The sequence below is a fragment of the Pseudomonas sp. NBRC 111123 genome, from assembly GCF_001320205.1.
In the GTDB taxonomy this organism is placed as follows: Bacteria; Pseudomonadota; Gammaproteobacteria; order Pseudomonadales; family Pseudomonadaceae; genus Aquipseudomonas; species Aquipseudomonas putida_J.
Genome location: NZ_BCAZ01000018.1, coordinates 1 through 88,796 on the forward strand (window position 1 = coordinate 1; position 88,796 = coordinate 88,796).

General features: G+C 62.5%; 83 protein-coding genes and 1 other RNA gene. 30 read left to right on the forward strand and 54 right to left on the reverse strand.

Going from position 1 to position 88,796, the window contains the following annotated elements; genetic code table 11:
* Positions 1–245: 245 nt before the first annotated feature.
* The 8 genes from APH27_RS11485 (at position 246) to APH27_RS11520 (ending at position 12,947) form a co-directional block, all read left to right on the forward strand.
* Positions 246–842, forward strand: a complete 597-nt coding sequence (locus APH27_RS11485; protein ID WP_027917960.1) for a superoxide dismutase — start codon at positions 246–248, stop codon at positions 840–842.
* Between the two features lie 237 nt (positions 843–1,079).
* Positions 1,080–3,131, forward strand: a complete 2,052-nt coding sequence (locus tag APH27_RS11490; RefSeq protein ID WP_027917961.1) for a bifunctional diguanylate cyclase/phosphodiesterase — start codon at positions 1,080–1,082, stop codon at positions 3,129–3,131.
* A gap of 159 nt (positions 3,132–3,290) precedes the next feature.
* Positions 3,291–4,628: an imelysin family protein gene (locus APH27_RS11495; RefSeq protein WP_060484861.1), complete on the forward strand. Its 1,338-nt coding sequence runs from the start codon at positions 3,291–3,293 to the stop codon at positions 4,626–4,628.
* A 275-nt stretch (positions 4,629–4,903) separates the two neighbouring features.
* Positions 4,904–6,331: a di-heme oxidoredictase family protein gene (locus tag APH27_RS11500; protein ID WP_027917963.1), complete on the forward strand. Its 1,428-nt coding sequence runs from the start codon at positions 4,904–4,906 to the stop codon at positions 6,329–6,331.
* A gap of 19 nt (positions 6,332–6,350) precedes the next feature.
* Positions 6,351–7,415 (forward strand): imelysin family protein, encoded by a 1,065-nt coding sequence (locus APH27_RS11505; RefSeq protein ID WP_060484862.1) that lies wholly within the window; start codon positions 6,351–6,353, stop codon positions 7,413–7,415.
* Between the two features lie 2 nt (positions 7,416–7,417).
* Positions 7,418–8,515 carry a DUF1513 domain-containing protein gene (locus APH27_RS11510; protein ID WP_027917965.1) on the forward strand — a complete coding sequence of 366 codons (1,098 nt, stop codon included), beginning with the start codon at positions 7,418–7,420 and terminating at the stop codon, positions 8,513–8,515.
* A 225-nt stretch (positions 8,516–8,740) separates the two neighbouring features.
* Entirely contained in the window at positions 8,741–9,889 is a 1,149-nt protein-coding gene (locus APH27_RS11515; RefSeq protein ID WP_060484863.1) for an efflux RND transporter periplasmic adaptor subunit, read from the forward strand.
* A 13-nt stretch (positions 9,890–9,902) separates the two neighbouring features.
* Entirely contained in the window at positions 9,903–12,947 is a 3,045-nt protein-coding gene (locus tag APH27_RS11520; RefSeq protein ID WP_060484864.1) for a multidrug efflux RND transporter permease subunit, read from the forward strand.
* A gap of 84 nt (positions 12,948–13,031) precedes the next feature.
* On the opposite strand, the gene APH27_RS11525 is transcribed toward APH27_RS11520, so the two are convergent.
* The 5 genes from APH27_RS11525 to colR form a co-directional block, all read right to left on the reverse strand.
* The gene (locus APH27_RS11525) at positions 13,032–13,253 is read right to left on the reverse strand and encodes a hypothetical protein (RefSeq protein WP_027917968.1); all 222 of its coding nucleotides are present in this window, start codon (positions 13,251–13,253) and stop codon (positions 13,032–13,034) included.
* Positions 13,250–13,951, reverse strand: a complete 702-nt coding sequence (locus tag APH27_RS11530; RefSeq protein WP_027917969.1) for a lipopolysaccharide kinase InaA family protein — start codon at positions 13,949–13,951, stop codon at positions 13,250–13,252. The genes APH27_RS11525 and APH27_RS11530 overlap by 4 nt, the downstream gene beginning before the upstream one ends.
* Positions 13,952–13,957: 6 nt before the next feature.
* Positions 13,958–14,638, reverse strand: a complete 681-nt coding sequence (locus tag APH27_RS11535; RefSeq protein WP_027917970.1) for a class I SAM-dependent methyltransferase — start codon at positions 14,636–14,638, stop codon at positions 13,958–13,960.
* 107 nt (positions 14,639–14,745) lie between these two features.
* Positions 14,746–16,047, reverse strand: coding sequence for a HAMP domain-containing sensor histidine kinase (locus APH27_RS11540; protein WP_027917971.1), 1,302 nt, complete (start codon positions 16,045–16,047; stop codon positions 14,746–14,748).
* A complete protein-coding gene (colR, locus tag APH27_RS11545; protein ID WP_003255215.1) occupies positions 16,037–16,720 on the reverse strand; it encodes a two-component system response regulator ColR in 684 nt (227 codons plus the stop codon). The genes APH27_RS11540 and colR overlap by 11 nt, the downstream gene beginning before the upstream one ends.
* Positions 16,721–16,900: 180 nt before the next feature.
* Here colR and APH27_RS11550 point away from each other — a divergent pair, with 180 nt between their 5' ends.
* Complete coding sequence (locus tag APH27_RS11550) at positions 16,901–17,629, forward strand: phosphatase PAP2 family protein (RefSeq protein ID WP_060484865.1); 729 nt, start codon at positions 16,901–16,903, stop codon at positions 17,627–17,629.
* Between the two features lie 97 nt (positions 17,630–17,726).
* Here the strand turns inward: APH27_RS11550 and groL are convergent, their stop codons facing one another.
* The 5 genes from groL to APH27_RS11575 all read right to left on the reverse strand — a co-directional run bounded on the left by groL (position 17,727) and on the right by APH27_RS11575 (position 22,326).
* Positions 17,727–19,367 (reverse strand): chaperonin GroEL, encoded by a 1,641-nt coding sequence (groL, locus tag APH27_RS11555; RefSeq protein WP_027917973.1) that lies wholly within the window; start codon positions 19,365–19,367, stop codon positions 17,727–17,729.
* Positions 19,368–19,416: 49 nt separating this feature from the next.
* Entirely contained in the window at positions 19,417–19,710 is a 294-nt protein-coding gene (locus tag APH27_RS11560; RefSeq protein WP_009684394.1) for a co-chaperone GroES, read from the reverse strand.
* A 252-nt stretch (positions 19,711–19,962) separates the two neighbouring features.
* Positions 19,963–20,424, reverse strand: a complete 462-nt coding sequence (locus APH27_RS11565; protein ID WP_027917974.1) for an FxsA family protein — start codon at positions 20,422–20,424, stop codon at positions 19,963–19,965.
* A gap of 67 nt (positions 20,425–20,491) precedes the next feature.
* Positions 20,492–21,223, reverse strand: coding sequence for a HugZ family protein (locus APH27_RS11570; protein WP_027917975.1), 732 nt, complete (start codon positions 21,221–21,223; stop codon positions 20,492–20,494).
* 92 nt (positions 21,224–21,315) lie between these two features.
* Positions 21,316–22,326 carry a DUF481 domain-containing protein gene (locus APH27_RS11575; RefSeq protein WP_060484866.1) on the reverse strand — a complete coding sequence of 337 codons (1,011 nt, stop codon included), beginning with the start codon at positions 22,324–22,326 and terminating at the stop codon, positions 21,316–21,318.
* Positions 22,327–22,479: 153 nt separating this feature from the next.
* On the opposite strand from APH27_RS11575, the gene APH27_RS11580 reads away from it, so the two are divergent.
* Both APH27_RS11580 and APH27_RS11585 read left to right on the forward strand, forming a co-directional pair.
* Positions 22,480–22,833 (forward strand): MGMT family protein, encoded by a 354-nt coding sequence (locus tag APH27_RS11580; protein WP_060484883.1) that lies wholly within the window; start codon positions 22,480–22,482, stop codon positions 22,831–22,833.
* Between the two features lie 43 nt (positions 22,834–22,876).
* Positions 22,877–24,424 carry an AmpG family muropeptide MFS transporter gene (locus APH27_RS11585; RefSeq protein ID WP_027917978.1) on the forward strand — a complete coding sequence of 516 codons (1,548 nt, stop codon included), beginning with the start codon at positions 22,877–22,879 and terminating at the stop codon, positions 24,422–24,424.
* A 132-nt stretch (positions 24,425–24,556) separates the two neighbouring features.
* On the opposite strand, the gene APH27_RS11590 is transcribed toward APH27_RS11585, so the two are convergent.
* The 3 genes from APH27_RS11590 to APH27_RS11600 all read right to left on the reverse strand — a co-directional run bounded on the left by APH27_RS11590 (position 24,557) and on the right by APH27_RS11600 (position 27,370).
* Positions 24,557–25,801, reverse strand: coding sequence for an MFS transporter (locus APH27_RS11590; RefSeq protein WP_027917979.1), 1,245 nt, complete (start codon positions 25,799–25,801; stop codon positions 24,557–24,559).
* A gap of 125 nt (positions 25,802–25,926) precedes the next feature.
* Positions 25,927–26,769, reverse strand: coding sequence for a mechanosensitive ion channel family protein (locus APH27_RS11595; protein ID WP_027917980.1), 843 nt, complete (start codon positions 26,767–26,769; stop codon positions 25,927–25,929).
* 115 nt (positions 26,770–26,884) lie between these two features.
* Positions 26,885–27,370 (reverse strand): YajQ family cyclic di-GMP-binding protein, encoded by a 486-nt coding sequence (locus APH27_RS11600; protein WP_027917981.1) that lies wholly within the window; start codon positions 27,368–27,370, stop codon positions 26,885–26,887.
* Positions 27,371–27,472: 102 nt separating this feature from the next.
* On the opposite strand from APH27_RS11600, the gene APH27_RS11605 reads away from it, so the two are divergent.
* From APH27_RS11605 to APH27_RS11615, 3 genes are read left to right on the forward strand one after another with little or no spacing between them, the layout of a single operon-like run.
* Positions 27,473–28,390, forward strand: a complete 918-nt coding sequence (locus APH27_RS11605) for a putative 2-dehydropantoate 2-reductase (protein ID WP_060484867.1) — start codon at positions 27,473–27,475, stop codon at positions 28,388–28,390.
* A 30-nt stretch (positions 28,391–28,420) separates the two neighbouring features.
* On the forward strand, positions 28,421–30,451 hold the full coding sequence (locus tag APH27_RS11610; protein WP_060484868.1) for an ATP-binding protein: 2,031 nt from the start codon (positions 28,421–28,423) through the stop codon (positions 30,449–30,451).
* A gap of 1 nt (position 30,452) precedes the next feature.
* On the forward strand, positions 30,453–31,019 hold the full coding sequence (locus APH27_RS11615) for a cob(I)yrinic acid a,c-diamide adenosyltransferase (protein ID WP_027917984.1): 567 nt from the start codon (positions 30,453–30,455) through the stop codon (positions 31,017–31,019).
* 131 nt (positions 31,020–31,150) lie between these two features.
* Here APH27_RS11615 and APH27_RS11620 read toward each other — a convergent pair whose 3' ends face one another.
* The 4 genes from APH27_RS11620 to secA form a co-directional block, all read right to left on the reverse strand.
* Positions 31,151–32,095: a Nudix family hydrolase gene (locus APH27_RS11620; protein ID WP_060484869.1), complete on the reverse strand. Its 945-nt coding sequence runs from the start codon at positions 32,093–32,095 to the stop codon at positions 31,151–31,153.
* Complete coding sequence (locus APH27_RS11625; protein ID WP_060484870.1) at positions 32,092–32,724, reverse strand: glutathione S-transferase family protein; 633 nt, start codon at positions 32,722–32,724, stop codon at positions 32,092–32,094. The genes APH27_RS11620 and APH27_RS11625 overlap by 4 nt, the downstream gene beginning before the upstream one ends.
* Before the next feature lie 135 nt (positions 32,725–32,859).
* Complete coding sequence (argJ, locus tag APH27_RS11630) at positions 32,860–34,077, reverse strand: bifunctional glutamate N-acetyltransferase/amino-acid acetyltransferase ArgJ (RefSeq protein WP_027917987.1); 1,218 nt, start codon at positions 34,075–34,077, stop codon at positions 32,860–32,862.
* Positions 34,078–34,250: 173 nt separating this feature from the next.
* The gene (gene secA / locus APH27_RS11635; protein WP_027917988.1) at positions 34,251–36,986 is read right to left on the reverse strand and encodes a preprotein translocase subunit SecA; all 2,736 of its coding nucleotides are present in this window, start codon (positions 36,984–36,986) and stop codon (positions 34,251–34,253) included.
* Positions 36,987–37,363: 377 nt separating this feature from the next.
* On the opposite strand from secA, the gene APH27_RS11640 reads away from it, so the two are divergent.
* Positions 37,364–37,825: a DUF721 domain-containing protein gene (locus tag APH27_RS11640; RefSeq protein WP_027917989.1), complete on the forward strand. Its 462-nt coding sequence runs from the start codon at positions 37,364–37,366 to the stop codon at positions 37,823–37,825.
* Between the two features lie 52 nt (positions 37,826–37,877).
* Here APH27_RS11640 and lpxC read toward each other — a convergent pair whose 3' ends face one another.
* The 18 genes from lpxC to rsmI form a co-directional block, all read right to left on the reverse strand.
* The gene (lpxC, locus tag APH27_RS11645) at positions 37,878–38,789 is read right to left on the reverse strand and encodes a UDP-3-O-acyl-N-acetylglucosamine deacetylase (RefSeq protein ID WP_027917990.1); all 912 of its coding nucleotides are present in this window, start codon (positions 38,787–38,789) and stop codon (positions 37,878–37,880) included.
* 114 nt (positions 38,790–38,903) lie between these two features.
* Positions 38,904–40,100, reverse strand: a complete 1,197-nt coding sequence (gene ftsZ, locus APH27_RS11650; RefSeq protein ID WP_027917991.1) for a cell division protein FtsZ — start codon at positions 40,098–40,100, stop codon at positions 38,904–38,906.
* A 55-nt stretch (positions 40,101–40,155) separates the two neighbouring features.
* Positions 40,156–41,418, reverse strand: a complete 1,263-nt coding sequence (gene ftsA, locus APH27_RS11655) for a cell division protein FtsA (RefSeq protein WP_027594020.1) — start codon at positions 41,416–41,418, stop codon at positions 40,156–40,158.
* Positions 41,419–41,432: 14 nt separating this feature from the next.
* Positions 41,433–42,302: a cell division protein FtsQ/DivIB gene (locus APH27_RS11660; RefSeq protein ID WP_027917992.1), complete on the reverse strand. Its 870-nt coding sequence runs from the start codon at positions 42,300–42,302 to the stop codon at positions 41,433–41,435.
* Between the two features lie 5 nt (positions 42,303–42,307).
* On the reverse strand, positions 42,308–43,264 hold the full coding sequence (locus APH27_RS11665) for a D-alanine--D-alanine ligase (RefSeq protein ID WP_027917993.1): 957 nt from the start codon (positions 43,262–43,264) through the stop codon (positions 42,308–42,310).
* Positions 43,261–44,709: a UDP-N-acetylmuramate--L-alanine ligase gene (gene murC, locus APH27_RS11670; protein WP_027917994.1), complete on the reverse strand. Its 1,449-nt coding sequence runs from the start codon at positions 44,707–44,709 to the stop codon at positions 43,261–43,263. Before murC ends, APH27_RS11665 begins: the two co-directional genes overlap by 4 nt.
* A complete protein-coding gene (murG, locus tag APH27_RS11675) occupies positions 44,702–45,781 on the reverse strand; it encodes an undecaprenyldiphospho-muramoylpentapeptide beta-N-acetylglucosaminyltransferase (protein WP_027917995.1) in 1,080 nt (359 codons plus the stop codon). The genes murC and murG overlap by 8 nt, the downstream gene beginning before the upstream one ends.
* Positions 45,771–46,985 carry a putative lipid II flippase FtsW gene (ftsW, locus tag APH27_RS11680; RefSeq protein WP_027917996.1) on the reverse strand — a complete coding sequence of 405 codons (1,215 nt, stop codon included), beginning with the start codon at positions 46,983–46,985 and terminating at the stop codon, positions 45,771–45,773. Before ftsW ends, murG begins: the two co-directional genes overlap by 11 nt.
* Positions 46,982–48,328: a UDP-N-acetylmuramoyl-L-alanine--D-glutamate ligase gene (gene murD, locus APH27_RS11685; RefSeq protein ID WP_027917997.1), complete on the reverse strand. Its 1,347-nt coding sequence runs from the start codon at positions 48,326–48,328 to the stop codon at positions 46,982–46,984. Before murD ends, ftsW begins: the two co-directional genes overlap by 4 nt.
* Before the next feature lie 6 nt (positions 48,329–48,334).
* Complete coding sequence (gene mraY, locus APH27_RS11690; protein WP_027917998.1) at positions 48,335–49,417, reverse strand: phospho-N-acetylmuramoyl-pentapeptide-transferase; 1,083 nt, start codon at positions 49,415–49,417, stop codon at positions 48,335–48,337.
* Positions 49,417–50,784, reverse strand: a complete 1,368-nt coding sequence (gene murF / locus APH27_RS11695) for a UDP-N-acetylmuramoyl-tripeptide--D-alanyl-D-alanine ligase (RefSeq protein WP_060484871.1) — start codon at positions 50,782–50,784, stop codon at positions 49,417–49,419. Before murF ends, mraY begins: the two co-directional genes overlap by 1 nt.
* The gene (locus tag APH27_RS11700; protein ID WP_371262709.1) at positions 50,777–52,267 is read right to left on the reverse strand and encodes a UDP-N-acetylmuramoyl-L-alanyl-D-glutamate--2,6-diaminopimelate ligase; all 1,491 of its coding nucleotides are present in this window, start codon (positions 52,265–52,267) and stop codon (positions 50,777–50,779) included. Before APH27_RS11700 ends, murF begins: the two co-directional genes overlap by 8 nt.
* Positions 52,264–53,997: a penicillin-binding protein 2 gene (locus tag APH27_RS11705; RefSeq protein WP_177326686.1), complete on the reverse strand. Its 1,734-nt coding sequence runs from the start codon at positions 53,995–53,997 to the stop codon at positions 52,264–52,266. The genes APH27_RS11700 and APH27_RS11705 overlap by 4 nt, the downstream gene beginning before the upstream one ends.
* A complete protein-coding gene (gene ftsL / locus APH27_RS11710; RefSeq protein ID WP_027918002.1) occupies positions 53,997–54,290 on the reverse strand; it encodes a cell division protein FtsL in 294 nt (97 codons plus the stop codon). Before ftsL ends, APH27_RS11705 begins: the two co-directional genes overlap by 1 nt.
* Complete coding sequence (rsmH, locus tag APH27_RS11715) at positions 54,287–55,234, reverse strand: 16S rRNA (cytosine(1402)-N(4))-methyltransferase RsmH (RefSeq protein ID WP_027918003.1); 948 nt, start codon at positions 55,232–55,234, stop codon at positions 54,287–54,289. The genes ftsL and rsmH overlap by 4 nt, the downstream gene beginning before the upstream one ends.
* Positions 55,231–55,686 carry a division/cell wall cluster transcriptional repressor MraZ gene (gene mraZ, locus APH27_RS11720; RefSeq protein WP_011535546.1) on the reverse strand — a complete coding sequence of 152 codons (456 nt, stop codon included), beginning with the start codon at positions 55,684–55,686 and terminating at the stop codon, positions 55,231–55,233. The genes rsmH and mraZ overlap by 4 nt, the downstream gene beginning before the upstream one ends.
* A gap of 309 nt (positions 55,687–55,995) precedes the next feature.
* An RNA gene (gene rnpB, locus APH27_RS11725) (RNase P RNA component class A) lies at positions 55,996–56,355 on the reverse strand.
* Between the two features lie 67 nt (positions 56,356–56,422).
* A complete protein-coding gene (gene rsmI, locus APH27_RS11730; RefSeq protein WP_177331665.1) occupies positions 56,423–57,265 on the reverse strand; it encodes a 16S rRNA (cytidine(1402)-2'-O)-methyltransferase in 843 nt (280 codons plus the stop codon).
* Positions 57,266–57,486: 221 nt separating this feature from the next.
* Here rsmI and APH27_RS11735 point away from each other — a divergent pair, with 221 nt between their 5' ends.
* The 5 genes from APH27_RS11735 (at position 57,487) to APH27_RS11755 (ending at position 61,253) form a co-directional block, all read left to right on the forward strand.
* Positions 57,487–59,304 (forward strand): penicillin-binding protein activator, encoded by a 1,818-nt coding sequence (locus APH27_RS11735; protein WP_060484872.1) that lies wholly within the window; start codon positions 57,487–57,489, stop codon positions 59,302–59,304.
* Complete coding sequence (locus APH27_RS11740; protein ID WP_027918006.1) at positions 59,304–59,675, forward strand: YraN family protein; 372 nt, start codon at positions 59,304–59,306, stop codon at positions 59,673–59,675. Before APH27_RS11735 ends, APH27_RS11740 begins: the two co-directional genes overlap by 1 nt.
* Positions 59,676–59,761: 86 nt before the next feature.
* Positions 59,762–60,355 (forward strand): phosphoheptose isomerase, encoded by a 594-nt coding sequence (locus tag APH27_RS11745; RefSeq protein WP_008097558.1) that lies wholly within the window; start codon positions 59,762–59,764, stop codon positions 60,353–60,355.
* Positions 60,352–60,930 carry a BON domain-containing protein gene (locus tag APH27_RS11750; RefSeq protein ID WP_027918007.1) on the forward strand — a complete coding sequence of 193 codons (579 nt, stop codon included), beginning with the start codon at positions 60,352–60,354 and terminating at the stop codon, positions 60,928–60,930. The genes APH27_RS11745 and APH27_RS11750 overlap by 4 nt, the downstream gene beginning before the upstream one ends.
* A gap of 104 nt (positions 60,931–61,034) precedes the next feature.
* Positions 61,035–61,253 carry a YgdI/YgdR family lipoprotein gene (locus APH27_RS11755; RefSeq protein WP_027918008.1) on the forward strand — a complete coding sequence of 73 codons (219 nt, stop codon included), beginning with the start codon at positions 61,035–61,037 and terminating at the stop codon, positions 61,251–61,253.
* Between the two features lie 51 nt (positions 61,254–61,304).
* Here APH27_RS11755 and APH27_RS11760 read toward each other — a convergent pair whose 3' ends face one another.
* The 7 genes from APH27_RS11760 to rplM form a co-directional block, all read right to left on the reverse strand.
* A complete protein-coding gene (locus APH27_RS11760; protein ID WP_027918009.1) occupies positions 61,305–61,736 on the reverse strand; it encodes a ClpXP protease specificity-enhancing factor in 432 nt (143 codons plus the stop codon).
* A 10-nt stretch (positions 61,737–61,746) separates the two neighbouring features.
* Positions 61,747–62,370: a glutathione S-transferase N-terminal domain-containing protein gene (locus APH27_RS11765; protein WP_027918010.1), complete on the reverse strand. Its 624-nt coding sequence runs from the start codon at positions 62,368–62,370 to the stop codon at positions 61,747–61,749.
* Positions 62,371–62,487: 117 nt separating this feature from the next.
* Positions 62,488–63,267 (reverse strand): cytochrome c1, encoded by a 780-nt coding sequence (locus APH27_RS11770; RefSeq protein WP_027918011.1) that lies wholly within the window; start codon positions 63,265–63,267, stop codon positions 62,488–62,490.
* On the reverse strand, positions 63,267–64,478 hold the full coding sequence (locus APH27_RS11775) for a cytochrome bc complex cytochrome b subunit (protein WP_016395499.1): 1,212 nt from the start codon (positions 64,476–64,478) through the stop codon (positions 63,267–63,269). Before APH27_RS11775 ends, APH27_RS11770 begins: the two co-directional genes overlap by 1 nt.
* Positions 64,478–65,071, reverse strand: a complete 594-nt coding sequence (petA, locus tag APH27_RS11780) for a ubiquinol-cytochrome c reductase iron-sulfur subunit (protein ID WP_027918012.1) — start codon at positions 65,069–65,071, stop codon at positions 64,478–64,480. The genes APH27_RS11775 and petA overlap by 1 nt, the downstream gene beginning before the upstream one ends.
* A 264-nt stretch (positions 65,072–65,335) precedes the next feature.
* Positions 65,336–65,728 carry a 30S ribosomal protein S9 gene (rpsI, locus tag APH27_RS11785; RefSeq protein WP_003260797.1) on the reverse strand — a complete coding sequence of 131 codons (393 nt, stop codon included), beginning with the start codon at positions 65,726–65,728 and terminating at the stop codon, positions 65,336–65,338.
* Between the two features lie 14 nt (positions 65,729–65,742).
* Positions 65,743–66,171, reverse strand: a complete 429-nt coding sequence (gene rplM / locus APH27_RS11790) for a 50S ribosomal protein L13 (RefSeq protein ID WP_003251819.1) — start codon at positions 66,169–66,171, stop codon at positions 65,743–65,745.
* Between the two features lie 257 nt (positions 66,172–66,428).
* On the opposite strand from rplM, the gene APH27_RS11795 reads away from it, so the two are divergent.
* Positions 66,429–67,469: an NADP(H)-dependent aldo-keto reductase gene (locus APH27_RS11795; protein WP_060484873.1), complete on the forward strand. Its 1,041-nt coding sequence runs from the start codon at positions 66,429–66,431 to the stop codon at positions 67,467–67,469.
* A gap of 213 nt (positions 67,470–67,682) precedes the next feature.
* A complete protein-coding gene (locus APH27_RS11800) occupies positions 67,683–68,579 on the forward strand; it encodes a GlxA family transcriptional regulator (protein ID WP_177331667.1) in 897 nt (298 codons plus the stop codon).
* Positions 68,580–68,698: 119 nt separating this feature from the next.
* On the opposite strand, the gene zapE is transcribed toward APH27_RS11800, so the two are convergent.
* The 3 genes from zapE to APH27_RS11815 all read right to left on the reverse strand — a co-directional run bounded on the left by zapE (position 68,699) and on the right by APH27_RS11815 (position 71,996).
* A complete protein-coding gene (zapE, locus tag APH27_RS11805) occupies positions 68,699–69,793 on the reverse strand; it encodes a cell division protein ZapE (RefSeq protein WP_060484874.1) in 1,095 nt (364 codons plus the stop codon).
* Positions 69,794–69,991: 198 nt separating this feature from the next.
* A complete protein-coding gene (locus APH27_RS11810) occupies positions 69,992–71,335 on the reverse strand; it encodes a tryptophan--tRNA ligase (protein ID WP_027918016.1) in 1,344 nt (447 codons plus the stop codon).
* A gap of 25 nt (positions 71,336–71,360) precedes the next feature.
* A complete protein-coding gene (locus APH27_RS11815) occupies positions 71,361–71,996 on the reverse strand; it encodes an alpha/beta hydrolase (RefSeq protein ID WP_060484875.1) in 636 nt (211 codons plus the stop codon).
* A gap of 135 nt (positions 71,997–72,131) precedes the next feature.
* Here APH27_RS11815 and APH27_RS11820 point away from each other — a divergent pair, with 135 nt between their 5' ends.
* Complete coding sequence (locus APH27_RS11820; protein WP_027918018.1) at positions 72,132–72,569, forward strand: YhcB family protein; 438 nt, start codon at positions 72,132–72,134, stop codon at positions 72,567–72,569.
* 161 nt (positions 72,570–72,730) lie between these two features.
* Here the strand turns inward: APH27_RS11820 and APH27_RS11825 are convergent, their stop codons facing one another.
* On the reverse strand, positions 72,731–73,927 hold the full coding sequence (locus APH27_RS11825) for a methionine gamma-lyase (protein WP_060484876.1): 1,197 nt from the start codon (positions 73,925–73,927) through the stop codon (positions 72,731–72,733).
* A gap of 127 nt (positions 73,928–74,054) precedes the next feature.
* Here APH27_RS11825 and APH27_RS11830 point away from each other — a divergent pair, with 127 nt between their 5' ends.
* The 4 genes from APH27_RS11830 to APH27_RS11845 all read left to right on the forward strand — a co-directional run bounded on the left by APH27_RS11830 (position 74,055) and on the right by APH27_RS11845 (position 75,766).
* On the forward strand, positions 74,055–74,534 hold the full coding sequence (locus tag APH27_RS11830; protein WP_027918020.1) for an Lrp/AsnC family transcriptional regulator: 480 nt from the start codon (positions 74,055–74,057) through the stop codon (positions 74,532–74,534).
* 229 nt (positions 74,535–74,763) lie between these two features.
* Positions 74,764–75,027 carry a bacteriocin immunity protein gene (locus APH27_RS11835; protein ID WP_060484877.1) on the forward strand — a complete coding sequence of 88 codons (264 nt, stop codon included), beginning with the start codon at positions 74,764–74,766 and terminating at the stop codon, positions 75,025–75,027.
* Between the two features lie 122 nt (positions 75,028–75,149).
* Positions 75,150–75,506, forward strand: coding sequence for an S-type pyocin (locus APH27_RS11840; protein WP_256208041.1), 357 nt, complete (start codon positions 75,150–75,152; stop codon positions 75,504–75,506).
* Positions 75,506–75,766, forward strand: coding sequence for a bacteriocin immunity protein (locus tag APH27_RS11845; RefSeq protein ID WP_256250577.1), 261 nt, complete (start codon positions 75,506–75,508; stop codon positions 75,764–75,766). Before APH27_RS11840 ends, APH27_RS11845 begins: the two co-directional genes overlap by 1 nt.
* 651 nt (positions 75,767–76,417) lie before the next feature.
* Here the strand turns inward: APH27_RS11845 and cysN are convergent.
* From cysN to APH27_RS11860, 3 genes are all read right to left on the reverse strand, one after another.
* Entirely contained in the window at positions 76,418–78,319 is a 1,902-nt protein-coding gene (cysN, locus tag APH27_RS11850; RefSeq protein WP_060484879.1) for a sulfate adenylyltransferase subunit CysN, read from the reverse strand.
* 15 nt (positions 78,320–78,334) lie between these two features.
* On the reverse strand, positions 78,335–79,252 hold the full coding sequence (gene cysD / locus APH27_RS11855) for a sulfate adenylyltransferase subunit CysD (protein ID WP_027918026.1): 918 nt from the start codon (positions 79,250–79,252) through the stop codon (positions 78,335–78,337).
* A gap of 353 nt (positions 79,253–79,605) precedes the next feature.
* A complete protein-coding gene (locus APH27_RS11860; RefSeq protein WP_027918027.1) occupies positions 79,606–80,364 on the reverse strand; it encodes a Nif3-like dinuclear metal center hexameric protein in 759 nt (252 codons plus the stop codon).
* A 168-nt stretch (positions 80,365–80,532) separates the two neighbouring features.
* Here APH27_RS11860 and algW point away from each other — a divergent pair, with 168 nt between their 5' ends.
* The gene (gene algW / locus APH27_RS11865) at positions 80,533–81,693 is read left to right on the forward strand and encodes a Do family serine endopeptidase AlgW (protein ID WP_027918028.1); all 1,161 of its coding nucleotides are present in this window, start codon (positions 80,533–80,535) and stop codon (positions 81,691–81,693) included.
* Positions 81,694–81,729: 36 nt separating this feature from the next.
* Here algW and APH27_RS11870 read toward each other — a convergent pair whose 3' ends face one another.
* The 4 genes from APH27_RS11870 to APH27_RS11885 all read right to left on the reverse strand — a co-directional run bounded on the left by APH27_RS11870 (position 81,730) and on the right by APH27_RS11885 (position 85,886).
* Positions 81,730–82,494: an amino acid ABC transporter ATP-binding protein gene (locus tag APH27_RS11870; protein WP_027918029.1), complete on the reverse strand. Its 765-nt coding sequence runs from the start codon at positions 82,492–82,494 to the stop codon at positions 81,730–81,732.
* Positions 82,495–82,504: 10 nt separating this feature from the next.
* The gene (locus APH27_RS11875) at positions 82,505–83,602 is read right to left on the reverse strand and encodes an amino acid ABC transporter permease (protein ID WP_060484880.1); all 1,098 of its coding nucleotides are present in this window, start codon (positions 83,600–83,602) and stop codon (positions 82,505–82,507) included.
* 10 nt (positions 83,603–83,612) lie between these two features.
* Complete coding sequence (locus APH27_RS11880; protein ID WP_060484881.1) at positions 83,613–84,791, reverse strand: amino acid ABC transporter permease; 1,179 nt, start codon at positions 84,789–84,791, stop codon at positions 83,613–83,615.
* Positions 84,792–84,857: 66 nt separating this feature from the next.
* Positions 84,858–85,886, reverse strand: a complete 1,029-nt coding sequence (locus tag APH27_RS11885) for an amino acid ABC transporter substrate-binding protein (protein ID WP_027918032.1) — start codon at positions 85,884–85,886, stop codon at positions 84,858–84,860.
* A 331-nt stretch (positions 85,887–86,217) separates the two neighbouring features.
* Here APH27_RS11885 and APH27_RS11890 point away from each other — a divergent pair, with 331 nt between their 5' ends.
* Positions 86,218–86,874 carry an alpha/beta hydrolase gene (locus APH27_RS11890; protein WP_027918033.1) on the forward strand — a complete coding sequence of 219 codons (657 nt, stop codon included), beginning with the start codon at positions 86,218–86,220 and terminating at the stop codon, positions 86,872–86,874.
* A 101-nt stretch (positions 86,875–86,975) separates the two neighbouring features.
* On the forward strand, positions 86,976–88,439 hold the full coding sequence (gene rhlB / locus APH27_RS11895) for an ATP-dependent RNA helicase RhlB (protein ID WP_060484882.1): 1,464 nt from the start codon (positions 86,976–86,978) through the stop codon (positions 88,437–88,439).
* Between the two features lie 164 nt (positions 88,440–88,603).
* On the opposite strand, the gene APH27_RS11900 is transcribed toward rhlB, so the two are convergent.
* Positions 88,604–88,796 (reverse strand): molybdenum cofactor biosynthesis protein MoaE (locus APH27_RS11900; protein WP_177331663.1); only part of this gene is annotated, 193 nt, incomplete at its 5' end.

The window sequence follows — 88,796 nt, forward strand, 5'->3', positions numbered from 1 at the left end:
GGGCGGCGCTCGATCTCAAAGGCAACACAAGCATCAAGGCAGGCCCCCAGACAAACACCGCCGGTCGGCGGCCGCCAACCGCTCTGGAACCTCTATTCCCTATCTTTGTTGCGTGGTTATGCGTCGGGCCCGGTGCTATGATCCAGCCCTTGCGTCGCAAAGAGTACAAACTCGCCGACGTACATCGGGCCGCCCGTGATCGGCCTTGCGCAAACCGCAAACAGACCTGAATCAGGAGATCCACCATGGCTTTTGAATTGCCGCCGCTGCCGTACGCCCACGATGCCCTGCAGCCGCACATCTCCAAGGAAACCCTGGAGTTTCACCACGACAAGCACCACAACACCTATGTCGTGAACCTGAACAACCTGGTCCCAGGCACCGAATTCGAAGGCAAGACCCTGGAAGAGATCGTCAAGAGCTCTTCGGGCGGCATCTTCAACAACGCCGCTCAAGTCTGGAACCACACCTTCTACTGGAACTGCCTGGCACCAAACGCCGGTGGCCAGCCGACCGGTGCCCTGGCTGACGCCATCAACGCCGCTTTCGGTTCCTTCGACAAGTTCAAGGAAGAGTTCACCAAGACTTCGGTTGGCACCTTCGGTTCCGGCTGGGGCTGGCTGGTGAAGAAAGCTGACGGTTCCCTGGCTCTGGCCAGCACCATCGGCGCCGGCTGCCCGCTGACCAGCGGCGACACCCCGCTGCTGACCTGCGACGTCTGGGAACACGCCTACTACATCGACTACCGCAACCTGCGTCCGAAGTACGTCGAGGCGTTCTGGAACCTGGTGAACTGGAAGTTCGTTGCCGAGCAGTTCGAAGGCAACACCTTCAAGGCCTGAGTCACTCAGCCCTGAACGAAAAGCCCGGCCCTGTGCCGGGCTTTTTTGTGCCTGACAGTTTTCCCGCAGGGTCTTGATCAGCGCGCATAGCGCGCTAACATCAAACGTCTGGAAGTTTGATGGCGCGCGCTCAAGTTGCAGGGTCGGGCAACCGATACACTACCCAAGGTCGGCCGATAGTGTATTGCCAACGTTAATGGCAAAATGATGCCATGCGCATGGATTAAGGAAACCCCATTGAAGCTGGAATTGCGGAACAGCTTATCGGTCAAGTTGCTCAGGGTCGTGCTCCTTTCGGCGCTGGCGGTCGGCGTCGTCCTCAGTTGCGCGCAAATCGTCTACGACACCTACAAGACCCGCCAGGCCGTCAACAACGACGCCCAACGCATTCTCGACATGTTCCGTGACCCCTCCACCCAGGCGGTGTACAGCCTCGACCGGGAAATGGGCATGCAGGTCATGGAAGGCCTGTTCCAGGACGAATCGGTGCGCATGGCCTCGATCGGCCACCCCAACGAAACCATGCTGGCAGAAAAGTCCCGCCCGCTGCAGGACATGTCGATGCGCTGGCTGACCGACCTGATCCTCGGCCGGGAACGCACCTACACCACCCAACTGGTCGGCCGCGGCCCGTACAGTGAGTATTACGGCGACCTGAGCATCACCCTCGATACCTCGTCCTATGGCGAAGACTTCCTGGTCAATGCGGTGATCATCTTCATTTCCGGGGTGCTGCGCGCCCTGGCCATGGGCCTGGTGCTGTACCTGGTCTACCACTGGTTGCTGACCAAGCCGCTGTCGAAGATCATCGAACACCTTACCCAGATCAACCCTGATCGCCCCAGCCAGCACCAGATCCCGCTGCTCAAGGGCCACGAGAAAAACGAGCTGGGCATCTGGGTCAACACCGCCAACCAGCTGCTGGCCTCGATCGAGCGCAATACCCACCTGCGCCACGAAGCCGAGAACAGCCTGCAGCGCATGGCCCAATACGACTTCCTCACCGGCTTGCCCAACCGCCAGCAACTGCAGGAGCAGCTCGACAAGATTCTCGCCGACGCCGGCCGCCTGCAGCATCGCGTGGCCGTGCTGTGCGTAGGCCTGGACGACTTCAAGGGCATCAACGAGCAGTTCAGCTACCAGACCGGCGACCAGCTGCTGCTGGCCCTGGCCGACCGCCTGCGCGCCCACAGTGGCCGCCTGGGTGCCTTGGCGCGCCTGGGTGGCGACCAGTTCGCCCTGGTCCAGGCCAATATCGAGCAGCCCTATGAGGCCGCGGAGCTGGCCCAGAGCATCCTTGACGACCTGGAGCTGCCATTCGGCCTCGACCACCAGCAGATTCGCCTGCGTGCCACCATCGGCATTACCCTGTTCCCCGAGGACGGTGACAGCACCGAGAAGCTGCTGCAAAAAGCCGAGCAGACCATGACCCTGGCCAAGGCCCGCTCGCGCAACCGCTACCAGTTCTATATCGCCAGCGTCGACAGCGAAATGCGCCGCCGCCGCGAGCTGGAAAAGGACCTGCGCGAAGCCCTGCCGCGCAACCAGCTGTACCTGGTCTACCAGCCGCAGATCAGCTACCGCGACCACCGCGTGGTCGGCGTCGAGGCCCTGCTGCGCTGGCAGCACCCGCAGCTGGGCATGGTCCCGCCCGACCAGTTCATCCCGCTTGCTGAGCAGAACGGCAGCATCATCAGCATTGGCGAATGGGTACTTGACCAGGCCTGCCGGCAACTGCGCGAATGGCACGACATGGGCTTCAGCGAACTGCGCATGGCGGTCAACCTGTCCACCGTGCAGCTGCACCACAACGAGCTGCCACGGGTGGTCAACAACCTGCTGCAGGCCTACCGCCTGCCACCGCGCAGCCTGGAGCTGGAAGTGACCGAGACCGGCCTGATGGAAGACATCAGCACCGCTGCCCAGCACCTGCTGAGCCTGCGCCGCTCCGGAGCGATGATTGCCATCGACGACTTCGGCACCGGTTACTCGTCGCTCAGCTACCTGAAGTCGCTGCCGCTGGACAAGATCAAGATCGACAAGAGCTTCGTCCAGGACCTGCTCGACGACGATGACGACGCCACCATCGTTCGCGCCATCATTCAGCTGGGCAAGAGCTTGGGGATGCAGGTCATCGCCGAAGGCGTGGAAACCGCCGAGCAGGAAACCTACATCATTGCCCAGGGTTGCCATGAGGGTCAGGGCTACCACTACAGCAAGCCGCTGTCGGCGCGCGAGCTGACCAGTTTCCTCAAACAGGCGCAGCGCAATCAGGTCTCCGCGCTGTAACGCCTGCCCCTGCGATTACAGGCCGTGACGCGCATTTACATGAATTGCGCGCCCGCCCCTTTACAGCAAATGCAAATCTTTCGCATGATGTTGCCGTTTCGCGTGCCACGGCGCACGGCCCAACCCCATGGTCCAACCACACGACGCAGGAAACCCACAATGATTCGAATGCCTCTGGCCTCCGCCAGTCTGCTGGCCATCGCCATCGCTCTCGCCGGCTGCGGCGAAGACAAGGATGAAAAGGCCGCCGCTCCGCAAGCTCAGGCACCTGCTGCTGCCAGCACCACCGCTGCGGCGCCCGGGGCTTTCGACGAAGCGGCCGGCAAAGCTGTGGTCAAGCATTACGCTGAAATGGTCTACGCCGTGTACAGCGACTCGCTGAGCACCGCCAAGACCCTGCAGACCGCCGTCGACGCGTTCCTCGCCAAGCCCAACGACGAAACCCTGAAGGCCGCCAAAGAGGCCTGGGCCGCCGCGCGCGTTCCGTACCTGCAGAGCGAGGCGTTCCGCTTCGGCAACACCATCATCGACGACTGGGAAGGCCAGGTGAATGCCTGGCCGCTGGACGAAGGCCTGATCGACTACGTCGACAAGAGCTACGAGCATGCCCTGGGCAACCCGGCGGCCAGCGCCAACATCATCGCCAACACCGAGATCCAGGTCGGCGAAGAGAAGGTCGACGTCAAGGACATCACCCCTGAGAAGCTGGCCAGCCTGAACGAACTGGCAGGTTCCGAAGCCAACGTCGCCACCGGCTACCACGCCATCGAATTCCTGCTCTGGGGCCAGGACCTCAACGGCACCGGCCCAGGCGCCGGTGCCCGCCCGGCGTCCGACTACCTGGAAGGCAAAGGCGCCACTGGCGGCCACAACGACCGTCGTCGTGCCTACCTGAAGGCGGTCACCGAGCTGCTGGTCAAGGACCTCGAAGAGATGGTCGGCAACTGGGCGCCGAACGTCGCCGACAACTACCGCGCCACGCTTGAAGCAGAGCCTGTGGCCGATGGCCTGCGCAAGATGCTGTTCGGCATGGGCAGCCTGTCGCTGGGCGAACTGGCCGGTGAGCGCATGAAGGTTTCGCTGGAAGCCAACTCGCCGGAAGACGAGCAGGACTGCTTCAGCGACAACACCCACTACTCACACTTCTACGACGCCAAGGGCATCCGCAACGTCTACCTGGGCGAGTACACCCGCACCGACGGTACCAAGATGACCGGCCCGAGCCTGTCCTCGCTGGTGGCCAAGGCCGACCCGGCAGCCGACGCTACCCTCAAGGCCGACCTCGAAGCCACCGAAGCGAAGATCCAGGTAATGGTCGACCACGCGCTGAAGGGCGAGCACTACGACCAGCTGATCGCCGCCGACAACGCTGCCGGCAACCAGATCGTGCGCGATGCCATCGCCTCGCTGGTCAAGCAGACCGGTTCGATCGAGCAGGCTGCAGGCAAGCTGGGTATTGCCAACCTGAACCCGGACACCGCCGATCACGAATTCTGATCAGCAGTTGCGGTTCACCAAGAGGCGGCCTTCGGGCCGCCTTTTTTTGTGCCGGCCTCTTCGCGGCTAAAGCCGCTCCTACAGGAACTGCGCTGTACCTGATGACTGTGGGGTCCCCGCGGAGCGGGCTTGCCCGCGAAGAGGCCGATACAGGTTCATGAAAATGCTGGCATTTCACATCCTTTTCACCCGGGTAATTGCAAATTGCTCTTATTCAAACAACGCCGTCCTGCTAAGCTTGCACGCCGGTTTTTCGTCCACGCCCAGGATTTTGCATGTCCTCGTCGCTGTCCCGACTCTCCCCTCTGCTGCTAGCCCTCGCCCTTGCCGCCTGTGACGACGCCCCGCGCTTCACCCAGGCCGAGCCCGGCGAAGCGCTGTCTGGTGGCCAGGCAACGGTTCAGCGCGACGACCGCAAGGCGTTTTCCCTGCCCTCGGCCAACCTTTCGGCCGAGCGCCGTCTGGACTTCGCCGTGGGTAACAGCTTCTTCCGCAGCCCTTGGGTAATCGCCCCGTCCACCACCACCGCGCGCGACGGCCTGGGCCCGCTGTTCAACACCACGGCCTGCCAGAACTGCCACGTGCGTGACGGCCGTGGGCACCCGCCGGAGCCCGGCGACAGCAATGCCGTGGGCATGCTGGTACGCCTGTCGATCCCCGACCAGCCTTACCTGGCCAAGGAGATCGAGCGCCTGGGCGTGGTCCCCGAACCCGTCTACGGCACCCAGTTGCAAGACATGGCCATCCCCGGCGTGGCGCCGGAAGGCAAGGTGCGGGTGAGCTACACCACCCAGACCGTCAGCTTCAAGGACGGCCACTCGGTCGAACTGCGCCGCCCGACCCTGCAGATCACCCAGCTTGGCTACGGCCCGATGCACCCCGACACGCGCTTCTCGGCACGGGTGGCCCCGCCAATGATCGGCCTCGGCCTGCTCGAAGCCATCCCCGAGGACGCCATCCTGGCCAACGAAGACCCGGACGACCGCAACCACGACGGGATCCGCGGCCGCGCCAACCGGGTCTGGGACGACGCACAGGGCAAGACCGTGATTGGCCGCTTCGGCTGGAAGGCCGGGCAGCCCAACGTCAATCAGCAGAACGTGCACGCCTTCAACGGTGACATGGGCCTGACCAGCACCTTGCAACCAAAGGACGACTGCACCCCGGCCCAGGTCGATTGCCTGGCCGCGCCCAATGGCGACGGTGAAGGCGACGAGAAGGAAGTCAGCGACAACATCCTGCGCCTGGTCACCTTCTACACCCGCAACCTCGGCGTGCCTGCCCGTCGTGACGTCAACGCACCGCAGGTGCTGGCCGGCAAGAACCTGTTCTTCCAGGCCGGATGCCAGGCCTGCCATGTGCCGCAGTTCACCACCGCCGCCAACGCCGCCGAAGCGGAACTGGCCAACCAGGTGATCCGCCCCTACAGCGACCTGCTGCTGCACGACATGGGCCCGGGCCTGGCCGACGAGCGCACCGAATTCGCCGCCAACGGCCAGGACTGGCGTACCCCGCCGTTGTGGGGCATCGGCCTGACCGAAGCGGTCAGTGGCCACACCCAATATCTGCACGACGGCCGCGCCCGCAACCTGCTCGAAGCCGTGCTCTGGCATGGCGGCGAAGCCCAGCCGGCACGCGACCATGTTTTGACCTTCAATGCCGAGCAGCGCGCCGCGTTGCTGGCCTTCCTGAACTCACTTTAAAACGCGCAAGGAGCCGGGCATGTTCCGACCCAAACTGTTGTTCACCAGCCTCGCCGCACTCGCCCTGGGTGCCTGCTCGCCGCAGGACCCGCAGGCAGTGACTTCCGCCGCCATCGCCAAACAGGTGATCCTGCCGACCTACAGCCGCTGGGTCGAAGCCGACCGCCAGCTGGCCGTCAGCGCCCTGGCCTACTGTGAAGGCAAGGAAAGCCTGGACACCGCACGCGCCGACTTCCTCAATGCGCAAAAAGCCTGGGCGGAACTGCAGCCGCTGCTGGTCGGCCCGCTGGCCGAAGGCAACCGCGCCTGGCAGGTGCAGTTCTGGCCCGACAAGAAGAACCTGGTCGGCCGCCAGGTCGAGCAACTGGTCAACGGCGACAAGCCGGTCGATGCCGCCGCCCTGGGCAAGGCGAGCGTCGTGGTTCGCGGCCTGTCGGCCTACGAGTACATCCTCTTCGACAGCAAGCCGGACGTTGCCACCGCCGAGCAGAAAGCCCGCTACTGCCCGCTGCTGGTCGCCATCGGCGAGCACCAGAAGGTCCTGGCCGAGGACATCCTCAAGAGCTGGAACAGCACCGACGGCATGCTGTCGCAGATGACCAAGTTCCCCAACCAGCGCTACGCCGATTCCCACGAGGCGATCGCCGACCTGCTGCGCTCCCAGGTCACCGCCCTGGATACCCTGAAGAAGAAGCTGGGTGCGCCAATGGGCCGCCAGAGCAAGGGCATCCCACAGCCGCTGCAAGCCGAAGCCTGGCGCAGCCACTCCTCGCTCAAGAGCCTGGAAGCCACCCTCAAGGCCGCCCAGACGGTGTGGGTCGGGGTCGACAACCAGGGCCTGCGCGGCCTGCTGCCCGGCGATCAGAAAGCCCTGGCGCAGAAGATCGACGACGCCTACGCTACGGCGCTCAAATTGCTGGCCGACAACCAGAAGACCCTCGGCGAGCTGCTGGCCGACGACGCCGGGCAGCAGACCCTCAACCAGATCTACGATGCCCTCAACGCCGTCCACCGCCTGCACGAAGGTGACCTGGCCAAGGCGCTGAACATCCAGCTGGGCTTCAATGCCAACGACGGTGACTGATCATGCTGCGACGCCAGGCCCTCAAACTCGGTAGCGTATTGCTCAGCGCCCTGACCCTGGGCGGCTGGAGCCTGTTCCGCAGCAAAGGCAGCGAACCTTTGCTGCTGTCGGCGCGTGACGATGGCGACGGCAAGCACTATGCGGTCGGGTTCCGCCTGGACGGCACCCAGGTGTTCAGCACCCAGGTCGCCCAACGTTGCCATGCCATCATCAACCACCCCGAGCTGCCGATCGCCCTGTTCGTCGCCCGCCGCCCCGGTACCGAAAGCTACCTGGTCGACCTGCGCGACGGGCGCCTGCTGCAGACCGTCACCTCGCAACCGAACCGGCACTTCTATGGCCATGCGGTGATTCACAAGGGTGGCGAATGGCTGTATGCCACCGAGAACGACACGCGCGACCCTGGGCGTGGCGTGCTCGGCGTGTACCGCTTCGAGGGTGAGCGCCTGGTGCACAGCGGCGAGATCCCGACCCACGGCATCGGCCCCCATGAAGTGGCCTGGCTGCCGGATGGCGAAACCCTGATCGTGGCCAACGGTGGCATCCGCACCGAGGCCGAGAGCCGGGTCGAGATGAACCTCGATGCCATGGAACCGAGCCTGGTGCTGATGCAGCGCGACGGCACACTGCTGAGCAAGGAAACCCTGGCCCAGCAGATGAACAGTGTGCGCCACCTGGCGGTGGGCGACGATGGCACCATCGCTGCCTGCCAGCAGTTCATGGGCGCTGCCGACGAGACCGCCGAGCTGCTGGCGATCAAGCGCCCGGGCGAGCCGTTCAAGGCCTTCCCGGTGCCTGAGCGCCAGCTGCAGTCGATGGCACAGTACACCGCGAGCGTCGCCATCCACAGCGACCTGCGCCTGGTGGCCCTGACGGCGCCGCGGGCCAACCGCCTGTTCGTCTGGGACCTGGACAGCGGTGCGGTGAAGCTCGATGCACCGATGCCCGATTGCGCCGGAGTCGGCGCGGTCAAGGATGGGTTCGTCGTGACTTCCGGTCAGGGCCGTTGTCGCTTCTACAACTGCCGCAAGGCTGAACTGGTCGGGCAGCCGATGGACCTGCCTTCCGGCTTCTGGGACAACCACCTGCACCTGGTCTGAATCTTCTGCTGCCTGCACGGGCCTCTTCGCGGCTAAAGCCGCTCCTACAGGGAACTCACATTCCCAGGGAATACACCGAACCTGCAGGAGCGGGTTTACCCGCGAAGAGGCCGGCACAGGCAATCCCCTCCCCCTTCTGCAATACTTCCCTCATACGCACGTGGGCAGGATCGCCCGTTGTCGTGTCAAAACGCATAACAACCACACATCCAAGGAACCGGACCTATGCTACGCCGCCGCATGCTCATCATGTTGGCCGTCGTTCTGCTGATCGTGCTGGCCCTGGGGGGCTACAAAGGCTTCTCGATCTACCAACAGATCCAGATGTTCTCCGCGCCCCGACCGCCCATCACCGTTGCCGCATCCCCGGCCGAACAGCGCCTGTGGCAGCAGCGCCTGCCTGCCGTAGGCAGCCTGAAGGCCTTGCAGGGCGTAGAGCTGAGCCTGGAAGTGGAAGGCATCGTCAAGGCCCTGTACTTCGACTCCGGGCAGAAGGTCAAGGCCGGGCAACCGCTGCTGCAGCTCAATGACGACCAGGAAACCGCCTTGCTCGGCACCGCCCAGGCCGACCTGGGGCTGGCCAAGGTAGACTTCGGCCGCGGCAGCCAGCTGGTCGGTGATGCCGCTATCTCCCGCGGCGAGTTCGATCGCCTGGCGTCCCAGTACCGGCGTAACCAGGCGGTGGTCGAGCAACTCAAGGCGCAGAAGATCAAGAAGGGCATCAACGCGCCGTTCAGTGGCACCATCGGCATTCGCCAGGTGGACATCGGCCAGTACCTGGCCGCCGGTACGGTGATTGCTACCCTGCAAGACCTGTCCAGCCTGTACGTCGACTTCAACGTACCGGAGCAGGCGTTGCCGCACCTGAGCCTGGGCCAGCAGGTGCTGGTGCAGGTGGCGGCCTACCCGGGCCAGACGTTCCCGGCCAGCCTCAGCGCGATCAACCCCAAGGTCGATGAAAACACCCGTAACCTGCTGGTGCGCGCGTCCCTGGCCAACCCGGACGGCAGGCTGCTGCCCGGCATGTTCGCCAACCTGCTGATCCTGCTACCCGACCCACAGCCCCAGGTGGTCGTCCCGGAAAGCGCCATCACCTACACCCTGTACGGCAACTCTGTGTACGTCGCCACGCCAAAGAAGGACAAGGACGGCAACCCGGAGAACGACGACCAGGGCCAGCCACAGCTCAGCGCCGAACAGCGATCGGTGCAGACCGGCGAGCGCCGCGATGGCGTGGTGGTGGTCAGCAAGGGCCTCAAGGCCGGCGAACAGGTGGTCACTGCCGGGCAGCTCAAGCTGACCCCAGGCGCGGCCATCCGCATTGGCCAGGACAGCGCGCTCAAGCCCGAACAGGGCGCCCCGCGCACCGACTGAGCAGGAGGCAGGCATGGCGTTCACCGACCCGTTCATTCGCCGCCCGGTACTGGCCAGCGTGGTCAGCCTGCTGATCCTGCTGCTTGGCTTCCAGGCCTGGAACAAACTGCAGATCCGCCAGTACCCGAAAATGGAAAACGCCCTGATCACGGTGACCACCGCCTACCCCGGGGCCAACGCCGAGACGATCCAGGGTTATATCACCCAGCCACTGCAGCAGAGCCTGGCCAGCGCCGAAGGCATCGACTACATGACCTCGGTCAGCCGGCAGAACTTCTCGGTGATTTCCATCTACGCACGCATTGGCGCCGACAGCGACCGCCTGTTTACCGAACTGCTGGCCAAGGCCAACGAGGTGCGCAACCAGCTGCCGCAGAACGCCGAAGACCCGGTGCTTAGCAAGGAAGCCGCCGACGCCTCGGCGCTGATGTATATCAGCTTCTACAGCAAGGAGATGAGCAACCCGCAGATCACCGACTACCTGTCACGGGTGATCCAGCCCAAGCTTGCGACCCTGCCGGGCATGGCCGAGGCACAAATCCTCGGCAACCAGGTGTTCGCCATGCGCATCTGGATCGACCCGGTGAAGCTGGCGGGTTTCGGCCTGTCGGCAACCGACGTGACCAATGCCGTGCGCCGCTACAACTTCCTCTCCGCAGCCGGTGAGGTGAAGGGCGAATACGTGGTCACCAGCATCAATGCCAGTACCGAGCTGAAATCGGCCGAAGCCTTTGCCGCGCTGCCGCTCAAGGTGTCCGGTGACAGCCGGGTACTGCTGGGCGACGTGGCGCGTGTGGAGATGGGCGCGGAGAACTACGACACGGTCAGTTCGTTCGATGGCACGCCGTCGGTCTACATCGGCATCAAGGCCACCCCGGCAGCCAACCCGCTGGACGTGATCAAGGAAGTGCGGCGCATCATGCCGGAGCTTGAAAGCCAGCTGCCGTCGGCGCTGAAGGTATCGATCGCCTACGACGCCACGCTGTTCATCCAGGCCTCCATCGACGAAGTGATCAAGACCCTCGGCGAAGCGGTGCTGATCGTCATCGTGGTGGTGTTCCTGTTCCTCGGCGCCCTGCGCTCGGTGCTGATCCCGGTGGTAACCATTCCGCTTTCGATGATCGGCGTGCTGTTCTTCATGCAGATGATGGGCTACTCGCTGAACCTGCTGACGCTGCTGGCGATGGTGCTGGCCATCGGCCTGGTGGTGGACGATGCCATCGTGGTGGTGGAGAACATTCACCGGCACATGGAGGAAGGCAAGTCGCCCTTCGATGCTGCCCTGGAGGGCGCGCGGGAAATCGCCATGCCGGTGGTATCGATGACCATCACCCTGGCGGCGGTCTATGCCCCCATCGGCTTCCTCACCGGGCTCACGGGTGCGCTGTTCAAGGAGTTCGCCCTGACCCTGGCCGGCGCGGTGGTCATCTCTGGCATCGTCGCCCTGACCTTGTCGCCGATGATGTGCGCCCTGCTGTTACGCCAGGAGCAGAACACCAGCGGCCTGGCCCATCGTCTCGATGTGCTGTTCGAAGGCCTCAAGGTGCGCTACCAGCGCCTGCTGCACGCGACCCTCGACAGCCGCCCGGTAGTGCTGGTGTTTGCCGTGATCATCCTGTGCCTGATCCCGGTGCTGCTCAAGTTCACCCAGAACGAGCTGGCGCCCAACGAGGACCAGGGCGTGATCTTCATGATGAGCAGCTCGCCGCAACCGGCCAACCTCGACTACCTGAACGCCTACACCGATCAGTTCACGCCGCTGTTCAAGGCCTTCCCCGAGTACTACTCGTCGTTCCAGATCAACGGCTTCAACGGCGTGCAGAGCGGCATCGGCGGTTTCCTGCTCAGGCCCTGGAACGAACGCAACCGCACACAGATGGAGTTGCTGCCGCTGGTGCAGGCCAAGCTGGAGCAGATTGGCGGGCTGCAGATCTTCGGGTTCAACCTGCCGTCGCTGCCGGGTACCGGTGAGGGCCTGCCGTTCCAGTTCGTGATCAATACAGCCGGTGACTACCCTGCCCTGCTGGAAGTCGCCCAGCGGGTCAAGCAACGGGCCCAGCAATCGGGCAAGTTCGCCTTCCTCGATATCGACCTGGCGTTCGACAAACCCGAGGTGGTGGTCGACATAGACCGGGCCAAGGCGGCGCAAATGGGTGTCTCCATGGATACGCTGGGGAGCACCCTGGCCACTCTGCTGGGCGAGGCGGAAATCAACCGTTTTACCCTCGAAGGCCGCAGCTACAAGGTGATCGCCCAGGTCGAGCGGCCTTATCGGGACAACGCCGGCTGGCTGAACAACTACTACGTGAAGAACGAGCAAGGGCAGCTGCTGCCCTTGTCGACACTGATCACCCTCAGTGACCGCGCCCGCCCCCGTCAGCTCAACCAGTTCCAGCAACTGAACTCGGCGATCATCCAAGGTGTGCCGATGGTCAGTATCGGCGAGGCGTTGCAAACGGTGCGCGACATCGCCCGGGAAGAGGCACCGGCGGGTTTCTCCTTCGACTATGCCGGGACAGCGCGGCAGTACGTGCAGGAAGGCAGTGCCCTGTGGGTAACCTTCGGTCTCGCCCTGGCGATCATCTTCCTCGTGCTGGCCGCGCAGTTCGAGAGTTTCCGCGACCCGCTGGTGATTCTGGTGACGGTGCCGCTGTCGATCTGTGGGGCGCTGCTACCGCTGTTCCTGGGCATTTCCAGCATGAACATTTACACCCAGGTGGGGCTGGTGACGCTGATCGGCCTGATCAGCAAGCACGGCATCCTGATCGTCGAGTTCGCCAACCAGTTGCGTGAGGAAAAGGGCCTGAGCATTCGGGAAGCCATCGAGCAAGCTGCCGCCATTCGCTTGCGGCCGGTGCTGATGACCACGGCAGCGATGGTGTTCGGCATGGTACCGCTGATCCTGGCCACCGGCGCTGGCGCGGTGAGCCGGTTCGATATCGGTACGGTGATCGCCACCGGGATGTCGATCGGTACCTTGTTCACCCTGTTTGTGCTGCCTTGCATCTACACCTTGCTGGCGCACAAGTCAGCTGCCCAGCAACCGGTAACTGCATGACCGCTCCTACAAGAGTCCGCGCATGTTTCTAAATCAAAAACAAAGGCCTCGCGATTGCGAGGCCTTTGTCTTGCTCGAACGGTATCAGCCAAACGGCCGCAGCCCCTGGCGCATTCCGAATAGGAACAACAGCAGGTCCTGGTCCGGTTCGGACGGGCTCTGCTGTGCCTTGACCACGCGCGGCGCCGCGCACTGGTCTGCCTTGCTGAATACCACAGGCCGCGGCTCTTCCCAGGCAGCTACCGCCGCCGTGGTCACAGCCAACCCAGCCACCAGGAACAAAGCTCGAGCGATTTCTAGTTTCATTGCCCTAACCCTTTGACAGCGCTGCCAAACGCCATCTGGTAAAAATAGAGCAGCGTTTGCCATTCCGTGTCATTTAGCGACGAGTGGCGGCGCAGCTGACGCAGGTCGTTACCCGCAGCTCGCTGACAGCTGATGCGTCGTCGGCACTTTTCCAGGTCCAGGAGTGCTACCTCGACGCGGGCCTGCTCACCCTCGCCGATAACCTTGATGAAGACGTGCTTGCCGTACAGGCAGCCATGCTGCCAATGACCCAGGTGCATGCGCGCCAGGTTGTCGGCCAGGTCCTTGAGCATGCGTTCATGCACCACTTGAGGATAGCGCTCGCGCGCACCTTCGGCGTGCCACGTGTCGAGCTCGACGAAACCGTCCAGCGCCTCGCTGACCAGCAGCGCGCGCCACTGGTGCTCGGGATCACGCTCGGCACCACAAAACACGATGCGCGGCACGCGCACACCCAGTTGCTCGAAGCTGTTCAGTGCATCGAGTTCGCGCAACACGGTCGGCCTGCCAAACGGGTGCAGCAGGCTGCGATAGATATGGCCGACTTGACGCTTGGCATACAGCACCTTGCCGTTGCCATCGTTCAGCCGTTGTACACCACTCTCACCACCGCGCCGCTGGTTGGGTTCCTCGACCCATTCGCCCTGCTGGCGCCAGTAATAATCGAACCGCGACTCCCCATTTTGGGCTACAGCCATCAAACACTACCCCTTACGCAATACATATACCCGCCACATGGCATAGAACGGCAGGAAGTCGAGGTGTTCCTGGATTCTGAAGCCGGCGGCCTTGAATTCTGCCTCAACCGTTTCTGCCGGTAACACGAAACGGTTCTGGTAGCTGCCCTGCTCAGCCTTGGCACTACGCTTCTGCTCGAGCTTCTGGCGGCGCCAGGCCTTGAAGTTACCATCCACCCACAATGACAGGATTACACTGTCACGGCTAACTCTTTGAAATTCGTCAAGAATGGTCTTGCGGTGAGCCGCCTCGCCAATGTGGTGAAACAGCCGCATGCAGAAGATGCTGTCGACCGAGTTGTCCGGCAAGTCAATCGCAAATGCCGATGTTTGCAAAGGGCGTACCCGCGCCACCACCTCTGGCGGTTGTGCGGCACAGGCCGTCTGGATCATCGCCTCAGAATTGTCGGCACCGATGATCACCCGGTTAGGCTTTTCCGCCAGCAGCGGCCAGAAACGGCCCGCGCCACATGGCAGGTCAAGAACCAGGCCCGGTTCTCCGGCCAGCGCCAAGGCACGACGGGCCAGCTGCTCGTCACGCTGGTGGGACAGGCGCCGAGCCAGTCCGTCCTGGTGCTTGAGGAAGTACTCCTTGGCATGTTGCTGGTCGTACTTCTCGGAAAATTCGAGTTTGATCGGACTGCGCATCGCATGGCTCCTGTTTCCAATGCGCTTACCTTAGGTAACGAATCGTTGGAAACAGGTCATGCCAATGTGAAAATAGTGTCATCAACCTGCAGGAATGTTTCATCTTATTACTGCGTGGGATCGGTCTTTTCCGCGCTTTGGCTCAGGTCTACCTGGAAACGGCAGCCATGGGGTGCCGTCGAGGTCAGCGTCACTCGCCAGCCTTGGTCATCGCAGATACGCTGCACCAGCGACAGGCCCAGACCCAGGCCTTCGCCGCGCCGCTCCTCGCCGCGCACGAACGGCTGGAACATCGCCTCGCGCTGCTCCTCCGGGATACCCACGCCACTGTCCTCGACACTAAAGCCGTTGGGCTCCAGGCTCAGGCGAATGTAACCGCTATCGGTGTAATGGGCGGCATTGCGCAGCAAGTTGCCCATCACCGATTGCAGGAACGTGGCGTTGTACAGCAATGGGCCTGCACTGACCTGGCCATCGTAATGGAGCGCCAGGCCCTTCTGCTCGATGGTATCGCGCCAAACCCCGGTCAGGTCGTCGGCGACTTCGCGCAAGGTTGCCTGGGATGCCACAGCACCCTGGTCACGCTGGGCACGGGCGAGCATCAGGAAGGTCTTGACCAGCTCGCGCATCTCTTCCGTGGCTCGGGCGATGCGTTCCACCTGGCTGCGCGCTCGCGTATCCAGATTGGGGTTTTCCATCAGCAATTCGCACGAGGTGGCCAGCACCATCAGCGGCGTGCGCAGCTCATGGCTGACATCACTGGTGAATAAACGCTCGCGGGTCAGCGCATCGCGTAGCCGGCCCAGGGTATCGTCGAACGCCACTGCCAGCTGGCCGACTTCATCGGCCGCATAGTCCGGTGCCAGCGGCGGCGCCAGGCCAAGCAGCTGATCACGATGGCGAACCTGTCGCGCCAGGCGGATGACCGGTGCCATCACTCTGCGCGCCAGCAGCCAGCCAAGCACCACCGCCAGCACCAGGCTGAGCACGAAACCCACCACCACGACGGCGAACAGCACGCGCTCGCGCTCTTCGAAATCACTCTGGTCCTGCAGCAATACATAGCGGCGACCATCAACGATCTCGACCATTGCGTGGTAGGACAGCTGGTCGCGAAACACCTCGTGGAAGCCGGCATCGAGGTGACGCAGGTCCTTGGGCAGCTCGAAATCATCGCGCCCGCCACTGAAATAGAACAGCTGGTCAGGCCGTGGCCGGTGGCTCCAGTCGCTGACGCTGTCCATGCGCAGCAACCGCTGCAGGTCGCCGCCGAGCACCGATGAAATCAGGCGCTCCTCGACCAGGTGCACGGTGGCCACGATACCGAAGGCGAAGGCGCCGGCCACCAGCGCGCTCATCAAGGCAAAGGCGATGATGATGCGCTGGGCAAGGCTTTGCTTAAACTCCATCGCGGCCCTCGGCGAGGCGATAGCCGACGCCATGGACGGTATGCAGCAGGGGTTTTTCGAACGGTTTATCGATGACCTGGCGCAGTTGGTGCACATGGCTGCGCAGGCTGTCGCTGTCCGGGCAGTCATCGCCCCACAGGGCTTCTTCCAGCACCTCGCGGCGCAGCACGTGCGGGCTCTTCTGCATCAACACGGCAAGCAGCTTGAGGCCGACCGGGTTGAGTTTGAGCAGGCGGCCCTGGCGGGTCACTTCGAGCGTATCGAGGTCATAGCTCAAGTCCGCGACCTGCAAGGTTCGACGCCCGCCACCCTGGGCCCGGCGCAGCACCGCTTCGATGCGCGCGGCCAGCTCGGACAGGGCAAAGGGTTTGAGCAGGTAATCGTCGGCACCGGAGCGGAAGCCCTGCAAACGATCGTCCAGCTGGTCGCGGGCCGTCAGCATGATCACCGGGGTGTCTCGGCGGGCATCCTCGCGCAGGCGCTTGCACAGGGTATAGCCATCGATACCGGGCAGCATGATGTCGAGCACGATCAGGTCGTAGTGCTCGGTGGCGGCCAGATGCAGGCCTGAAAGGCCGTCCTGGGCACAGTCGACGGTGTAGCCTTTCATGCCCAGGTAATCGGCAAGGTTGGCAAGAATATCGCGGTTGTCTTCAACCAATAGAATACGCATCGGGTTCTCCTGTGCGGCGCTTCGCTGAGGTGCGCGGCAGGCGCAGCTTAAGGCCATAGCCGGTACTGTGCCAGCCCCGGGGCAAATTCAGCGAACTTGACAGTTTTTTCACTGATCCTTCACGGACAGAGGATAGCGGGCGCACGACAATGCCCGGTCTTTTTACCCCCTGGAGTCGTCATGCAACACCGCACTCGTCCGCGTCCGATCAATCTCTGGCTGTACCTGGGCATACCACTGGCTATTGCCGCGGCCCTGCTCCTGCTGGAGCTGACCTCGGTCGACATGGACGTCGCCAACCTGTTCTTCGACCCCGCCGCAGGGCAGTTCATCGGCCGTCACAGTTACCTGCTGGAAACGGTCATGCATGACCGGGTCAAGCAAGGCGTGATCCTGCTGGGGCTGATCTCGCTAGGCGCGTTCGCCTCGAGCTTCGTCTGGAAGCCTCTGTTCAGCTGGCGTCGTGAGCTGGGTTGCCTAGTCTTGGCATTGGGGCTGTCGACGGCATTCGTCACGCCGCTGAAGAAGGTGACCCAGGTGCAATGCCCGTGGAGCCTGACCCAGTTTGGCGGCAAGGAAACCTACAGCAAGCTGCTGGAACACCGGCCGGCAACCGACAAGCCGGGGCTGTGCTGGCCGGGTGGGCATGCCGCCACCGGTTTCTGCCTGTTCGGCCTGTTCTTCATGCTGCGCGACCGCCGCCCGAAGCTGGCGCGGGTGGCGTTCGGCGTGGCCCTGGTGGCCGGCTCGGCGCTGGGGCTGGGGCGGATGCTGCAGGGCGCGCACTTCCTGTCGCATAACGTGTGGACGGCGGTGTTCTGCTGGTTGATCGGCCTGGGGTCGTATTACCTGGTGCTGTATCGCAGGGGCATGGCTGAGGCGCCAGCTGTGGAACATGGCGTTGCCTGACAGAGGGGCTGCTTCGCAGCCCCGGTGGCCGGCACAGGAAAACGAAAAAGCCCCGCACTAGGCGGGGCTTTTTCTTGGTGCAGGGGGTAAGGCTGGCTTACATCATGCCGCCCATGCCACCCATGCCGCCCATGTCAGGCATGCCAGCAGCTGGCTTGTCTTCTGGCAGGTCGGCAACCATGGCTTCGGTGGTGATCATCAGACCGCCGATCGAAGCTGCGGCTTGCAGAGCCGAACGGGTGACCTTGGCTGGGTCGAGGATACCCATCTCGATCATGTCGCCGTATTCGCCGGTAGCGGCGTTGTAGCCGTAGTTGCCCGAACCTTGCTTGACCTTGTCAGCAACAACGCTTGGCTCGTCGCCGGCGTTGGCAGTGATCTGGCGCAGCGGAGCTTCTACAGCGCGACGCAGCAGGGCGATACCGACGTTCTGGTCTTCGTTGTCGCCTTTGAGTTCAACGATGGCAGCCAGGGCGCGAACCAGGGCTACACCACCGCCAGGCACCACGCCTTCTTCAACGGCTGCACGGGTAGCGTGCAGGGCGTCTTCAACGCGGGCTTTCTTCTCTTTCATTTCAACTTCGGTGCCGGCACCGACCTTGATCACGGCAACACCGCCTGCCAGCTTGGCCAGACGCTCTTGCAGCTTCTCACGGTCGTAGTCGGAGGAAGTCTCTTCGATCTGGGCACGGATCTGCTTGACGCGTGCTTCGATGTCGGCGTCAACGCCAGCACCATCGATGATGGTGGTGTTTTCCTTGGACAGGATGACGCGCTTGGCGTTACCCAGGTGCTCCAGGGTGGTGGTTTCCAGGGTCAGGCCGATTTCTTCGGAGATGACCTGGCCGCCGGTCAGGACAGCGATGTCCTGCAGCATGGCCTTGCGGCGATCACCGAAGCCCGGAGCCTTGACCGCAGCAACCTTGACGATGCCGCGCATGTTGTTCACTACCAGGGTAGCCAGGGCTTCGCCTTCAACGTCCTCAGCAACGATCAGCAGTGGGCGGCCGGCCTTGGCAACGGCTTCCAGAACTGGCAGCAGCTCACGGATGTTGGAGATCTTCTTGTCGACCAGCAGCAGCAGCGGGCTTTCCAGCTCGGCAACCATGGTGTCCGGCTTGTTGATGAAGTACGGCGACAGGTAGCCGCGGTCGAACTGCATGCCTTCTACGACGGACAGTTCGTTTTCCAGGCCCGAGCCTTCTTCAACGGTGATCACGCCTTCTTTACCGACTTTTTCCATGGCTTCGGCGATGATTTCACCGATGGAGTTGTCGGAGTTGGCGGAGATGGTACCTACCTGGGCGATGGCCTTGGAGTCGGCGCATGGCTTGGACAGGTTCTTCAGCTCGGCGACAACGGCGGCGGTGGCCTTGTCGATGCCGCGCTTCAGGTCCATCGGGTTCATGCCGGCAGCGACGGCTTTCAGGCCTTCGTTGACGATGGCCTGAGCCAGAACGGTAGCGGTGGTGGTGCCGTCACCGGCAGCGTCGTTGGCCTTGGAAGCAACTTCCTTGACCAGCTGGGCGCCCATGTTTTCGAAAGCGTCTTTCAGCTCGATTTCTTTGGCGACGGAAACGCCGTCCTTGGTGATGGTCGGAGCGCCGAAGCTCTTGGCAAGCACTACGTTACGGCCTTTCGGGCCGAGGGTCGCTTTTACCGCGTCAGCCAGAACGTTGACACCAACCAGCATTTTCTTACGAGCGGAATCGCCGAATTTTACGTCTTTAGCAGCCATGATCGTTTAATCCTTGGAATTCTTTGGAGTAACGGGAAGTCGGGGGAAATCAGCCTTCGATGACGGCGAGGATTTCGTTCTCGGCCATGACCAGCAGGTCTTCGCCATCGACTTTCACGGTGTTGCTGCCCGAGTAAGGGCCGAATACCACTTTGTCACCGACTTTGACGGCCAGCGCACGTACTTCGCCGTTTTCCAGGACGCGACCGGTGCCAACAGCAACGACTTCGCCGCGGTTTGGTTTTTCTGCGGCCGAACCCGGCAGGACGATACCGCCAGCGGTTTTCGATTCTTCTTCGCTGCGACGGATGACTACACGGTCATGCAGAGGACGAAGCTTCATTGTCGATCTCTCCCAAATAGTGGTTTTTGTCGGCCGGTATCGAAACCGGCGGGTTAATGCAATCCGGCGTTGCCGGGGGTGGTCCGCAAAGAGCGAACCACCTGTGTCATGACTGGTGTTACCACCAGAACCTTACGGTGACCACATACATGAGGCCGCCATATTCAATTACAAGGCTTGAGATGCAAAAATTTTCAGACACTTGAAAAACACCGGGGCCGCTTGTGCGGCCCCGGGGGATTATGGGTTTGCCTATTTGTCGCGGCGCTCGTACTCGCCTTCGATCACGTTCGGGCGATGGCCGCCATCACGCGGCTGTGCCTGGAATGGGTCGTCCTGGAACGCGCGCTGGCGCATGGCCTGGGCTTCGGCACGCTCGCGCATCTTGCGGGCCGCCAGGTGGCGGGTGAACGGCAGCAGGCACAGCAGGCCCAGCACGTCGCTGATGAAGCCTGGCAGCAGCAGCAGACCACCGCCTACGGCCAGCATCAGGCCCTGGAACATGTCCTCGGCGGGCAGTTCGCCACGCTGCAGGCTTTCACGGGCACGCAGGGCAGTGGCGAGACCCGCCACGCGCATCACCAGCACCCCCAGGGCAGAGCCGGCGATGATCAGCAGCAGCGCCGGAAAGAAACCGATGGCCGCACTGACCTTGACGAATACGAACAGCTCCAGCACTGGGAACAACAGAAACAGCAATAGAAAAGCACGCATCAAAGCATTCCTCGTCGGAAGAAACCCTTCCAGTAAGACCTACAGATGGATGCGGATGCTCGGCTTTTCAAGCCTCGACTTCAGTCGCAACTGGCCATTGGTCAGCGCGCGCCAGCAAAACCAAGGCTTCTCGGACTTGTGTCGGCGTGTTGCAAGGAGCAGGGAACGCCAACCAGTGGATACCTTGGCCGATGCGCAGGTGCATGCCTTCGCTGTCGATGCCGACCATCTGCGCCGCTACGCTGCGCGGCAGGTCGCTCAGCTCGACGTAATGGGCGATGGCATTGGCATGGTCGCTGTTCATGTGCTCGATCATGCTCGCCTCTGCCTTGCCCGCGAACGGGTTGGCCAGGGTCACCTGGTCGAGCCAGTGAATGGCACCGAAGCCGCCGATGTAGCGATGACGCACCGGCTGCAGGGCCCAGAAGTCGAAATCGTGGGCCTTGTGGTAGTTGGCGGCATCGGGGAAATAGCGGTAGTAGCGCTCGGCCGCCGCTTCGATGGCGGCCTCATCGACCAGCTTGTGCGCTTGGGCCATGACCGTCAGGCGGCCTACCGCCTGCACGTCCTCGGCCTCACGCTCACCCACCAGCAGCGAGCACTTGGGGTCCTTGAGCAGGTTGTGGGTGTGCTGGGCGATGCGACTGATAAGGATCAGCGGATTGCCCTCGGCATCCAGGCAGTAAGGCACCACCGAGCCGAACGGGAAGCCCGGCATGGACTTGGAATGGGTCGAGAGCACGCCGCGGTATTCCTTGAGCAGCAGTTCCCGGGCGGGGCGGATGGCGTTGTTACTCACGAAGGGCGGCTCCTGGGTGCGGGCTGAATGAGTGACAAGATAAGCATTATCACATCCAGTGCCAATGGGGGCCGCCCCGCGGCCCCGGCGATCTACCAGGTCACACCGAATCCAGCGGTGTAGCGGGTCTTGTCCAGGTCGCTTTCTCGCGTACCGGTAATGATGTCCTTCTCCGCCTTGAGGTTGAGCGAGGCCCACTCGGTGACCTTGTAGCGCAGCCCCACCTCGGCATCCAGCGAGTAGTCGGCCACACCGCCCAGCGGCTTGGCGAACTCGCCATTGGTGAACAGCTGAACGTTCTTGCCGATCAGGTAGCGGGTGTAGTCCCACTTGACCGCCGCGGAGTAGAAGTTGTCCTTGGCGCCGTCCTGGTATTCGAAGTCGGTACGGTTGATCAACGAACCCAGCGAGAAGGCTCCGAGCTCGTCGTCCCAGAACTGGTAGCCAGGGCCGGTACCGACCGTACGCTGACGGGCCAGGTCTTCGACATGGTCACGCTTGTATTCCATGCGTCCCTGCCAGAACCACTTATCGGTGATGAAGCGGTCGAGCGCGTATTCGGCACTCCAGTTATCGGTGGTGGTGACGTCGTCCTTGGTCTCGCGGTTGTACTCGCCTTCAGCGTTGTGGCGCCAGCGACCATGGCGGGCGGTAGTCTTGAAGCCGACGTCATAGTCATCGGTATCGTTCTCGGCACGCTTGTAGTCCAACGCCACATCGACGTTACCCTTCCAGACGAAGTCCTCGACCAGCGGCTTGGGCTTCATGATCTGCTGGACACTGGCCAGGTCGACCGTCCTGGGCGCATCGCCATTGGCAAGGGTCACCTTGCCGGGCTCGGCCGCCTTGAGAGACTTGGCCTTTTCGCCGTTGTAGGCATCCTGCTTGACCAGCATCTCCTGGTCGCTTTCCAGCGTCTTGACCTGCTTCCAGTCCAGAGCAATAGAGCCGCCATAGGGCGTTTCGAGCAACAGCTTGCCACCGTCGAATACCTTGATCTTCCCGGACAGGCGATCACCGTTCTTCATCCACACGGTGTCGGCGAACGCCGGGGCGGCGCACAGGGAAGCGGTCAACAGGCAAAGCAAGGATCTAGAATACATAAGCGCGCTACAGGTTCGATTTGACGAAAAAAGCCGGGCATTATCCAGATACCGACGACCAGAGCAAGGACAGACCCAGGAGTATGCCGTTGAGTTCAACACTCATTTGCCGTGACCATTCGTCCGGTTTCATTCCAGGCCAAGGCTGCCCTGATGTCTGAGGGATACGAACACACGTTGGCGTCGCCTGAGGGCCGACGAACGGCGCTGTATTCGGTGCTTGGCCAAGTGCCCGAAGGCAAGGTGGTCAGCTATGGCCAGCTCGCCGAGCTGGCAGGGCTCGGGAAGGCGGCTCGCTGGGTCGGGCGCACCTTGGGCCAGTTGCCCGCCGATAGCCGCCTGCCCTGGCACCGCGTATTGGGCGCAAGCGGGCGACTGAGCCTCGCGCAGGGGACGCCGTCTGGCGATGAACAGCGAGCCAGACTGCGCGCAGAAGGCGTGAATGTGACCAATAATCGTGTGGATATGATGCGCCATGGCTGGCGCCCGATGGAGCACAGCGGTTAGAGTGCGCGCTTTGTTTTCGCAAATTTGAGGCAGATGTTGGCCCATGCCCCGTAAAACCTGGCGCGCTGCGCTCGCTGCCTATGCCAGCCCGTCAACCTTGGTACTTCTGCTGCTCGGCTTTGCTGCCGGTCTGCCCTACATGCTGGTGTTTTCGACCCTGTCGGTGTGGCTGCGCGAAGCGGGCGTGGCCCGCGAAACCATTGGCTACGCCAGCCTGATCGGCCTGGCCTATGCCTTCAAATGGGTCTGGTCGCCACTGCTCGACCAATGGCGCCTGCCGCTGCTTGGCGGCCTGGGCCGTCGGCGTTCGTGGCTGTTGCTGTCGCAGGCGCTGGTGGTGGTCGGCCTGGTCGGCATGAGCTTGTGCGACCCGCAACAACACCTTTCCTGGCTGATTGCCCTGGCAGTGCTGGTGGCATTCGCCTCGGCCACCCAGGACATCGCGGTCGATGCCTATCGCCTGGAGATCGCCGACGATCAGCGCCAGGCAGCCCTCGCCGCCAGCTACATGGCCGGTTACCGGGTTGCCGCCCTGCTCGCCACCGCCGGCGCACTGTTCTTCGCCGAATGGTTCGGTTCCACCGGCTTCAGCTACCTGCACAAAGCCTGGGCCGGTACCTACGTGCTGTTTGGCGTGATGATGCTGCCGGCACTGTTCACCACCCTGGTGATGCGTGAACCTGCGGTACCGATGCGCACCCAGCTGTCGGCTGCGCGCTATGGCCTGATGCACCAGATGGCCTCGGTATTCGTGCTGATCATCCTGCTGGTGTCGGTACCGGCCAGCTTTACCCAGATGTTCAACACCGGCTGGTCGAGCGTCATTTCCGGCGATGCGACGCCACTCGACCTGCTGCTCGAAGACCGTGCCTTCCTGCGCCTGATCCTCTACGTGCTGCTTACATGGGCTTGCCTGTCGAGCCTGGGTCGTCGTGGACTGGCCCCGGTACTCACACCGGTGCACGACTTCATCGCCCGTTACCGTTGGCAGGCCCTGTTGCTGCTCGGCTTGATCGCGACCTATCGCATGTCCGACACGGTCATGGGTGTGATGGCCAACGTGTTCTACATCGACATGGGCTTCACCAAAGACCAGATCGCCAGTGTCAGCAAGGTCTTCGGCCTGATCATGACCCTGGTCGGTGCCGGCGTCGGTGGTTTGCTGATCGTGCGTTTCGGCATTCTGCCGATTCTGTTCATCGGCGGCGCAGCCTCCGCGGCCACCAATATCCTGTTCCTGATGCTGGCCGATATGGGGCCGAACCTGGAAATGCTGGTGGTGACCATTTCGCTGGACAACTTCAGCTCCGGCCTGGCCACCTCGGCATTCGTCGCCTACCTGTCGAGCCTGACCAACCTGAAGTTCTCGGCCACGCAATATGCGCTGCTCAGCTCGATCATGCTGCTGCTGCCGCGCCTGATAGGCGGCTATTCAGGGGTGATGGTGGAGAAGTACGGCTATCACGACTTCTTCCTGATCACTGCGCTGCTCGGCGTGCCTACGCTGATCCTGATCGCGCTGCACTGGCGCCAGGAAGTGAGCCGGGGAAAGCAGGTGCCGGTGGATAACTCGGCGGCCGAGCAGCCCTGATAGCTCTCTTCAGCCTGCACTGGCCTGTTCGCGGGTAAACCCGCTCCTACAGGTAAACCACTGCCATCAAGGCACGCGAGAACCCTGTGGGAGCGGGTTTACCCGCGAACAGGCCAGTGCAGGCAATGAAGATTATTGAGCGACAGCCCCTTCGCCGGGCCGCCCACCCACGACAAACCACAATGGCCACAGTGCCAAAGCCCCTGCCACACCCGCCGCCAGGGCAAAGTGCAGCAGGCTCGCCCCCGCGCCGATCATCGCCAACACCGCGCCACCCAACCCGAGCAAGGCAATGGTGATCATCCCCAGCATCGCCGACACCAGCCCCTTGCTCTGCTCGCTGGCAAACAGCGTCATGCGGTACAGCACCGCATTGGCCACCCCCAGCCCCAGTGCATACAGCGACATGCCCGCGACCACGCTGGTCACCGTCGGCCAGCACCAGGTCGCCAGCACCATCAGGCACAGCCCGGCCAGATACGGCCCCAGCGCACCGCGCACCAGAGCCGGCAGCGGGTAACGGTCGGCGATGCGGTTGATGATCAGGTTACCCAGGATCAACCCACCGAACACCGGCAACTGCCACAGTGCATATTCCATCGTGCTCAGCCCCTCATCGTGAATGAGCAGCACCGGCGACAGGCCGATCCAGCCGATCAGCGGCAGGCCCACCAGGCCCAGCGCGGCACTGCCGGCGACGAACTTGCGATTGGCCAGCAACTGGCCGTAACCGGCGAGCAGTGGCAGCAGCTGGATAGGCGTGAATGGCAGGCGCGAGCCGTCGCGGCGCTCCACACCAAGGGTTTCCGGCATCAAGCGATGCAACAGCAGCCAGCACAACACCGCACCAAAGGCGAAGGCCACGAACAGCCAGCGCCAGTCCAGCCACTGCAGCATGAGCGTACCGACCAGCGGCCCGAGCAGCGGCGACAGCAAGGCAATATTGGCCAGCAACGCCATCATGCGCACCGCGTCCGCTTCGCTGAACGACTCGTTCAGGGCCGGGTAGCTGACGGTTACCACAAAGCCCAGGCCAATGCCCTGCAGCAGACGCAGCAGGTTGAACAGGCCGATATCCTGCACCCAGTAGGTGGCCAGGCAGGCAACGCCAAAGAATGCGCAGCCGGCCAGCAGCAACGGGCGGCGGCCATAGCGGTCGGCCAGCGGGCCGATCAGCCATTGCAGCACCACGCCACCGAGCAGGTACAGGTTGAGCGCATGGGGGATGTATTCCGGGCTGGCGTTCAGGTGCTCGACCACCACCGGCATGGCTGGCATCACGGCGTCGCTGGCCAGGTAGGTGAGCAGCTCGAACAGGGCCAGGGTCAGGCCGAACAGCAGGGCCCGAAGAGGAGTGATGTAGAGCAGTGGTTTCATGATGGCGTATCGGGTGCAGGCAGGAAGGGTCAGGCTATATGCCAGAAATGGCGGGGAATTGCTGTGAACAAGTGTAAGGTCAGAAAAAATCGGGGCCGCTTTGCGGCCCCGGTCTTCACATCAGGTTACTGCGCTGCAGTCTCCTGCACCACGCGGATCACCCGCTGCGGAAACGGAATGTCGATCCCTTGGTCGCGCAAGCGATCACGGGCGTGCTCGTTCAGCATGAACATCACGTCCCAGTAGTCGGAGGTCTTGGTCCACAGGCGCAGCGACACGGTGATCGAGCTATCGCCCAAGGTCGAAACCACAGCCTGCGGCGCCGGGTCGGGCAGCACGCGTGGGTCCTTCGCCAGCTCCAGCAGCACCTGGCGTGCCTGCTGCAGATCGGCCTCGTAGTCCACGCCCACGTCGAATACCACCTTGCGCGTCGGCTGGCGGTTGGTGTTGGTGATGATGCCGTTGGACAGGGCACCGTTAGGCATGATTACCGTCTTGTTGTCACCAGTACGCAGCACGGTGTGGAAAATCTGGATGCTGTCGACGGTACCTGACACGCCTTGCGCTTCGATCCAGTCGCCAATGCGGAACGGGCGGAACATCAGGATCAGCACGCCACCGGCGAAGTTCGCCAGGCTACCCTGCAAGGCCAGGCCGATGGCCAGGCCGGCGGCACCGATGGCCGCGACGAACGAGGTGGTCTCGATGCCGATCATCGACGCCACGCTGACGAACAGCAGCACCTTCAGCACGATGTTCGACAAGGTGCTGATGAAGCCTTGCAGTGCCAGGTCGGCGTTGCGCAGGCCTACCAGCTTGCCCAGGCGGGCGCTGACCTTGTTGATGATCCACCAGCCGACCGCCAGTGTCAGCAGTGCCAGCAGCAGGCGGCTGCCGTACTCCATGATCAAGGGGAGCCAGGTCTGGGATTGGCGGACCAGCTGATCGACTTCAGCGTTCAAATCCATGTTCATCTCCTGATGCCGAACGGCACGTGCACAATAAAGCAGGCCGCAAGCTATTCAGCGGCCATGAACCCCCATGGACATCATTAGGCCATCGGGGTTCCGGACAACCCTGCGATCAGTCGCGGAAGTTGTTGAACTGCAGCGGCATTTCAAATTCCTTGGTGCGCAGCAAGGCAATGGCTTCCTGCAGATCGTCACGCTTCTTGCCGGTGACACGTACCTGCTCGCCCTGGATGGCGGCCTGGACCTTGAGCTTGCCGTCCTTGATGGTGGCGACGATCTTCTTGGCCAGGTCCTTGTCGATGCCTTCGCGGAACTTGGCTTCCTGTTTCTTTTCCTTGCCCGAGGCGTACGGGTCTTTGGTTTCCAGGCACTTTACGTCGATCTTGCGCTTGACCAGCGCCAGGCGCAGGATTTCCAGCATGGCTTCGAGCTGGAACTCTTCCTCGGCGGTCAGCACCACGGTCTGCTCCTTGTCCTTGAACTCGAAGCTGCCTTTGCCCTTGAGGTCATAGCGGCGGTCGAGGTCCTTGATGGCATTGTCGACCGCATTCTGCACTTCGTGCTTGTCCAGTTCCGATACCACGTCGAACGAAGGCATGGGTATTCTCCATAAAATAAAAGCACGCTCAGTCTGAACATGGAGCGTGTCGGTGTTAGAGGGTTAAAATGCGGGCTCATTATAACGGGTTGCGAAACGCAGATGAGCAGCACCTGGCATATTCTCGGCGCCGGTAGCCTCGGCAGCCTCTGGGCCTGCCGCCTGGCTCGCGCCGGCAAGGCGGTACGCCTGATCCTGCGTGATGTGCAGCGCCTGCAGGCCTACCAGCTGGCCGGCGGCCTGACCTTGGTCGAGCAGGACCAGGCCAGCCTCTACGCCATCCCGGCCGAAACGGCCGAATCCGGCGGCCCCATTCATCGCCTGCTGGTGGCCTGCAAGGCCTACGATGCGGCCCCCGCCATCGCTCGCCTGGCACCGCGCCTGGCCGATGGCGCAGAAATCGTGCTGTTGCAGAACGGCCTCGGCAGCCAGGACGAAGTCGCCGACCAGGTTCCCCTCGCCCGCTGCATCTTTGCCTCCAGTACCGAAGGCGCGTTCCGCGAGGACGACTGGCGGGTGCGTTTCGCCGGCCATGGTTTCAACTGGCTGGGAGACCCCGCCAACCCCACCACCCCCGAATGGTTCGCTGACCTGAGCGACGCCGGCATTCCGGGCGAATGGACCGTCGACATCCTCACCCGCCTGTGGCGCAAGCTGGCGCTGAACTGCGCCATCAACCCGCTGACCGTACTCCACGACTGCCAGAACGGCGGGCTGCTCGGGCACTTGGGCGAGGTCGAGGCGCTGAGCACGGAGCTGGCCGAGCTGCTGCGCCGCTGCGGTCAGCCCGAAGCAGCCACCGATCTGAATGAAGAAGTGCAACGGGTGATCCTGGCCACTGCCGCCAACTACTCTTCCATGTACCAGGACGTGCGTGCTGGCCGGCGTACCGAGGTGCACTACCTGCTGGGCCACGCCTGCCGGGTGGCCGAACGCCACGGCATGCTGCTGCCTCAACTGGAACACCTGCACCACCGGCTGGTCGATAACCTGCGAGCGCGTGGCTTGCCCAGCGCCTGACGTCAACCCAATACGGACATTGCCTTACCCATGAGCCTGCGCCAACGCCTGGAAAACCTCCCGGTCGGGCAGAAACTGCTGGCGGCCCTGCTGGTACTGCTGGTGACCATCCTGCTGGTGGCCAACCTGACCTTCATCAGCGCCGCCTACTGGATCACCCAGGAGAGCATGGCGCCGCAGGCGTTGCAGACCATCGGCAAGCTGGTGGCCAACCCGCAACTGTCGGCCCGTGCTGGCGATTCGACCGAAACAGCCACCGCCCTGCTCAAGGAGCTGAACAGCTATACCCCGCTGCGCGCCGCCGCCATCTATGGCGGCGACGGCAGCATGCTGGCCCAGCTGCAGCACGGCGAGCCACTGGCCCTGCCCAAGCGCTACCGCAACATCGACGGCTGGCGCTTGATGGAATTCCGCAGCACCCAGCTGATCCGCATCCCCCGCGATGCCAGCCCACCGGCGCACCTGCTGCTGGTGGCCAGCAGCGAACTGCCCACGGCGTTCTACACCGGTACGCTCAGCGCCAGCCTGGCAATTCTCGTGTTCAGCATCCTGCTGTGGATGGTCATCGCCCGGCAGATCAAACGCCTGATCACCCAGCCAATCAACCAGCTCGAAGAACTCAGCCGCCAGGTCACCCGCGAGGAAAGCTATGCCTTGCGCGCCACCCGTGGCAACGACGACGAGATCGGCAGCCTCGCCGAAGCCTTCAACACCATGCTTTCGCGCATTGAAGCCCGCGAGCACCAGCTCAAGCGCGCCCGCGACGAATTTCAGACGGCCTACGATCAGGCCCAGGGCCTGGCCGAAGAAACCCGCCACACCAATCGCAAGCTGGAGCTGGAAGTCCAGGTACGCAGCAAGATCGAAAAGAAGCTCACCGGTTTCCAGAACTACCTGAACAGCATCATCGACTCCATGCCCTCGGCACTGATTGCCCTCGATGAGCAGCTCTACGTCACCCAATGGAACCATGAGGCCACGGTGCTCTCCGGCACACCGCTGGACGAAGCGCTGAACCAGCCGATCTTCATCGCCTTCGAGCCGCTCAAGCCGTTCCTCCCGCAGCTCAAGGAAAGCGTTGAAAAGCACCGGGTGGCAAAGATCGAGCGGGTCACCTGGCCCAAGGACGAGGACCTGCGCCACTACGCCCTGACCTTCTACCCGCTGATGGGCGGTGGCGGCCGCGGCGTGGTCATCCGTATCGACGACATCACCCAGCGCCTGTCGCTGGAAGAGATGATGGTGCAGTCGGAGAAGATGCTCTCGGTGGGAGGCCTGGCGGCCGGCATGGCCCACGAAATCAACAACCCGCTGGGCGCGATCCTGCACAACGTGCAGAACATCCGCCGGCGCCTGTCGCCGGAGCTGCCGCGCAACCAGGAACAGGCCGACGAGCTGGGCATCGACCTGTCCAGCGTCAACCGCTACCTGGAGAACCGCGAAGTGCCGCAACTGCTCGACGGCATTCAGCAGGCCGGCACCCGTGCGGCGAAGATCGTCACCCACATGCTCAGTTTCAGCCGCCGCAGCAACCGCCAGCTGGCACCGTGCGAGCTGCCGGCGCTGATCGACCAGGCCGTGGAAATCGCCAGTAACGACTTCGACCTGACCATCGGCTTCGACTTCAAGGGGCAGGCCATCGTCCGCCAGTTCGACCCCAACCTGGGCCCGGTGCCCTGCACTGCCAACGAACTGGAGCAGGTACTGCTGAACCTGCTGAAAAACGCCGCCCAGGCCATCCACCAGCGCCCGCAGCCGAGCGAACCTGGGCGTATCACCTTGCGCACCAGGCTCAACCCACCTTGGGCGGAGATCCAGGTCGAGGACAACGGCGTCGGCATGCCCGAAACCGTGCGCAAACGCACTTTCGAGCCGTTCTTCACCACCAAGGAAATCGGCCAGGGCACCGGGCTCGGGCTGTCGGTTTCATACTTCATCATCACCAACAACCATAAGGGGCAGATGGAAGTGCAGTCCACGCCCGGCCAGGGCACCTGCTTCACCCTGCGCCTGCCCCTCGGCCAGCCGCCAGCGGCGCTGGCAACCCACACGGAGGCATGACATGGGCTATCGCCTGTCGAAGATCTACACCCGCACTGGCGACAAGGGCGAAACCGGCCTCGGCGACGGGCGGCGGGTGCCCAAGGACCACCCGCGGGTCGAAGCGATCGGTGAAGTGGATAGCCTCAACAGCCAGCTCGGGCTGTTGCTGGCCGGCCTGGCCGAGCTGGGGCTGGATGAAGTGAGCAACGTTCTGGCGCCTTGCCAGCATCGTTTGTTCGACCTTGGCGGCGAGTTGGCGATGCCCAGCTATCAGGCCTTGAACCAGGCCGAGGTAGAGCGGCTGGAAGGGGCGATCGATGTGTGGAACGAAGAGCTGGGGCCGCTGAAGAACTTCATCCTGCCCAGTGGCTCGGCGCTGGTGGCGCAGGCCCATGTGTGCCGTAGCCTGGCGCGCAGTGCGGAGCGGCGCTGCCAGCAGTTGAATGCGCTGGAGCCGTTGGAGGGGGTGGGGTTGGCGTATATCAACCGGCTATCGGATCTGCTGTTCGTGGCGGCGCGGATCATCGGGCGGCGGCAGGGGGTTGCGGAGGTCTTGTGGCAGCCTGCACTCAAACCTGAAGGCTGATATTGCCGGGGCTGCTTTGCAGCCCATTCCGACCGGTCCGGCGCCCCGGCAAGGCCGCTCCTACAACGGAACGCGATCTCCTGTAGGAGCGGCCTTGCGTCGCGAATGGGCCGCAAAGCGGCCCCAACTACTCAGGCCTCGGGCCAGAATGCTCGAATCCCGGCCACACCTTGTGCCCCGGCCTCCCAAGCCTTCTGCCGCTCACCCGGCCCAACCCCACCCAACAGATAGACCGGGTGGGTGAACCCAGCAATCAGCCGCTGCGCTTCATCCCACCCCAGCGGCACCGCCTCGGGATGGGTCTGGGTCGCCTGCACCGGCGACAGGGTGACGAAGTCCACGCCCATCTGCTCGGCCAAGGCCAACTCTTCGGCACTGTGGCACGACGCTGCCAGCCAACGCTCTTTGGGGAACGGGCGGCCTTTGGCTGCATATTTGCGCAGCTGCGCAGCGGTCAGGTGCCAACCGGCGGACGGGAAGTCCCCGAGCCACTCCAGCGGCCCCTTGAGCATCAACTGCGCCTTGCCGGCGCACAGCCCCACCGCGTCCACCGCCACATCGCGGTACTTGGGGTCGTACATGTCGGGGGCGCGCAGCTGGATCAGGCGGATACCACTGGCTACGGCCTTCTGGATACCCTTGAGCATCTCCGGCACTTCCAGGCCATCCGGCGTGATCAAGTACTGATCCGGCAAGCGCGCGGCCGCCACGATCGGCTTGTTGGCCTCAGGGAATTCGTATTGCGCCAGGTCACGCGGCGCTACCCAGGCCAGTGGCTGGCCTTCGGCACCGTGGGGCTCACCGGTGAACGCATCGACCTCGCGAACGTCCAGCAGCACCTGCTTGTCCGGGTAGTCGTGGCTGACCTTGATCAGTGCGCGTGAAGCAGTCACTTCAATGCCCAGTTCTTCGCGCAGCTCACGGGCCAGTGCCACTTCGACGCCTTCACCCTCTTCCACCTTGCCACCGGGGAATTCCCAAAGGCCACCCTGGTGCTGCGTATCAGCGCGGCGGGCAATCAGAATGCGTCCGTCACCACCGCGGATCACCGCGGCTACAACCTGTATCCGTTTCAACCTTCACGCTCCGCCAGGCCAGCTTGCTGCCAGGCCTTGAAGGCCGGCCACTGGTAAATGGTCTCGATATAGGTGGCGGCCTCTGCAGGCACTTCCACGCGGTAGGTACGCAGGCGCACCGCCACCGGGGCGAAGAAGGCATCGGCCAGGGTCGGCTTGCCGAACAGGAACGGGCCAGAGTCCTTGGCCAGCAGGCGGCACTCGGACCACAACGCGACGATGCGGTCGATGTCTACCTGCACTTCCAACGGCATGCTTTCCAGCGCCTGGTCACGGGACAGGTCGAACGGCATGGCACCGCGCAGGGCGAAGAAGCCACTGTGCATCTGCGCGCAGGCCGAACGGGCATGGGCACGGGCGGCCACGTCGGCCGGCCACAGCTGGGCCTCGGGGTGGCGTTCGTTGAGGTATTCGGCAATGGCCAGGGAATCGGCGATCACCCCGTGCTCGGTCTTGAGCAGCGGCACCTTGCCGGTGGAGGAGAATGCGAGGATGCGCCTGCGGGTGTCGGGCTGGTTCAGGCTGATCAGCGTTTCTTCGTAAGGCACGCCGGCCAGCTCTAGGGCCAGGGCGCCACGCAGTGACCAGGAGGAATACAGCTTGTCGCCGATGATCAGTTGATAGCTCATGGTTCGGCTCCATGTATTAGGAATATCGGGGCTGCCTTGCGGCCCATCGCGGTTAAATCCGCCCCTACAAGGACCACAAAACCGTTGTAGGAGCGGATTTATCCGCGATGGGCCGCAAGGCGGCACCCCTTTGAATCAGGTGCGGTATTCGGCGTTGATCTTCACGTATTCGTGGGACAGGTCCGTGGTCCAGATGGTTTCGCTGCACTGGCCACGACCAAGCTCGATACGGATGGTGATCTCTTCCTGCGCCATCACTGCCGAACCCTGCGCTTCGGTGTAGCTCGGGCTGCGGCCGCCCTGGCTGGCGATGCACACGCTGTCCAGGTACACGTCGATCAGGCTGACATCCAGCTCCGGCACACCTGCACGGCCCACGGCAGCCAGAATGCGGCCCCAGTTCGGGTCGGAGGCGAACAGCGCGGTCTTGATCAGCGGCGAATGGGCCACGGCGTAACCGACATCCAGGCACTCCTGGTGGTTGCCACCCCCGTTGACCTGAACGGTGACGAACTTGGTGGCGCCTTCGCCGTCACGGACGATGGCCTGGGCCACTTCCATGCACACTTCGAACACCGCCTTCTTCAGCGCTTCGAACAGCGCACCACTGGCTTCGGTCACTTCCGGCAAATTGGCCTTGCCGGTGGCGATCAGCATGCAGCAGTCGTTGGTCGAGGTGTCGCCGTCGATGGTGATGCGGTTGAACGACTTGTTGGCGCCGTCGAGCATCAGGTCCTTGAGCACCGCCGGGGCGACCTTGGCGTCGGTGGCAATGTAGCCGAGCATCGTGGCCATGTTCGGGCGAATCATGCCGGCGCCTTTGCTGATACCGGTCACGGTGACGGTCACGCCATCGTGCTGGAACTGACGGCTGGCGCCTTTTGGCAGGGTATCGGTGGTCATGATGCCGGTGGCGGCTTCAGCCCAGTGGTTTTCCGACAGGTTGTCCAGGGCGGCCTGCAGCGCGCCTTCGATCTTCTCGACCGGCAGTGGCTCACCGATCACACCGGTGGAGAACGGCAGTACCGACTCGGCCGGAACACCGGTCAGCTCGGCCAGCTTGGCGCAGGTGCGCTCGGCGGCGGCCAGGCCTGGCGCGCCGGTACCGGCGTTGGCATTGCCGGTGTTGGTCAGCAGGTAGCGCACAGTGCCTTGCACGCGCTGCTTGGACAGGATCACCGGCGCGGCGCAAAAGGCGTTGAGGGTGAACACGCCAGCCACGCTGGAACCTTCGGCGCAGCGCATGACCACCACATCCTTGCGCCCGGGGCGCTTGATGCCGGCAGAAGCGATGCCGAGTTCAAAACCCGGAACCGGGTGCAGGGTGGGCAAAGGACCAAGACCAACAGCCATTAGAGCGCTCCTAGAAAAATTCGGTTGATGTCAAATAGCGGGGCCGCTTCGCGGCCCTTTCGCGACACAAGGCCGCTCCCACATAGGACTGCGCAGCGTTAGGCTGTGCGCTGTCCCTGTGGGAGCGGCCTCGTGTCGCGATAGGGCCGCAAGGCGGCCCCATGCAGGTCAGATCACTCGATCTGCCCGTGGCAATGCTTGAATTTCTTGCCCGAACCACACCAGCACGGTTCGTTGCGGCCAAGCTTCTGGTCGTTGCGCACCGGGGCAGCGGCCACGGCCACTTCGGCGCCCTCCTCGCTCAGCTGCTCGCTTTCAAGGCCTGGTGCCGGGGCATGCTGGAACTGCATGCGGCTGGCCAGTTCCTCGGCTTCGCGGCGCAGACGGGCTTCTTCTTCGGCCGGGTCTTCGCGGCGCACCTGAACGTGCGACAGCACGCGGATGGTGTCGCGCTTGATCGAATCGAGCAGCTCCTGGAACAGGGTGAACGACTCGCGCTTGTACTCCTGCTTCGGGTTCTTCTGCGCATAGCCACGCAGGTGGATACCGTGACGCAGGTGGTCCATGGTCGACAGGTGGTCTTTCCACAGGTCGTCCAGCACGCGCAGCAGGATCTGCTTCTCGAAGGTACGCAGGGCTTCGAGGCCGGCTTGGTCTTCCTTCTCGGTGTAAGCAGTGGTGATCTCGTTCAACAGCTTCTCGCGCAGGGTCTCCTCGTAGAGGTGATCGTCCTCGTCCAGCCACTGCTGGATCGGCAGTTTGATGGCGAAGTCGCTGGCCAGCGACGCTTCGAGGCCGGCCACGTCCCACTGCTCTGGCAGCGACTGCGGCGGAATGTGCTGACTGATGGTGGCGTCCAGCACTTCCTGGCGGAACTCGACGATGGTGTCGCCAATGTTCTCGGCCGCCAGCAGGCTGTTGCGCATGTGGTAGATCACCTTGCGCTGTTCGTTGGCCACGTCATCGTATTCAAGCAGCTGTTTGCGGATGTCGAAGTTGCGGCCTTCGACCTTGCGCTGGGCTTTTTCGATGGCATTGGTGACCATGCGGTGCTCGATGGCCTCGCCAGACTGCATGCCCAGCGCCTTCATGAAGTTCTTCACCCGGTCGGAGGCGAAGATGCGCATCAGGCTGTCTTCCAGCGACAGGTAGAAGCGGCTCGAACCCGGGTCGCCCTGACGGCCGGAACGGCCACGCAGCTGGTTGTCGATACGGCGCGATTCGTGGCGCTCGGAGGCGATCACGTGCAGGCCACCGGCTTGAATCACCTGCTGGTGACGCTTCTGCCAGTCGGCCTTGATCTGGGCAATCTGCTCGGGAGTAGGGTTTTCCAGGGCAGCCACTTCGGCCTCCCAGTTACCGCCGAGGAGGATGTCGGTACCACGGCCGGCCATGTTGGTGGCGATGGTCAGCGCACCCGGAGCACCGGCTTGCGCGATGATCTCGGCTTCCTTCTCGTGGTACTTGGCGTTCAGTACCTTGTGGTCGATACCTTCCTTCTTCAGCAGGTTCGACATGTGCTCCGAAGTTTCGATGGTCGCGGTACCCACCAGAATCGGGCGGCCCTGGGTCATGCTCTCTTTGATGTCGGCGATGATCGCGGCGTATTTCTCGTCGGCGGTCAGGTACACCAGGTCGTTGAAGTCCTTACGCGCGAGCGGCTTGTTCGGCGGAATGACCATCACGTTGAGGGCGTAGATCTGGGCGAACTCGAACGCCTCGGTGTCAGCGGTACCGGTCATGCCGGACAGCTTGTTGTACAGGCGGAAGTAGTTCTGGAAGGTGGTCGAAGCCAGGGTCTGGCTTTCGGCCTGAATGTTCAGGTTTTCTTTTGCCTCGATGGCCTGGTGCAGGCCTTCGGAGAGGCGACGGCCGGGCATGGTACGGCCGGTGTGCTCGTCGATCAGCAGAACCTGGCCGTCCTGGACGATGTACTCGACGTTGCGGTGGAACAGCTTGTGCGCACGCAGGCCGGCGTAGACGTGGGTCAGCAGGCCCAGGTTATGCGCCGAGTACAGGCTCTCGCCTTCGGCCAGCAGGCCAGCCTGGGTGAGCATCTCTTCGATGAACTGGTGACCGGCTTCGTTGAGCTCGACCTGGCGGCTCTTCTCGTCGATGGTGAAGTGGCCTTCCTGGGTGACCTGGCCTTCGACTTCTTCGATGTGCTGGGTCAGGCGCGGGATCAGGCGGTTGATCTCGATGTACAGCTTGGAGCTGTCTTCGGCCTGCCCGGAGATGATCAGCGGGGTACGCGCTTCGTCGATGAGGATCGAGTCGACTTCGTCGATGACCGCGAAGTTGAGTTCACGCTGGAACTTCTCTTCCTGGCTGAACGCCATGTTGTCGCGCAGGTAGTCGAAACCGAATTCGTTGTTGGTGCCGTAGGTGATGTCGGCGGCGTAAGCGGCGCGCTTTTCTTCAGGCGGTTGGAAGGCCGAGACGATGCCCACGGACAGACCGAGGAATTCGTACAGCGGGCGCATCCAGTTGGCGTCACGGCGGGCCAGGTAGTCGTTGACCGTGACCACGTGCACGCCCTTGCCGGACAGTGCGTTGAGGTAGACGGCCAGGGTACCGACCAAGGTCTTGCCTTCACCGGTACGCATTTCTGCGATCATGCCCTCGTGCAGGGTCATGCCGCCGATCAGCTGCACATCGAAGTGGCGCATGCCCATGACGCGCTTGCCGGCTTCACGGGCCACGGCGAAGGCTTCGGGCAGCAACTGGTCCAACGTCTCGCCTTTGGCCAGGCGCTCCTTGAACTCTGCGGTCTTGGCCCGCAGCTGCTCATCGGAGAGGGCCACCATCTTCTCTTCGAAGGCATTGACGATAGCTACCGTCTTGAGCATGCGTTTGACTTCACGCTCGTTCTTGCTTCCAAAAAGTTTTTTTAACAAAGGCGCAAACATATCGGCAGGATCTTCCACACGTAGGGATGGAGGGCGGCCCCATGAGTCGCCCGTGCAGCCCTGAGGCCGCATGCGAACGAGCATTCTACCCGGAAACGATGGTGAGGAAAGTGGTCGATTGCCACGATGCTGGCACAGCGCTTAGGCGGGGGCTTTTCTAAGATAGGGGCATTTTCCCTGAGTTCAACCCAGAGGAAGATGAAAGGTATCGAGAATGGCTCGTATTTTGTATTGCCTGTACCGGCCTCTTCGCGGGCAAGCCCTCTCCTACAGGATCTTCAACGTCTCAAGGCAGTGTTTTCCTGTGGCCCGCGAAGAGGCCAGCGCAGGCAGCAGAGGTGTTAGACTGCCCATCTTGTGACTTCATGCAAACCACCATGGCCTTCAAACCCTCCCCCGCCCAGCCGCCCGCCACCCTGCTGCGCCAGAACCGCCCGCTGCGCCTGCTGCTGAACCAGGCCGAACGCCTGGCGCACCTGCAGCGCCTGCTGGAAAGCCAGCTGCAACCGGCTGCCCGCGAGCATTGCCATGTGGCCTCGTGGCGCGATGGCACGCTGCTGCTGGTGGTCACCGACGGCCACTGGGCCACCCGCCTGCGCTACCAGCAAAAGCGCTTGCAGCGCCAGCTGCAGGCCCTGGAAGCGTTCGGCAATCTGCAACGCATCCTCTACAAGGTGCAGCCGCCTCTGGTGCCGGCCAAACGCGGGGCGAATACGACCGAACTGTCGAACTACGCCGCCGAGAGCCTCCGCGATTCCGCTGAAGGCATCGCCGACCCCAAACTGCGTGCTGCCTTGGAACGGCTGGCAAGCCACGCGCAAAACAAAGAAAAGCCCTGAAATAAAAAAGGCCACCCGAAGGTGGCCTCAATGAACTAGAGAGTGTTCGAACTTACACGGCCGCAACAGGGCGCATGTACGAGATCGGTGCCGTGCTGGCATCTTCGAAAGTGACCACTTCCCAGGCATCGGTTTCTTCGATGAGCTTGCGCAGCAGCTGGTTGTTCAGCGCGTGGCCGGACTTGTAGCCCTTGAACTCGCCGATCAGGCTGTTGCCCAGCAGATAGAGGTCGCCAATGGCGTCGAGGATCTTGTGCTTGACGAATTCGTCATCGGAGCGAAGGCCGTCTTCGTTGAGCACACCGGTCTCGTCGACCACGATGGCGTTCTCGACACTGCCGCCCAACGCAAGGTTGTGCTTGCGCAGGTACTCGATGTCACGCATGAAGCCGAAGGTACGGGCGCGGCTGACCTCTTTCACGAACGAGGTGCTGGAGAAGTCGACGACCGCACTCTGGGTCTGGCCCTTGAGGACCGGGTGATCGAAGTCGATCTCGAAGCTCACCTTGAACCCGTCGAATGGCAGGAAGGTGGCGCTCTTGTCGCCCTCCACCACTGTCACTTCGCGCAGGATGCGGATGAACTTCTTGGCTGCGTCCTGCTCTTCCAGGCCGGCAGACTGAATCAGGAATACGAAGGGACCGGCGCTGCCATCCATGATCGGCACTTCCGAGGCGGAGAGCTCGACGTAGGCGTTATCGATGCCCAGGCCCGCCATGGCGGAGAGCAGGTGCTCGACCGTATCGACCTTGACGTCACCGTTGACCAGCGTGGTGGACATGGTGGTCTCACCTACATTGGCCGCACGCGCCGGGATCTCGACCACAGGGTCAAGGTCGGCGCGACGGAAGACGATGCCGGTGTCGACAGGCGCAGGCTTGAGGGTCAGGTAGACCTTCTCCCCGGAGTGCAGGCCGACGCCCGTGGCACGGATGGTATTCTTCAGGGTGCGTTGTCTAATCATGGCATTGGCCGCTTCAGCGCAAATAATGCGAACAGGTATCAACAAAGGCTGGGGATGATAACAGACCCGGCCTTTGCTGAACACCAATCACCCTTATACCCCTGATAAATTCCATCAATCGGCCTGACGACGCAGGAAGGCTGGGATATCGAGGTAGTCCAGGTCATCCTGAGGGTTGAGTTTAGCTGCCGCGGCAGCACCTGCGTGGGCCTGGTTGCGCATTACGGTCGGGCGCTCCAGGTCACGGTAGTTGACGGCTGGCTGCTCCTGGCGAACCGGAGCCGGGTTGGAGGACTCATACACCTGCTGAGCGGTCTGCAGGGTGTTGTCGACCACCTTCACCGGTTTTTCGATGCGCGCGCCCAGACCAGTGGCAACCACGGTCACGTGCAGTTCGTCGCGCATGTCTGGGTCGATCACGGTGCCGACCTTGACCATGGCGTGGTCGGAGGCGAAGGCTTCGATGATGCTACCCACGTCGGAGTATTCACCCAGCGACAAGTCAGGACCTGCGGTGATGTTCACCAGGATGCCGCGGGCGCCCTGCAGGTTGACGTCTTCGAGCAGCGGGTTGCGGATTGCCGCTTCGGTGGCTTCGCGAGCGCGGTTCGGGCCGCTGGCGCAGCCAGTACCCATCATCGCCATGCCCATTTCACCCATGACGGTGCGCACGTCGGCGAAGTCGACGTTGATCATGCCCGGGCGCTTGATGATGTCGGAGATACCGCGAACGGCACCGGCCAGTACATCGTCGGCCTTGGCAAAGGCGGACAGCAGGCTGGCATCCTTGCCCAGGATGGTCAGCAGCTTCTCGTTGGGGATGGTGATGAGCGAGTCGACGCTCTCAGCCAGCATGCGGATGCCTTCATCGGCGATCTGCATACGTTTGCGGCCCTCGAACGGGAACGGACGGGTCACCACTGCAACGGTGAGGATGCCCATTTCCTTGGCCACTTCGGCGATGATCGGCGCCGCACCGGTACCGGTACCGCCGCCCATGCCGGTGGTGATGAACACCATGTTGGTGCCCTGCAGCACCTCGGCGATGCGCTCACGGTCTTCCAGCGCGGCCTGACGGCCAACTTCCGGATTGGCACCGGCACCCAGACCCTTGGTCACGCCGGTACCCAGTTGCAGGATGGTGCGTGCGCCGATGTTTTTCAGCGCCTGGGCATCGGTGTTGGCGCAGATGAACTCGACGCCTTCGATGCTGCTCTTCACCATGTGGTTGACGGCGTTGCCGCCGCCACCGCCGACGCCGATCACCTTGATGACCGGACTTTGCGGGACGTTGTCTACGAGCTCGAACATTTTCCCTCTCCTTACAGTTCTCTAGTTGTCGCGCCTACCACTACTGCTTTGAAACTTAGAAGTTGCCCTGGACCCACCGCTTGAAGCGCTCAAGCACTGGGGCCTTCGGTTCATCGCCATAGCTGTTGCTGCTGCTGTTGCTGTTACCAGTCAGGACCATGTCCTCGGACTGCTTGAGCAGGCCGTAGGTGAGCAGGCCCACGCCGGTGGAATAGATCGGGTTGCGCACCACGTCGCTCAGCCCCCGAACGCTGTGCGGTACGCCCAGGCGTACCGGCATGTGGAAGATTTCCTCGGCCAGTTCCACGGCACCTTCCATCTTCGCGGTGCCGCCGGTGAGAACGATGCCGGCTGGCACCAGGTCCTCGTAGCCGCTGCGGCGCAGCTCGGCCTGGATCAGGGTGAAGAGCTCGTCGTAACGTGGCTCCACCACCTCGGCCAGGGCCTGACGCGACAGCTCGCGCGGTGGGCGATCACCCACGCTCGGCACCTTGATGGTCTCGCCGGCGCCGGCCAGTTTGGCCAGGGCGCAGGCGTAGCGGATCTTGATTTCTTCGGCGTACTGGGTCGGCGTACGCAGGGCCATGGCGATGTCGTTGGTGACCTGGTCGCCGGCAATCGGGATCACCGCGGTGTGGCGGATCGCGCCCTCGGTGAAGATGGCGATGTCGGTGGTCCCACCGCCGATGTCCACCAGGCACACGCCCAGCTCTTTCTCGTCATCGGTCAGCACCGAGTAGGCCGAAGCCAGCTGCTCGAGAATGATGTCGTCGATTTCCAGGCCGCAGCGGCGCACGCACTTCTCGATGTTCTGCGCGGCGTTGACCGCGCAGGTGACCACGTGGACCTTGGCTTCCAGACGTACGCCAGACATGCCCAGCGGCTCGCGCACGCCTTCCTGGTTGTCGATCACGTAGTCCTGCGGCAGCGTGTGCAGCACGCGCTGGTCGGCCGGAATGGCCACGGCCTGGGCGGCGTCGAGCACACGCTCGAGGTCGGCGACGCTGACTTCACGGTCGCGGATGGCGACGATGCCGTGGGAGTTCAGGCTGCGGATGTGGTTGCCAGCCACGCCGACGAACGCCGAGTGGATGCGGCAGCCGGCCATCAGCTGGGCTTCTTCCACCGCGCGCTGGATCGACTGCACGGTCGACTCGATGTTCACCACCACGCCTTTTTTCAAGCCGCGGGACGGATGGGTACCAATACCCACGATCTCGAGGGTGCCGTCTTCGCCCACTTCACCCACCAGCGCCACCACCTTGGAGGTGCCGATGTCCAGCCCGACGATCATTTTGCCGCTATGCGCGTTTGCCATGGTCCTGCCTCTCTCTAATTCTTCGCAACGGCGGGTTTGGCCGTCGTCGGTGCGTTCGGTTCCCGCCAGCCAACGGCAAGTCCGTTGGAGTAACGCAGATCAATGCGGGCGATAGTGGTGATCTGCTCTTTGAGTGTCTTGTCGTAAATGGCAATGAAACGGCGCATCTTTTCCACCAGATGGTCGCGCCCCAACAGCAGCTCGATGCCTGGCCCGGCGCTGCTCGCACCGGTGGTCAGGAACCAGCTGCCACGCTCACGCAATTCCAGGCGAGCGATGGAAAAACCCAGGGGGCGCAGCATCTGGCTCAATACCTGATACTGCTGCATGACTTGTTGCTGAGCGCGCTGCGGGCCGGCCAACTGCGGCAAGTGCTCGTAGTTGGCCAGTTCGCGCGGGGTGAAGGCCTGGCCCTGGTTGTTGAGCAGGGCCTCGTCACCCCAGCGTGCCACCGGCAGCTGTTCTTCCAGGCGAATCACCACTTCGTCCGGCCACACCCGGCGCACTTCGGCGTGGGCGATCCACGGCATCTGCTCGAGCTCGGCACGCATCGCCGTGAGGTCGACGCTGAAGAAGCTCGCCGCCACATACGGCGCGATGCGCTGCTGCACCGACTGCTGGCTGATGTAGCTGAGGTCACCCTGCACGTCGATCTTGGTGATCGGCCGGTCGGCATAAGGCATCAGGCGGATAGCGCCCTCATAGGCGCCGAAGCCTGCAGCCACCAGCACGATCGGCCACAGCAGGCGCTTGAGGCCGCCCAGGCTGGGCCGCGGCAGGCGCGCCGATACGGGCTCGTCGGCCACCAGTCGGCTGGCACCGCGCGGCACCGGCTTGCTACGGCCGGTAACGGGTTGCTGCTGACGTATCATTGCGCCTTGCATGATGGTTAACCTCGCGTCGCAACGCTTTCAGCCAGGATCGCCAGCACCAGTTGCTGGAAGTCCAGGCCGGCCGCGCGGGCCGCCATGGGCACCAGGCTATGATCAGTCATGCCGGGTGCGGTGTTGACTTCGAGCAGCCAGAACCGGCCCTGCTCGTCCTGCATCACGTCCAGCCGGCCCCAGCCTTCGATGCCAATGGCATCGCAGGCGCGCGCGGTCAGGTCGATCAGTTCCTGTTCCTTGGCACTGTCCAGGCCGCACGGGATGCGGTACTGGGTGTCATTGGCGATGTACTTGGCGTCGTAGTCGTAGAACACGTGCGGAGTACCCAGGGCGATCGGCGGCAGCACCTGGCCACGCAGAACGGCGATGGTGAACTCCGGGCCGTGAATCCATTGCTCGACCAGGACTTGTGAATCGTATTGGGCGGCATCCTTCCAGGCGGCGACCAGCTCTTCCACGCTGTTCACCTTGGCCATGCCGATGCTGGAGCCTTCATGGGCCGGTTTGACGATCAACGGGAAGCCCAGTTCCGTACCGGCGGCAACACAATCGTGTTCGCTGCCCAGTACCGCGTGGCGCGGGGTCGGAATACCCAGGCTCTGCCACACCTGCTTGGTGCGCAATTTGTCCATCGCCAGGGCCGAAGCGAGGATGCCGCTGCCGGTGTAGGGGATGCCCAGGCACTCGAGCAGGCCTTGCATGCTGCCGTCTTCACCGCCACGGCCGTGGAGGATGATGAAGGCGCGGTCGATCTTCTCGTTCTGCAGGCGCGCCAGCAGGTCGTCACCGACGTCGATGCCGACCACGTCGACACCGGCGCTGGTCAGCGCGTCGAGCACGGCGGCGCCAGACTTCAGCGACACCTCACGCTCGGCGCTCTTGCCGCCGTACAGCACGGCCACGCGGCCGAACGCTTTCACGTCCAGGGTCGAGTGCAGTTGTTCGTAGGCGCTGGTCATTTCGACTTCTCCTGCTTGGCGCCAGCGAACAGCGGGCTTTTCATCAGTTGCGGGGCCAGGCCACCGACATCACCGGCACCCTGGCAGATCAGGATGTCGCCAGCGCGCAGCAGTGGCTTGACCAGCGGCGCCAGCTCGGCGCCACGTTCGATGTAGATAGGGTCCAGCTTGCCGCGCTGGCGGATGCTGTGGCACAGCTGGCGGCTGTCGGCACCGGGGATCGGCTCTTCGCCGGCCGGGTAGACCTCCATCAGCAGCAGCACGTTGGCATCACCCAGCACCTGGACGAAATCGTCGTACAGGTCGCGGGTACGGCTGTAGCGGTGCGGCTGGTAGACGATTACCAGGCGGCGGCTTGGCCAGCCACCGCGCACGGCCTTGATCACTGCGGCCACTTCGGTCGGATGGTGGCCGTAGTCATCGACCAGCATCACGCTGCCGCCATCGACCGGCAGTTCGCCGTATACCTGGAAGCGGCGGCCGACGCCCTGGAAGCCGGACAGGCCCTGGACGATGGCTTCATCGCTGATGCCTTCGTCGGTGGCGATGGCGATGGTGGCCAAGGCGTTGAGCACATTGTGGTTGCCAGGCATGTTCACCGACACCTCGAGCGGCTCGCGGTCGCGGCGCAGCACGGTGAAGTGGGTCTGCATGCCCTGCTGCCGCACATTGATGGCGCGGATGTCGGCCTCTTCGCTGAAACCGTAGGTAACGGTCGGGCGCTTGACCTGCGGCAGGATCTCACGCACGACCGGGTCGTCCAGGCACATCACGGCCAGGCCGTAGAACGGCAGGTTGTGCAGGAACTCGACGAAGGTCTTCTTCAGCTTGTTGAAGTCGCCTTCGTAGGTCGCCATGTGGTCGGCGTCGATGTTGGTGACCACGGCCACCATCGGCTGCAGGTGCAGGAAGCTGGCATCGCTTTCGTCGGCTTCGGCAATCAGGTAACGGCTGGTGCCCAGCTGCGCGTTGGTGCCGGCAGCGGTCAGGCGGCCACCGATGACGAAGGTCGGGTCCAGGCCGCCGGCAGCGAACACCGAGGCCAGCAGGCTGGTGGTGGTGGTCTTGCCGTGGGTACCGGCAACCGCCACGCCGTGACGGTAGCGCATCAGCTCGGCGAGCATTTCGGCACGCGGCACCACAGGGATGCGACGCTCCAGGGCAGTGGCGACTTCCGGGTTGGCCGGGTTGATCGCACTGGACACCACCAGCACATCGGCGTTGGCAGCGTTCTCGGCGCGGTGGCCGACGAAGATTTCAGCGCCGAACGACTCCAGGCGCTCGGTGACCGGCGACGCCTTGAGGTCAGAACCGGACACTTGGTAGCCCAGGTTCAGCAGCACTTCAGCGATACCGCACATGCCCACACCGCCGATACCGACGAAGTGGATGCGGTTGATACGGCCCATCTTCGGCTGGGGCATGGCTTTCTGGCTTTCAACCATGGGCCACCTCCAGGCAGATATCGACCACGGTGCTGGTTGCAGCAGGCTTGGCCAGGCGCCGTGCGGTGCCAGCCATGGTGTTGAGTTTCTCGGGTTGCATCAGCACCTCGTTCAGGCGTTCAGCGAGTTGCGCTGCGCCAGTTGTCGCTTGTGGCATAAGGAAGGCAGCGCCTTCCCGGGCCAGATATTGGGCATTGTGGGTCTGGTGGTCGTCGATCGCGTGGGGCAAGGGCACCAGCATCGAAGGCAGGCCCGCCGCCGCGAGTTCGCTGACGGTCAGGGCACCGGCCCGGCAGACCACGATATCGGCCCAGCCATAGGCATGGGCCATGTCCTTGATGAACGGTTCGACCTGGGCTTCTACACCCGCCTCGCGGTAACGCTCGGCAGTGGCTGGCGCATGGTGCTTGCCGGCCTGGTGGAACACCTCTGGGCGCAGGTTCGCCGGCACTTCGGACAGGGCCTTAGGCAACAATTTGTTCAATGGTTCCGCACCCAGGCTGCCTCCCATCACCAGCAGGCGTGCGCGGCGCTCGGCCAGAGGGGCCCGCAGGGCATCCATGAACAGCTCCGGGCGCACCGGGTTGCCAGTGGTACGCAGCTTGTCGCTGGCGTCGAAGGTCGCCGGGAAGGCTTCGCAGACACGCGCCGCCAGCGGCAGCAGCAGACGGTTGGTGGTGCCGGCGCGGGCGTTCTGCTCGTGGATCACCAGCGGCACCCCACACAGCCGTGCGGCAACGCCGCCTGGGCCCGTCACGTAGCCGCCGAAGCCGACCACGCACACGGGCTTGAGCTCGCGCACGATACGGCGCGCCTGGAGCACCGCCTTGACCAGGGTGAACGGCGCCTTGAGCAACGAGAGCTTGCCCTTGCCACGCAGGCCGCTGACCTGGATCAGGTGCAGTGGCAAGCCGGCTTGCGGCACCAGCTCGTTCTCGATGCCGCGCGGTGTGCCCAGCCAGTGCACGGTGTATCCGCGCGACTGGAATTCACGGGCGCAGGCCAGGGCCGGGAACACGTGGCCCCCTGTGCCGCCCGCCATGATCAGTACATTCTTGCCGTCAGCGGCCATGATTGGTCTCCTCGGCAAAATCACTTTCTTTGAATTCGTGCTCCTCGCTGCCCAGGTGCGTGCGACTTTCCCACTCGATGCGCAAGAGCAAGCCCACGCAGGCACAGCAGATCACCAGCGACGAACCACCGTAACTGAGGAACGGCAGGGTCAGGCCCTTGGTCGGCAGCAGGCCGACGTTCACGCCGATATTGATCAGGAACTGGCCGATCCACAGGAACGCCAGGCCGAACGCCATGTAGGCGGCGAAGAACTGCTTGGCCTTCTCTGCCCACAGGCCGATGTACAGCGCGCGAATGGTGACGAAGACGAACAGCGCGATGGTCACCAGCGAGCCGACCACGCCGAGCTCTTCGGCCAGTACCGAGAACACGAAGTCAGTGTGTGCTTCAGGCAGGTAGAACTGCTTCTGCACGCTGTTGCCAAGGCCGACGCCCAGCCACTCGCCGCGGCCGAAGGCAATCAGTGCCTGGGTCAGCTGGTAGCCGGAACCGAACTGGTCGGACCAGGGGTCGGTGAAGGTGATCAGACGCGCCATCCGGTAAGGTTGCGCCTGCACAAGGATGAACACCGCAGCCACCGCCAGTACCACCATCAGGCTGAAACGGAACAGCCCCACCCCGCCGAGGAACAGCATCGCGGCGGCGGCCCCCATCATCACCACGGTGGCACCGAAGTCTGGCTCCATCAGCAGCAGGGCGGCCATCGGCAGCAGCACGATGAACGGCTTGAAGAAGCCCATCCAGGTTTCGCGTACCTCGGTCTGGCGCCGTACCAGGTAACCGGCCAAATAGATGACCACGAAGACCTTGGCGATCTCCGACGGCTGGACGTTGAAGAAGCTGAAGCCGATCCAGCGCATCGAACCGTTCACTTCGCGGCCGATACCTGGCACCAGCACCAGCACCAACAGGCCGAAGGCGCCGATCAGCATCATGAAGCCCATGCGCTGCCAGGTGGCAATCGGCACCATCATGGTCGCGCCACAGGCAACCAGGCCGAGGAACACGTACACCAGATGGCGGAACATGTGATAGAGCGGGTTGCCCGATTGCACCGCAGCCACTTCCGAGGAGGCCGAGGTGATCATCACCAGGCCCAGGCCCAGCAGCGCGAGGCAACCGGCCAGCATGGCGAAGTCGAGGTCGACGCCACGGCCGCTGATCAGCGGCGACGGATACGGCTTGAGGATGCCGAAGATCATGCCAGCCCTCCCGCCGCCTGGGCGAACAGGCGCCCGCGCTCTTCAAAGTTCTTGAACATGTCGAGGCTGGCGCAGGCCGGCGACAGCAGCACGGCATCGCCCGCCTCGGCCAGTTCGGCACATTGCTGCACGGCGTCGTCCAGGGTCTTGACCCGCACCAGCGGAACGTCGTCACCCAGCGCCTCGGCCAACCGTTCAGCATCACGGCCGAGCAACACCACGGCGCGGCAGAAGCGTTTGACCGGCTCGCGCAGTGCGGCGAAATCGGCGCCCTTGCCGTCGCCACCGGCGATCAGCACCAACTTGCCTTCGATGTCCGCGCCCAGGCCTTCGATCGCCGCCAGCGCAGCACCGACGTTGGTGGCCTTGGAATCGTCGTACCAGTTGACCGCATTGCGCTCACGGATCCACTGGCAGCGGTGGGCCAGGCCCTTGAACTCACGCAGCGCTTCGAGCATTGGCGCGAACGGCAGGCCGGCGGCATGGCCGAGGGCCAAGGCCGCCAGGGCGTTGCTCTGGTTGTGGGCGCCGCGAACCTTCAGCTCACGCACTGGCATCAGTGTCTCGAATTCGTATGCCAGGTACTTCTCGCCATCCACTTCACGCAGGCCGAAGGCTTTGAAGTCCGGCTGATTCAGGCCGAATGTGAAGCACGGGCGACCTTCTACCGGCAGCGGCCGGCTCAGGGCATCCTGGCGGTTGACCACGACTTGGCGAGCACCTCGGAAGATCCGGTGCTTGGCCAGGTGGTAGGCCGGCAGCCCGCTGTAGCGGTCCATGTGGTCTTCGCTGATGTTCAGCACGGTGGCGACTTCGGCATTGAGCTGGTCGGTGGTTTCCAGCTGGAAGCTCGACAGTTCCAGCACATACAGCTCGACATCGTCGCTCAACAGGTCCAGCGCCGGGGTGCCCAGGTTGCCGCCCACGGCCACGCGCTTGCCGGCCTTGGCGGCCATTTCGCCAACCAGGGTGGTGACGGTGCTTTTCGCGTTGGAGCCGCTGATCGCCACGATCGGCGCCTTGGCATGGCGGGCGAACAGCTCGATGTCACCGGACAGCTGCACACCACGCGCCGCCGCCTGTTGCAGGGCCGGGGTAGCAAGGGCCAGACCCGGGCTCACGTACAGCTCGTTGGCGCGGCACAGGAAGTCCACGTCCAGCTCACCACAGCGCACTTCCACCTGCGGGTAATCACGGCGCAGGGTTTCCAGTTCCGGCGGTTGCTCACGGGTGTCGGCGACCGCAAAGGCAATGCCCCGGTTCGCCAGGAAGCGAACCAGGGACATGCCGCTCTTGCCGAGGCCGACAACGATGCGGAATTGGTCGGAAGCGATCAATGACACGCTTTTCTACCTCAGTTTCAGGGTTGCCAGGCCGATCAGCACCAGAATCACGGTGATGATCCAGAAACGGACGATCACGCGCGGCTCAGGCCAGCCCTTGAGTTCAAAGTGGTGGTGAATCGGCGCCATGCGGAACACGCGCTTGCCGGTGAGCTTGAACGAGGCAACCTGGATCACCACCGACAGGGTTTCCATCACGAAGATGCCGCCCATGATGAACAGCACGATTTCCTGGCGCACGATCACGGCGATGGTGCCCAGGGCGGCGCCCAGCGCCAGCGCGCCGACGTCGCCCATGAATACCTGGGCCGGATAGGTGTTGAACCACAGGAAGCCCAGGCCGGCACCGATCAGCGCGCCGCAGAACACGATCAGCTCGCCCGAGCCCGGCACGTAAGGGATCAGCAGGTACTCGGCAAACTTCACGTTACCCGACAGGTAGCAGAAGATGCCCAGCGCACCGCCAACCATCACGGTTGGCATGATTGCCAGGCCATCGAGGCCGTCAGTCAGGTTGACCGCGTTACTGGAGCCAACGATGACGAAATAGGTGAGGACGATGAAGCCGATACCCAGCGGGATGGTGACGTCCTTGAGGAACGGCACGATCAGGGTGGTTTCGACGCTGGTCGGTGCGGTCATGTACAGGAATACTGCCGCGCCAAGACCGAACACCGACTGCCAGAAGTATTTCCAGCGGCTCGGCAAGCCACGCGAGTTCTTTTCGATCACCTTGCGGTAGTCGTCTACCCAGCCAATGGCACCGAACAGCAGGGTGACGATCAGCACAGTCCAGACGTAGCGGTTGGACAGGTCGGCCCACAGCAAGGTGCTGATGCCGATGGCAGACAGGATCAGTGCGCCCCCCATGGTCGGGGTACCGGACTTGGACAGGTGCGATTGCGGGCCGTCGTTACGAACGGCCTGACCAATCTGGCGAATCTGCAGGGTACGGATCATCCACGGCCCCAGCCACAGCGCCAGCGACAACGCGGTCAGTACACCAAGAATCCCGCGCAGGGACAGGTACTGGAAGACCGCGAAGCCCTTGTGGAACTGTTGCAGATACTCAGCCAACAGCAGCAGCATTAATGTTTCTCCCCGCTGGCACCGCACAATGCCGCCACGACGTTTTCCATCGCAGCGCTGCGCGAGCCCTTGATCAAGATAGTGGTGTCGCTGGCGGTTTCGGCGCGAACGGCGTCGATCAGCTCAGCTTGAGTTGCGAAATGACGGCCATTGGCACCGAACGCCTTGACCGCATGAATCATGTTGGAACCCGTTGCATACACGGCGTCAACCTTGCCGCGTGCGTAATCACCCACCTGCCGGTGGCCTTCTTCCGCCCACTGGCCCAGTTCGCCGATATCTCCAAGCACCAGAACGGTGCGCCCGGAAAAGCCGGCGAGTATATCAATGGCAGCACACATGGAGGTGGGATTTGCGTTGTAGCTGTCGTCGATTACCCGCACGCCGTTCGGCGCGACTTGCGCCACAGTGCGGCCCTTGACCGGTTGCACGGCGTTGAGGCCGGCGGCGATGCCACTCAGGCTCAGACCAACGGCATGGGCGGCGGCAGCGGCAGCCAGCGCGTTGCTTACGTTGTGGGTGCCCAGCAGGTTCAGCTGCACCGGCACACTGCCATCGGGGCCGTGCAGCTTGAACGATGGGCAGCCACGCGCATCCCTGCCAATGTCGCTGGCATGGAAGTCAGCCTGTGGGTTGTCCAGGGCGAAGCTGAAGATGCGGTGGTTGCCAGCGCGCTTGCGCCAGATCTCGAACGCCTTGTCAGCCAGGTTGAGGATGGCGGTGCCACCCTCGCCCAAGCCTTCGAGGATTTCGCCCTTGGCTTCGACGATCTTCTCAGGGCCGCCGAACTCGCCAACGTGGGCAGTACCGGCGTTGTTGATGATCACCACCTGCGGCTGGGTCAGCCCGACGGTGTAGCGGATCTCGCCGATGCGCGAAGCGCCCAGCTCAATCACCGCGGCGCTGTGCTCCGGGGCGATTTCCAGCAAGGTCAGCGGTGCACCGAGGTCGTTGTTCAGGTTGCCACGCGTGGCGTGCACCAGGCCCCGGGTGCGCAGGATGCTGGCGAGCATTTCCTTGACCGTGGTCTTGCCACTGGAACCGGTGATGGCGACTACCGGTTTGTCGAACGCGGCGCGGTTCAGCGCACCGAGCTGGCCGAGTGCGACACGGCAGTCGGCAACCAGCAGCTGCGGCAGACCGACATCGGCGATTTCGCGCTCGACCAGCGCAGCGACAGCACCTTTGGCCTGCACGTCGGCCAGGTAGTGATGGCCATCGAAGCGCGGCCCGGTCAAGGCAACGAACAGCTGACCGGCAGTTACGCTGCGACTGTCGATGCTGACACCGGTGAAGCTGGCGTCGGCGTTGACCAAGCGGGCATTCAGGGCGCCGGTCAACTGACTGAGGGTCATGGGCTTAAGCATGTGGAGCCTCCCAGGCTGCAAGTGCCTTGTCGGCTTCGATCAAGTCGGAGAAAGCATGGCGCTCGCCATTGATCTCCTGGTAATCCTCGTGGCCCTTGCCGGCCAGGACGATCACGTCATTGGCAGCGGCAGTGGCGATCAGGTGCGCAATGGCCTCGCCACGGCCAGCAACGAACTCGACCTCGGCGGGCTTGGCGAAGCCCGGGCGAATATCGTCGAAGATGCCTTGCGGGTCTTCAGTACGCGGGTTGTCATCGGTAACCAGCACGCGGTCGGCGAGGCGCTCGGCCACTTCGGCCATCAGCGGGCGCTTGCCGCGATCGCGATCGCCGCCACAGCCGAACAGGCATAGCAGCTGGCCGTGGGCATGCGGACGCAGCGCTTCGAGGACTTTTTCCAACGCGTCGGGGGTGTGGGCGTAATCGACCACCACCAGCGGCTTGTCACCGCCACCCAGGCGCTGCATGCGGCCGACCGGGCCCTGCAGGTGCGGGGTGACCTTGAGAATTTCGTCCAGCGAGTAGTCGAGCGCCAGCAACGTGGCCACCGCTGCCAGCACATTGCTCAGGTTGAAGCGGCCAAGCAGCTGGCTGCGCAGGATGCGCTCGCCCTGGGCAGTCACCAGCGTGGCGCGCACGCCATCGTCATCGAAGTGTGCTTCGCGACAGAACAGCGAGGCGTCCGGGTTTTCCAGGCTATAGCTGAGCAGCCGGGTCTCGATATGATCGGCAACCGGGCGACGGGCGAAATCGTCTGCCAAGCGACGGCCGAACCCATCGTCCAGGTTGACCACCTGACAACGCAGGCTCGGCCAGGCGAACAGTTTGGCCTTGGCGGCCTCGTAAGCCTCCATGCTGCCGTGGTAATCGAGATGGTCGCGGGACAGGTTGGTCATGACCGCGATGTCGAACTCCAGCGCAGCGACACGGCCCTGTTCCAAGGCATGGGAGGAGACCTCCATGGCCACGGCCTTGGCGCCACCTTTCTGGAGATCGTTGAGAGTCGACTGCACCGCGATCGGATCGGGCGTGGTCAGTCGGCCGCTTTGCAGCTCGCCATAAAAGCCGGTGCCCAGGGTGCCGATCAGGCCGCAGCGCTGGCCCAGCGCATCGAGCGCCTGAGCCACCAGCTGGGTGACGCTGGTCTTGCCATTGGTACCGGTGACGCCCACCAGGTTCAGCTGGCGGCTCGGCTCGCCATAGAAGCGGCCGGCAATCTGCGACAGCTGGCTGATCAGGCCTTTGACAGGAATCAGCGGCACATCGGTCAGCGGCAGCACGCTAGCGCCTTGCTCTTCGTAGGCAATGGCAGCGGCGCCACGCGACAGCGCATCGGCTATGTGCTCACGGCCGTCGACCTTGGCACCGGGCACGGCCAGGAACAGGTCGCCCTGACGCACCTGGCGGCTGTCCAGGGTCAGCTCACGGATGAGCGGATCACGGCTGGCGTGGGCGAAAAGCTTGCTCAGTGGCATTGTCATCATCCACGCCCTCCCTTGGCGGGTGCTGCACTGGCCTGCTGCGGATCGCTAGGCGGCGGCAGGTTGTCTGGCGGCACATTCATCAGGCGCAGAGTGCCCGACATGACCTTGCTGAATACGGGGGCCGACACCAGGCCGCCGAAGTAGCCACCCTTGCCCGGTTCGTCGATGACCACGACGATGGCGTAGCGTGGGTCGCTCATTGGGCCGAAGCCGGCGAACAGCGAGCGGTAGGCGTTTTCGGTGTAACCCTTGGAGCCGACGGTAGCCTTACGGGCGGTACCGGACTTGCCGGCCACGTGATAGAACGGCACCTGGGCACGGAACACGCCGCGCGGTGCTTCAATCACCTGCTGCAGCATGCCCTGGATGGTTTCGGCAGTTTCCTTGGGGATGGCCTGCACTGCTTCAGGCGCCTTGTCGACCTTGAGGATCGACAGCGGCACCATTTTGCCGTCGTTGGCCAGCGCCGCGTAGGCGTGCACCAGCTGCAAGGCCGTCACAGACACACCGTAGCCGTAGGACAGGGTCGCGGTTTCAGCCTTGCGCCACTCGCGGTGGTTGGGCAGGTTGCCGACACGCTCGCCCGGGAAGCCGAGGCCGGTGTACTGGCCCAAGCCGACCTGGGACATGACCCGGTAGATGGCTTCACCGCCGATATCGAAGGCGATCTTGCTCATGCCGACGTTGGAGGAGTTGATCAGGATGCCGGTCAGGTCGAGGATCGGGCCCTCGCTCCTGGACACGTCCTTGATGGTGTAGCGACCGATCTGCAGGCTACCCGGATACACCTCGACCTTGTCGGTCGGTTTCCAGCGGCCGCTCTGCAGCGCCGCACTCATCGAGATCGGCTTCACCGTCGAACCCGGCTCGAACACGTCGATGATGGCCCGGTTACGCATGGCGGCCGGGAACATGCTGCGACGGTTGTTAGGGTTGTAGGTCGGCTGGTTGACCATGGCCAGGACCTCACCGGTCTTGACGTCCATGATCACCAGGCTGCCGGCCTTGGCGTCCTGCTCGGCAATCGCGTTGCGCAGTTCGCGGGTGGCCAGATATTGCAGGCGCAGGTCGATCGACAACGCCAAGGTCTTGCCGGCCTTGGCGTTCTTGGTAACCTGGATATCCTTGATCAACCGGCCGCGCCGATCCTTGATCACTTGCCGCTTGCCGGGCACGCCGGCCAGCCATTCATCGTAGGCCAGCTCCACGCCTTCTCGGCCGTGGTCGTCGAGGTCGGTGAAGCCGACCATGTGCGCGGTCACGTCACCGGCAGGATAGAAGCGGCGGAATTCTTCCAGGCCATATACGCCCGGCACCTTCAGGTCGAGCACGTGCTGGCCCTGCTCTGGGGTCAGGCCGCGGACCAGGTAGATGAATTCCTTGTTGGCCTGCTGGGTCAGGCGCTCGGTCAGTTGCTGGGCGTTCTGCCCGAGAGCAGCGGCCAGCTGTGGCCAGCGGTCCTTGGACGCCTGCATTTCCTTGGGGTTGGCCCACAAGGTGGTGACCGGCGTACTGACGGCCAGCGGCTCGCCGTTGCGGTCGGTGATCAGACCACGGTGCGCAGGGATGGGGATGTGACGCAGGCTGCGGGCATCGCCCTGGCCCTTGAGGAAGTCGCGGTCGACGACCTGCAGGTCGATGATGCGCCAGCAGATCGCGCCGACCATCAGTGCCAGCAAACCGATCACTACCCGGAAGCGCCAAGGATAGAGTGCGCCTTCGAGCTTCATCATGGTGCCACCATCCGCACTTCGTCAGCCGCCGGCACGCGCATTTTCAGCTGCTCGGAGGCCAAGGTCTCGATACGGCTGGAGGCTGTCCAGGTGCTTTGTTCGAGAATCAGCCGGCCCCACTCGGCCTGAGCTTTGTCCCGTTCGTTGAGCTCGCCGTACAAGGTGTTGAGCAACTGGCGATTCCAGTGGGCGCTGTACGACACGGCGATCGCCGAAACGAGCACGCCGACAAACAGCAGAAGCATCAGGAAGCTTCCGCCTGGCAGAGGTTTGGCAAATAGCCGGCTCACCGAAGCTTCTCCGCCACCCGCATCACGGCGCTGCGCGACCGCGGGTTGGCCTTGAGTTCGGCTTCGGAGGCAAACTGGGCCTTGCCGATCAGCTTGATCTTCGGCTCGAAGACCTTGTGCTGTACCGGCAGGTTGCGTGGCAGGTTGTCGGCCTCACCCTTGACCAGCTTGCGCATGAACAGTTTGACGATGCGGTCTTCCAACGAGTGGAAGCTGATGACCGCCAGGCGGCCGCCCACCTCCAGTGCGTCGAGCGCAGCTTCAAGGCCGGCCTCGAGGTCACCCAGTTCGTTGTTGACGTGAATGCGCAGCCCCTGGAAGGCGCGGGTCGCCGGGTTCTTGCCCTTCTCCCAGGCGGGGTTGGCAACCTTGAGCACTTCAGCCAGATCGGCGGTGCGGGTGAATGGCTGCTTCTCGCGGCGCTCGACCACGGCACGCGCCATACGCCCGGCAAAACGCTCTTCGCCGTATTCCTTGAAGACGCGGGCAATTTCCTCGACCGGCGCGGTGGCGATGAACTCGGCAGCGCTAATGCCCTGATCCGGGTTCATGCGCATGTCCAGCGGGCCATCGTTGAGGAAGCTGAAGCCACGCTCTGGGTCATCCAGCTGCGGCGAGGACACCCCCAGGTCCAGCAGGATGCCACTGACTTTGCCGTCCAGACCGCGCTCGGCCACTTCCGCGCCCAGCTCGGCAAAGCTGCGCTGCACAATGACAAAGCGGCCGTCTTCGGCCGCCAGCGCTTGCCCGGTGGCAATCGCTTGAGGATCTTTGTCGAAGCCCAGCAGCCGCCCTTGCGGCCCGAGCTTGCTGAGAATCAGGCGGCTATGGCCGCCACGCCCGAAGGTGCCGTCCAGATAGCAACCGTCGGCGCGCAGGGCCAATGCCTCGACAGCTTCATCGAGCAGGACGGTGATGTGGTTGAAGCCGCTATCTATGGTCACAGGATCAGGTCACGCAAATCGTCGGGCATGGCGCCCGGTTGTTGGATAGCTGCAAGATCGGCTGCCGAAACCGCGTTCCAGGCATCTTCATCCCACAGCTGGAATTTGTTCAGTTGCCCCACCAGCATCGCCTTCTTGTCCAGCTTGGCGTACTCACGCAGGCGGGGCGGCACCAGGAAACGCCCACTGCCATCGAGCTCCAGGTCAACCGCATTACCGATCAGCAAACGCTGCAGGCGGCGGTTTTCCTCACGCAACGACGGCAAGGCACGCAACTTGGCTTCAATCTGTTCCCACTCGTCGAGGGGATAAACACACAAGCAGGGGTCAACGGCGTCGATGGTCACGATCAGCTGACCATTGCAACGCGAATCGAGCTCGTCACGGTACCGGCTCGGCATCGCGAGACGGCCCTTGGCATCGAGGCTGACGGCGTTGGCTCCGCGAAACACGGTAGCGATCCCCCACAATGTTAGCTTTTTTGTGCCAGAAAACCCACTTCATCCCACTTTCTGCCACTTGCGCACACTATAGGAATCCGCCCGCTGCACCGTCAAGGCACGTTCATAAGGAAAACCCTTACAGGACCGAGATTTAGCGCAACAAAGGAATGCGGAAGGACTGCCAGGAGGGGAAAAACACGAGAAAAATCAAACCAGCTCAAACGAATGCCGTTCGAAGTTAAAGTAAATTATTAAGAGTAAGATCTTTTTGGTATTACCAGAAGGGATCTGCTATCGAATCAAGCAGGAAAGGAAAAGGTGGAGAGTCGATCTGTAAGCCGGGTTTTGTCGAGGACAGTCATTCCTCTACGACGGCCATCACTGGACGCCTCTAGCAACCTACCCGGTTCCGACGCGGGCCACGCCTGATGGAACCCTATTTGGTCTTGCTCCGAGTGGGGTTTACCTAGCCACGAACTGTTGCCAGCCGTGCGGTGCGCTCTTACCGCACCTTTTCACCCTTACCGGCACCGAAGTGCTTAGGCGGTTATTTTCTGTGGCACTTTCCGTAGGCTCGCGCCTCCCAGGCGTTACCTGGCACTCTGCCCTATGGAGCCCGGACTTTCCTCCCCCATCTTTTGCGGAACAAAAGACGGCAGCGACTGTCCGATCGACTCTCCGCCGACAAGGTTAACGGCACGCGCGCGCAAGAACAAGCGATACCGTGAACAATGTCTAATTGCCACTACTGTGCTTTCTGCTTTTCCAGGGCAACTTGATACAGCAGATTCTTGCGCACGCCGGTGATCTGCGCCGCCAATGCCGCCGCTCTTTTCAGCGGCAGCTCTGCCAGCAGAAGATCCAGGACGCGCTGCGCTTCGGCACTGATCGCATCCTCGCCTTCTGGCGCACTCCAGCCACCGACCAGCACCACGCACTCTCCCCGCTGCTGATTGCTGTCCCCGGCGACGAACGCGCGCAATTGAGCCAACGGCAGGCCTTTGAGGGTCTCGAAGGTCTTGGTCAACTCGCGCGCCAGCAGCGCCGGGCGCTCACCACCGAACACCAGCTCCATGTCTTCCAGGCATTCGAGGATGCGGTGCGGCGCCTCGTAGAAGATCAGCGTGCGCGGCTCCTCCTTGACTTGCTCCAGGCGTGCCCGACGCCCGGCAGCCTTGGCCGGCAGGAAGCCTTCGAAGATGAACCGGTCAGACGGCAAGCCAGCAGCCGATAGCGCGGCAATCAATGCGCAGGCGCCAGGCACTGGCACCACGCTGACGCCTGCGGCCCGGGCCTGGCGCACCAGGTGGTAACCCGGGTCGGAAATCAACGGTGTACCGGCATCGGATACCAGGGCCACATCTTCCCCCGCCAGCAGCTTGGTGATGAAGCGCCCGCCTTCGTCGCGCTCGTTATGCTCATGGCAAGCCGCCAGCGGCGTATCAATGCCGAAGTGCTGCAGCAGACGAACCGAATGACGGGTGTCCTCGGCGGCGATCAGGGCGACATCGGCCAGCACCTTGAGCGCCCGGGGGCTCATGTCGTCAAGGTTGCCGATGGGGGTCGCGACCACATAAAGCGTCCCCATGGTGGATTTCGAAGTCCCGGCCACATCAGTCACTGCACACACCCTGCCTTTCGGATCAAAGGCGCCATTGTAGCCCGAGCGCCGGTAACAGGGCGCAAAGAACTTCATCGGCAGCCCCCGGCGAGCCGCCTATAGTGAAGGTTCTGCTAACGGCAGATCGCGCCCCGGCCGCCGCTTGGGTACAATTGTCGGCCAACTTGATCGAGTAACAGGACCTTTACATGATCGCTTGCCTGCGGCTGCTCACAGCCCTCTGCCTCGCTGCCCTGCTGGCAGCCTGCGCCAGCTCGCCCTCATCCAGCCTGGGCGAACTGCCACGCACCCCGGATGCCAGCATCGAGCAACTGCTCGAGAAGGCCGCCACCAGCAAGTCCGCCGAAGACGCTGCCCTGCTGCGCCTGAGCGCTGCCGACCTGGCCTACAAGCAGAAGGACTTCCCTCGCGCCGCACGCATCCTCGAGCAGGTGCCGATGGACACCCTCAAGCCGGCCCAGCAGATTTTCGCCGCCACCCTCGGCGCCGAACTGGCCATGAGCCGCAACCAGCCAAAGGCCGCCCTGACTGCGCTGTCCCATCCAAGCCTGCAGCACATCGCAGAGCTGCCAGAGCAACAGCAGGTGCGCACTTACAGCGTCCACGCCGCGGCCCTCGAGGCCGATGGCCAGGCCCTGGCCGCCGCCCAGCAGCGCGTGCTGCTGAGCCCGCTGCTCAGCGGCCAGGCCGCCAGCGCGAACAATGACGCGACCTGGGCCCTGGTTGCCTCGCTGCCGGCCGAACAGCTGCAACAACCTGCCAACAACGAGATCCTGGCAGGCTGGACCAGCCTGGCGCTGGCCGTGAAAAGCGCCGGCACTCTGGAGCAGCAGCAGGCCGCCATCGAAGCCTGGCGCAAGCAGCACCCCGATCATCCGGCCGCCAAGCAACTGCCGCTGGCCCTGACCAAGCTCAAGGAACTGGCCAGCCAGCCGCTGACCAAAATTGCCCTGCTGCTGCCTCAGGAAGGCCCCCTGGCCGGCGTTGCACGCGCCCTGCGTGACGGCTTCATGGCTGCCCACTTCCAGGCCCAGCAGGCTGGCGGGCAGGCACCTGCCGTGCAGGTCTACGACAGCTCGCGCATCGGCTCGCTCGACGACTTCTATCGCCAGGCCCAGGCCGACGGCGTACAACTGGTGGTCGGCCCACTGGAAAAACCGCTGGTGAAAAAGCTCGCGGCCAACGCGCAACTGCCCATCACCACCCTCGCCCTGAACTACGCCGACGCCGGCCAGAAGGCACCACCGCAGCTGTTCCAGTTCGGCCTCGCCGCCGAGGACGAAGCCCGCGAAGTCGCACGCCGCGCCCGCGCCGACGGCATGGTCCGCGCCGTTGCCCTGGTACCGAGCGGTGAGTGGGGCGACCGCGTGCTGGCCGCCTTCCGCCAGGACTGGGAAGGCAATGGCGGCACCCTCATCGCCGCCGAGCGCATCGCCCAACCCGTCGCCCTGGCCCAGCAGATCGCTAACCTGTTCCAGCTGCGCCAGAGCGAAGGGCGCGCCCAGAGCCTGCAGAGCACCGTGGGCGGCAGCATCGCGGCACAGCCGTCGCGCCGCCAGGACATCGACTTCATCTTCCTCGCCTCGACCCCGCAGCAAGCGCAGCAGATCAAACCGACCCTGAACTTCCAGTACGCCGGTGACGTACCGGTCTACGCCACCTCGAACCTTTACAGCGCCAGCGGTGACGTGAACCAGTACAACGACATGAACGGCATTCGCTTCTGCGAAACCCCATGGCTGCTCGACACCAGCAACAGCTTGCGCCAGCAGGTAGTGCAGCAATGGCCACAAGCTGCCGGCAGCCTTGGCCGCCTGTACGCCATGGGTGTCGACGCCTACAGCCTGGCGCCTCGCCTGGGCCAGCTCAAGGCCCTGCCCGACAACCGCGTGCAGGGCCTGTCGGGCAGCCTGAGCATCAACGCCAGCCAGCGCGTCGAGCGCCAGCTGCCGTGGGCCGAGTTCTCTGGCGGCCAGGTCAAGCGCCTGCCGGACACCTCGCACTGATGCCCGAAGCATCGCCTAGCAGCGCCGGCCAGGCGGCAGAAACCCAAGCCCTTGAGTACCTTCAAGGGCAGGGCCTGCAACTGCTGGCACGCAATTGGCGATGCAAAGGCGGCGAGCTTGATCTGGTCATGCTCGACGCCGATACAGTAGTATTCGTCGAAGTCCGCTATCGGTTGCATGCGGGCTTCGGTGGCGCCCTCGGCAGCATTGACGGGCGCAAGCAGAAACGGCTGGTGCTTGCCGCCACACTGTTCCTGCAGAAGGAGTCCCGCTGGGCCGATCACCCCTGCCGCTTCGACGTTGTCGCCCTGCAGGGCAGCCGCCATGCAGGCCGGCCATTTCAATGGCTGAAAAACGCCTTCGAATGCTGAACCCACTTCGTTTTTTTTGCTCTATGTTTCGCGGGCTGGTCCCTGTTGCGCACAGCAAAGGCCACCGCCCCACTTAAGGTCACCAGATGGACATGCAATCCCGAATTCGCCGGCTGTTCCAGGCCAGCATCGACACCAAGCAACAGGCAATGGACATCCTGGCACCGCACATCGAGCAGGCAAGCCTGGTCATGGTCAATGCGCTGCTCAACGAGGGCAAGATGCTCGCCTGCGGCAACGGCGGCTCGGCCGGCGATGCCCAGCACTTCTCTTCGGAGCTGCTCAACCGCTTCGAGCGTGAGCGCCCGAGCCTGCCGGCCATTGCCTTGACCACCGACAGCTCGACGCTGACCTCGATCGCCAACGATTACAGCTACAACGAAATCTTCTCCAAGCAGATCCGCGCCCTGGGCCAACCCGGCGACGTGCTGCTGGCGATTTCGACCAGCGGCAACTCTGCCAACGTAATTCAAGCGATCCAGGCCGCACATGATCGCGAAATGATTGTCGTAGCATTGACCGGACGTGACGGCGGCGGCATGGCTTCGCTGCTGCTGCCCGAAGACGTGGAAATCCGCGTACCGTCGACGGTCACTGCACGTATTCAGGAAGTCCACCTGCTGGCGATCCACTGCCTGTGCGATCTGATCGACAGCCAACTGTTCGGGAGTGAAGAATGACCCCCATCCGCCTTGGCCTGATGGCCCTGACCCTGTGCCTGAGCGTCACCGGCTGCAGCTCGGTACTGAACTCGACCCGCAACTCGCCGATTGAAGATGATCGTGGCACTCGCACCATCGGCAGCAAGATCGACGACTCGCTGATCGAGACCAAGGCCTCGGTCAACATTGCCAAGGCCAGCCCTGACCTGGACAAGAGCTCGCACATTGTCGTCAGCAGCTACAACGGTATCGTCCTGCTCGCCGGCCAAACCCCGCGCGCCGACCTCAAGAGCCTGGCCGAACAGACCGCCAGCCAGGTCCAGCGAGTGAAGAAAGTGCACAACGAGCTGCAGGTGATGCAGCCCTCCTCGATCCTTGCGCGCAACAACGACGCCTGGCTGACGACCAAGATCAAGACCCAGATGCTCACCGACAATGCCGTGCCAAGCTCGCGGATCAAGGTGATCACCGAGAACGGCATCGTGTACCTGCTGGGCCTGGTAACTCAGCAAGAAGCCAACTCCGCGACCGCCGTGGTTCAGGGCGTGTCTGGCGTGCAAAAGATCGTCAAGCTGTTCGAGTACATCGACTGATCAAGCCTTGACCTGTGCCAGCCCTTCTCAGGCCTACCAGCTCCCACAGGGGCCGGCACAGCAAACCATCCGCTCCAACCTTCCCGATATCCAGAAAACACCGCATGAAAAAGCTTCTGCTGCCCGCCCTGCTGCTCGGCGCCTTCGCCACCCTGGCCGGCTGCTCTACCCCAAGCCTGATCACCCTCAACGATGGCCGCGAAATCCAGGCCGTCGACACCCCGCACTTCGAGAAGGACACGGGCTTCTACGAGTTCCAACAGCTCGACGGCAAGCGCACCCGCATCAACCGTGACCAGGTCCGCACCATCAGCGACCTGTAAGCGCAACTTCGCGGCAAAGAAAAAGGCGATCCATGCGGATCGCCTTTTTTGTTACTTGACCACCTTCAGGCTGGGCCGCCCGCTTGGACGCGGTGGCTGGCCACCGCCTTCCGGAGGGCCATCGTCATCCGGCTCAACGCCTTCGTCTTCCAGCTCATCGCCATCCATCAGCGGCGGCTCAAGCTCGAAGACCATGCCCTGGCCATTCTCCCGGGCATAGATACCCAGAATGGCACCGGCCGGCACGAACAACGAATGGGCAACACCACTGAAGCGACCCTCGAAGCTCACCGCGTCGTTGTCCATGTGCAGATTACGCACAGCACTCGGCGAGATGTTCAAGACGATCTGGCCATCACTGGCGAAACCCTGCGGCACCTGGACTGCCGGGAATTCGGCATTGACCAGCATATGGGGGGTGCAATCGTTGTCGACGATCCACTCGTACAGTGCTCGAACCAGATAGGGGCGACTGGAGTTCATCAACGGCTCCTTAAAGCTTGCGCATTTCACGTTCAACGGAGGACAAGCTTGCCAGGAAAGGCTCGCGGGCGAACTGTCGCTCCATGTAATCCAGCAGCGGCTTGGCCTGCCGCGGCAATTCGATACCCATTACCGGCAAACGCCAGAGTATGGGCAATAGACAACAGTCGACCAGGCTTTGCTCCTCGCTCATGAAGCAAGCGAACTCACCGAACAGCGGCGAGACACCGGTCAGGCTCTCGCGCAGCGCCTTGCGCGCCTCGGTGCGGGCGGCCTCAGCGCTGCGTGGGTCGAGAATGATATCAGCCAGGGCGCACCAGTCACGCTGAATGCGGTGCATCAGCAGGCGGCTGTTGCCTCGCGCCACCGGGTAAACCGGCATCAGCGGCGGATGCGGGTAACGCTCCTCGAGGTATTCCATCACCACGGTCGACTCGTACAACGCCAGATCACGATCGACCAAGGTCGGTACACTGCCGTAAGGGTTCACCTCTGCCAGTTTGGGTGGCAGCCGCGCGGGGTCGACGTCGATGACCTGCACGCTGACGCCCTTCTCGGCGAGCACAAGGCGCACCCGATGAGAATAATGGTCAGCAGGGTCGGAATAGCAGGCTAACCGGTTGGTTGCGCCCATGTAGCGCCTCCTCGCAAGGAATGCTTGTAAAACTCTAAATGAAAACGCGCCCGCGGGGCCCTGGCAACTCTGCCGGGGCCCCGCGGGCGCGTTCAACTACCAGAAATTACTGCGTGATCAGTGCACGTCCTTCCAGTATTCGCGCTTGAGCAAGTAGGCAAATACGAAGAAGAAAGCCAGGTACAGCAACACGTAGGTACCGATGCGCTGGCTTTCCAGTTTGACCGGGTTGGCCGAATAGGCCAGGAAGGTCACCAGGTTCTTGACCTTCTCGTCGAACTGCTCGGTGTTCAGGGTACCGGAATTCGGCGTAATGGTCAGCTGGTCACACGCTTCATGGGTCAGCGGACTACCCGTCAATGGGTCGAATTGCTTCTTGCCATCGACCACCATCTGCACCTGCTTGCAGCCAACCACCTGGTTGCCTTGCAGGCCGACCAGCACGTTAGGCATACCGACGTTCGGGAACACCTTGTTGTTGACCCCGTACGGGCGAGACTTGTCTTCATAGAAGCTGCGCAGGTAGGTGTACAGCCAATCGGTACCCCGCACCCGGGCGACCAGGGTCAGGTCGGGCGGCGCTGCACCGAACCAGGTCTTGGCATCGCTGGGCTGCATGCCGATCTGCATGTGGTCGCCGATCTTGGCGCCGGTGAACACCAGCTTCTCGAGCATCAGCTCATGGGGGATGCCAAGGTCATCGGCCACCCGCTCGTAACGCTGGAACTTGGCGCTGTGGCAGCCCATGCAATAGTTGGCGAAGGTACGTGCACCGTCCTGCATGGCAGCCTTGTCGGTCAGGTCGATATCGACCTTGTCCAGCTCCAGGCCATGTTCGGCAGCAAAGGAAAAGGCGGGCATCACTGCCAGCAAAAATACTGCAATCAACTTTTTCATCAGCCAGTCACCCTTTCCGGAACCGGTTTGGTCTTCTCGAGCCTTGTGTAGAACGGCATCAGCAGGAAGTAGGCGAAGTACAGCACCGTGCACACCTGCGACAGCAAGGTACGCCCAGGAGTAGGCGCCAACACACCGAGAATGCCGAGAATGACGAAGGCAATGCAGAACACCAGCAGGAAGACCTTGCTGATCCAGCCCTTGTAGCGCATGGAGCGTACCGGACTGCGGTCGAGCCAAGGCAGCACGAACAGCACCGCAATCGCAGCACCCATGGCGATTACGCCCATGAGCTTGTCAGGCACCGCTCGCAGGATCGCGTAGAACGGCGTGAAGTACCACACAGGGGCGATATGCTCTGGCGTCTTGAACGCGTTCGCCTGCTCGAAGTTGGGTTTTTCCAGGAAGTAACCACCCATCTCCGGGAAGAAGAACACCACGGCGCAGAACACGAAGAGGAACACCACCACGCCGACGATGTCCTTGACGGTGTAGTACGGGTGGAACGGAATGCCGTCGAGCGGAATGCCGTTTTCGTCCTTTTTCTTCTTGATGTCCACGCCATCAGGGTTGTTCGAGCCTACTTCGTGCAGGGCCAGGATGTGCAACACGACCAGCCCCAGAATCACGATCGGCAGCGCTACCACATGCAAGGCGAAGAAGCGGTTCAGGGTGATGCCCGAGATGAGGTAGTCACCGCGGATCCACTGGGTCAGGTCGCCACCGATGACCGGAATGGCACCGAACAGCGAGATGATCACCTGGGCACCCCAGTACGACATCTGCCCCCACGGCAGCAGATAGCCCATGAAGGCTTCGGCCATCAGCGCCAGATAGATCAGCATGCCGAACAGCCACACCAACTCACGGGGCTTCTGGTAGGAGCCATAGAGCAGGCCGCGGAACATGTGCAGGTAGACCACGATGAAGAACGCCGAGGCGCCCGTGGAGTGCAGGTAGCGCAGAATCCAGCCGTACTCCACGTCACGCATGATGTACTCGACCGAGGCGAAGGCCTCTTCCGCCGAGGGCGTGAAGCTCATGGTCAGCCACACGCCAGTGACGATCTGGTTGACCAGTACCAACAGGGCCAGCGAGCCGAAGAAATACAGGAAGTTGAAGTTCTTGGGCGCGTAATACTTGCTCAGATGGTCTTCCCACATCTTGGTGGCGGGGAAGCGAGCGTCAATCCAGTCCATGAACTTGCTCATCATGCTTTCTCCTGGTCGACGCCGATGACGACGATGTCGTCCGACTCATAAGAATGCGGCGGCACTGGCAGATTGAGAGGCGCCGGCTGCGACTTGTACACACGACCAGCGAGGTCGTAGTGGGAGCCGTGGCAAGGGCAGAAATAGCCACCGACCCACTTCGGCCCGAGGTCTGCGGGCGCGACTTCCGGGCGGAAGGTCGGCGAGCAGCCCAGGTGCGTACACAGGCCTACGAGAATGAGGATTTCCGGCTTGATCGAGCGAACCTCGGGGTCGACATAAGCCGGCTGCACCGAGCTCTTCGACTGAGGGTCGGAAAGGTCACCTTCGATCTTCTTCAGGTTGCCAAGGATCTCCTGCGTTCGCCGCACGATGAATACCGGCTGGCCACGCCACTCGGCAACCATCTGCTGCCCCGGCTCGACCTTGGCAATATTGACCTTCACCGGTGCGCCGGCCGCCTTCGCCTTGGCACTGGGAAACCATGACCCCACGAACGGTACCGCAGCCCCCACTGCCCCCGCTGCCCCGACCACGGATGTCGCGGCTACGAGGAAGCGGCGCCGGCCTGCGTTGACGCCGTCATTGCTCATTCAGTCCTCTCCCATCAGCTTTGCTTGGCCAGTTGGACCTGGCCTGTACTTAGGTTGTGTCTGTGGCGCTAAAAATTGGCCGCCATGGTAAGAAACAAATCCACACAGTGACAAGGTGATTACCCCCACAGGGAGCTATAACCCGCGCTTTGCTTGATCTGCGTCTATGCGACAAGCGGTCACCGACATGCTGACAGGTTAGTTCAAGCACAAAAAAAAGCCCGGTTCCAAGGAACCGGGCTTTTTTCGACTGCCGAAGCGGTATTAACGCTTGGAGTACTGAGGACGCTTACGCGCTTTACGCAGACCCACTTTCTTACGCTCGACTTCACGAGCGTCGCGGGTGACGTAGCCAGCACGACGCAGAGCGCCACGCAGGGTTTCGTCGTATTCCATCAGAGCGCGGGTGATACCGTGACGGATCGCACCGGCCTGACCGCTGACACCACCACCGGAAACGGTGACGTAGATGTCGAACTTCTCAACGGTTTCGGTCAGCTCAAGTGGCTGGCGAACAACCATGCGAGCGGTTTCGCGACCGAAGAACACGTCCAGAGAACGGTTGTTGATGGAAATGTTACCAGTACCCGGACGCAGGAAAACGCGAGCGGTTGCGGTCTTGCGACGGCCAGTGCCGTAATTTTGAGTCGCCGACATAATGAACTTTCCCGTTAGATCTTCAGTTCTTGAGGCTGCTGAGCAGTGTGTGGGTGAGCAGCACCCGCGTACACTTTCAGCTTACGGTACATGTCGCGACCCAGCGGGTTCTTAGGCAGCATGCCTTTGACCGCGGTTTCGATAACACGCTCAGGGGCCTTGGCGATCAACTTCTCGAAGTTGATTTCCTTGATACCGCCCGGGAAACCGGAGTGGGAGTAGTACATTTTGTCGGAAGACTTGGCACCAGTCACACGAACCTGTTCAGCGTTGATGACGACGATGTAGTCGCCGGTGTCAACGTGAGGGGTGTATTCTGGTTTGTGCTTGCCACGCAGACGGGTAGCGATTTCGGTAGCCAGACGACCCAGGGTCTGGCCAGCGGCGTCAACTACGAACCACTCGCGCTTTACTGTTTCCGGTTTAGCAGTAAAAGTTTTCATTCTCTAAAGCCTCAGAGGCCGCCCAGCGAAAAATAGACGGCGAATCTTACTGGATAGTGCACAGCTTGCCAAGGGCAAGCGCGCAGCCGAACGCTGACGCTTTTGGGGGCTCGGGTCGGGCACGCCAATGTTCGACGGGGTTCTTCCTGCGTGGTGGTGCATCACTTCCGCCACACGGAGAGGGGCAGAATTATCCAGATTGCGCGAAAAATTTCAACCTGCTTTGATGGGCTTCTTTGCCAAGGAGTGTTTTCCCGATGGAATACCGCAAGCTCGGCCGTACCGACCTCGACGTCAGCGCCCTGTGCCTGGGCACCATGACCTGGGGTGAGCAGAACACCCAGGACGAGGCCTTCGAGCAGATTGCCCTGGCCAAGGCCAGCGGCATCAACTTCATCGACACCGCCGAGATGTACCCGGTGCCACCACGCCCTGAAACCTACGCGGCCACCGAGCGCATCATCGGCAACTGGTTCCGCACCAACGGCGACCGCGACGACTGGGTGCTGGCGAGCAAGGTCGCCGGCCCCGGCAACGGCATCAGCCACATCCGCGACGGCCAGCTCAAGCACAACCGCCAGCACATCGTTGCCGCGCTGGACGAGAGCCTCAAGCGCCTGCAGACCGACCGCATCGACCTCTACCAGCTGCACTGGCCGGAGCGCAGCACCAACTTCTTCGGCAAGCTCGGTTACCAGCACCTGGCCAACGACCTGTTCACCCCGCTGGAAGAAACCCTTGAAGTACTCGACGAGCAGGTGCGTGCCGGCAAGATCCGCCACATCGGCCTGTCCAACGAAACGCCATGGGGCACGATGAAATTCCTCCACCTGGCCGATAGCCGTGGCTGGCCGCGTGCGGTGTCGATCCAGAACCCTTACAACCTGCTCAACCGCAGCTTCGAGGTGGGCCTGGCGGAGGTGGCAATCCGCGAGCAGTGCGGCCTGCTGGCTTATTCGCCGCTGGCGTTCGGCATGCTCTCGGGCAAGTATGAGCACGGTGCACGGCCAGAAAAGGGCCGGCTGACCCTGTTCAGCCGCTTCGCCCGCTACTCCAACCCGCAGACCGTGGCGGCCTGCAGCCGTTATGTACAGCTGGCCCAGGCGCACGGCCTGGACCCGGCGCAGATGGCCTTGGCGTTCGTCACCCGGCAGCCGTTCGTGACCAGCAACATCATCGGCGCGACCGACCTGGTGCAACTGCAGAGCAACCTCGACAGCCTGCAGCTGAACCTCAGCGACGAACTGCTGGCGGCAATCGAGGCAATCCACCAGGACCAGCCGAACCCCGCACCCTGAGCCGCAAGGGGCCGCCTCGCGGCCCCTCTGTTACACGGGGTAGACACAATCGCCAAAAAATAAGACGATCCAGCCGGTGATTGACCACTCTACCCTATAAGAACAATGACAATGATGTTTACCCAACCCTCGGCGTCGTTGCGGCGCGTCAGCATCCTGGCCATTGACAAGGTGTTCGCATCGACCCTGATGCAGGCCAAGGATTTCTTCCATCTGGCCAGCCTGCGCTACAGCAAGCAGCTGGGCCTGGGCTTGCAGCCCATGTTCGAGATTCGCCTGGTGAGCCCCGATGGCCAGCCGGTGGACAGCTTCAGCAATGTGCAGCTGCCGGTCGAAGGCGGCCTCGATGATGCCGACGTGATCATCCTCCCGGCCTTCTGGGACGATTTCGACAACCTCCTGCAACGTTATCCACAGGTGCTGCCATGGCTGCGCGAACAGCACGCCCGTGGCGCCGTACTGTGTGCCGAAGCCAGCGGGGTGTTCTGGCTGGCTGAATCCGGCCTGCTCGACGGCAAGGAAGCAACCACCTACTGGCGTTTCTTCAACAGCTTCGCCGAACGCTTCCCGAAGATCCGCCTGAACCAGGACAAGCACCTGACCGACGCCGACAACCTGTACTGCGCCGGCGGCACCACATCCGCCTGCGACCTTTACATCTACCTGATCGAGCGCTTCTGCGGCGCAAATGTGGCGCGAGCCGTAGCCCGGGACATCCTCTACGAAGTGCAGCGCAACTACACGCCTGGGCGTATGGGTTTTGGCGGCCAGAAACTGCACCAGGACCTGATCATCCTGCAGATCCAGCACTGGCTGGAGGAACACTTCGCCGACAAGTTCCGCTTCGAGGATGTTGCCCGCAACCATGGCATGAGCATCCGCAACTTCATGCGGCGCTTCCAGGGGGCGACCGGTGACAAGCCGTTGCACTACCTGCAGCGGTTACGCATCGAGACGGCCAAGGGGCTGCTGTCGAGCACGCGCAAAAGCATCAAGACCATCAGTTATGAGGTCGGTTACGACGATGCGAGTTTCTTTGCGCGGTTGTTCCGCCAGCATACTGAGTTGTCGCCGAACCAGTATCGCCAGCAGTTCATGCAAGAGGCCTGAGGCCACCTGAACTTCAAGCCGGAAGCTGCAAGCGGCAAGAGAAAGCAAAAAAGCCAGAACAGCTCTCGAACTGTTCTGGCTTTTTCTTACCGCTTGCAGCTTGTGGCTTGCAGCTGCCCTCAGGGCTTGTGTGCGCGCGCGAGGAATTCGTGCGACTGCATTTCCAGCAAGCGGCTCAGGGTGCGCTGGAACTCGAAGCTCAGGCGCCCGCCGGTGTACAGGTCTTTCAGCTCTACCTCGGCCGAGATGATCAGCTTGACGTTACGGTCGTAGAACTCGTCCACCATGTTGATGAAGCGGCGAGCGATGTCATCGGTAGTGACGCCCATCTGCTCCACATTGCTCAGCAACACGGCATGGAAGATCTTGCCCAGCTCGATGTAGTCGTTCTGGCTGCGCGGCCCATCGCACAGGGCACGGAAGTCGAACCAGGCTACGTCGTCGCAGGTGCGCAGGGCGTTGATCGGGCGGTTTTCGATCATCAGCACGTCGTTCTCGACGGCCTGGGTGCACTCGGGCGTCAGCGCCTTGAAGCTGGCGCGCATGCTCTGGTGCGCCGCATCGTTGAGCGGGAAGTGGAACAGTTCGGCCTGCTCCAGGTGACGCAAACGGTAGTCGACGCCGCTGTCGACGTTCACCACGTCGGTGTACTGCTTGATCATGGCAATAGCCGGCAGGAAGCGCGCGCGCTGCAGGCCGTCCTTGTACAGGCCGTCAGGGACGATGTTGGAGGTCGCCACCAGCGAAACACCGTTCTTGAACAGCTCTTCCATCAAGGTGCCCAGGATCATGGCATCGGTGATGTCGGAAACGAAGAACTCATCGAAGCAGATCACCTTGGCTTCTTCGCTGAAGCGCTTGGCGATGATGGTCAGCGGGTTCTTTTCGCCCTTGAGGGTTTTCATTTCCTCGTGGACGCGCTTCATGAAGCGGTGGAAGTGCGTGCGCATCTTCTGTTTGAACGGCAGCGCTTCGTAGAACGTGTCGACCAGATAGGTCTTGCCGCGCCCTACACCACCCCAGAAGTACAGGCCTTTGACCGGCGTCTGCTCCTTCTTGCCGAACAGCTTGCCGAACACGCCCGGCTTGTTGTTCTGCGCGCGCACCAGGTCGTCGTACAGACGCTGCAGGTGACGCACCGCAGTTTCCTGCGCCGCGTCATGGAAGAAGTCGGGACGTTTCAGATCTGCTTGATATCGTTCTAGGGGCGTCATGATTTCGTTAGCGAGGCAACAAAAAACGGGCCGTCACTGTAGCGACAGGCCCGCTTAATGGCAATCAGACTTGCGGCGAAATGCCTCAGGCGGTTCGCATTCCTGTGGGAGCGGCGGTTCGGCGCCCCGATTTACCCGCGAAGCAGACAACGCGGTGCCTGGCACCGGCTATGCCGGTGTTCGCGGATAAATCCGCTCCTACAACGGCTGAAGCGCTACACGAAGGCTTTCGACAGCCGAATCACGGGCTTCGGCGCTGTCGAACTGCGGCCCGTCGGCAACCTGCTCGCCGTTGAGCCACAGGCTGAAGCCCAGGCCTTCGACACGCACGTCGGCTTCGCCGCCCTGCTGCAGCTGCTTGCTCACGGCACCGGCGCTCTTGCCGTCGGCGAAACTGCGCGACAGCAACAGCTGCTCGCCATCGGCGGCCAGCAGGCGGAAGCGGAAGCTGCCGTCTTCGTCACGGAAGCTGACAAAGCGTGCGCTCTTGGCGGCTTTCTTCTTCACCTCGGTGGTGGCCTGCACGCTGCTGCGGAACGAACGCAGGCCAACGGCCTCGCGCAGCTGCTCGAGGAACGGGGTGGCGATCTTGCGCGCCTTGGCGGCGCCGGCAAGGAGGATGTCCTCCAGGTCTGCCGGGCGCGAGATCAGCTGGTGATAGTGCTCACGCTTCTCGGCCAGCTGGCCGTCGAGCAGCTGGAACAGGCGCTGCTTGGCCTCGCCCCAGCCCAGGCCCTGCAGCAGCTCATCGCGGAACGCTGCGCACTGCGCTGGCGTCGAGAAGGCCTGGAACAGGGTGAACAGGTGCGAATTGTCCGGGTCCTTGGCTTCGCCAGGCGCACGCGAGTCGGTGACGATGCGCGAGATGGCGTCTTTCATGTCCTTGGCGCTGGTGAACAACGGGATGGTGTTGTCGTAGCTTTTGGACATCTTGCGCCCGTCCAGACCCGGCAGGGTCGCCACGCTCTCCTCGATCACCGCTTCCGGCAGGGCGAAGAAGTCGTTGCCCTGGCCGAACAGGTGGTTGAAGCGCTGGCCGATGTCACGGGCCATTTCCACGTGCTGGATCTGGTCACGGCCGACCGGCACCTTGTTGGCATTGAACATCAGGATGTCTGCAGCCATCAGCACGGGGTAGCTGTAAAGGCCCATGGTCACGCCGGCATCCGGGTCTTCGCCGGTTTCCAGGTTCTTGTCCACCGAGGCCTTGTAGGCGTGGGCGCGGTTGAGCAAGCCCTTGGCCGCGACGCAAGTCAGCAGCCAGGTCAGCTCCGGGATCTCGGGGATGTCGGACTGGCGGTAGAAGGTCACCTTTGCCGGGTCCAGGCCACCGGCCAGCCAGGTGGCGGCGATTTCCAGGCGCGAACGCTGGATGCGCAGCGGGTCGTCGCACTTGATCAGGGCGTGGTAGTCGGCCAGGAAATAGAACGAGTCGACACCGGGCTGCTGGCTGGCGACGATCGCCGGGCGGATGGCGCCGGCGTAGTTGCCCAGATGCGGGGTGCCGGTGGTGGTGATACCGGTGAGGATGCGCGTGGTCATGGGTGTTCGCTTATTCAGGCTTGGCTCAGTTCGAAAGGCGCGGCAGCAGCAGATCCTTCAGATCGGTCAGCTTGCCATGGAAGAAGTGTCCGCATTCTGCCACTTTCAGCAGCTCATGGGGGCGACCCAGTGCGTCGGACCATTCGTAAACCAGTTGCGGATCGACGACTTCATCGGCGTCTGGCTGCACCACGGCGATCGGGCAGCGCTGCGGCAGCGGGAAGTCGGCGGTCAGGCGCATCACCGCCGGGGCGATCATGAACAGCTGTTGCAGCTCCACACCCTGCGCTTCAAGGCGCCCGGCCAGGCTGGTGGCGACAAAGCCGCCGAACGAGAAGCCCATCAGCACCAGCGGCAGCTCAGGGTGCTTCGCGCGCAGCCACGCTGCGGCGGCCTCGGCATCGGCCACCTCGCCAGCGCCCATGTCATGGCTGCCGGCACTTTGGCCGACACCGCGGTAGTTGAAGCGCAAAGTCACATAGCCGGCGTCGCGGGCGGTGCGCTGCAGGGTCGAAACCACCTTGTTGAGCATGGTGCCGCCCTGGACCGGGTTGGGGTGGCAGATCAACACCGCACCGCGGGCATCGGCCACATCCAGGTACAAGGCTTCCAGCTGGCCGATCGGGCCATCGATGAACAAGGGGGTTTCGCGAACAAGCAAGGCACTACTCCGTGACCTCAAGGGGGGTCGTTTCGTCTAGGTGAGGAATTCTGTTCTGATTTGCGATCGCTCGCGGTATACAGCGCAGGTCTGAGCCGTTAACGTAAAGCAAAGCCGTTTATAGAGGAAGGACTCGTGGAACTCTCGCTCCTTGTTTGGTTGTTGCCAACCCTGGCCCTGGTCATCGGTGTGGCGGTCGGTTTCATCGTGGCCCGCCTGTTGCCCAATGCGGCCCCCAGCAGCACCCAACGTCAGCTGGACGATATCCAGCAGCGTTTCGACAGCTACCAGAACCAGGTGGTTACCCACTTCAACAGCACTGCGGTACTGGTCAAAAAGCTGACCCAGAGCTATCAGGACGTGCAGGATCACCTGGCCGACGGCGCCAACCACCTGGCACTCGACGAGCTGACCCGCCAGCGTCTGCTCGCCGCCCTGCACTCCGAGGGTACCCAGGGTCCGCGTGACCGCCTGACCCCACCGAAGGACACCGCGGAAGTGCCGCGCGACTATGCACCGAAGTCGCCGAACTCGCCGGGCATGCTCGACGAAAGCTACGGCCTCAAGCGCTGATCAGCTGAAAATGAACAAGGCCTCGCATGAGGCCTTTTTCTTGGGCTGGATTCACTGGCCTCTTCGTGGGTAAACCCGCTCCCACGGGACTTCACAGGTTTTGAAGGCTGCGCGGTCTTTGTGGGAGCGGGTTTACCCGCGAAGAGGCCCGAGCAAGCAATCTAGCTGCAAGCCTTCAAAGCCTGCTCGACATCCGCCAGCAGATCCTCGACATCTTCCAGCCCCACCGACAACCGCACCAGGCCCTCGGAAATCCCGTGATGCGCCCGCTCTTCGGGCGTATAGCTGGAATGGGTCATGCTCGCAGGGTGCTGCGCCAGCGACTCGGCATCGCCCAGGCTCACCGCCCGGGCAAACAGTTGCAGCGCATTCATGAAGCGCCGCCCGGCTTCGATCCCGCCCTTGAGCTCGAAAGCGATCATCCCGCCCGGCAAGCGCATCTGCCGCTGCGCCAGTTCGTATTGAGCGAACGAGGGCAGCCCCGGATACTGGATCAGCTCCACCTGCGGCCGACACGCAAGGAATTCAGCAACTTGCAGGGCATTCGCGCAGTGACGGTCCATGCGCAACGCGAGGGTCTTGATGCCACGCATCAAAAGTGAGGCATCGTGCGGCGACAGTACCGCGCCAGTCATGTCCTTGAGGCCTTCAAGGCGAATCCGGTCCACCAGCGCCTTGCGCCCGATCACCAGGCCAGCCGTGATATCACCATGGCCACTGAGGTACTTGGTCGCCGAATGCACCACCAGGTCGGCGCCCAGCTCCAGAGGCCGCTGCAGATACGGCGTGCAATAGGTGTTGTCGACCACGATATGCAGGTCATGCCCCCGCGCCGCTTCGGCCACCGCCGCGATATCGACCAGTTGCATGTTCGGATTGGCCGGTGTTTCGAAGTAGATCATCCGGGTCTTGTGGGTGATCGCTGCTTTCAGCGCCTGGGTGTCGTTGAGGTCGACATGGCGGATTTTCACCCCGAACTCACCGATGCCATGGTGCATGAAGGCAAAGGTGCAGCCATACACCGTGCGCCCGACGATCAGTTCGTCACCGGGGCGCAGCAGAGTCCACAAGGTCGAGGTGATGGCGCCCATGCCCGAGGCCAGCGCCAGGCCTGCCTCGCCCCCTTCCAGCGACGCCATGCGCTGCTCCAGCAAGGCCAGGGTCGGGTTGGAGATGCGGCTATAGAAGTGCCCGCCCTGCTCCCCGGCAAAGCACGCCGCGCCGTATTCGACGTTGGGGAAGGCATACGTTGCAGTCTGGTAAACCGGGGGCACCAGAGCACCACCGTGGGAAAGCGGGTCGTAGCCATGGTGGATGGCGCGGGTGGAAAAACCGGTGTTGTTATGGGAGTCGCGCATGGCAACAGCCTCTGGTGGTTTGCTATAAGCTTATGCCACCGAGCTGCCTGATATTTTCCAAAGTTGCCCACGCATTGGCGCATGCTTTGGAAAGAAAACAACAAATACAACACCAGGAGGGCAAAACATGCCTTCAAGCCTCGACCGCACTGACCGCGCCCTGCTCGCGGCCTTGCAGGACAACGCCCGCCTCACCGTTTCCGAACTCGCCGACCAGGTCTCGCTGACCACCTCGCCTTGCTGGCGACGGGTCAAGTTGCTGGAGGACAACGGCTACATCACCGGTTATCAGGCCATTCTTTCGCCCAAGTCGCTTGGGTTTGGGGTGACGGCATTTGTCAGCATCATGATGGACTCGCATACCAAAGATATGGCTTTAGCGTTCGAGCAAAGGCTGATGGAGATTCCCGAGATTGTTGCTTGCCATAACATCTCCGGGCGGTATGACTTTCTCTTGGAGATTCTGGCGAAGGATCTTGAGTCGTTTGGCGAATTTACCCGGGAAGTGCTGCAGCGGTTGCCAGGGGTGAAGGAGATTTATTCAAGCTTTTCCTACAAGGCTGTTAAGGAAAAGCGCGTTATTCCTGTTTCCGAAAAGCATATTTAAACCAGATCTTTCCAATCAGCAGGAACACTCCTACTGATTGACGAGCAGCGCCTGACATACAGGAAAAACTGCCTGGAGCACGCTTTGCCATGTAGCGACCAGGAGGATGACTACATGGTTCAAAATGAAACCGTCAAATTTGGTGAACCCTTGCGTGATACCCGCGGTGCGCTGAATCTGAATGAGGGCGTCTTGAGGCCCACAACCGAATCCACTACGGGACATCGCAATGAAAGACAACAAAATATTTTCCGACTTCACCGAGGCTGAATTCCTTGAGTTCATTACCTCCATCACCGATCCGGCGGATGATGTAAGCGAAAAAGAACTGGATATGCGCATCATGAAATTCAAAGAAATCTCTGAGCACCCCAGCGGATCTGACCTTATTTATTGGCCTGAAGCCGATGGACTGGACACCCCTGAAGAAATTTTACGAATCATTAAAGAGTGGCGCGCCTCCAACCAAAAAACTGGATTGAAAGCCTCTTGAGCCCTAAGCCCCGCTCCGGCGGGGTACCTCCCTTTGGAGTGAGAACGCTCCTACAAATCCTTCAAAATGAACCTACATCCAATGTAGCACGGTGAATATTTCCATCCCAAAAAAACATAGCCATGATCTCGACATCACTTCAAGAGAGAAACGCTGACATGGCATTCCCACTCCCCGGGCATATAGCAAACAAACTTGCTGAACAAACCTTCATCGACTTCGACGATTTCTCTCAGGCCTTCTGGCTGGCAATTGCAGAAGACCCGATCTACTCCCAACAATTCGTTACCTCGCAACTCAACCGCATCAAGCAAGGCTGGCCACCCCGCGCGCCTTTCGCTGAAACCGCAAAAGGCGTGCGCAACTTCGAGATCTGCCACCTCGACTCACCCGCCTTTGGCGGTGCGATGTACGATGCCGAGAACCTGCGGATCATGAGTGCCCTGCAGTATGCGCTGTCATCGGAGGTGAAGTGGTGATGAGTCAAAAACGCTCCCTTACAAATTACACGCGCGCCGAGTTCAGGACTGTGGTTGAGGAATTGCTACAGGCTTCCGGTACCTCGGCTTGGCAGGATCGCTTGCTCGAACACTTTATCGAGATGGCCGGCCACCCGGATGGCTCTGACCTCCTCTACTACCCGGCAAACGACCTCGAGGGCTGCGCCGAGGGGGTGATCGCACGGATCATTGCTTGGCGAAAATCAAAGGAACTTCCCTTGTTCAATGACATGCAATGAACAAATCTGTATGGATGTTGATGCGGCTTCTATCCGGTTGCACCAATGGCAGAAACCTGCTTTTGCCTGATCGGCAGAACCCGAAATTTGCCTGCGATATGGATCCTTACAAGCAAGGATGTGAACGCCGAAGTGACTATGACCGGCACTTCGACTCCGTCGAGGGCAAGAAAGGCTAGAGGGTACAAAACAGTGGCCTTGTGATACTTGATATCAGCTACCTGCCTATGGCTTGCCAAGAAATAGCGTGATGTCTACCAAGTGCCTGTCTTGAGTTGTGCAGCGGTGCGCAAATCGAGTGCCGCCCGCGCGGCGCATCGCGGATAAATCCGCTCCCTCATTTGTTGCAACGTGCCGAACCTGTGAGGTCAGGGTTGCCTGCCTTGGCGCATGTCTTGAGACATGCGGAGCGGTGTCAGCGCCAATCTCAAAATCCAACCGAACGCACAAGGCTGACAACCATGGCCTATCAGGCATGGCCACGTTGCAGCAAATGTGGGAGCGGATTTATCCGCAATGCGCCGCGCGGGCGGCGCTCGTTTTCATAGGCGCTGAAAATGTCACGGCAAGCGCCCGGTAACCAAAATGTATCTTCCCGCCCCGCAAACAAAAAACCCCGCCGAAGCGGGGTTTTTCATTCAGCACCTGCGTTTAGATGGCGCCACGCTGACGCAGCACATCCAGCACCTGCTTCACGCCTTCTTCAACGCTGGTGCTCTGGGTATCAATCACCAGGTCCGCATCCAGCGGCACGTCGAACGGGAAGCTCTCGCCCGGAATGTTGTCGCCACCCGCAGCGTACAGGCCTTGCGGGTCACGCTCGCGGCACGCCAGCGGCGAGGCCTGAACGTAAACGGTCACCAGGCGGTCCTTGCCGATCAGCGCCTTGGCCTGTTCGCGGCCTTCGGCATCCGGGGCAACGAACGCAGCCAGGGTCAGCAGGCCGGCTTCGTTGAACTGGCGCGCCACGTGGGCGGCGCGACGCCAGTTCTCGGTGCGGCCGGCACGGTCCTGTGGCAGGCCCTTGTTCAGGTCATGGCGCAGGTTCTGGCCATCGAGCACGTACACCGCACGGCCCATGTCGAACAGCTTGCGCTCGACGGCATAGGCCAGAGTGCTCTTGCCTGCGCCGGACAGGCCGCTGAACAGCACGGTGGCCGGTTGCTGGCCGAAGCGCATGGCGCGCTCTTCGGTAGCCACGTGAGCCTGCTTGCCATGCTGGCCAGTGCTGCCGTGCGGCAGGACTGGCGGCGCGATGATCATGCCGGCGCCGACGGTGCCGTTGGTCAGGCGGTCGATGACGATAAACGCGCCAGTGGTGCGGTTACTGTCGTAACCGTCCAGGGCGATAGAGGCGTCCAGGGCTACCTTGACGCGGCCAATCTCGTTCAACTGCAGAGCGCTTGCAGCCCCCTGCTCCAAGGTATTCACATCGACCTTGTGGGTGATGCTGGCAATCGAGCCCGGCACATAGCTGGTGGCGCGCTTGATGTCGTATTTCTTGCCTGGGAGCATCGGCTCTTCGGCCATCCACACCAGCATGGCGTCGAACTGGTCGGTCACCGGTGGCACGTTATCGGCGTGCACCAGCAGGTCGCCACGGGAGATATCGATCTCGTCTTCCATGGTCAGGGTCACCGCCTGGCCTGGGCCGGCGTTTTCCAGTTCGCCTTCGTAGGTGACGATGGACTTGACCCGGCTGCTCTTGCCCGAAGGCAGCACGACGATTTCGTCGCCTTTGTGCACCACGCCACTGGCGAGGGTGCCGGCGAAGCCACGGAAGTTCAGGTTCGGGCGGTTGACGTACTGCACCGGGAACCGCAGGTCGGTGAAGTTGCGGTCGGCCGACACTTCGACGGTTTCGAGGATTTCCATCAGCGTCGGGCCGGCGTACCACGGCGAGCGATCGCTGTGGTTGACCACGTTGTCGCCCTTGAGCGCCGACATCGGCACGAAGTGCAGGCTGCTCGGAGTCAGGTTGATGGCGTCGGCGAACTTCAGGTAATCGGCCTTGATCGACTCGAAGACTTCTTCATCGAAGCCCTTGAGGTCCATCTTGTTGACCGCAACCACGATGTGCTTGATGCCCAGCAAGGATGCGATGTAGCTGTGGCGGCGGGTCTGGGTCTGCACGCCGTAGCGGGCATCGACCAGGATGATCGCCAGGTCACAGGTCGACGCACCGGTGGCCATGTTGCGGGTGTACTGCTCGTGGCCCGGGGTGTCGGCGATGATGAACTTGCGCTTGGCGGTGGAGAAGTAGCGGTAGGCGACATCGATGGTGATGCCCTGCTCACGCTCGGCCTGCAGGCCGTCGACCAGCAACGCCAGGTCGACTTCTTCGCCGGTGGTGCCGACTTTCTTCGAATCACGGGTGATGGCTTCGAGGTGGTCCTCGTAGATCATCTTGGAGTCGTGCAGCAGGCGCCCGATCAGGGTGCTCTTGCCATCGTCGACGTTGCCGCAGGTCAGGAAGCGCAGCAGTTCCTTGCGCTCGTGCTGGGCCAGGTAGGCGAGGATGTCCTCGCTGATCAGATCAGATTGGTGCGACATGGAGTAACCCTGAAATTAGAAGTAGCCTTGGCGTTTCTTGTCTTCCATGGAACCGGCGCCATCGTGGTCGATGACACGGCCCTGGCGTTCGGACGTACGGGTCAGGAGCATTTCCTGAATGATGTCCGTCAGGGTCTCGGCTTCCGACTCGACAGCGCCCGTCAGCGGGTAGCAGCCGAGGGTACGGAAACGCACCTTCTTCTTGACGATGCGCGCCTTCTCTTCCTCGGAGAGGTGCTCGAGGATGCGATCGTCGTCGATCATGATCAGGGTGCCGTTCTTCTCGATGACTTCACGCTCGGCGGCGAAGTACAGCGGCACGATCGGGATGCCTTCGAGGTAGATGTACTGCCAGATGTCCAGCTCGGTCCAGTTCGACAGCGGGAAGACGCGGATCGACTCGCCCTTGTTGACCTTGCCGTTGTAGACGTTCCACAGCTCCGGGCGCTGGTTCTTCGGGTCCCAGCGGTGCTTGCTGTCACGGAACGAGTAGACACGCTCCTTGGCCCGCGACTTCTCTTCGTCGCGGCGCGCGCCACCAAAGGCAGCATCGAAACCATACTTGTCCAGTGCCTGCTTGAGGCCCTGGGTCTTCATGATATCGGTGTGCTTGGAGCTGCCATGCGTGAACGGGTTGATGCCCTGCGCCACACCCTCAGGGTTGACGTGGGTGATCAGCTCCAGGCCCATTTCCTCGACCATCTTGTCGCGGAAGCTGTACATCTCCTGGAATTTCCACTGGGTGTCGACGTGCATCACCGGGAACGGCAGCTTGCCCGGGAAGAAGGCCTTGCGCGCCAGGTGCAGCATCACGGCGGAATCCTTGCCGATCGAGTACAGCATCACCGGGTTATCGAACTCGGCGGCCACCTCGCGGATGATGTGGATGCTTTCCGCCTCCAGCTGTTTCAAGTGCGTCAGTTTGTCGACCATGGCTACTCACGAAAAAACACGAAAAACGATCTTATGGACGGCCAGCGGGCCGTGTTCGAGCGAGCCACTTTATCACAGCGGCTGCTTCTATTTAGGAGGCGGGCTAGATCGAAAAAGTCTAACGATATGACTGAGGGTTTGGGGCTGGCAGGCCTGGCGCTTTCGCGGGTAAACCCGCTCCCACAGGTGATGCACAGACCTCAGGCTTGGCCCTATCCCTGTGGGAGCAGCTGAATTGCTCAACTCATGAAGACTGGCGCTATCCCTGTGGGAGCAGCTGAATTGCTCAACTCATGAAGACTGGCGCTATCCCTGTGGGAGCGGGTTTACCCGCGAAGCAGGCGACGCCGATATCAGATCGGATTTGGGCAGTCGATGAACAGATGCTCCAGGGCAAACCGCCGCGCCAGGTAATCGCCCAGCGCCTGCACGCCGTACCGCTCGGTTGCATGGTGCCCGGCGGCAATAAAGCTGACCCCGTTCTCGCGGGCGCTGTGATAGGTCTGCTCCGACGCCTCGCCGGTGAGATACAGGTCCACTCCGGCAGCGATAGCGGTATCGATGTAGCCCTGCCCGCCCCCGGTGCACCAGCCGACCCGGCGAATCATCTGGTCGCCCTCCACCAGCAACGGCTCGCGCCCGAGCACTTCCTGCACCCGGCGGGCAAAATCGCGCGCGGTCACCGGCTCGCTCAGCGAGCCGACCAGCCCGACGACCTTGGGGTTTTCCGGGTCCAGCGGGCCTTCGACGGTGATATCCAGTTGCCGCGCCAACTGCACGTTGTTGCCAACCTCGGGGTGCACATCCAGCGGCAAATGAAACGCCAGCAGGCTGATGTCGTGCTTGAGCAATGTCTTCAGCCGGCGCTGACGGATCCCGGTAACGCAGGGGTTCTCGCCCTTCCAGAAGTAACCGTGGTGCACCAGGATCAGGTCGGCCTCGGCCTCGACCGCAGCATCCAGCAGCGCCTGGCTGGCAGTGACGCCGCTGACGATGCGACTGACCTGCGGCCGCCCCTCGACCTGCAGGCCGTTGGGGCAATAATCCTGGATCTTCGCGCTGCCCAGGTAGCGTTCGGCTTCCTCGACGAGGGTGTTGAGTGCGACGGCCATGAAAATCTCCTCGAAATCTGCGCTTTTCTCGGGCGCAACGTCTGGAGAACGCCCGTATAATGCCGGCCATTATGGGCCGTCGCCGGCATCGGGGGAACCGGTGTATGATCGCGCGCGCTCATGCCCCACTGCGCGGCCGATGGCCCCCGCTCTTTCCAGGACTCGTTCATGTTCAAGGCTTTGCGTTACTTTGGCTGGCCCCTGCTCACCGGCATTCTGATCGCCGTACTGATCATCCAGCGCTACCCAGAGTGGGTCGGCCTGCCCAGCCAGGACGTCAACCTGCAGCAAGCCCCGCAAACCACGCGGATCATGCAGGGGCCGGTGTCCTACGCCGACGCCGTGACCCTCGCCGCCCCGGCGGTGGTCAACCTGTACACCACCAAGGTGGTGAACAAGACCGCTCACCCGCTGTTCGAGGACCCGCAGTTCCGCCGTTTCTTCGGTGACAACCTGCCCAAGCAGCGCCGCTGGGAGTCGAGCCTGGGTTCGGCGGTGATCATGAGCCCCGAGGGCTACCTGCTGACCAACAACCACGTCACCAGCGGTGCCGACCAGATCGTCGTGGCCCTGAAGGACGGCCGCGAAACCCTGGCACGGGTGATCGGCAGCGACCCGGAAACCGACCTGGCGGTGTTGAAGATCGACCTGAAGAACCTGCCAGCCATCACCATCGGCCGCTCAGACAACATCCACATCGGTGATGTGGTGCTGGCCATTGGCAACCCGTTTGGTGTTGGCCAGACCGTGACCATGGGCATCATCAGCGCCACCGGCCGCAACCAGCTGGGCCTGAACAACTACGAAGACTTCATTCAGACCGACGCGGCGATCAACCCGGGCAACTCCGGTGGTGCGCTGGTCGACGCCAATGGCAACCTGGTCGGTATCAACACGGCCATCTTCTCCAAGTCCGGCGGCTCCCAGGGCATCGGCTTCGCCATCCCGATCAAGCTGGCGCTGGAGGTGATGAAATCGATCGTCGAACACGGCCAGGTGATCCGTGGCTGGCTGGGCATCGAGGTGCAGCCGTTGAGCCAGGAACTGGCCGAATCGTTCGGCATGCAGGGCCGCCCTGGCATCGTGGTGGCCGGTATCTTCCGCGACGGCCCGGCACAGAAGGCCGGGTTGCAGCTGGGTGACGTGATCCTGAGCATCAACGGTGAACCCGCTGGCGACGGGCGCAAGTCGATGAACCAGGTGGCGCGGATCAAGCCGACCGACAAGATCACCATCGAGGTGATGCGCAATGGTCAGCAGCTGAAGCTGATTGCCGAAGTAGGGCTGCGGCCGCCACCGGCACCCGCCACCAACTCGGAAGAGAAGTAAGGGCAAAAAGGGGCTGCTTTGCAGCCCCTTTTTGCATCAGTGCAGGATCTGGCTGAGGAACAGCTTGGTCCGGTCGCTGCGCGGTCGGTCGAAGAAGTCATCCGGTGCCGCCTGCTCGACGATCTCCCCTTTGTCCATGAAGATCACCCGGTTCGCCACGGTGCGGGCAAAGCCCATCTCGTGGGTCACGCAGAGCATGGTCATGCCGTCCTCGGCCAGGCCGACCATGGTGTCGAGCACTTCCTTGACCATTTCCGGGTCCAGCGCCGACGTCGGCTCGTCGAACAGCATGATCTTCGGCTTCATGCACAGCGCCCGGGCAATTGCCACGCGCTGCTGCTGGCCCCCCGAGAGCTGCCCCGGGAACTTGTGCGCCTGCTCTGGAATACGTACCCGCTCCAGGTAGTGCATGGCGATTTCCTCGGCCTTGCGCCGGGGCATCTTGCGCACCCACATCGGCGCCAGCGTGCAGTTTTCCAGAATGCTCAGGTGCGGGAACAGGTTGAAGTGCTGGAACACCATGCCCACCTCGCGGCGGATCGCTTCGATCTGCTTGAGGTCGTTGGTCAGCTCCACGCCATCGACCACGATGCGGCCCTGTTGGTGCTCCTCCAGGCGGTTGAGGCAACGGATGGTGGTCGACTTGCCCGAGCCGGACGGGCCGCACAGCACGATACGCTCGCCCTGGCGCACGTTCAGGTTGATGTCCTTGAGCACATGGAACTGGCCGTACCACTTGTTCACGCCCTGCATCTGGATGATGCCTTCGGGGCCGGCAGGCTGCTTGATCGCTTCACTCATTTCGAAACTCCTAACGCTTGTGGCCAGTGTCCAGCTTGCGCTCCAGGTGCATGGAGTAGCGGGACATACCGAAACAGAAAATCCAGAACACCAGGGCGGCGAACACATAGCCCTCGGTGGCCATGCCCAGCCAGGCCGGGTCAGCGGCGGCTTGCTTGACGCTGTTGAGCAAGTCGAACAGGCCGATGATGATCACCAGGCTGGTGTCCTTGAACAGGGCGATGAAGGTGTTGACGATGCCGGGGATTACCAGCTTGAGCGCTTGCGGCAGGATCACCAGGCCCATCGCGCGCCAGTAGCCAAGGCCCATGGCCGCGGCAGCTTCGTACTGGCCCTTGGGGATGGCCTGCAGGCCACCGCGCACCACCTCGGCGACATACGCCGACTGGAACAGGATCACCCCGATCATCGCCCGCAGCAGCTTGTCGAAGCTCATGCCTTCAGGCAGGAACAACGGCAGCATCACCGACGACATGAACAGCACGGTGATCAGCGGCACGCCACGCCAGAACTCGATGAAGGTGACGCAGACCACCTTCACCGCGGGCATCCTCGAACGCCGCCCGAGGGCCAGCAGGATGCCCAGCGGCAAGGCGCCGACGATACCCACGGTGGCAATCACCAAGGTCAGCATCAGGCCGCCCCACTGGCTGGTGGCGACATTGGTCAGGCCCAGCAGGCCGCCGTGCAGCAAGGTGTAGGCAATGACTGGGTACAGCACCAGGAAGCCCAGGCCGTAGATGGCCTTGCGCGGGAAGCGCTTGATGAACAGCGGTGCGGCACCCAGCACGGCCAGCCACACGGTGAGGTCCACGCGCCAGCGTAGTTCGACCGGGTAGTAGCCATACATGAACTGACCGAAACGCTGCTGCACGAACACCCAGCAGGCGCCTTCTTTGGTGCAATCGGCGCGGGTGGTGCCGACCCAGTTGGCGTCGATCAGCGCCCATTGCACCAGCGGCGGCACGATCAGCCACACCAGGTACACGGCGAACAGGGTCAGCAGGGTGTTGAGCCAGCTGGAGAACAGGTTTGCACGCATCCATGCGAGCACGCCGACGGTTTTCACCGGTGGCGGCATGTCAGGTTTGAAAACATGGGCATTCACGGGCGTATCCTCACCGCTCGATCAGCGCTATGCGCTTGTTGTACCAGTTCATCAGCAGCGAAATGCTGATGCTGATGGCGAGATAGACACTCATGGTGATGGCGATCACCTCGATGGCCTGGCCGGTCTGGTTGAGCACGGTACCGGCGAACAGCGAGACCATCTCCGGGTAGCCGATACCGGCCGCCAGCGACGAGTTCTTCGCCAGGTTCAGGTACTGGCTGGTCAGCGGCGGAATGATCACCCGCAGTGCCTGGGGAATGATCACCTTGCGCAGGGTCGGGCCCTCACGCAGACCAAGGGAACGGGCGGCTTCGGTCTGACCATGGCTGACCGAACGAATACCCGAGCGCACGATTTCAGCGATGAACGCGGCGGTATAGATAGTCAGTGCCAACGTCAATGCCAGCAGCTCAGGTATCAGCACCCATCCGCCAACAAAGTTGAAGCCCTTCAGTTGTGGTATTTCCCAGTGCACCGGGCTGCCAGACAGCAGCACGCACAGGCCCGGGATGGCAATGAACAGCGCCAGCCCCACCCAGAACTTGTGGAACGGTTTGCCGGTTTCGTTGAAGCGCTTGTTGGCGTAACGCACCATCGCCACGATGGCCACGATCGCCAGCACCACGGCAGCGACAAACGGCCAGAAGCCGTCAGCCATGGAGGCGCCGGGCATGTTCAGGCCACGGTTGCTGATATAGAAAGTGTCGTCGATGTTGATGCTGCCCCGTGGCCCCGGCAGGGTCAGGAACACGGCAAAATACCAGAACAGGATCTGCAGCAACGGCGGGATATTGCGGAACGTCTCCACATATACGGTCGCCAGTTTGTTGATCATCCAGTTCGGTGACAGGCGTGCCACACCGATGATGAAGCCCAGGATCGTCGCCAGAATGACACCGATGAAGGTCACCAGCAGGGTATTGAGCAGGCCGATGACGAACACCCGCGCATAGCTGTCGGATTCCACATAGGGAATCAGGTGCTGGGCGATGCCGAAGCCGGCGCTGCGCTCGAGAAAGTCGAAACCCGAGGTGATGCCCCGGTGTTGCAGGTTGGTCTGGGTGTTGTGGAACAGGTACCAGCCCAGGCCCACCACGAAGGCGATCGTGAGTATCTGGAACAGCCAGGCGCGCACACGCGGGTCGTTCAGGGACAGCCCCTTGGGTGCGCCAATTTGATTTTGCATGAAGTGCCCCGAAAAATAGGGATTCGAACAACCTGCGGCGGCGGGATGCCGCCGCAGGTGCAGCCATCAGCGCACAGGTGGCGCGTACTGGATGCCGCCGTTGTTCCACAGGGCGTTCATGCCACGGTCGATCTTCAGGTCGGTGCTCTGGCCAAGGTTCTTCTCGAACACTTCGCCGTAGTTGCCGACTTGCTTGACGATCTGCACTACCCAGTCCTTGGGCAGCTTGAGGTCCTTGCCGTACTCGCCATCCGCGCCCAGCAGGCGGGCAACGTCCGGGTTCTTGGTGGACTTGGCTTCGGCCTCGACGTTCTTCGAGGTGATGCCGGCCTCTTCAGCGTTGAGCATCGCGAAAAGGGTCCACTTGACGATGCTGAACCAGTCTTCATCGCCCTTACGCACCACGGGGCCCAGCGGTTCCTTGGAGATGGTTTCCGGCAGAACCACGTAGTCGGTCGGCGCGGCCAGCTTGGAGCGCTGGGCGAACAGCTGCGACTTGTCCGAAGTCAGCACGTCGCAACGGCCAGACTCCAGCGACTTGGCGCTCTCGTCAGAGGTGTCGAAGGTGATCGGGGTGTACTTCAGGCCATTGGCACGGAAGAAGTCCGACACGTTCAGTTCAGTGGTGGTACCCGCCTGGATGCAGATGGTTGCGCCGTCGAGCTCCTTGGCGCTGGAAACGCCCAGCTTCTTGTTGACCAGGAAGCCAACACCGTCGTAGTAGGTGACGCCGGCGAACACCAGGCCCATGCCGGCATCACGCGAGCTGGTCCAGGTGGTGTTGCGCGACAGCACGTCGACTTCGCCCGATTGCAGCGCGGTGAAGCGTTCCTTGGCGTTGAGCTGGCTGAACTTGACCTTGGTCGCATCGCCGAACACGGCGGCGGCCACGGCGCGGCACACATCGGCGTCGATACCGACGATCTTGCCCTGCGCATCAGGTACCGAGAAGCCCGGAAGACCGTCGCTCACGCCACACTGGACGAAGCCCTTCTTCTTTACCGCATCGAGGGTGGCGCCGGCCTGGGCAGTGCTCACGGCGCCCAGCGCGGCGGCAGCGGTCAGGACTGCCAGGGTGGTTTTCAACATCTTCATTCACAACCTCCAAATCGCTCTTGTTGTACGAGCCGGAATTGCACCGCACCCTTTTGAGGCGCATCCGACCCTTGTTGGCTTGTTATTGGGTCAATTGGCGCAATGGGCTGTTCTGTGACAGCCTTCGCGTGCAAAGGGTGTTACCGTCACGGCCTGCCCTTTGCATCGAATGAAGAATTGCAAAGCGCGTACCAGATTTGTTGGCTGTAGCGTTTAAGCGATCGTCAAGTAGGGAAAGTTGTATCGTTGCGACATTCTTTTTCTGACAATCAATTCCCGCGCCTTCTTTTCACGCACGCGATAACAACACCCGCACTCTTTCGGAGCAGTCATGACCAACCCGCTGATTCTCGAACCCCAGAAAACCGCTGACGCCTGTGTGATCTGGTTGCACGGTTTGGGTGCCGACCGTTACGACTTCCTACCTGTTGCCGAATTCATGCAGGAGCGCCTGCTCAGCACTCGCTTCGTCATGCCCCAGGCGCCGACCCGCCCGGTGACCATCAATGGCGGCTATGCCATGCCAAGCTGGTACGACATCAAGGCCATGACCCCGGCCCGCGCCATTGACGAAGCGCAACTGGAAGAGTCGGCTGAACAGATCATCGGCCTGATCAAGGCCGAACAGGCCAAGGGCATCAATCTGTCGCGGATCATCCTCGCCGGCTTCTCCCAGGGCGGCGCGGTGGTGCTGCACACTGCCTATATAAAGTGGCAAGAGGCGCTGGGCGGCGTGATTGCCCTGTCCACTTACGCCCCGACCTTCACTGACAGCCATCAGCTAAGCGCCTGCCAGCAACGCACCCCGGCCCTTTGCCTGCATGGCGTGCACGACCCGGTGGTGATCCCGTCCATGGGCCGTACCGCGTTCGAATACCTCAATACCTGGGGCGTTGCCGCACGCTGGCACGAATACCCGATGGAACACGAAGTGGCAGTCGAGGAGCTGAGCGATATCCACGACTGGCTGAGCAAGCAATTGCAATAAGCCAACCCCATTTGTAGCTGTGGGAGTTTTCCGCTACGCCGCGTCCAGATCTTGCATTACACTGCCCGGCGTACATTCCTTAACCAGTTGATGAGACGATCGTGCTCAAGGCACTCAAGAAAATATTCGGCAAAGGAGACGCCGCGCCACAGGCCGTCGCTCCTGCTGCCAGCGTGACGCCAACGGCGCCCGCCCCTACAGCAGAGGCCCGGCCCGAGCCCAAACCGGCCGCGCCCCGCGCCAAGGCCGCCGCGATAGCCGAAGCAGCCACCGGTGCGCCAGCGCCCGCCGACAAGCCGGCCAAGGACAAACCACGTCGCGAACGCAAGCCCAAGCCCCAGGCAAGCCTGTGGAAGCCGGAAGATTTCGTGGTCGAGCCGCAGGAAGGCAAGACCCGTTTCCACGACTTCAAGCTCTCCAACGAGCTGATGCATGCCATCCACGACCTCGGCTTCCCTTACTGCACGCCGATCCAGGCGCAGGTACTGGGTTACACCTTGGCTGGCCAGGACGCCATCGGTCGCGCCCAGACCGGTACTGGCAAGACTGCGGCGTTCCTGATTTCGATCATTTCCCAGCTGCAGCAGACGCCGCCGCCGAAAGAACGCTACATGGGCGAGCCACGCGCACTGATCATCGCCCCCACCCGCGAGCTGGTGGTGCAGATCGCCAAGGACGCCGTCGCCCTGACCAAGTACACCGGTCTGAACGTGATGAGCTTCGTCGGCGGCATGGACTTCGACAAGCAGCTCAAGGCCCTGGAATCCCGTCACTGCGACATTCTGGTGGCCACCCCGGGCCGTCTGCTGGACTTCAACCAGCGCGGCGAAGTGCACCTGGACATGGTCGAGGTGATGGTGCTGGACGAAGCCGACCGCATGCTCGACATGGGCTTCATCCCCCAGGTACGGCAGATCATCCGCCAGACTCCGCCAAAGAGCGAACGCCAGACCCTGCTGTTCTCCGCCACCTTCACCGAAGATGTGATGAACCTGGCCAAGCAGTGGACCACCAACCCGGCGATCGTCGAGATCGAGCCGGAGAACGTCGCCAGCGAAACGGTCGAGCAACACGTGTATGCGGTGGCCGGCAGCGACAAGTACAAGCTGCTGTACAACCTGGTGACCCAGAACAAGTGGGAACGGGTGATGGTGTTCGCCAACCGCAAGGACGAGGTGCGGCGCATCGAGGAAAAACTCGTGCGCGACGGTATCAATGCCGCGCAGTTGTCGGGTGACGTTCCGCAGCACAAGCGTATTCGTACCCTCGAGAGCTTCCGTGAAGGGCGCATCACCGTGCTGGTGGCCACCGACGTGGCCGGGCGCGGGATTCACATCGACGGCATCAGCCACGTGATCAACTTCACCCTGCCGGAAGACCCGGATGATTACGTGCACCGCATTGGCCGTACTGGCCGTGCTGGCACCAGCGGTGTGTCGATCAGCTTTGCCGGTGAGGATGACTCCTACCAGCTGCCGGCGATCGAAGAGCTGTTGGGGCGCAAGATCAAGTGCGAGATGCCGCCGGATGAGCTGTTGAAGCCGGTGCCGCGCAAGCACCACTGATCGGCGCCGATTTCTTCGCGGGTAAACCCGCTCCCACAGGATTCTCTACAGGGTCTGCGGGCAGCGGTTTACCTGTGGTACCCAATTTCAGAATGCTGTGAAGATCCCCGTGGGAGCGGGTTTACCCGCGAACCGGGGCAAAGCCCCGGCCATCAAACCAAAAATTACCAGCGCCCAGCGGCATCCTGGTCACTCTGCTTGCCTTCCACCCAGCGCGGTCCTTCCTGGATATTTTCCTTCTTCCAGAACGGCGCCCGGGTCTTCAGGTAGTCCATGATGAAGTTGCAGGCATCGAATGCCGCCTGCCGATGGGCACTGGCCACGCCAACGAAGACGATCGGCTCGCCTGGTTCCAGC

Coding starts and splice junctions, on each gene's coding strand:
- APH27_RS11665 (WP_027917993.1), bottom strand. CDS start 43,264: ATGACCAGCGCCTACGAACAACTGCACTCGACCCTGGACGTGAAAGCG.
- APH27_RS11660 (WP_027917992.1), bottom strand. CDS start 42,302: ATGCAAGGCGCAATGATACGTCAGCAGCAACCCGTTACCGGCCGTAGC.
- APH27_RS11755 (WP_027918008.1), top strand. CDS start 61,035: ATGAAAAAGCTTCTGCTGCCCGCCCTGCTGCTCGGCGCCTTCGCCACC.
- APH27_RS11585 (WP_027917978.1), top strand. CDS start 22,877: ATGCCCCGTAAAACCTGGCGCGCTGCGCTCGCTGCCTATGCCAGCCCG.
- APH27_RS11740 (WP_027918006.1), top strand. CDS start 59,304: ATGCCCGAAGCATCGCCTAGCAGCGCCGGCCAGGCGGCAGAAACCCAA.
- colR (WP_003255215.1), bottom strand. CDS start 16,720: ATGCGTATTCTATTGGTTGAAGACAACCGCGATATTCTTGCCAACCTT.
- APH27_RS11885 (WP_027918032.1), bottom strand. CDS start 85,886: ATGAAGATGTTGAAAACCACCCTGGCAGTCCTGACCGCTGCCGCCGCG.
- APH27_RS11810 (WP_027918016.1), bottom strand. CDS start 71,335: ATGACCACGCGCATCCTCACCGGTATCACCACCACCGGCACCCCGCAT.
- APH27_RS11550 (WP_060484865.1), top strand. CDS start 16,901: ATGCAACACCGCACTCGTCCGCGTCCGATCAATCTCTGGCTGTACCTG.
- murG (WP_027917995.1), bottom strand. CDS start 45,781: ATGGCCGCTGACGGCAAGAATGTACTGATCATGGCGGGCGGCACAGGG.
- APH27_RS11735 (WP_060484872.1), top strand. CDS start 57,487: ATGATCGCTTGCCTGCGGCTGCTCACAGCCCTCTGCCTCGCTGCCCTG.
- APH27_RS11580 (WP_060484883.1), top strand. CDS start 22,480: ATGTCTGAGGGATACGAACACACGTTGGCGTCGCCTGAGGGCCGACGA.
- APH27_RS11510 (WP_027917965.1), top strand. CDS start 7,418: ATGCTGCGACGCCAGGCCCTCAAACTCGGTAGCGTATTGCTCAGCGCC.
- APH27_RS11890 (WP_027918033.1), top strand. CDS start 86,218: ATGACCAACCCGCTGATTCTCGAACCCCAGAAAACCGCTGACGCCTGT.
- APH27_RS11775 (WP_016395499.1), bottom strand. CDS start 64,478: ATGAGCAAGTTCATGGACTGGATTGACGCTCGCTTCCCCGCCACCAAG.
- APH27_RS11860 (WP_027918027.1), bottom strand. CDS start 80,364: ATGGCCGTCGCACTCAACACCCTCGTCGAGGAAGCCGAACGCTACCTG.
- APH27_RS11525 (WP_027917968.1), bottom strand. CDS start 13,253: ATGAAACTAGAAATCGCTCGAGCTTTGTTCCTGGTGGCTGGGTTGGCT.
- APH27_RS11830 (WP_027918020.1), top strand. CDS start 74,055: ATGCCTTCAAGCCTCGACCGCACTGACCGCGCCCTGCTCGCGGCCTTG.
- APH27_RS11770 (WP_027918011.1), bottom strand. CDS start 63,267: ATGAAAAAGTTGATTGCAGTATTTTTGCTGGCAGTGATGCCCGCCTTT.
- murC (WP_027917994.1), bottom strand. CDS start 44,709: ATGGTTGAAAGCCAGAAAGCCATGCCCCAGCCGAAGATGGGCCGTATC.
- rplM (WP_003251819.1), bottom strand. CDS start 66,171: ATGAAAACTTTTACTGCTAAACCGGAAACAGTAAAGCGCGAGTGGTTC.
- petA (WP_027918012.1), bottom strand. CDS start 65,071: ATGAGCAATGACGGCGTCAACGCAGGCCGGCGCCGCTTCCTCGTAGCC.
- APH27_RS11560 (WP_009684394.1), bottom strand. CDS start 19,710: ATGAAGCTTCGTCCTCTGCATGACCGTGTAGTCATCCGTCGCAGCGAA.
- cysN (WP_060484879.1), bottom strand. CDS start 78,319: ATGTCGCACCAATCTGATCTGATCAGCGAGGACATCCTCGCCTACCTG.
- rsmI (WP_177331665.1), bottom strand. CDS start 57,265: ATGGGGACGCTTTATGTGGTCGCGACCCCCATCGGCAACCTTGACGAC.
- APH27_RS11500 (WP_027917963.1), top strand. CDS start 4,904: ATGTCCTCGTCGCTGTCCCGACTCTCCCCTCTGCTGCTAGCCCTCGCC.
- groL (WP_027917973.1), bottom strand. CDS start 19,367: ATGGCTGCTAAAGACGTAAAATTCGGCGATTCCGCTCGTAAGAAAATG.
- APH27_RS11485 (WP_027917960.1), top strand. CDS start 246: ATGGCTTTTGAATTGCCGCCGCTGCCGTACGCCCACGATGCCCTGCAG.
- ftsA (WP_027594020.1), bottom strand. CDS start 41,418: ATGGCAAACGCGCATAGCGGCAAAATGATCGTCGGGCTGGACATCGGC.
- APH27_RS11605 (WP_060484867.1), top strand. CDS start 27,473: ATGAGCAGCACCTGGCATATTCTCGGCGCCGGTAGCCTCGGCAGCCTC.
- APH27_RS11495 (WP_060484861.1), top strand. CDS start 3,291: ATGATTCGAATGCCTCTGGCCTCCGCCAGTCTGCTGGCCATCGCCATC.
- APH27_RS11845 (WP_256250577.1), top strand. CDS start 75,506: ATGAGTCAAAAACGCTCCCTTACAAATTACACGCGCGCCGAGTTCAGG.
- argJ (WP_027917987.1), bottom strand. CDS start 34,077: ATGGCTGTTGGTCTTGGTCCTTTGCCCACCCTGCACCCGGTTCCGGGT.
- APH27_RS11530 (WP_027917969.1), bottom strand. CDS start 13,951: ATGGCTGTAGCCCAAAATGGGGAGTCGCGGTTCGATTATTACTGGCGC.
- APH27_RS11520 (WP_060484864.1), top strand. CDS start 9,903: ATGGCGTTCACCGACCCGTTCATTCGCCGCCCGGTACTGGCCAGCGTG.
- algW (WP_027918028.1), top strand. CDS start 80,533: ATGTTCAAGGCTTTGCGTTACTTTGGCTGGCCCCTGCTCACCGGCATT.
- APH27_RS11590 (WP_027917979.1), bottom strand. CDS start 25,801: ATGAAACCACTGCTCTACATCACTCCTCTTCGGGCCCTGCTGTTCGGC.
- APH27_RS11595 (WP_027917980.1), bottom strand. CDS start 26,769: ATGGATTTGAACGCTGAAGTCGATCAGCTGGTCCGCCAATCCCAGACC.
- APH27_RS11880 (WP_060484881.1), bottom strand. CDS start 84,791: ATGCAAAATCAAATTGGCGCACCCAAGGGGCTGTCCCTGAACGACCCG.
- murF (WP_060484871.1), bottom strand. CDS start 50,784: ATGCTTAAGCCCATGACCCTCAGTCAGTTGACCGGCGCCCTGAATGCC.
- APH27_RS11745 (WP_008097558.1), top strand. CDS start 59,762: ATGGACATGCAATCCCGAATTCGCCGGCTGTTCCAGGCCAGCATCGAC.
- zapE (WP_060484874.1), bottom strand. CDS start 69,793: ATGACGCCCCTAGAACGATATCAAGCAGATCTGAAACGTCCCGACTTC.
- ftsZ (WP_027917991.1), bottom strand. CDS start 40,100: ATGTTCGAGCTCGTAGACAACGTCCCGCAAAGTCCGGTCATCAAGGTG.
- APH27_RS11825 (WP_060484876.1), bottom strand. CDS start 73,927: ATGCGCGACTCCCATAACAACACCGGTTTTTCCACCCGCGCCATCCAC.
- secA (WP_027917988.1), bottom strand. CDS start 36,986: ATGTTTGCGCCTTTGTTAAAAAAACTTTTTGGAAGCAAGAACGAGCGT.
- APH27_RS11505 (WP_060484862.1), top strand. CDS start 6,351: ATGTTCCGACCCAAACTGTTGTTCACCAGCCTCGCCGCACTCGCCCTG.
- APH27_RS11535 (WP_027917970.1), bottom strand. CDS start 14,638: ATGCGCAGTCCGATCAAACTCGAATTTTCCGAGAAGTACGACCAGCAA.
- rpsI (WP_003260797.1), bottom strand. CDS start 65,728: ATGTCGGCGACTCAAAATTACGGCACTGGCCGTCGCAAGACCGCAACC.
- APH27_RS11610 (WP_060484868.1), top strand. CDS start 28,421: ATGAGCCTGCGCCAACGCCTGGAAAACCTCCCGGTCGGGCAGAAACTG.
- APH27_RS11795 (WP_060484873.1), top strand. CDS start 66,429: ATGGAATACCGCAAGCTCGGCCGTACCGACCTCGACGTCAGCGCCCTG.
- ftsW (WP_027917996.1), bottom strand. CDS start 46,985: ATGATCTTCGGCATCCTCAAGCCGTATCCGTCGCCGCTGATCAGCGGC.
- APH27_RS11640 (WP_027917989.1), top strand. CDS start 37,364: ATGGCCTTCAAACCCTCCCCCGCCCAGCCGCCCGCCACCCTGCTGCGC.
- APH27_RS11615 (WP_027917984.1), top strand. CDS start 30,453: ATGGGCTATCGCCTGTCGAAGATCTACACCCGCACTGGCGACAAGGGC.
- APH27_RS11515 (WP_060484863.1), top strand. CDS start 8,741: ATGCTACGCCGCCGCATGCTCATCATGTTGGCCGTCGTTCTGCTGATC.
- APH27_RS11870 (WP_027918029.1), bottom strand. CDS start 82,494: ATGAGTGAAGCGATCAAGCAGCCTGCCGGCCCCGAAGGCATCATCCAG.
- APH27_RS11625 (WP_060484870.1), bottom strand. CDS start 32,724: ATGAGCTATCAACTGATCATCGGCGACAAGCTGTATTCCTCCTGGTCA.
- cysD (WP_027918026.1), bottom strand. CDS start 79,252: ATGGTCGACAAACTGACGCACTTGAAACAGCTGGAGGCGGAAAGCATC.
- APH27_RS11840 (WP_256208041.1), top strand. CDS start 75,150: ATGATCTCGACATCACTTCAAGAGAGAAACGCTGACATGGCATTCCCA.
- APH27_RS11750 (WP_027918007.1), top strand. CDS start 60,352: ATGACCCCCATCCGCCTTGGCCTGATGGCCCTGACCCTGTGCCTGAGC.
- APH27_RS11700 (WP_371262709.1), bottom strand. CDS start 52,267: ATGATGACAATGCCACTGAGCAAGCTTTTCGCCCACGCCAGCCGTGAT.
- APH27_RS11565 (WP_027917974.1), bottom strand. CDS start 20,424: ATGCGTGCTTTTCTATTGCTGTTTCTGTTGTTCCCAGTGCTGGAGCTG.
- APH27_RS11575 (WP_060484866.1), bottom strand. CDS start 22,326: ATGTATTCTAGATCCTTGCTTTGCCTGTTGACCGCTTCCCTGTGCGCC.
- APH27_RS11705 (WP_177326686.1), bottom strand. CDS start 53,997: ATGAAGCTCGAAGGCGCACTCTATCCTTGGCGCTTCCGGGTAGTGATC.
- APH27_RS11760 (WP_027918009.1), bottom strand. CDS start 61,736: ATGAACTCCAGTCGCCCCTATCTGGTTCGAGCACTGTACGAGTGGATC.
- APH27_RS11540 (WP_027917971.1), bottom strand. CDS start 16,047: ATGGAGTTTAAGCAAAGCCTTGCCCAGCGCATCATCATCGCCTTTGCC.
- APH27_RS11765 (WP_027918010.1), bottom strand. CDS start 62,370: ATGGGCGCAACCAACCGGTTAGCCTGCTATTCCGACCCTGCTGACCAT.
- APH27_RS11600 (WP_027917981.1), bottom strand. CDS start 27,370: ATGCCTTCGTTCGACGTGGTATCGGAACTGGACAAGCACGAAGTGCAG.
- mraY (WP_027917998.1), bottom strand. CDS start 49,417: ATGCTGCTGCTGTTGGCTGAGTATCTGCAACAGTTCCACAAGGGCTTC.
- lpxC (WP_027917990.1), bottom strand. CDS start 38,789: ATGATTAGACAACGCACCCTGAAGAATACCATCCGTGCCACGGGCGTC.
- APH27_RS11835 (WP_060484877.1), top strand. CDS start 74,764: ATGAAAGACAACAAAATATTTTCCGACTTCACCGAGGCTGAATTCCTT.